Source organism: Candidatus Accumulibacter necessarius, assembly GCF_036625085.1.
On sequence record NZ_JAZKUM010000002.1, the window covers coordinates 683,982 to 799,324 of the forward strand.

The following is a 115,343-nucleotide window of genomic DNA, read 5'->3' on the forward strand; positions in this document are numbered from 1 at the left end:
TCTCACTGATTGCGGCCTAGAAAGGGAAGGAACTACTGCACACCTGCTGCTGCATGTGTGATTGGCAGGCGAACGAGGAACTCGCGTATGGACTGGTGCGGTGGGTGATCCGAGCGTCCTTGTCCTTGAACCCAGCAGTTCTCATTTCAAACCCAAGCAATGCGGCTGTTGGCGTAGGTTGGCGCACGCGGATTGGCAGACTTGGGCGATGAAGATTGAGGGAAACTCCGGGTGTTTTTTAAAATAATGCTGGTAAACAGTGTGTTATAGTGTTAACCTCGAACTTGATCGAAGTATTGATGATTTTCAGGTGCCCAGCCCATTTCGACCGTTGCCCCCATCCCCCTGCCGAGCCCCGCCATCGCCTTGATCGAGAAGGTTCGGGATGCATTCCGGGCTTTGCCGGACGGGCGTAAGCAGAGCAACGCCCGGCTCTATGAGATGGAGGATGCGGCCCTGTCGGCCTTCGCCGTGTTTTTCTCGCAAAGTCCGTCCTTCCTCGATAGCCAAGTCAGGATGCAGAAGCAGTTGGGGCGGAACAATGCCTCTTCGCTGTTCGGGGTGCATGAGATTCCCTGCGATAACCAGATTCGCAATCTGCTGGACCCGGTGCCGCCGGAAACGGTGTACCCGGTCATGGCCGAGATTGGCGATGCCCTGTACCAGCAAGGCTATCTGGCGGGATTTCGCTCGCTCAACGACACCTTGCTGATTGCCCTGGACGGCACTGATTTCTTCTCGTCGGAAAAGATTTCCTGTGCCGGTTGCAGCGAGACGCGCCTGAAGAACGACAGGGTTCTCTATCGCCACCTTGCCGTGACGCCGGTGCTGGTGGCGCCGGGCCAGGCGAACGCCATCCCGTTGCCGCCGGAATTCGTGCAACCCCAGGACGGCCAGGACAAGCAGGACTGCGAATTGGCCGCCGCGGCCCGCTGGCTGGCGCGCTGGGGCGAGCACTACCGCCCGTGGCGCATCACCTACCTGGGCGACGACCTGTACTGCCATCAGTCGCATTGCCTGCGGGTGCGGGCGCAACAGGCCGACTTCCTGTTCACCTGCAAGCCCGAATCCCATGCCACGCTCTACGAGTGGGTCGGCGATTTCGAGCGCAACGAGCAACTCGGCCGCGTCGTACAGGCGCGACGCGTCGGCAAGAAGCACTTTACCGACACCTATCGCTATGCCCATCAAGTGCCATTGCGCAACACGGACGATGCCGTGATGGCCAACTGGCTGGAACTGGTCACCACCGATGCCCGCGGTGCCATCGTCTTCAAGAACGCCTGGGCCACCTCGCATGCCATCACCGACCATAACGTCGCCGCTCTGGCTTCCGCCGGGCGGGCGCGTTGGAAAATCGAGAGTGTGCCGCAGGCACACAGAAAGGAAGTTCGTAATGGACTGACGAACTGTGTAGAAGCTACACGGAAGATGAGGGTAGGTCCCTCGGGGTCGGCTTTCAGGAGCGGGCCTCAAACCACCCCAAGCTGCTGCGGTCAAGAGCCGTGGTGGTGAGCGTTGGGGTCAAAGCGTCGAGGACGTACCTCGAGCAGGTAAGGATCAGAGAGACGAACGAAAGTGAACCTTCGCTGACGCGTCGTAATCCAGAGACTTGTCGTCAAAACCAGGGGCGTTTCTATCTTCTGGGACAAGCTTGCCGGGCACCTGACTACTGGGCAAGCGGCGGCCGGCGTATAGGAGGCGTGAAGCTGATCCAGGCTTTTGTGTGGAACTGCGGGAACCAGTCGTTCCGATGTCAAGGGAGAAGCACAAGTGGCAGAAACCACGAGGCGAGAGTACCGATGCGGAGCACTGGGACGGACCGACCCGTACGAGCGATGAAGGCTGGTAATGCGGCTGGAGCAAAGGGGTCGGATCAAGCGGTTGCACTTGGCGTTCAACTGGCAACAGGAGGAAACGGATGAGTGCAACAAAACCATTTGCCATTGACAAATGGCTGGTGTACGAAGCGTATCAAGCGGTCAAAGCCAATGCGGGATCGGCAGGGGTGGATAAGGAATCGATCGGCGACTTCGAGAAGGATCTGAAGGGTAACCTGTACAAGATCTGGAACCGGATGTCGTCGGGAAGCTACTTTCCGCCGCCGGTCAAAGCGGTTGCCATTCCCAAGAAGAATGGCGGGGAGCGCATATTGGGTGTTCCAACGGTGGCAGATCGTGTGGCGCAGACGGTTGTCAAGCGGGTGATAGAGCCCGGGATTGAAGCCAAGTTTCTACCGGATTCCTACGGTTATCGGCCCGGAAGGTCGGCGCTGGATGCCGTGGGGGTAACGCGGGAACGATGCTGGAAGTATTCTTGGGTTCTAGAGTTTGATATCAAAGGCCTGTTTGACAACATCGACCATGCATTGCTGGAGAAGGCGCTCGAGAAGCACGTGGAGTGTGAATGGGCCATGCTGTATATCAGGCGCTGGCTAACTGCGCCGCTGCAACAGGCGGACGGAACCCGGGTAGAACGTACCCGGGGGACACCGCAAGGCGGCGTCGTCAGTCCGGTGTTGGCCAACCTGTTCCTTCACTACACGTTTGACGTCTGGATGACGAAACACTATCCGGACAACCCCTGGTGCCGGTATGCGGATGATGGGTTGGTCCATTGTCGGACCGAGCAGGAGGCGCAGGCCCTGATGGCGGCGCTCGATGCAAGGTTTGCGCAATGCGCCCTGCAGATGCATCCGGACAAGACCAAGATCGTGTACTGCAAAGACGGTAGTCGCAAGGGGAGGTATCCGGTCACGCAGTTTGATTTCCTCGGATATACCTTCCGGCCAAGGGTGGTGAAGAACAGCAAGCGCAACAGCCTGTTTGTGAGCTTCACCCCGGCGGTCAGCAACAAAGCGATTACGGCGATGCGGGCAACGACACGCAAACTGAGCTACCGAAATCGGACGGAGCTGAGCCTAGCCGACATTTCCCGACTGCACAATCCAGTCCTGAGGGGCTGGCTCGCGTATTACGGAAGATTCTATCGGTCGGCAATGTACCCCGTCTTCAGGCACTTCAACAAGACGTTGGTGGCTTGGGCGATGAGGAAGTACAGACGGCTGAAGGGCCACAAGATACGGGCGAGCAGGTTTCTCGAACAGCTTTCCGAGACGCAGCCGTATCTCTTCGTGCATTGGCAGAAAGGAATGGTCGGTGCGTTTGCTTGATGGGAGCGGTGTGAATCGAGAGGTTCACGCACCGTTCTGTGAGAGGCCGGGGGTGCAACTCCTCCGGCCGACTTGCCACGAGAACAACAACACCCTCAAGACCAAGGGCTACCATTTCGACCACAACTTCGGACACGGCAAGCAGTTTTTGGCCAACCTGTTCGCTACACTGATCTTGTTGGCCTTCTTGGTCCATACCGCCCTGGACTGGATGGACACCCGTTACGCCAAGGTGCGCGGCCTGCTGCCCTCCCGACGCACCTTCTTCGAACACCTGCGCGCCTTGCTACAGTACCTGCCGTTCGATGACTGGGATCACCTCATGCGCTTCATGCAGCAGCGCCTCGCTCCCAACGCCCCAGACACCGGCTGACTTACCCCATCCAACAGTCCTTACCCTCAACACCCACTACCATGGAATTTGAAATGAGAACTGCTGCCTTGAACCGCGGATCGCAGGCAATTGGTTCGCGCGTTACTATGCGTTCCTGCCGGTGATGTCAGCGTAGAACCCCCGGATCTCGGCCATATCTGCGGAAATGTTGCCCGACGGTTGAAGCAGGCGGCCTATGCCCGCTACCTTGTCCTTGAAATCCAGATAGCCCAGGGCGATAGGAACATCAGCGCCGAGGGCAATGTAATAGAAGCCGGTCTTCCAGTGGACGACGTTACTTCGCGTCCCTTCCGGGGAAACAACGATGGCCATTCGGGGGCTGCAGGCAAACGCGCTGACCATGCCCTGCACGAGATTTCCTGCCCGCTCTCGGTGCACCGGGATGCCGCCGAGCCAAGTCATCACACGACCAACAATGGGAGGGAAGAGGCTCGCTTTTCCCATCCAGTGAACATTCAGCCGCAAGACAAAGCACACCATCAGGGTCAAGGGGAAATCCCAGTTGCTGGTATGTGGCGCTGCAATCAGCACATACTTCGGCGCAGTTGGCGCGACCCCCTCGACGTGCCATCCGGTCAGCCATAACAGCAGCCGGGACAGCCAGTGCATGGAAGAGTTGACGACGGGGGTATCGAATATCGTCCGCTGCATAGATGACGCCTTTGCCAATTGAGCCCGTCCTCTGAGTTGTCGAAGGCATGCCTGAAGCTGGGTGCCAAAGGGGCCCTCGATTTGGCCCTGCCAAGGGCTGCAGGTGGGGTTGCCGCACGCTTGCCGACCGCTTGTGCAGTTTACTCGGAAGCTGTTTGGTTTGGCTGATTTCGATTTCTCGTGACCGTAGCGCGAGCTAGCGCGCCCGATTCAATTCCGGGCCACGTTGGCACGCTCTGGCGGGAACCCACGTCCCGCAAGGAGCAACTATTCAGAAAGCAAGTTCCAGTGCTATATTGAGCTGATGGGAGTCAGTATTCCTCCGTTAAACGCCGGACTACGGCTTATGGCATGTATGGTTCCGGGCTGAGTTGCAGGGGTTCTTTTGCAGACTGCCCGCGTGGCTGACATGTCCTCAGGGCAGATGTATGTGGAAATCGATTCTCGCCATCTCCGTCGGTGCTGTGGTCGGTGCCTTGTTACGCTGGCAACTTGGAACCAGGCTCAACGCGATCTTTCCGACCATTCCGCTTGGCACGCTGGTTGCCAATTTGATCGGTGCCTACGTGATAGGCTTGGCGATTGCTTTTTTCGCCTCGTTCTCGGCGCTCGCGCCCGAATGGCGTCTGTTAGTGATTACAGGTTTTTGCGGGGGTCTCACCACATTTTCAACTTTTTCTGCGGAACTGATGACACTGCTGCAACAAGGGCGCATCTCCTGGGCTCTTGGTATCGTCGCTACCCATGTCATGGGATCGGTTTTGATGACCTTTGCCGGCATTGCCACATTCGCTTGGGCGAGGAGTGCGAGTTGATGCAGCTACTCAGCGGAAGCGGTATCGGGTACCAGAATGCATCAAGGGTATGGCAGGCTGAGGGAGAGAATCATGCACGGATCATTCCTGAGGTTCTACGTAGGCGAAAACGAGCACCATCGCGGCGTTCTCCTCTGGGAGTGGCTGCTCGACCAGGGCAACAGACTCGGCATTCGGGGCGGCTCGGCGTTCCGTGCAATTGGCGGTTTTGGGCGACGTCATACCGTACACGAAGACCACTTTTTTGAATTGGCTGGAAGCGGCAGCATCGAGGTCGAGTTCGTTGTCACCGCGGAAGAAGAGCAAGGGCTGCTGGATCTGATCCGCCGGGAAAAGGTCCGTATTTTTTTCACCCGCATTCCGGCCCGCTTCGGCATCATCAATCCGGACGCCAAAGACTTGCCAAGCCAGAGGGGTGACGACTAGCCCTTCAGGGCAGAAAGCTGTTGCCGGTAGGCGGCTCGGAACGCGCTCCAGTCTTCATCACTCCAGCCGCCCGTGTGTCGCATCAATTGGTCCAGATCATGGGCGCTCACTCGCGCACGGCTGATGCGCTTGCGCAGCTTTTCCAGATCAATGAAGCACACATCGCTTTCCTCATAAGCGCTGCTCGCCTTCGGGGTGCGACGTACAAACACATGTTTACCGTACAGGGAGCTGTGCTGCAGGCCGTGATGATGGAGGCGAGCGCAGGCGCAGGCAGTGGCAGCAATCAATGATTGGCGCTCCTGTTGCACATGTTGCGCGGCCTTGGCATTCCATTCATCGAGGCTCATGAAGCTGTCGAGCGCCCGCGTTACCAGAATGGCACGCCAGTGGCCGGTTTCGCGCCTGTCGCCATAATAGAGCGCCTCAACCGTACCGATATCATGTCGATGCAGGCGCAAGATGTTCTGATACTCGCGATAGAACGTCGGGATGCCGCGGAACGGGTGCTGCGGCGTCCGGCAGAGGTGGTTGTCCTGTCGCTTCACGAAGATGGCGCTACCGTCGGCCAGCAGATGGCGACTGACGCCGCTCCAGCCACCGCGTCGCTCGTTGGGCGCTTCATGCCAGTCGGCACGCAGCGACCATAGCGCATCGAAGCTTGCCAGCCCGCTGACGGTCAGCAACTGGCGCGCCGTCGCATCGGGAAACAGATCTCGCGCTTTCACCGGCAGGCTGGTGGCTGTGTTGCCAGCCTGCCTCTAAAACGTTTTCTTGCGCAGCACATACGCACGCCACATGAAAAGGCGGGGCAGGAAGTCGACGTGACCAACGATCTCGAAGCCCGCCTCGCGGCACTCCTGTTCGAACTGCGCGCGCGGCACGATGAAACGGTTGTCGCTGTTCTCTCCTCTTTGCCGGCGTGCATCTTCGAGTCTGCGACGGCGCCAGGCTTTGTAATTGCCATTGACCCAAAGTGACAGGACGACGGTGTCCCGGCTGACTCGATGGAATTCCCTGAGCATTGCGACGCGGTTGGTCGAGTCGCCGATGTGATGCATCAGGCGAATGCAGAAGATGCAATCGACACTGTCATCAGGCAGCGTGATTTCGAAAGCGGAACACTGCAGCAAACGAAAGCGCTGCACCACGGAAGGATCACGCGTCCTTCTGGCGACCTCCAGCATGGCCTCGCTGTAATCGGCTGCCAGCAACTCGCGCTTCGGGTCCTGCGCCAACATCGACCAGAACCGTCCGGTACCACAGGGCAGGTCCAGCACCGACGACGGGTTCCCGGCAAGGGCCAGGGCACGCTGCGCCATGCGATGTTCCATTCGGTCAGAGAACTTCTTCTCGTTATGCTTCTGGAAGTACTCCTGTGAATGCGAATCGGTGTACTTATCGGAGAAAGGCAGGTGAACCGTAGTTTTTCGCTGATCGTTCATGTCGTCGGCTGGAATCGAGCGTCCTGCAGAGGAAGGGAAGAAGCATAGCACGGCACATGTCATGGTTTGGCCAAGAACTTGGGGTCTGCAGTGGGGCGCCTTGTCGTCATGGGCCGCGTTGTGGTGACCCTGGGTAGAGTATCCGCCTCGGTTCGAGAGTATCATAATTGAAGTTCAGAGTTGCCGCTGTTGCCAGCCGCCAGGATAATGGGGCAGGTTTTGGTGTCGTCGGCTACGGGGAGCAGCGGAGGATGCCGAAACTGGAAACGATGGTTCGGTAGCCGGCGCAGTGATGAGAACAGGTCTTCGGCGCGCGGGTAGACCTTTCGCTTTTTGTCCGACAATAAAATTCAGGGTCGACAATGACGCCAGACACCCGCCACATCGCGGTGCGGAGAAGCGATATTGATCTTGGGAGGCCCCTTCCATGGGCGGTTTATGACAGCCACGGGAATCTTCTGCTGAAGCAGGGCTTCGTACTGGAAACGAAATCGCAAGTCGATGCGTTGATTGAAAAGGGGCTGTACCGTGACCGCCAGGGAGTCAGTGTGAACATCGGTTTTCGGCGCGATGGACGCGACGCCGGCGAAGCTGGCCCCAGCGACCCATCTGGTGAGCGGATCGTACCGCTAGACGAGATCAAGCTAGCAATCGGTGACTCGTTTCAGATCCAGGCACAGACGGAGCAGGCGGAAAGCAGGTACTACGTCAAGCTGATTGGCTATCTCAAAGGCAGGAGTGTTATCGTGACGATGCCGGAAGTGGACGGAAGGCTCTGTTTCGTGCGCGAAGGACAGGCTTTCGTGGTCCGCTTTTTCGCTGGCAGGAATGCTTATGCGTTTACAGCAAGTGTTCTGAGATCATCCAACATCCCTTTTCCGCACCTGCATCTCAGCTATCCCTCGCAAGTACGAGGTCTGATGGTACGGACCGGCGAAAGAGTGCCGGTCAGAATCATCTGTGCCGTTGCCATTCAGGATGATACGCGGACGGTTACCACTGGCGCCATGGTGACCAACATCAGTGTCAGCGGCGCCATGCTGGCGTCCAAGGGGAGGCTCGGGAACAAGGGCGATCTGCTGTCAATCAAGTTTCGCGTGGACATCCGGGAGATCGAGTTCCTGGCGTCAATTGATGCGACTATCCGCTACGTGTCGAGTGACGAGTCCGGCGAGTTCTTGCATGGTGTGCAGTTCGCTGGTCTGCCCAATGATGTTGCGATTGCATTGACCGCTTTTGTCTATCAGAAACTGGCCGAATCGTCGCGCTGAGGCAAGCATACCAGCAGTTCTCATTTCAAATTCCATGGTAGTGGGTGTTGAGGGTAAGGACTGTTGGATGGGGTAAGTCAGCCGGTGTCTGGGGCGTTGGGAGCGAGGCGCTGCTGCATGAAGCGCATGAGGTGATCCCAGTCATCGAACGGCAGGTACTGTAGCAAGGCGCGCAGGTGTTCGAAGAAGGTGCGTCGGGAGGGCAGCAGGCCGCGCACCTTGGCGTAACGGGTGTCCATCCAGTCCAGGGCGGTATGGACCAAGAAGGCCAACAAGATCAGTGTAGCGAACAGGTTGGCCAAAAACTGCTTGCCGTGTCCGAAGTTGTGGTCGAAATGGTAGCCCTTGGTCTTGAGGGTGTTGTTGTTCTCGTTCTCGATTTTCCAACGCGCCCGCCCGGCGGAAGCCAGAGCGGCGACGTTATGGTCGGTGATGGCATGCGAGGTGGCCCAGGCGTTCTTGAAGACGATGGCACCGCGGGCATCGGTGGTGACCAGTTCCAGCCAGTTGGCCATCACGGCATCGTCCGTGTTGCGCAATGGCACTTGATGGGCATAGCGATAGGTGTCGGTAAAGTGCTTCTTGCCGACGCGTCGCGCCTGTACGACGCGGCCGAGTTGCTCGTTGCGCTCGAAATCGCCGACCCACTCGTAGAGCGTGGCATGGGATTCGGGCTTGCAGGTGAACAGGAAGTCGGCCTGTTGCGCCCGCACCCGCAGGCAATGCGACTGATGGCAGTACAGGTCGTCGCCCAGGTAGGTGATGCGCCACGGGCGGTAGTGCTCGCCCCAGCGCGCCAGCCAGCGGGCCGCGGCGGCCAATTCGCAGTCCTGCTTGTCCTGGCCGTCCTGGGGTTGCACGAATTCCGGCGGCAACGGGATGGCGTTCGCCTAGCCCGGCGCCACCAGCACCGGCGTCACGGCAAGGTGGCGATAGAGAACCCTGTCGTTCTTCAGGCGCGTCTCGCTGCAACCGGCACAGGAAATCTTTTCCGACGAGAAGAAATCAGTGCCGTCCAGGGCAATCAGCAAGGTGTCGTTGAGCGAGCGAAATCCCGCCAGATAGCCTTGCTGGTACAGGGCATCGCCAATCTCGGCCATGACCGGGTACACCGTTTCCGGCGGCACCGGGTCCAGCAGATTGCGAATCTGGTTATCGCAGGGAATCTCATGCACCCCGAACAGCGAAGAGGCATTGTTCCGCCCCAACTGCTTCTGCATCCTGACTTGGCTATCGAGGAAGGACGGACTTTGCGAGAAAAACACGGCGAAGGCCGACAGGGCCGCATCCTCCATCTCATAGAGCCGGGCGTTGCTCTGCTTACGCCCGTCCGGCAAAGCCCGGAATGCATCCCGAACCTTCTCGATCAAGGCGATGGCGGGGCTCGGCAGGGGGATGGGGGCAACGGTCGAAATGGGCTGGGCACCTGAAAATCATCAATACTTCGATCAAGTTCGAGGTTAACACTATAACACACTGTTTACCAGCATTATTTTAAAAAACACCCGGAGTTTCCCTCAATCTTCATCGCCCAAGTCTGCCAATCCGCGTGCGCCAACCTACGCCAACAGCCGCATTGCTTGGGTTTGAAATGAGAACTGCTGCAAGCATACCTTGCCGCAATGTTGGCGGCCTTCAGGTGAGAATCAGGTTGTCGCGATGGATGATCTCCGGCTCGTCGATGTAGCCGAGAATTTCTTCGATATCCTGGCTGGCGTGGCGCGCAATGCGTCGTGAATCGCTGCTGCCGTAGTTGACCAGGCCGCGGGCAACCTCCTGGCCTTCGCTGGAGACGCAGGCCACTGCGGCGCCGCGTTCAAAATCGCCCTGGACCATCATCACCCCGATTGGCAGGAGGCTTTTCCCTTCCCTGAGTGCGTTTATTGCGCCACTATCGAGAACCAGCTTGCCATTGAGCTGGAGGTGGTCAGCGAGCCATTGCTTGCGAGCCGTGAGCGGCTGCGTTTCCGACACCAATAGCGTGCCGAGGGGTTCTCCACGCGCCAAGCGTAGTATGACGTCCCCCACGTGCCCACTGGCGATGACCGTGTGGGCGCCGCTTCGTGCCGCGCGCTTGGCAGCGACCACCTTGGTAATCATCCCGCCCTTACCGAATTGTGTGCCGACACCACCCGCCATCGCTTCGAGGGCGGGAAGTCCGGCCTGCGCTTCGCTGATCAGAGTGGCCTCCGCATTCTTGCGTGGATCGGCTGTAAAGAGGCCCTGCTGGTCGGTGAGAATGATCAGGCAGTCGGCTTCAACGAGGTTTGCCACCAGCGCGCCGAGGGTGTCATTGTCACCGAACTTGATTTCATCAGTGACGACGGTGTCGTTTTCGTTGATGATCGGGACCACGCCGAATTGCAGGAGTGTGCTCAGTGTCGAGCGTGCATTCAGGTAGCGTTTGCGGTCGGCGAGATCGTCATGCGTAAGGAGGATCTGCGCGGTATGCAGGTTGTAACGGGCGAAGGCCCTTTCATAAACCTGCGCCAGGCCCATCTGGCCGACGGCTGCCGCCGCCTGCAGTTCGTGCACGGCGCTTGGGCGCTTTCGCCAGCCGAGGCGTTGCAGGCCGCAGGCGATCGCTCCAGAAGAGACGAGAATGGCTTGCTTGCCGGTCTCGCGCAATTTCGCGATTTGTCTTGCCCAATCGTTGATGGCTACGAGATCAAGGCCTTCGCCGTTGTTGGTGACCAAGGCGGAGCCAACCTTGATGACCAGTCGGTGGGCAGAAGCGGTGCGAGTAATGGCCATGTTCAGGGCCGCGCCTCATCTTCGGACATGTTTTCCGGAAAATGTGCGTCAGCTGCAGCGGCTGTTACGGTAGCTGACGACTGCGTACGCGGTAGCCTGTCCAGCGCGTCCTGCAGCTTCTGCACCAGTTCCCGACAACCATCGCCGCTGATGGCACAGATGCGGAAGCTCGGGTTGGCCTGGGTGTCTGCTCCACACGCCTGCAGAAAGTTCGCAATGCGCGCCTCGCGTTCTTCCTCTGGTATTAGGTCCAGCTTGTTCAGAACCAGCCAGCGCGGCTTCCTGGCAAGTTCCGGATCGTACTTTTCCAGCTCACAAGTTACGGTGAGTAGATCGCGGACGGGGTCCGCCTCGGGGTCTGGCGGGGCGAGGTCTACGATATGCAGCAGCAGGCGCGTGCGGGCCAGATGCTTGAGGAAGCGGGTGCCCAGGCCGGCGCCTTCTGCCGCTCCATCAATCAATCCGGGGATGTCGGCAATGACAAAGCTTCTATCGCAGTCCACTCGTACGACGCCAAGGTGGGGTTCGATTGTGGTGAAGGGATAGTCTGCAACCTTGGGACGGGCCGCAGAGACCGCCCGCAGGAACGTGCTCTTGCCGGCGTTGGGCAGGCCCAGCAGGCCGACATCTGCTAGCAGCCGAAGTTCGAGTCGAAGGTCACGTTGCTCGCCAGGTTCACCGCGGGTGAACTGGCGCGGCGTGCGATTGACGCTGGATTTAAAATGAACGTTGCCCAGGCCGCCTCGGCCACCTTTGGCAAGCAGCACTTTCTTGCCGTCCGCATCGAGGTCGGCCACTATTTCGTTGGTGTTGAGATCGGCGATGAGGGTACCGACCGGTACGCGTAGCGTCAGGTCTTTGCCGCGCTTCCCGTAGCAGTCACTGGAAGCACCGTTCTCGCCCCGCTTGGCCAGAAACCTGTGAACGTAGCGATATTCGATCAGGGTATTGACGTTGCGGTCAGCGACGACATGTACGCTGCCGCCGTGTCCGCCGTCGCCGCCGTCGGGGCCACCCTCGGGTTCATATTTCTCTCGCCGGAACGAGGCGATCCCATTGCCACCGTCACCGGCGGCAACAAGAATTTTCGCCTCATCGATGAACTTCATGGTCAGGTGTCTTCCTCATGTCACGATGGGAAAGCAAAAAAGCCCTACCTGCAAGGATAGGGCTTCGTACGGGGCTGGCTTGCCTGAGCATGCCAGCGCTCTGGCTATCAGATGACTACCGGAAGGATGCTCACCGTGCGCCGGTTCATCGCGCCCTTGATCGCAAACTGTACGTGACCATCCACCAGGGCGAATAGCGTGTGGTCCTTGCCGATGCCCATATTCTCGCCTGGATGGTAGGCGGTACCGCGCTGGCGAACGATGATGTTTCCGGCCCGAACCAGTTGACCACCGTAGCGCTTGACGCCAAGACGTTTTGCTTCGGAATCGCGGCCGTTACGTACGCTGCCGCCTGCTTTCTTGTGTGCCATGAGTCAGACTCCTCTGAAATCAGACTGAAACGTCAAGCGCAGCGTCACCGGCAATGACGTCAACGCGAATCTCGGTGTAATTCTGGCGATGTCCCTGATGCTTCTGCGAGTGCTTCCGACGACGCATCTTGAATATCCGGACCTTGTCGTGGCGGCCATGTGAAAGCACCGTGGCTTTTACCGTGGCGCCGACGACGATCGGTGTGCCGACCTGCACGGTGTCACCTTCGCCAACCATGAGAACCTGGTCAAGAGTGACCTCAGCGCCAACTGCTGCCGGTATCTGTTCTATTTTCAATTTTTCGCCGCTGACAACCCGATACTGCTTGCCCCCGGTTTTTATGACCGCGTACATGTTGGACTCCAAATAGCTAGACAATATGAAGCGAAGGACCGCGGATGATACGTTCTTTTCCTGGCCTCGTCAAAGGGTTTGCGATGCTCCCGAGAATCCCTTGCTTGACGCAGGACATGCCGGCGCCTAAGATCCTCGGGTTTTTGTGCCAAGGTGCAGTGTGGTGAGAAAGCAGCAGTTCTACAACCTGATCGGATCGGATATGAAGGCTGTTGACGCGGTAATCCGCCAGCGTTTGCATTCCGATGTCGTTCTCGTGCGGCAGGTGGCGGAGTACATCGTTCAGAGCGGTGGCAAGAGACTGCGTCCGGCATTGGTCCTGCTCTCGGCCGGCGCGCTGGGTTATCGCGGTACGCATCATCACGAACTGGCGGCGGTGATCGAGTTCATCCACACGGCCACCTTGTTGCATGATGATGTGGTCGATGCTTCAGATCTGCGGCGCGGCCGACAGACCGCCAATGCGATGTTTGGCAACTCGGCCAGCGTGCTGGTTGGCGACTTCCTGTATTCGCGGGCCTTTCAGATGATGGTTGCAGTCAATGATATGCGCATCATGCGGGTCTTGTCAGATGCGACGAACGTCATCGCCGAGGGCGAGGTGCTGCAGTTGATGAACTGCCATGACGCAGATCTCGACGAGACGGGTTACCTGCAGGTTATTCGCTACAAGACGGCGAAGCTGTTCGAGGCCGCAGCGCAAGTTGGTGCGATCATTGGCGGTGCCAGTATGGCCATCGAGCAGGCGATGGCCATTTACGGCGCGCACCTGGGGACCGCGTTCCAGTTGATTGATGACGTGCTTGACTATTCGGGTGCCGAGGTGGAGACGGGCAAGCATCTGGGTGACGATCTGGCTGAAGGCAAGCCAACACTGCCTCTGATTTTCGTCTTGAAAAACGGGGATGCAGACCAGGTTGCCAGTGTGCGGCGCGCGATAGAAAATGGCGGACGCGATGATCTACCCGAGGTCCTGGCGGCGATTCGTGGGACCGGGGCGCTTGAATATGCAAAACGGAAGGCTGCGACCGAGGCACAGCAGGCTGCCGTTGCCCTCGAACTCGTACCGGCTTCTCAATACAAGGATTCCTTGTTAGAATTATGCCTCTTCGCGGTTGCTAGGACCCATTAGCGCCGTTGTCGCTTCGGTCGGGGCGTAGCTCAGCCTGGTAGAGTACTGCGTTCGGGACGCAGGAGTCGGAGGTTCGAATCCTCTCGCCCCGACCAACCGTTGCTCCTCCTGTTTTCCTCCATTTGTTCTGCAAGGGTAGGCCTGCGCCTACGGCATTCCCTTGCCCGCTGCCTGCCTCAATCCTTCGGACGACACGCTGTACTGCTGGCTTCTGCTATGCTTGAGAACTCTGCGGGACTTTGTGGAAATGACGAAATACCTATTGCTGGCGGGACTGGTTCTTTTTGTCTGGTGGGCTTGGCGAAAGGCGCGAACGAAACGGGGCGCGGCTGCACAGCCCATGCGGGAGGTCGAGCGCATGGTGGAGTGTGCCCACTGTGGTGTCAATCAGCCGGTGAGTGAGAGCATTCTGGCCAATCATCGCTACTACTGCTGTGCCGCGCATTTTCGTCAAGCCCAGTCCGACGACGGCTGACTGGCCATGCTGACCACGGTGGCTGGCGCGGAACGCTTCTCCGAGACTCACTGGAAGTCACTCCGCTACTTTAGTCTCTACCGCTGCGCGGTTGCGACGCTTCTTTTCTTCGCCGCGCTGTTGTACCCGTCAGCTTTTCCCGTATCGATCGCGCATCAGGGTTTGCCGCATCTGGCCCTGGCTGGCCTATACCTGGCGAGTGCCGTACTGGCGGTTGTCCTGGCTTATCGTCATCGCCAGGGCTACAGCATGCAGTTGACCGCAAGCGTGCTGGTCGACGTGGTGGTGATGACTCTGCTGATTCATGTCGGCGGTGGCCTGGGCAGCGGTTTTGGTTCGATGCTGTTGGTGACGTTGGCTGGCGCTGGCCTGGTCGGCCAAGGCAGTCTGGTGCTGTTCTATGCGGCCATGGCCACTCTCTCGATTCTGTTCGAGCAGTCCTACCGGGCATTGCAGCACGAGTTTGACGCAGCCGGGTTCTTTCATGCCGGGCTATTCTGTGCCGGGTTCTTTGCGGTTGCCATCTGCGCCCGGCTGTTGGCACGGCGGGTGATCACCAACGAGGCGCTGGCGCGTCAGCGTGGCATCGACCTGAACAACCAGACCGTGATCAGCCAGCGCGTGATCGAGGAGATGCAGGATGGCGTCCTCGTGCTCAGCCGAGACGGCCGGGTAAGACAAAGCAACCCGCGTGCCAGGGAGTTACTGGGATCAAATGGCAGTAGCGAGGTCTTGTTGCCGGAGTATTCGCCAGAGTTGGCGCGGGGTTTTGCTGATTGGTGTCGGGATGGCAGTGAAGATGCCATGCTGGTGCAGGTGGCGGCGAACCAAATGCAGTTGCGCGCACGGTTTGTTGGTACAGCGAGCACGGAGCGCGACGTCCTTGTTTTTCTGGAGAATATGAGCCGCCTGCGCGAGCAGGCGCAGCAAATCAAACTGGCCGCCCTTGGCCGGCTGACCGCCAGTATTGCGCACGAGATCCGTAATCCGCTTTCGGCCATAAGTCATGCCGGCGAGTTGATGCGAGAAGAGCGACGCGGCGAGCTGCATGAGCGCCTGTTGCGCATCGTCCTGGACAATAGCCAGCGTCTGGAGCGCATCGTAAGTGACGTCCTGGAGCTAGGGCGCCGGGATCGTGTTTACCGTGAATTGATCGACCTGAGAGAAATGCTGCCGTCCTTTGTCGAACAATACCTGGTTAAGGAGAACGTGCCGGCCGACGTGATCCGCCTTGAGTTGTCGGGCTTGGCTACCCTTTGTTTCGATCGTTCCCATTTTCATCAGGTGCTGTGGAACCTGTTGAGCAACGCGCTGCGTCACTCGCAGGTTTTGGCTGGAAGCGTTCGCATGCTGGTCTTTAATGCGAAGGTCGATGGTCAGGTGGAACTGCATGTGATCGACGATGGAGAGGGTGTGGGCGACGAGTGGCGGGAACAGATCTTCGAGCCCTTCTTCACCACACACCATAGGGGTACTGGTCTGGGTCTCTATATTGCCCGCGAGTTGTGTGACGCGAATGGCGCACAACTCGAACTGCTGAGCCCTGGGCCAGGTGCAGATTTTCGTGTCTTGGGGAGGGCTGTCGGGTGTTGACAGGCAAGGTGGAACGTCGTCCTCGCGGCGACCTGGCACGTGTGCTGGTAATCGACGATGAGGCGGATATTCGCGAGCTGCTCGATCTGACTGTGGCTCGTATGGGGCTCTCGGCCGACTGCGCGGCAAGTGTGGCGCAGGCGCGCCAGTTGCTCGAACAGCAGCGCTATCAACTGTGTTTGACCGATATGCGCCTCCCTGACGGCGAGGGGTTGGAGATCGTACGGCTGATCTCGGAGCGCTACGGCGAGACGCCGGTGGCGGTGATCACTGCCTTCGGCAATGCCCAGAATGCGGTCGCTGCACTCAAAGCAGGCGCTTTTGACTATCTCGCCAAGCCGGTCGCGCTCGAGCAATTGCGCAGCCTGATCAAGTCGGCGCTCAACCTGCCTCGTCGCAACGGAGCGGTCGACGGTAACCAACCAGCCGGCAGTGCGACACAACTGGTCGGGAACTCGCCTGCCATTGAACATGTCCGAGAAACGATCGACAAACTCGCCCGTAGCCAGGCGCCTGTCTACATCTCCGGTGAGTCGGGTACTGGAAAGGAGCTCGCAGCCCGCCTGATTCATGACCAAAGTGCGCGCCGTGCCGCGCCCTTTATTCCGGTGAACTGTGGGGCAATTCCGGAGAACCTGATGGAGAGCGAGTTCTTTGGTTATCGCAAGGGTGCTTTTACTGGTGCGGATAGCGAGCGTGACGGCTTCTTCCAGGCTGCGCAAGGGGGGACACTGTTTCTCGATGAGGTCGCTGACCTGCCACTGGTCATGCAGGTCAAGTTGCTGCGGGCCATTCAGGAAAAGAAGGTACGCAAGGTCGGCAGCACAGTCGAAGAATCTGTCGACGTGCGCATAATCTCGGCGACCCATCGGTTGCTGAAGGACTGTGTGGATGCCGGAACCTTTCGCCAGGATCTCTATTACCGCGTCAACGTCATCGAACTCAAGATGCCGCCGCTACGTGAACGCCGCGAGGATGTTCAACCCCTCGTAGAGGCCCTGCTGGTTCGACTCTGCGGAGCGGAGCCTCCACGCCTTGCGCTGCAATCAATAAAGGCGTTGGAAGCCTATAGCTTTCCTGGAAATGTGCGGGAACTCGAAAACATCCTGGAACGGGCTACAGCGCTGTGTAACGACAATACAGTGGTTCTCGATGATCTGCAGCTCGCGCCGGCCTTGGTTGTCACTGACAGCCAAGGCAGGGAGGGTGAGTCACTTGACGACTACCTGAACCGGCTCGAAAAGCAGGCAATCCTCGAAGCATTGGCCAAGACGGCTTTCAACCGGACGGCTGCGGCTAGGCTGCTTGGCGTCAGCTTTCGTTCGCTACGCTATCGCATCGAGCGGCTCGGAATCGAGGAGTGAATTCGTGGCGTAATTCTGCCAACTCAGCGATCGGGGATGACGGATGGCTCGAAGGCGTACAGCGTATTCAGTCGCCCAACCAGGACGAGCGGCCACCGGGCGAGCTTGTCTCGCTGATCGTGGTTCATGCCATCAGCCTGCCGCCGGGGCAGTTCGGTGGTGATGGGATCGTGCAGTTGTTCACCAACCGGCTTGATCCGGCTGCTCATCCCTATTTTGTGAAGATCAGCGGTTTGCAGGTCTCGGCCCATTTTCTTGTTCGAAGAGATGGTCAGTTGATCCAGTTTGTCTCATGCCAGCAGCGCGCCTGGCATGCCGGCCTTTCTTCCTGGCAGGGGAGAGTACGCTGCAACGACTTCTCGCTCGGTATCGAACTGGAGGGCTGTGACGAGTTGCCGTTCGAGGAGGTGCAGTACGTCTGCCTGGTGGACCTGCTTCAGCGACTGTGTGCGCGCTACCCGATAGAGGCGGTGGTCGGTCACAGTGATGTTTCTCCAGGGCGAAAGACCGACCCCGGGCCTGGCTTCGACTGGCAGCGCCTCAGGGTGGTGGGGAAGTTGCCCCGGGCTTTTCGCTGAGCGCCGCGGCATGTCGATCGAGTGCCAATGAAGCGACCGCTGGAAAGGCCTCAGCCCAGAAAGCGGCGGATTCTGTCGACTGCCTCGGCAAGCCTTACAACATCGGTCGTATAAGCGAACCGCAGATGTTTTTCCGGCGCATTGCTGCCGAAATCCAGGCCTGGTGTGACCGCGACTCCTGCCGTGTCCAGGAGGTCGCGAGCGAAGCGATCACTGTCGACGGTCAATTCGCTGCAATTGACGTAGAGGTAGAAGGCGCCGTCCGGTCTTGCAGCGATGCGAAAACCCAGAGCCTCCAGAGCAGGTGCCAGGAAGTCCCGCCGTTTCTGGAACTCGTTGCGCCGTGCTTCAAGGATGTTGATGGTCGCCGGCGTGAAGGCGGCGAGCGCGGCGTGCTGCGCCGGTGTCGATGGTGAGATGAAGAGATTCTGGGCCAGTTTTTCAATGTCGCGGACGAAGCGTTCGGGGACAACCAGCCAACCCAGTCGCCAGCCAGTCATGCTGAAATACTTGGAGAAGCTTTGCACGACGAAGATATCGTCACCGAACTGCAGGGCCGTCTGAGCGTCACGCTCATAGGTTAGCCCATGGTAGATCTCATCGACGATCAGTTGCCCCTGACGCTGGCGAACGAACTCGCTGATGGCCGCCAGTTGGTCGTTACGCAGCATGCTTCCGGTAGGATTGGCCGGCGAGGCCAGCAGAGCCCCGGCCGAGCGTTCGGTCCAGTGTGCTTCGAGTGTTGCCGGGGTGGGTTGAAAGTTGCTTTCCGGGCCGACCGGAATACCTATCGGGATACCTTCAAAACTCCGGATGAAATGACGATTACACGGGTAGCCAGGATCGGAGAGCAGCCATTCGCTGCCCGGTTCGGTGAGGCAGGCCAGGGTCAGCAGCAGGGCGCCGGAGGCGCCGGCAGTCACCGCAACACGTGCTGCGGGGATGCTGATTCCGTAGCGTGTCTGGTAGAAGTCGGCGATTGCACGACGCAGCTCGGGCAGACCGAGCGCTGGCGTGTAGAAGACGCGGCCGCTTTCGATGCTGGCCCGGGCGGCAGCGATTATTGGCTCGGGCGTCTGGAAATCGGGTTCACCGACTTCCATGTGAATGATGTTCCGACCCTCGGCTTCGAGTGCCCTGGCGCGCGCCATCAACTCCATGACGTGAAATGGGGCAATGTCGGCAAGGCGACTGGCAGGAAAGGTAGGCATGGTTCAGTGATCACGGTTGTGGCGAAGCAGACAGTTTAACGACAGGGTGAAGGTTGGGCGAAAAAAAGGCCGCCCAAAGGCGGCCTCCTTGATGGCAGAGAAAGCTCAGGCTGCCTGGAATTCCTTCTCGAACTTGTCGCGGACGTCAGCCAGCGTGGCCGGCAGCTTGTCGCCCATCTTCCCGAACCAGTCCTTCACGCCTTCGAGTTCGCTCAGCCAGGCCTGCTTGTCGAGGCTGGTGACGCCGGCAAACTCTTCCTTGGAGAAGTCGGTGCCGGACCAGTCGAGGTCCTCGTAGTTGGGCATCCAGCCGAGGGTGGTTTCCCTGGCGGAGACTTTGCCTTCGCAGCGTTGGATGATCCATTTGAGGACCCTTGCATTGTCACCAAAGCCGGGCCACGCGAATTCGCCCTTCTCGTTCATGCGGAACCAGTTGACCATGAAGATTGGCACCGGCTGGTCGGTTGCTTTGCCCATCTTCAGCCAGTGGCTGTAGTAGTCAGCCATGTTGTAGCCGCAGAACGGAAGCATGGCGAACGGGTCACGCCTGACGACGCCCTGCTGGCCGAAAGCGGCAGCGGTCGTTTCGGAACCCAGCGTGGCGGCAGCATAAACGCCGTGCTCCCAGTCACGAGTCTGGCAGACCAACGGCACGGTCGAGGCACGACGGCCACCGAACAGGAAGGCCGAGATGGGAACCCCTTCCGTGCTCTGCCACTGGTCGTCGATGCACGGGCACTGCGCCGCCGGAGCGGTGAAGCGGGAGTTCGGGTGAGCGGCCTTGGTGCCTTTCTCCTTCGCAATCTCAGGCGTCCAGTCGTTACCTTGCCAGTCGATCGCATGTGCGGGCGCCGGGCCCATACCTTCCCACCAGACGTCGCCGTCATCGGTCAGTGCGACGTTGGTGAAGATGGTATTCTCGGCGAGCGACGCCATGGCGTTGAAGTTGGTCTTGTCGTTGGTACCGGGGGCAACGCCGAAGAAACCAGCTTCCGGGTTGATCGCGTAGAGACGGGTGACGCCGTCCTTGTCCTTGCGCGGCTTGATCCAGGCAATGTCGTCGCCGATGGTGGTGATCTTCCAGCCGCTCAGGCTCTGCGGTGGTACCAGCATGGCGAAGTTGGTCTTGCCGCAGGCCGACGGGAAAGCGGCGGCGACGTAGTGCTTGTTGCCGGCGGGCGATTCGACACCGAGGATCAGCATGTGTTCGGCCATCCAGCCATCGTCACGCGCCATGTTGGAAGCGATGCGCAGGGCCAGGCACTTCTTGCCGAGGAGCGCGTTGCCGCCGTAGCCCGAGCCGTAGGACCAGATTTCGCGGGTTTCGGGATAGTGCACGATGTACTTGGTGGTCGGGTTGCACGGCCAGCGCGGATCCTTCTGGCCCGGCTCCTTTGGGGCGCCAATCGAATGCACGCAAGGAACGAAGACACCGTCGGTACCAAGGACCGGGAAGACGTCCTTGCCCATGCGGGTCATGATGCGCATGTTGACCACGACGTAGGCGCTGTCGGTGATCTCGATGCCGATCTGGGCGATAGGTGAGCCGACCGGTCCCATCGAGAACGGGATGACGTACATCGTCCGACCCTTCATGCAGCCTTTGAACAGGCCGCTGAGGATTCCGCGCATCTTGGCCGGGTCTTCCCAGTTATTGGTTGGGCCGGCGTCTTCCTTTTTCTCAGAACAGATGTACGTGCGGTCTTCGACGCGGGCAACATCCGAAGGATCCGAAAAGGCCAGGAACGAGTTCTTGCGCTTCTTGAGCTTGATGAAGGTGCCTGCCTCGACCAGTTCGGCGCAGAGACGGTCGTATTCTTCCTGCGAACCGTCAGCCCAGACAACCTGGGCTGGCTCGGTGAGTGCCGCGATTTCGGCAACCCATTTTTTCAGGCGTTCATGTTTGACGTAGTCGGGGGCATTGATGGAAACAGTCTGGTTCATGGCAATCACTCTCGAAGGAAGGTAGAGAAGCGGAAGTTACCGTGGAGCGGCGCGCGCAGAGCGAAAGCAAAAGGGCTGGGAGCCGTAATAGTTTTTCCAGCCCAGTCGGGTGCGACGCGTCGGTCGCGGCTGGCGATAAACAAGCCTCGTGCAGGGGTGTGATACAGCATGCTAGGCGTTGGTGCTACAAGTCTGTGAGAGTTTGTGTAATTATGCCACAGGTCCGACCAACGCTCACGGTCCACCGAAAGTGTCGTTCTGGTGAAAGGCCCTGGCAATGTTCATGAGATGTCATCGCTTGACAGTCGGCTAGCCTGCGCATCTGCCATGGCCCGATAGTCGCAAGGAGAGTGAAGAATGCACAAGGAAAAAGACCAGCTCCGTACTGCCGCCCTGTTCTACCATCGCAACCCAAAGCCCGGCAAGGTGTCGATACAGCCGACCAAGCAACTGGCGAACCAGTATGACCTGTCAATGGCTTACTCTCCTGGAGTGGCTGCTGCCTGCGAAGAGATTGTCGCTTTTCCGGGTGAAGCGAGCACCCTTACTTCGCGGGCCAACTTGGTCGGCGTCATTACCAATGGCACGGCGGTTCTTGGCCTGGGCGCGATTGGCCCGCTGGCTGCCAAGCCAGTGATGGAAGGCAAGGCAGTGCTGTTCAAGAAGTTTGCGAATATCGACGTGTTTGACCTCGAAATCGAGGAACGCGACCCCGATCGCCTGGTCGAGATCATCGCCTCCTTGGAGCCGACCTTTGGTGGCATCAACCTCGAAGACATCAAGGCGCCGGAGTGCTTCTACGTCGAGAAGAAGCTGCGTGAACGGATGAGGATTCCGGTCTTTCATGACGACCAGCACGGTACCGCAATCGTTGTTGGTGCAGCAATCCTCAACGGTCTCTTCCTTCAAGGCAAGCAACTGGACCAGGTCAAGCTGGTGACCTCGGGCGCCGGAGCTGCCGCGCTCGCCTGCCTAGACTTGCTGGTGATGCTGGGCATTCCGGTCGACAATATCTGGGTGACCGACATCAAGGGGCTCGTTTACCACGGGCGCGTCGACGATATGGACGAGATCAAGGAGCGGTACGCAAAGCGGACCGACGCCCGGACCCTTAACGAAGTCATCGAAGGAGCGGATGTTTTCCTCGGGTTGTCGGCTGGTGGCGTCCTCAAGAAGGAGATGGTGGCCAGGATGGCGCCCTCGCCGTTGATTATGGCTCTGGCCAATCCCAATCCGGAAATCAGGCCTGAAGATGTCAAGGCCGTGCGTGGCGACGCGATCATCGCCACGGGCCGTTCCGACTACCCGAATCAGGTCAACAACGTGTTGTGCTTCCCCTTCATTTTTCGCGGTGCGCTCGATGTCGGGGCCACGACCATTACTGAGGCGATGAAGTTGGCCGCCGTCAAGGCGATTTCCGAGTTGGCACGGGTCGAGCAATCGGAAGTTGCGGTCCAGGCGTATGGCGAAAAGCACGCCAACTTCGGTCCGGAGTACCTGATTCCCAACCCCTTTGATCCCCGGCTGATCGGCAAGATAGCGCCGGCGGTTGCCGAGGCAGCAATGAACTCCGGGGTCGCAGCCAGGCCAATCAGGGATATCGATGCCTATCGCGACAGTCTGGACGAGTTCGTCTATCACTTCGGCTTGATCATGAAGCCGGTCTTCTCACAGGCCAAGCAGGCGCCAAGGCGGATTGTTTTTGCGGAAGGGGAGGACGACCGCGTGCTGCGCGCAATACAAGTTATCGTCGACGAGGGAATAGCCAGACCGATTCTGATCGGCCATCCTGGCGAGATCACGCGCAAACTCGAAGCTCTCAACCTGCGAGTCAGCCCGGGGACCGACTTCGATATCGTCTATGCGGACAACAACGGGTTTTTCGATGATCATTTCGAGCCGTACTGGCGGGAGTACCGGCATCTGATGGAGCGTAAGGGTGTCTCGGTCGAATTTGCCAGACGCGAAGTCAGGCGCCGCGCCTCGCTGTTCGGCGCCATGATGGTGCGCATGGGCGACGCAGACGGACTGATCTGCGGCACCTTTGGTCGCCACGATGTGCATCGCGAGTATGTCGAACACGTTATCGGTCTGGCGCCGGGAGTCCGGAACCTGTATGCGATGAGTCTTCTGGTGCTGCCCGATCGCACGCTCTTCCTGGCGGACACCTACATCAACTACGACCCATCGGCGGAGCAACTGGTGGACATGACGCTGCTTGCTGCCGACGAGGTCCGTCGCTTTGGCGTCACGCCGAAAGTTGCCCTGCTGTCGCATTCGTCGTTTGGTTCCGAGAACACGCCAACTGCACGCAAAATGCGCGAAGCACTGCGGTTGCTCAAGGAGCGCGCGCCACGGCTCGAGGTCGAGGGCGAGATGCACGGGGACGCAGCGCTTGACGATCACATCCGGCAGCGGGTTTTTCCAAGCGACGCTCGCCTGAAAGGGCAAGCCAACCTCTTGATCATGCCTACGCTGGATGCAGCCAACATCTCGTTCAATCTTCTGAAGATCGCTTCGGGTGACAACCTGACGATTGGACCGATCCTTTTGGGCGCTGCTCAACCCGTGCACATCCTGACTTCGACGGCTACGGTGCGGCGGATTGTCAACATGACCGCGCTGACGGTGGTTGATAAACTGATGAATGAGCGCTGACCGCTTTTTCCACCCCGGCGCCAGTGCGCCGGTCGCTCTCGCTCACATGGGTCCCTCGCGTCGTCGAGCAAACTCGCAGCCTTTCTGCAACCCGGACAAGCACATCATGTGATAGATAAGATACTATCGCTATCCTGTTATTTTTGATCAGCTATGGTGTTCCGATAACGGCCTGTTGTAGAATTGGGAGACATTGAATCCCGCAGGAGGCTTGTAATGCGAATGATGCTGAAAGCACTAGTGCTGGTGCCTTGTGTCGTGGGCACGACCATGTTCGCGATGGAAACTGCAGAGGCCGTCGAGAAGGCTAAGGGCAGGGCCGAATCACAGAAGAGCAAGGGCGTTCAGGTAGCGCAGAAGGGCAACGTCGCGCCGGTAGCCAAGAAGGGCACAGCCACGCCGATAGCGAGCAACGCCACCCTGAGCAAGGGCGGCAGGGTTAAATCGGACCAGGCAAAGGGCATTCCGGTGGCGGAAAAAGGGAAAGCTAAGCCGGTAACTGCCAACGGCAAAGCCGTGCCGCTGGCCACGAAAGACAGCGCGGTAGCTCGGTCAGCGCAGCCAAAACCTACAGCTTTAGCTCGAAAAGGCAGGTCTATCCCTGCACCCGCAAGGAGTTCTTTGACGCACGCGGCACAGCAGCGGAATTTGACCAAGGATCTTGCCTCGCATGTCGACATCTGGCAGGAACCCGGAAAGTTGGCGGTTCAGTCGGGATCAGCGCTGGTGATTGGAGGCGAAGGCGGAGAGCTTTTTTATGAGAAGAACGCCAACGTCGTCGTACCGATCGCTTCGATTACCAAGGTGATGACGGCGATGGTTGTGCTCGACAGTCTTCCCAATCTACAAGCTACGATTACGATTAGCGACGAGGATGTGGATTATCTTCGGGGTAGTCGTTCGCGCCTCGGCGTGGGCGCTGAAATCACTCGCGAAACTGCTCTCTTGCTGGCGCTGATGTCGTCGGAGAATCGTGCGGCGAACGCACTGGGGCGTCACTATCCGGGGGGCTTGCAGGCCTTTGTGGCAGCCATGAATCGCAAGGCTCTGTCCCTCGGCATGAAAGATACGCGTTTTGAAGACCCGACCGGTCTCAACAGCAACAACGTATCCACGGCGCATGACTTGGCACGGATGGTTGCTGCTGCGCATCGCTATCCCTTGATTCGCGAGTTTTCGACGACCCCCGGAGCGCGAGTCGAAGTGAAAGGTCGTGATCTTGACTTTCACAATACCAATCAGTTGGTCAGCAGTCCGACTTGGGCGATTGGGCTGTCGAAGACCGGTTACATTCGGGAAGCGGGCAAGTGCCTGGTCATGCAGGCGCAGGTTGCCGACAAGCCGGTGGTCATTGTGCTGCTTGACTCGGCGGGCAAGCAGACCCGCATTGGTGATGCCAATCGCATCAAGCGCTGGATGGAAAGTGCCTCAGCGACCGGCAGGCTGCTTGCCCGTGGGTGATTCCTTCGGGCCGAGCACGAGCCACGGTGCGCCGTGGCTTTTTTTTGTCCAGCAGTCTTGCAGCAGGGTGATGGTACTTGGGCGGACATTGGTCTGGGACCTCGTGAAAGGATTGGTGCCTTGCCCAAGGGTAGGAGGCATGACTCAAGCCGGGTCAAGTCGGGGCATTCTCCGCTCCGCGAAAGGTGATGGGAGAGGGCGGGTCGGGAATTGCGACGGCAAACCCGTTGAAGCTTGATTGCTGTCTCGATGGCTGATGGCGTTGGTGTTCGAGGAGGAGCGAAACGTCGAATCCATTGTCTGGTAGGATGCGCTGTGATGGAAACGATTCCTGCCATTAAATTCGGGACTTCGCTGGTGCGAGTGGTTTTGCTCTGTCTTTTCGCGATGGCCCTGCTCGTAGCCATCGCACATGCCCAGACGCCTGAGCCGGTGATGGTTGCCATCGCCCATCCTGCCACGAGCGAAGACACGATTCCCAGATCTTCCCTGCGCGCCATCTTTGGCATGCGCTTGCAGAAATGGCCGGCCGAGACGCCGGTGAAGGTGTTCGTTCTCCGGGATGACACGTTGGAACATGCCACCTTTAGCAAGACCGTATTGCAAGTGTTTCCTCATCAATTGCGAATGGCCTGGGATCGGCAGGTCTTTTCGGGGCAGGGGCAATATCCGGAGCAGGTCGGTTCGACACAGGAGATGCTGTCCAGAGTGGCATCCACAGCAGGGGCGATCGGTTACGTCAAGGCGAGCGAGGTTGGTCAGAATGTGCGTGTACTCAAGATTCGCTAGGACGACCTCCTGCATCGCCCTGTTTGGCATGTTGTCGCTGTGGGCCACGGCGGCACGTGCGCTGGACTTGCTGGGTGGCGATTTTCAGCTGCACGGTTTCGCTTCTTTGACGCTGGTGAATACCACCGACAACAACCTTTTCGGTCAGAGTGATGACCAGGTGAGCAAGGATTTCAGGGAGGTTGGCGTCAATGCATCGTGGCGGGTGACGCCTGCACTGCAACTGTCAGCCCAACTGCTTTCCCGTGTGGCTGGGGAGATTGATAACGGTGGCGTCCGTCTCGATTACGGATTGGTCGACTGGGCAGCACTGTCGAGTGAGGATGGACGGGGTGGAATCCGTTTGGGACGGGTCAAGACCGCCTATGGTTTGTACAATACGACTCGAGACGTGCCTTTCACCCGACCGAGTATCATTCTGCCGCAGTCGATCTATTTCGAGCGGACGCGCAACCTGACGGTATCAGCCGATGGTGCCGAGCTCTATTTTGAGCGTTACGGCGAATCCGGTATGCTGTCTGCCAGCTTTGCTTACGGGCAACCCCAGACAGATGCCGACGCGGCCAAGGTGGCCTTGGTCGGATTGAATCGCCCTGGAAGTGTGGATTCGAAACTTGCTCCGGATTTACAGGTGATGTACGAGGGAGCTGGCAGCAGGTATCGGCTCGCGTTCACTGCCTTGCGCCTCGACCTGCGATACAGGCCGGGCTATGGCGATGTCCTTATGGCCGGCAGATTCAAGCTCACGCCGCTGATCTTTTCCGCCCAGTACAACGCCGAGGCCTGGAGTCTGACCAGCGAGTACGCCTTCCGTCGAACCTCTGTCGACGATTTCGGGCCATTTTTTTACAACGGCAAGGCGGACGGGCAGAGCTATTATGTCCAGGGAACCTACCGACTCGCGCCACAGTGGGAAGCGCTGGTGCGCTACGACGCGTATTACGCTGACAAGGATGATCGTGATGGCAAGGACTTTGCAGCCGCCACCCGCCTGCCGCGTTTCACGCGCTTCGCCAAGGACTGGACGGTTGGCCTGCGCTATGACGTCACTCCACAGTTCATGTTGCGCGCCGAGGTACATCGCGTTGATGGCACCGGTTTCCTGGCAGCGCAGGACAACCCCCAGCCCCAGGCGCTGCGCCGCGACTGGGATATCTTCATGTTGCAAGCTTCCTTCCGCTTCTAGTTCTGGTATTCCCATCTGAAATGCAGGACAGTCGATCCGTTAGGGAAGTGCGTGGCCGCTCCAGATTCCTCAGTCTCAAGTGGAAGGTATTGCTGACGCTGGGGGTGGTGATGCTGTCGGTCAACGGCGCGCTGTCCTGGATGCATTTCCAACACCTGACGACTCGCTTTGAAGAGCAGCGTTCGGAGACACGCAGGCGCTTGGTCGGCCAAGCTTTCGCTTTGCGCGATGACTTCGGACAGCGGCTGCAGGGACTTGCTGGCGTGCTGGCGGCCTTCGATCCGGTAGGCGTGGCTCTGCTTCAGACGCAGACCGGGAGCACTTTGCTGCGACGGCATCTTGACAGCTACTGGCCGGCACTGGAGTTTGACCTCGGTATCGTTTCGCTTCAGGTTTATGCCACAACCGGTCCGCCGTTGGCCACCTGGCCTACGGATGCGCTGCTCGAGGTTGAACGGGATGGCCATGTCCGCGCCGTCATAGAGCGTGAGTTAGCCATGCATTGGACGCGTTGTCGGGAGGTCTGTACCGAGTTTGCGGCGGCGCCCATTCTATCGGCTGGCCGGGTTGCCGGGGCGGTTGTCCTTGGCAGTTCGCCGGCCGACGTGGTTAACTCTTTTCCCAGTGTGTCTGGTGGTGCTGATCTCGGCGTCCTGATCCCGACGCGGTCAGCCGCTGATGTCCCGGCGGACGAATCCTTCTTGCCGCTGGTCGGCATGCGGGTGATCGAGTTGAGCGACAAGGGAAAATACCGGCCGCTGCTTCGTCAACTGACGTGGATCCCTCCGATTCCTCCCTTTCCTGATCACGCCTACTTGTCGCTGCGTTACGATGGCAGGCAGTTTGAGTTGTCGTTTCTTGCTCTGGATGCTCAGAGTGGCTCAGCACCACCAGCGATGATGGTGGTGATTGACGATCTGACGCACCCCTTGGCCGAGATTCGGGAATCAGTGGTGAACCGTTTGCAGGGCGAACTGCTGGCCTCACTGCTTTCGCTATTGCTGTTGGCGTTGCTGGTACATGCGCCCCTGCAAAGGATGACCCGGGCAGTGCTCGCCATACCCCTGCTCGGCCGGCGCGCGTTTGCCGAGGCACGCGCGCGAATTGATCCGCGCGTCCGACGCTTGGTCGATGATGAGATCGATAGTTTGGATGAGGCCGCCATTGCCTTGTCGTATCGACTGGAGAACCTCGAGACGGAGGTTGCCGCGCATTCCGCGGAGACGCAGAAAATGCTGAAGCGCATATCGGTCGAACGAGACTTCAGCAAGAGCCTGCTCGATACTGCTCAGGTCATCATACTCACGCAGTCCCCAGTCGGTCGGATACTAACGTTGAATCGATACGGCCGCCTGCTTTTAGGCTGGGGGGCGGATGACCTGCTGGGTAAGCGCTTTTTCGAGCTGGTTTCGTCAAACGGGTCTTCTGAATTGTCGGTCCAGCAAGCCTTGCATGGACTCGTGGCTGGTGGTCGTCAGCACGTTCAATTGGAATCGGTTCTGGTAGCCGCACACGGTCGGTCTTACGAAATCACGTGGAACCACTCGCGTCTTTCTAGCCGTTCCGGTGACGATGTGATGATTCTGTCGGTCGGGATCGACCACACGGAACGCAAGCGAGCCGAGTCAAGTGTCAGTTATCTGGCTGAGCACGATCCCCTCACAGGTCGGGTGAATCGACAGCATTTCCAGCATGAGCTGGAGCGAGCGCTGGCTAGTGCCCGTCGTCTGGAGCAAGACGGAGCGCTGCTCTATCTCGACCTTGATGAGTTCAGGCTGGTTAACGATGTGAGTGGGCACCAGGCTGGCGATGCCCTCTTGCGGACGGTAGCGGATGAGATCAGCAATGTCGCACGTGCGAGTGATTTGCTGGGAAGGTTGGGGGGCGACGAACTGGGAGTTCTGCTCCACGAATGTGATCGCGATGGCGCCATCCAGGTGGCGGAGAAAATCAACAAGCGGCTCGCGGAAATCAAGTGTCCGGGGTTGGGAGCGAACCATCAGGTATCTGCCAGCATCGGTATCGTGGTTTTTTCCGAAGCGAAGATGGATGTCGAGCAGCTTCTAGCCAATGCCGATATTGCGATGTATCAGGCGAAGAAAAAGGGTGGAGCCGGCTGGCACCTCTACTCTGAGGGGGAAGGGGTGCACGAAGAGATGCAGAGCCGCCTGCACTGGAAGGAGATGATCAACCGGTCTCTGGCTGATGGAGGGCTGGTTGTCCATTATCAGCCGATACTCGATATCCGTGCACGGCAGGTGAGTCACTATGAGGCGCTGGTGCGGATGCGGTCGGCAGACGGTATGCCGATTCCTCCTGGCGAGTTCATGGAGGTGGCTGAAAAGACCGGCCTGATACGTGAGATCGATCGAAATGTGATCCGGCAGGTATTCGACAAGATCCTGGCCTTGTTTGCGGTGGGCAAGGACTACAAATTCTCGATCAATCTGTCCGGGGTCAGTATTGACGATCCGGGTCTGCTGTCCTTTATCCGTGATGAACTTTCCCGCAGTCCGCTGTTGCCCAGTCACGTCGTCTTTGAAATCACCGAAACGGCTGCGGTATCGGATTTCTCGGCCGCCCGCACATTCATGAACGCCGTACGGGAACTTGGCTGCGCGTTTTCGCTCGACGACTTTGGCGTTGGCTATTCCTCGTTCAACTATGTCAAGCAGTTGCCGGTCGATTACGTCAAGATCGACGGGTCCTTTGTCCGTACCCTCGTCGACAGCCCGGACGACCAGGTCTTTGTCAGGGCTCTAGCGGAAGTGGCGCGTGGTTTTGGCAAAAAGACGGTCGCCGAGTTCGTGGAGGATGCACGCGCCTTGAACATGTTGCGGAGTTTCGGTGTGGACTACGCACAAGGGTATTTTATTGGCAAGCCAGGGCCGGATGTCGCCTGACTCGCTGGTTTTAGCAGAGTGGCGCGCTCGAGGAGGTTGGCGGCGCCGGTGATATAATCATCGGCCGATTTGCCATCCCTTGCCTACTGTCTTCGAAGAATGCCGCTGTTTACCCTGGGCATCAACCACCACACAGCGCCCCTTTCGGTTCGTGAGCAGGTGGCTTTTCACGCTGAACGGGTGTCCGAGGCGCTGACTGACCTGACGCGTTGCAAGCCTGTTCACGAGGCGGCGATTCTGTCCACCTGCAATCGGACCGAAGTCTATGTTGCCACGGATGTGCCGGAGGCGGCAACACACTGGCTGGCCGACTATCATGGACTGGCCTGCCACGAGATAGAACCGTACCTTTACAGCTATCCAGAACGCGATGCCGTGCGCCACGCTTTCCGTGTTGCCAGTGGGCTCGATTCGATGGTTCTCGGAGAGCCCCAGATCCTTGGGCAGATGAAAGAAGCGGTCCGTGCTGCAGACGAAGCGGGTACTCTCGGCACGACTTTGCACAAGCTTTTCCAGCACGCTTTTGCGGCAGCCAAGGAAGTACGTTCGACGACAGCAATCGGTGCCAATATCGTTTCCATGGCTGCGGCCGCTGTGCGTTTGGCAGGCCACATCTTCGAGCGCATTGCCGATCAGAGGATTCTGCTCATTGGTGCGGGCGAGATGATCGACCTGTGTGCCAGGCATTTTGCGGCTCAGCAGCCGAAGCAGGTGGTTATCGCCAATCGAACGGTCGAGCGTGGCCGCGCGCTGGCAGATCGCTTTGGCGGTTCCGCGATCAGGCTCGAGGAACTTGGCGAGCGATTATCGCAGTTCGATATCGTCGTTTCGTGTACGGCCAGTCCGCTGCCGATCATTGGTCTGGGCATGGCCGAGCGCGCCATCAGGCTGCGCCGCCATCGCCCGATGTTCATGGTCGATCTTGCGGTTCCGCGCGATATCGAGCCTGAAGTTGGCGAGATGGACGATGTCTTTCTCTATACGATCGATGATCTTGCGCATGTGGTCGAGTCAGGCCTCGAGTCGCGCCAGGCAGCGGTCGTAGATGCCGAAGCGATCATCTCTGAGCGTGTCGAGACGTTCCTGCGCTGGTTGGCTACGCGTGGTACAGTGCCAGTGATTCGGTCGCTTCGGGATGCTGCCGAGCGAGCGCGACGGCATGAGATGGAGCTTGCCCTGCGGTTGCTGGCCAAAGGCGAAGACCCGGCACGCGTCCTGGACCAGTTCTCGCATCGGCTGACCAACAAGTTCCTCCACGCACCCACACAGGCGTTGACCCGGGCCGGCGGCGACCGAGATGACTTGCAGTCCGTCGTGGCACGCCTGTTCCACTTGCATCTGGACCCGCACCTTGGTGACTAGCGGCCGTCGTCGCCTGACCTTGCCTTGCTGCGTCTTTTCCGCCGGCCTTCCGGTTTGAACGGACTCTTCCATGAACCCGAACATTCGCGACAAACTTGAGCATCTCACCGGGCGTCTCGACGAACTCGACAGGATGCTGGCTAGTGGCCAGGCTACACGCGATATGGGCGAATATCGCAAACTGTCACGCGAACACGCCGAACTTGGCCCGGTGGTTGCGCTTTACCAGGCTTGGCGGAAAACCCAGGACGACCTGTCGTCGGGGATCGAAATGTTGGCCGACCCCGAAATGCGGGAGTTGGCCGAGGCAGAAGTCGTCCTGGCCAGGGAGCGCCTGCCGGAGATTGAGGCCAATCTGCAGAAGCTGCTGTTGCCGAAGGATGACAAAGACGATCGGAACGTTTTCCTCGAAATACGGGCTGGTACGGGTGGGGACGAATCGGCCCTGTTTGCCGGCAATCTGTTCCGGATGTATGCGAGATACGCCGAGCGCCGGCGCTGGCAGGTGGAAATCATCTCGGCCAGCGTTTCAGACCTTGGAGGCTATCGCGAAGTGATCGCACGGATCATCGGCAATGGCGTTTACTCGAGGCTCAAGTTCGAGTCCGGTGGTCATCGCGTGCAGCGTGTGCCGGACACCGAGACACAGGGGCGCATCCATACCTCGGCCTGCACGGTCGCGGTCATGCCCGAGGCCGATGTGCTCGAGGAAGTACAGATCAACCCGGCCGAGATTCGGGTTGATACTTACCGGGCGTCGGGCGCCGGCGGGCAGCACATCAACAAGACCGACTCGGCCGTGCGCATCACGCACCTGCCGACCGGGATCGTCGTCGAATGCCAGGATGATCGGTCGCAGCACAAGAACAAGGCGCAGGCATTGTCAGTCCTGGTAGCGCGTATCAGGGATATGCAGGAGCGTGAGCAACACGCGAATATCGCCTCGGCGCGCAGGAATCTGATCGGCAGTGGTGACCGCTCCGAGCGAATTCGGACCTACAACTTCCCACAAGGGCGAGTCACCGACCATCGCATCAACCTGACCTTGTACAAGATTGATGCCATCCTCGACGGCGACCTTGACGAACTGATCGCTGCCCTGACGGAAGAGTACCAGGCTGATCAACTCGCGCTGCTCGCCGAGAGCGACTGATGTCATGGTCAAGGGTTGATGCCGTTTTGTGTCTTGGCCGGCGACGCGACTTCTTTTCGATGATTTTTCCTCGTTGCTGAAGCGGCTCGTGACCAGTATTGCAGACGCTTGGCGTGCAGCCAGCCAGCGCATTGATCGGCTCGACGCCCGCTTGCTTGTCGAGAGCGTGGCCGGTTGTACGCACGTTGATCTGATTGCACATCCGACCCGGCCACTGTCGGCTGATCTGCTGGCGAGACTCGACGCGCTCGTCAAGCGTCGAGCCAGTGGCGAGCCGCTGGCGTATGTACTTCGCTCTGCGGCCTTTTACGGCCTTGAGTTCATGGTTACCCCCGCAGTTCTGATTCCGCGTCCCGAAACGGAACTGCTGGTCGAACTTGCGATGGAAAAGGTGCGACTGTTGTCTGCACCACGTATTGTCGATCTCGGCACCGGTTCGGGGGTGGTGGCAGTAACCCTCAAGCTCCTACTCCCGGAGGCCATGATCACTGCGGTCGACGTTTCTCCGGGGGCACTCGACGTGGCGCGCCTCAATGCCCGCGGGCATACGGCCGACGTCAGGCTAATTCTCGGTGACTGGTATTCACCGCTGGGGGATGAACGTTTCGATTTGATTGTCGCCAACCCGCCTTACGTGAGCGATGACGATCCGCACCTACGGCAGAACGGGCTGCCTTTTGAACCACAGATGGCGTTGACAGATGGCGTGGTCGGTGGCGACGGTCTGGCCTGCATTCGCTTGATTGCTGGCGGAGCCGCAAGCCATCTCCTGCCGGGTGGCTGGATGCTGATCGAGCACGGGTACGACCAGGCAGCCGCAGTGCGCGATTTGCTGCACGCGGAAGGGCTGCGTGACGTGACGTCTTGGGCCGACCTGTCGAGAGTGGAACGAGTCAGCGGCGGCTGCCTGCGTTGACGAGGGGTGTCAGCAACGGTAGACTTATACTCGATTGATTTTATCAACTATAGCAATTGCGAGGCTTTGCGATGGATGTGCTACACGTGATAAAGGAGCAGATAGCGGCCAACCCGGTCGTTCTCTACATGAAGGGGACCCCGCAATTTCCACAATGTGGTTTCTCGGCGGTCACGGTACAGATTCTGAGAGCCTGTGGGGTATCCGGCTTTCTGAGTGTGAACGTGCTGGAGAATCCGGAGATTCGCAGCGGCATCAAGGAGTATGCCAACTGGCCAACAATCCCTCAGCTCTATGTGCGGGGCGAGTTCGTCGGTGGTTGCGACATCATGCGCGAGATGTATGAGGATGGAGAGTTGCAGAAATTGCTTGAAGGTCTCGTTGATCCGATCTGATCGCCTACCCGTGCCTTGTGCCTCCCTCTGGCGTGGGCTGTTAGGCAGGAGACAGAGATACCGGAAAACGTCTTGATTGAATGATTTTCATGATTCAGAGCCTTCCGAGGCGGTCAGGCACGTTCCACCGGGTCGGCCGTTCGCAGTGGCAACTTTGATCTTTATCGAGCGTTGACTTGTGGTGGCTTGTCGGAGGTCATTTCTTCATACGCCCGTACCGCTTCGGCGGCATGCATGAGCGATGGCCCCCCTCCCATATAGGTGCACACGGCAAGTGTCTCCATCAATTGCTCACGGCTGACGCCCAAGCGAATCAGCGCTCTGACATGAAAGCCGATACAGGCGTCGCAACGGCTGGAGACGCCGATCGCCAGGGCAATCAATTCCTTATCGAGGGCTGACAGCGCGCCGGGAGCGAGTGCCGCTTTGGCCATCGCATTGAAACCCAGCATCGTTTCCGGGATATCATTACGCAGGGTCCCGAGCGCTTTCGAAACATCGTGTGTGATCAGGGTAAAGGACTTGCTCACTACGCCTCCGCTTCGATAATCAGAAAGTACTAATATATATCAGCTGAAGGATTCACGGCAAGCTCTTGTACACCGATAAGGGATTCAAGCGATCATGTGGGTGGCGATATCGGATGACGGAGGGAACAAATGAACAGTCTTCGGTCACTGCGGCAGTACCTGTCGGTCCTGGTCTGCGGGTTCTTCCTGACGGCTTGTGCTGGTTACAGTGGCAGGGGTCTGCAGCCGGGAGTGGCGACCTTGCCCGACGTGATCGCGGTGATGGGTAGCCCGGCACTGAGCTGGAAGGATCCTGGTGGCGGCCAGCAACTGGCCTATCCGCGCGGGCCAGCAGCTGCTCAGACGTTCATGGTGTTCATTGATCCGGGTGGCCGACTGCTGCGGATTGAACGCGTGCTCAACCTGGAACATTTCGCGCGCATCGAACCGGGGATGAGTGGCAAGGAGATGGTGCTTCGTCTGATTGGGCCGCCAGTGCCCCAATGGACGAACTACTTCAAGGCGCGCGACGAACTGGTCTGGGAGTGGCAATTCTGCGACTCATGGAATCAGCTCGCGCGTTTCGACGTGCTGTTCGATGCGACGACTGGCGTCGTTCGCACAAGCTACCAGCGGCAAGCCCTCATGGGCCCCGGCGGTGTCGCACCATGGTGCGGCCACTGATGGTTCGATGCATGGCTCATGCAGGCCGCTGACACGAACAGTTTAGAAGGACACGAGACGAACGTTTGCCGACGTCAGACGCGCGCTAAGCACGGCGAGGAAAGACTGGTAGAAGTGCATTCGACAGCTTTCGGAAGAATCCCGCAAAGCGCTTCCAGTGACCTTTACCAGATGGGCATCGGTCACGGCGATGATATCAGCGCCACGCTTTGACGTTGTTTTTCCAATTACCGCCATCTCGCCGAAGCACTCGCCGGTTGTCAGAAAATCAAGAATCAGACCGTTCTTGAGTACCTTCAGTTCACCTTCGGCAAGAAAGTAGAAGCAATCGCCGGCAATGCCGTCCGCGATGATCACTGTGCCAGGCGAAACCCGGCTCCACTTCGAGAACCGCACGACCTCCCAGATCTCGACATCGGAAAAGTCAGCGAAGAAGGTGAAAGAGCGCAACGTGTCGAATTTCTCGAAATCCGCCATCGGGTCTGCCGGCAGCTTGAATCTGTTGCTGCGAAAGGCTTGCGCCAGATCACGTGAAAATTCGGTCCAGTTGGTGTAACGGCCTTCTAGTTTCTTGCTCATTGCCCGCGCAACGATGGCGTCGAGTGATGATGGAATATCGTTCCTTAACGCCGAAGGCCTGCGCGGTTCTGCGTTGATGATCTGGTAGATCAGGTCGTAACTGTTGCGAGCCTGAAACGGCAGTTGTCCGGTCAACAACTGGTACATGACGACGCCGAGAGAATAGATGTCGGTCCGGTGGTCGAGTGTCTGGTCCTTGACCTGTTGCGGCGACATATATGCTGGCGATCCAATTCCGAGAACCAGCGTGTGGTCTGGAGAGCCGATGATCGCGGCACCAAAATCGGAGATCTTGATGTCGTCGTCGTCGGGGTTCGTGCTCGCGAAGAGGATGTTGGCGGGCTTGATGTCGCGGTGGGTGATACCAGCTCGAAAAGCAAACTCGAGCGCTCGCGTGCACTTGAAAATAATCTCGACGACGCGCTCAATCGGTAGCAGTCTGCCGGTCGAGCAGGCAGTCTCCAAGGTGCCGCCTGCGACATACTCCATGACGATATAGCAGAGATGGTCGTCGACCACCGCGTCGTAGGTTTGAACGATATGCGGATGAGATAGCCTGCCAATCAGCGCAGCTTCGTTGAGAAACAGATGTGTGTAGAGCCTGCCCCGTCTGGGATCTTTCAGAATGCCCGGAAACGCCACCTTGACTGCCACCGCTCGCTGAGTAAAGGGGTCGCTGCCAAGGTAGACGATAGAAGTTGCGCCACGGCCGATTTCACGGACAAGCTCGTACTTGCCGATCTTCTCCATGCCTTCCACGTTGAGGGGGCTACCGACGACGGGCGCGGGCTATGGCCGCGAGGACCTGCTTCGGTGCTGTACCACCTGGGTGATCGCGCGCAGCCAGGGCCCCTTCGACCGTCAGTACGGCAAAGATGTCGTCGCCAATCAGTGGCGAAAATTGCTGCAATTCAGCGAGCGAAAGCTGAGCGAGGTCCACGCCGAGCTTCTCAGCGCGGCGCACGGCCAAGCCGACAGTTTCGTGGGCGTCACGGAAGGGCAAGCCCTTGCGGGTCAGATAGTCAGCAAGGTCGGTTGCGGTGGCAAAGCCCTGTCGCAAAGCGTCACGCATGTTCTCCGCCTGGGCGGTGATACCGGGAATCATCTCGACAAAGATACGCAGTGTGTCGGTGACCGTGTCGATGGCATCAAACAGCGGCTCCTTGTCTTCCTGGTTGTCCTTGTTGTAGGCAAGAGGCTGGCCTTTCATCAGCGTCAATAGCGCCATCAGATCACCGTACACCCGCCCGGTCTTGCCGCGGGCCAATTCGGGAACGTCCGGATTCTTCTTCTGGGGCATGATCGAGCTGCCGGTGCAGAACCGGTCGGCGAGCGTGATAAAACCGAAACGCGGATTCATCCACAGCACCAGTTCTTCCGACAGGCGTGAGAGATGCATCATCATCAGCGCGCTGGCGGCACAGAATTCGATCGCAAAGTCCCGGTCGGAAACGGCATCCAGCGAGTTCTCACAGACCCCATCGAAATCCAGCAGATCTGCGACCACCTGTCGATCGATTGGATAGGTCGTGCCGGCCAGTGCTGCTGCACCGAGGGGAAGACGGTTGGTGCGTCGGCGACAGTCGGCGAAGCGCTCGGCGTCACGCCGAGACATTTCAAAATAGGCCAGCAGGTGATGGCCGAAGGTGATCGGCTGCGCGACCTGGAGGTGTGTAAAACCTGGCAGTGGTGTCGCCGCTTCCCGCGTGGCGAGATCGAGCAGCCTGGTCTGGAACTCGTCAAGCAGAATGGCTATGTCATCGATCGCGTCGCGGAGATACAGACGAATATCAGTGGCCACCTGGTCATTGCGCGAGCGACCGGTATGCAGACGTTTGCCGGCATCGCCGACCAGCGTTGTCAGGCGCTTCTCGATGTTCAGGTGCACGTCTTCCAGGTCGAGTGACCAGATGAAGCTACCAGCTTCGATTTCACGCACCACCTGCGCCATGCCACGCTCGATATCGGCCAGGTCGTCGCTGGTGATGATGCCTTGCCTTGCAAGCATCGTGGCGTGTGCCAGCGATGCTCGGATGTCCTGACGCCACATGCGCCGGTCAAAGCTCAGCGAGGCCGTGTAACGCTTGACGAGCTCCGACATTGGCTCGGAGAAGCGGCCGGCCCAGGTGTATTGGGAAGAATCCGATTCGTTCATGGGGGACAGGTTCCTGGGCTAAAATCACTCGTAAAACCCTGTACAGGCGGCACTTCGAGTCATGACAAGTATAAAGCAAAACCTGGCTGGTCAGCCTCTGCCCGATTTCCGCAATGCTGGAGTCATGCTCCGTATCCTGCTCGGGGTAAACCTGCTGGCACTGGTGGCGGCGCTTGTTCAGAGCGAGCGGCTCAGTGACAGCGTGCAGCATTACATGCGCATGGCTGCATGGGTGCAACCGTTACTATTTTTTAATTTGGCCCTGCTCGCCTTACTCTGCAAGTTGTTGCAGCGACAGGCCATCTGGATCGGGCGGACCGCGGTCATACTCTTGGCCGCAGGGTCCGCGGTTCTGCTGTCGGACCTGTCGCGTCTGCTGACTCTAGACGAGGGTGGTTGGCAGCGCCTGATGCGAGCTGGTCTGCTTGGCGGGATAACGGCGGCCTTCATGCTGTCCTATCTTGCACTGCGCGTCAGCGCCTTGTCACCAGCACTTGCCGAAGCCCGACTGCAATGGCTGACCGCACGCATCCGGCCGCATTTCCTGTTCAACAGCCTCAATGCAGTGATCTCCTTGATCCGCCTGGACCCGCAGCGTGCCGAGACCGCGCTTGAGGAGTTGGCCGAACTTTTTCGCGCGCTCATGCGCGATCCGCGAGAACTGGTACCCCTCGCTGACGAGATTGCTTTGTGTCGGCAGTATCTCGACCTTGAAAAGCTTCGTCTTGGCGACCGCCTGAACGTCCAATGGGAGACGGCTGATCTTCCTCTCGATCTCAAGGTTCCGCCGCTACTGGTGCAGCCACTGCTCGAGAACGCCGTCTATCACGGCATCGAGCCAGCGGGAGACAGCGGTACCATCCGCATCGGTTTGATGCGTCGAGGCGATGCGCTGCATCTGGATCTGGCCAATCCGTGCAGCGTGGGCGCCGATCATCAGCATGGCAACCACATGGCTCTCGATAACCTCCGTGAGCGGTTGGCACTCTACTACGATCTCGAAGCTCGACTCGATACAGGTGAGGTGCTGTTGGCTGATGGCCGGCGCGAGTATCGGGTACACATCGTCTTGCCTTGCCGGGGCCATTGGCCGTGATTGCCGCAGCAGTGAGTCCGGTGCTGTCGGTGATGATCGTCGACGACGAGGCCCCGGCACGGGCACGGCTGCGCGACCTACTGGCCGATATCGCGTCGGCATTGCCGACCGAAATCCTTGCCGAGGCTGGGAACGGCTTGCTCGCTCTGGATGCGATCGCGGGTCGACGGGTTGACGTGGCTCTGGTCGACATCCGGATGCCGAAAATGGATGGCATCGAACTCGCCCGGCATCTGTCGGCATTGGAGTATCCACCAGCGGTGATTTTCGTGACCGCCTTTGACGCCTACGCGGTGCAGGCCTTTGAACTCAATGCGATTGACTATCTGTTGAAACCGGTGCGCGCGCAGCGTCTGCTGACTGCGCTACAGAAGGCACGACAAAGCCGTCCGCTGACATCAACGCAGCTTGCGCATTTGCAGCAGGCTGCGCGTACCCATCTCTCCTGCCATGAACGTGGTCGTTTGCTGCTGATTCCAGTGCCCGAGATACTTTACTTCAAGGCGGACTTGAAGTACGTGACGGCGCGCACACGTGATCGCGAGTTCCTTCTTGAGGAATCATTGACTCATCTCGAACACGAGTTTGGTGAGCAGTTTATCCGCTTGCATCGCAGCGTGTTGGCAGCCAAGGACGCGATTTCGGGTTTTGAGAAGAGTGCTTCCGACGATGCCGAGACTCAGTGGCAGGTCATGCTGCGCGATATTCCGGACAGACTTCCCGTGAGTCGTCGGCAGTGGCCCCTGGTGAAGTCCTACGTGCGGCAGACGGCTTCCTGAATGACAATGGACGGTGTGTGGTGCCGCTGCATGCGCCGCGGTCAATTGCTGTTGGCTGCTGCCGTCTGCCCAAGTGGGGCGAGCTTCGATGCAAGAGACGACGCAACGCGCCTGCAGTGAGCAAGCCGATCGAGTGCAGCAAGCAGAGCCAGTGGGCGTGTTAATATTGTTCTACCAAGTTTGGCGTCTTCAGCGTTGATGCAGCCTGCATTTGCTGGTCGTATGGCAAGTGTGCTTCAACTCTTACTGGAATCCGGTGTTGATGTCTGCAACCGCAGCTACGTCGCGTATTGTCATTGCCTCCCGTGAATCACGTCTTGCTATGTGGCAGGCGGAATACGTTCGGAGTCGTCTGGCGGAGTTGTACCCGCGGATTGCAGTGGAGATTCTCGGCATGACCACCCGCGGTGATCAGATCCTCGACCGCCCCCTGTCGGCAATCGGCGGCAAGGGTCTATTCATCAAGGAACTCGAGCTGGCGATGCAGGAGGGGTGTGCGGATCTGGCAGTGCATTCGATGAAGGACGTGCCGATGGAGATGCCAGAGGGTTTCGTCCTGGCGGCCATCTCGGCCCGTGAGAATCCCTGTGATGCTTTCGTTTCCAATCGCTTTGCCGGGCTCGACGAGCTACCTGCCAATGCCGTGGTCGGTACCTCCAGCCTGCGCCGCGAAGCGATCCTGCGCGCCGGTCATCCGCAATTCGTGATCCGGAGTCTGCGCGGTAACCTGGATACACGGCTCCGACGGCTCGATGCCGGTGAGTACGATGCGATTATCCTGGCTGCCGCTGGCCTGATTCGGCTTGGTCTGGCGGCGCGGATCAAATCCCTGTTGACGCCCGAGCAGTCGCTGCCGGCACCAGGCCAGGGTGTGCTCGGGATTGAGGTCTGCTCGACCCGGGCGGAAATCCTCGCATTGACGGCACCGCTCAACGATCGTCACAGTGCGCACTGTGTACGCGCCGAACGTGCCTTTTCTCGTGCGCTCGGCGGCAGCTGCCAGGTGCCGCTGGCTGCCTTTGCGCTGCTCGAGAACGATCGCCTCTGGCTCCGCGGCTTCATCGCGACGCCGGATGGAAGGCGGGTCATTGCCGGCGACTTGCGCGGAGCGCCGGAAGACGACGAGTCGATCGGCCGCGGACTTGCGCAGAGGCTGCGTGATCAAGGGGCAGATGCCATTCTGGAGAAGCTTTCAACCGGCCAATGAGGCAGCGCTTGCGCGGCAGGAAGATCGTTGTGACGCGCCCGCGCGCGCAGGCGTTGAAACTGGCCGGCTTGATAACCGAGCAAGGTGGCGAGGCGGTGCTGTTTCCCCTGCTCGAGATATCTCCCGTCGCCGACCACGGTCCCTTGCGCTCGGCGATCACGCGTATCGAAAGCTACTCGCTGGCCATCTTCATCAGCCCCAATGCTGCCGCGTTCAGCCTGCCGCACATTCTTGCCCGTCAGGCGTGGCCGCGAGGCCTGCGACCGGTCGCCATTGGCCAGAGCACGGTCATGTCGCTCGCGAGCTACGGGCTGGGGGACACGCTGGCGCCCGTCGCGCGTTTCGACTCCGAAGCAGTGCTGGAGCTTCCGGAGTTGCAGCGAGCCGCCATTGCCGGCAGGCGGATACTGATCCTTCGCGGCAACGGAGGTCGGGAACTACTGGCCGATCAGCTGCGTGAACGTGGCGCCGAAGTCGACTGCGTGAGCTGCTACCAGCGCTCGGCACCATCTGACGCAGCGTCACTCGTGGCCCTATGGCGCTATGGCTGGCTTGACGCACTGACGATTTCTTCAAGCGAAGGTTTGCGCAATCTGGTCGATCTGCTCGACGAGAGTTCGCGTGCATGTCTGCGGAGCACTCCGGTTTTCGTACCACATCAGCGCATTGCCGATCTCGCGAAGGAGCTTGACTTGCAGCGGGTGGTCCTGAGCGGACCAGGCGATGCCGGGATCATCGCAGCTCTGTGCGCCTATGATTGGCTGCAATGATGAGCGAAGAACCTGCTTCGCGGCCTGCTCTTGCGCAGGCGCCGTTTCCCGCGCCGGTCAGCACGACAACAAGTCCTGCCTGGCGCAACCCCTGGCTGCTGGTAGTCGTGCTGGCCCTCGGGCTGACAGGCTGGCAGTGGGTGGAAACCCGAATCAAGCTGGCCGACACGCAGCAGGAGCTTGCTCGCCGTTTGGCCGAGAGCGACTCGGTGAGCGTCGAAAGCCGTGCCCTGGCAAGGCATGCGCAGGAGCAACGGGCCGCTGTCCTGGGCAGACTCGGTCCGCTCGAGGCGAGAATTGCCGAGTCGCGGAGCCAGCAGGCAATGCTTGAGGATCTTTACCAGGATCTGGCGCGCAACCGGGACGAGTAGGCGTTGGCCGAGGTCGAGCAGGGGGTTCTGCTGGCCGCGCAGCAGTTGCAGCTGGCTGGACGTGCAAGCTGCGGTGCTTGCCCTGCAGGCCGCAGACGCTCGCCTGGCGAGCAGTAGCCGACCACAGTTCATCAGTCTGCGCAAGAGTCTGGTCCGCGATCTTGATCGTTTGCGGGCCTTGCCAATGGTCGATATGTCAGGCATAAACCTGCGGCTGTAAAGCGTCATCAATGCCATCGACAGTCTGCCTCTGGCGGTCGAAGCGCGGCCCCGGCTGAATACTGGGGAGTCGACTATGGCTGCAAAGGGAGCCATAGAATCGGCGTCGGCAGCCAGCCTAGAGTTCTGGCTGCGGCTGGCCAGCGAGTTCTGGCAGGAGGTCAAGGGTCTGGTCAGAATCCAGCGTTGTGATCGTGACGAGCCGGCACTGCTGGCGCCTGGGCAGGCCTTCTTACTGCGCGAGAATCTTAAGTTGCGTCTGCTCAATGCCCGTCTGGCCTTGCTGGCGAGGGATCAGTGGAACTTTCGTAACGAGCTTAATTCTACTTTGTCAGATTGTCTTTCAATCTAATGCTTAGAGCATGGCGGCTTGCTTTCTGTAGGCGGATTCCATGGCTTGGTGCCGCCGTCGATGCCTGTCGATGATGGATGCCGCGAGGTCTTCGTCGGTGACGATCTTGGTAGGCAGCCGATGGCGCATGATCTCTATCAAGTCACGGCAGGAGAGCAGTTCAGCCGTCTCGCGATGGGCCAGGCGCTCCTTGGCCAGGAACATGGTGGCGATCATGACCAGGGCCATGTGATGGTGCCACGCCTGCCAGCGGCGGACCTGATACTCGGCCATGCCGCAGGCGCTCTTGGCCTCTCGGAAGGACTGCTCGACGAAATGGCGCGCTCCCTGCATTTCCGCCAAGCGGCGCAAAGACGCCCTGGGCTTGGCATTGGACAGGCCGAATTTGAGTTTCGTCCCATCGAGTTCCCGTCGTACCAGGAGATGCCAACGGCTCGCCAACGGCGCCTCGCCGTCCCAGACCCACACCCGCTGGGTGAGATAGTCGGCCATCACCTCGCCCTTCTCGCCGTCACGGATCGACAGACGCCCCCAGGCGGATGCCGACTGCGTGGCTGCCCACGCGGCCACCGTCATGGGCACCGCCGTGGTCCGCAGCCGACGGGGCGCTCGACCCTTCGACGAACGACGAGCCGCCACCGCGGGTGCGGGATCCTGGAGATAGATCGCCTGATCCGAATGCACCTCAGCGAAGAAGATCTCTCCCTCGACATCCAGTTCCCCGAGCAGCCAGGGCAAGTGCCCGTAGCCGCCATCAAAGGCGACGAAAGAGAAGTGCAAGCCTTCCCGCCTCAGGCGAATTACCATGTCCAGAGCGATCTCGCCCTTGGTGCGGAACGTCTGCGCCTCCTCAGGCACCCCCACCGCCTCGCAACGTGTCGTATCTTTGGCCCACTTCTCCGGCAGATACAAGTCGGCATCCACCACGCTTGCTACGCCATCGCGCGTCACCGCCGCGAAGACGCCCACCTGACAGTTATCGACCTTCCCCAAGCGACCGTTCCACTGCCGCGCCACGCCCGCGGACATGTTTCCCTTCTTTCCGAACGCGCTCTCGTCGAGGAGCAGAGCGCTGGGGTGGCCGAAATGGGTGTTGGCATCGACCACCAGTTGCCGACGCACCCCGCGCCGATCCCATTTGGATTCGCTCAGCATATGATGCAGTGGCTGATAGCGGCTGTCGGCTACGGTTTCCGCCATGCACTCCATGTTACGGCGCGAACTCTGGAACAGCCCGTGCAGATACTGGCGCGCCGTGTCTTCTACCGAACGGGTCCGGCTTTGAAAGCAGTGAAGGTACGGCGTGAAGTGCGAATCGAAGTGCTCTAGTGCCGAAGCGACCAGCGCTGATATGCAATCGACGTATCGGAGTTGACATTGTGATTTACAACTCCATGAATAGATGGAACAATCACGACATATGACATTCTACCACATGACAAACACAGATCACAGGAAGGCGAATACGAATCTGACAAAGTAGAATTAAGCATGCCCAGACTTGGCTGGATCCCTATTTCGACTCACAGCATGCCTCGCTTCAGACCACTCAGGCCGCGCTTGAGCAACTGACCTCGACCGAAATCGACACCGACTTGCCGACGCTCAATGAAAGCCTGGCAGCGATCAAGACCTTCAAGCTGGGCAAGGAGCGCAAGTGAGGCGCCTGTTATGGCTGCTGGCGCTGTGCGCACTTGCAGTCGGCATCTCTCTGGCAGCACGCTTCAATCAGCGTTATATCTTGCTGGTCTTGCCGCCGTATCGCGCGGAGATTTCGCCCAACCTGGCGATTGTTCTGCTTGCTCTGACCTTTGTCCTGCTCTACGGCCTTTTCCGTGCCGCCGCGCTGACCGTGTCACTGCCGAACCGGGTCCGATCGTTTCGTGAACGTCGCCGTTGCGAGAAGGCTGCGGTAGCCTTTCAGGATGCCATGCGTCTGCTATTCAAGGGGCGTTTCGGGCAGGTTTTGAAAAGAGCGGGTGAGGCCGCACGCCGCCAACCATGCGCTGGCTCTGGCGGCGCTGCTCGCGGCACGCGCCGCACAGCTCCTGGGCGAGGCGGAGACGGGAAGGCATGGCTTGAGCGCGCCAGCCGCGACGATCTACGGATGGAACCGGCACGACTGATGCTCGAAGCCGAAACCCACCTCGACGGCAGGAATTTCGAGGCGGCTGCGAAGACACTTCAGCGTTTGCAGGCCCTGTCTGGCCGCCACATCGCGGCGCTTCGCCTCGAGTTGCGCGCACAGCAGGGTTGCGCCAACTGGCCGGAGGTGGCTGCGCCTGGTGCGCCTGCTCGAGAAGCGCGATGGTGTGGCACCGCAACTGGCGCAGGAAATCAGGCTCAAGGCCCATCAGGAGAATGTTCGCCACCTACGGGGAGGTCCCGGACAACTTCTCGAGTATCTGCGGCAATTGCCGGCAATGGAGAACAGCCTACGACTGGCAATACCATTGGCCGAGGCCTTGATCGAACACGGCGCTCATGATCAGGCCCAACGCCTCATAGAAGGGCAGCTCAGCGTGTACTGGGATCCGGCATTGATCAGCCTTTAAGGCCAACTGCGCGGTCATGATCTGATTGCGTGCATCGCACGAGCCGAAGCATGGCTACTCGAGCATCCCAGGGCCTCGTCTGTTGCTCGCGCTGGGCCGTCTCTGTCTGTCTCAAGGCTTGTGGGGAAAAGCGCAAGCCTACCTTGAAGCGTCCCTATCGATGGCCGAACAGCGTGAAGCAAGGCTCGAACTGGCACGTCTCCTTGAGCAGACCGAGCGCTCGAGCGAGGCGTTGCCGCATTATCGGGCGGCAGCCGAGCAGCCTGCCTGACGCCCCATCACGAAGTGGGCACGGGGCTATGCCCAGTCGCGCGGCGTCAGCATTTCGTAGAGCGCAGCTTCCGCAGTGCCGGCTGCGGGTTTCCAGTCGTAGCGCCACTTGACGAGGGGGGGTAGCGACATCAGGATCGACTCAGTTCGCCCGCCAGATTGGAGCCCGAACAGAGTGCCACGATCCCAGACCAGATTGAATTCGACGTAACGACCGCGTCGGTAGGCCTGGAAGTCGCGTTCGCGTTCGCCATAGGGTATCGAGTGCCGCTTTTCCACCAGTGGCAGGTAGGCGTCAATGAACGCGTCACCGACGGCTCGCGTCAGGGCGAAGCAGCGCTCAAAACCGCCCTCGTTCAAATCGTCGAAGAAGATGCCGCCGACGCCTCGCGGCTCGTTGCGGTGCTTGAGGAAGAAATACTCGTCGCACCATCTCTTGTAGCGTGCGTGGGTGTCGTCGCCGAAAGCCTGCAATGCTCGCTTGCAGGTGGCGTGGAAATGCCGGATGTCTTCAGCAAAAGGGTAGTAGGGCGTCAGATCCATGCCGCCACCGAACCACCACGCCGGTTCCGCATCAGCCCTGGTTGCGATCAATGCTCGCACGTTCATGTGCGCGGTCGGGCAGTAGGGGTTTTCCGGGTGCAGCACCAGCGAAACGCCCTTGGCTGCGAAAGCTCGCCCCACCAGTTCGGGGCGTTTGGCGGTCGCTGAAGAAGGCAGTTCAACACCGCTGACCTCTGAAAAAGCGACGCCGCCGCGTTCAAAAACGCGGCCACCCTCGACAATGCAGGTGCATCCGCTACCGGTGATTGGCGCACCAGCCTCCTTCTCCCAATGGTCCACGCGGAAGGTCGAGCCGGTGCTGCCTTCGACCGCTTCAGCCGCGGTGACGATGCGCGTCTGCAAGCCGGTAAAGTAGTCCCTGAGGCGCGCGGAATCGCTCATCGCCTGCGAGCTACTGCCCGTGCAGGGAAGGAAACGCCCGGCCGTGGTTTGCCTTGCTCATCGGTTGACCGCGCGGTGGCCGATGTCTCGGCGATACTGCATGCCATCATAGTGAATGCCGACAATGAGGTCGTAGGCACGTTTCTGGGCTTGTCGGATGCTGTCCGAGAGCGTCGTTACGCACAGCACGCGGCCGCCGGAGGTGACGATTCGGCCATCCTGCTCGCGCGTACCGGCATGGAAGACGTGACTGTCCTCTCCGTTCTGCGGCAGGCCGCTGATCGCGTCGCCGGTGCGCGGTGGGCCGGGGTAATTGGCTGCGGCCAGCACGACGCCAAGGGCAACACGACGATCCCAGCTGGCCTCAACCAGGTTGAGTCGGCCTGCGACGGCGTGCTCCAGCAGGGTCAGCAGGTCAGATCTCAAACGCATCATGATCGGCTGGGTTTCGGGGTCGCCAAGGCGGCAATTGAACTCGACTGTCTTGACCGATCCGTCCTTGCCGATCATCAGGCCAGCGTAGAGGAAGCCGGTATAGGGGATGCCATCGGCCGCCATGCCACGGACCGTGGGCAGGATGATCTCGCGCATGGCGCGGGCGTGAACCTCCGGCGTGACCACCGGCGCTGGCGAGTAAGCGCCCATGCCGCCGGTGTTGGGGCCGGTGTCGCCATCGCCGATGCGCTTGTGATCCTGGCTCGAGGCCAGAGGAAGTGCATTTTTGCCGTCGACCATGACGATGAAACTGGCCTCTTCGCCTTCAAGGAACTCTTCAATCACTACCCGAGCTGGTGTTGCGTGCTTCGCTGCGCCCCGGTTGCTGGCTGGCAGCATGCGGTCAATCGCCGCGTACGCCTCGTCCAGCCTGCCAGCGACGACGACGCCCTTGCCAGCGGCCAGACCATCGGCCTTGATGACAATCGGCGCCCCCTGTTGGGCGACGTAGGCGTGGGCAGAGGCGCGATCGGAGAAGGTTGCAAAGCGAGCGGTCGGGATGTTGTGCCTGACCATGAAGCGCTTGGCGAAATCCTTCGAACTTTCGAGTTGAGCGGCTTCCCTTGTTGGGCCGAAGATCTTCAGACCGCGGGCGCGAAACAGGTTGACAATGCCGGCGGCGAGCGGCGCTTCCGGGCCGACGACGGTGAGATGGATTGTCTCCCTGATGGCGAAGTCGGCGAGGGCTTCCGGGTCGCTGAGGTCAACGTTCTCGAGTTCACGTTCCCGAGCTGTGCCAGCGTTGCCGGGTGCGACAAAGACCTTCTGCAGCCCTGGTGTTCTTGCCAGGCGCCAGGCGAGAGCGTGTTCGCGACCGCCCGAGCCGACGACGAGTAACTTCATTGGGATCCTTTCAGCACCAGTTCGTTCGCGGGTGCGCAGCCGCGCTTACCCAAAAAAACCATTCGCAGCAGCCGTGACCAGCCGTCAGCGCAACGCCTTGCAGCGCGCTCTTGCTGGCGTGGCCAGCCGGCTGACCGACCTCAGTGTCGGAAGTGCCTGGCGCCGGTAAAGACCATCGCCAGGCCATGCTCATCGGCGGCACTGATCACTTCCTCGTCACGCATCGAGCCGCCGGGCTGGATGACCGCTTTGGCGCCGGCGGCAGCCACTACATCGAGCCCGTCGCGGAAGGGGAAGAAAGCATCGGAGGCGACGCAGGAACCCGCCAGGTCGAGACCGGCACTTTTTGCCTTGCTGGCCGCGATGCGGGTCGAGTCAACCCGGCTCATCTGGCCGGCACCAACGCCCAGCGTCATGCCGCGGCCGCAGAATACGATTGCGTTGGACTTGACGAACTTGGCAACGCGGTAGGCGAAGAGGAGATCCTCGATCTGGGCATCGGTCGGCGCCACCTTGCTCACCTGCCTGAGGTCCGAGGCCTTGACATTGAAGTGATCGGGTGTCTGCACCAGCAGCCCGCCGCCAACGCGTTTCATTTCAAAAGCATGGTAGACCCTGGCCAGGGGCAGTTCGAGGACGCGTAGGTTCTGCTTGGTGGCCAGCATTTCTCTGGCCGCGTCGGTGAAAGCCGGCGCCAGCAGCACTTCAACGAAATGCTTGCGCACATTCATCGCCGCGACCACCTCGGCGCCGACCGTACCGTTGAAGGCGATGATTCCGCCAAAGGCCGAGGTCGAATCGGTCTGGAAGGCTTTCTCGTAAGCTGACAGCAGACTCACATCGACCGCTACGCCGCAGGGATTGGCGTGTTTGATGATCACGCAGGCCGGGGTCTCGAAGGTCTTGACGCATTCCCAGGCCGCGTCGGCATCGGCGATGTTGTTGTAGGAGAGTTCCTTCCCCTGCAACTGCTTGTAGTTGGCGATGGATCCCGCAACTGGCATCGGATCGCGGTAGAAAGCGGCTTGCTGGTGTGGATTCTCGCCGTAACGCAGCGCTTCGACGCGATCGAAAGCAAGTTGCAGCCTGTCCGGGAATAACCCGGGCTGGTCCGCTTCATCAAGTGAAGTCAGCCAGTTGGCGATCGTCGCATCGTAACGCGCGGTGTGCACAAAGGCCTTCTTGGCCAGCGCGAAACGCGTGTTCAGGCTCAACTCGCCACTGTTGGAAGTCATTTCCGCAAGCACGGCGGTGTAGTCTGCCGGGTCGGTAACGACAGCCACCCCAGCGTAGTTCTTGGCCGAGGAACGGACCATCGCCGGACCACCGATATCGATGTTCTCGACCGCGTCGGCCAGCGTGACACCGGCTTGAGCGACGGTCTCCCGGAAGGGGTAGAGATTCACGCAGACCAGATCAATGGTCGGAATCCCGTGTTGCTCGATGGTGCTCATATGCTCGGGTAGATCGCGACGCGCCAGGATGCCCGCGTGCACTCGGGGATGCAGTGTCTTGACGCGACCGTCGAGCATTTCCGGAAAGCCCGTGTAATCACCGACTTCGGTGACCGGCAGACCGGCGTCGCGGAGCAGCCTGGCGGTGCCGCCGGTCGATAGGAGCTTCACGTCATTGGCGACGAGGCCCCGGGCAAATTCGAGTGCGCCACTCTTGTCGGAGAGGCTGATCAGGGCTTGGCGGATTTTCATGGTAGTGAGGTAATCAAGGCAACGTTGAGAGAAGAGGTGAGAATTCGATTCAGGCGATCAGCTTGTGGTCGGCCAGTTTCTTGCGCAGCGTGTTGCGATTGATACCGAGGATTTCGGCCGCGAGCGTCTGGTTGCCGCCGGCCTGTTTGAGAACGACTTCAAGCATTGGCCGCTCGACGCTCCTGATCACCATCTCGTAAACGGCGACCGGCTTCTCGCCCTCAAGCCTTTGAAAGTAGTTTTCAAGCGCCTTGCAGACGCAAGTCGCGATGTCGTCATCGTCATGGTGATCTCGAATCATGCGGCGAGGTCCTCAAGACTGGCATGGCCAGGGTTGGTGGTGTCCGGCTCCGCAGCGAGATAGGGCAGGCGCTCGTGATGTTCGCCGAGGGCAGAGAAAAAAGCGTTGACCGCTTGCCTTTGCCGGTCGACGGTCGGCAACTGATTCACCTGGCCGCGAAAAGCCGCCGAGCCGACCAGTCCCCGGGTGTACCAGGAGATATGCTTGCGTCCGATGCCTAGTCCGGTTTCGATACCATAGAAAAGATAGAGATCTTCGAGATGCTCGAGCAGTACCTGGTGAATTTCACTGACCCGTGGTGGCAGCAAGTGAGTTCCGGTTTTCAGGAAATGCTCGATCTCACGGAACAGCCAGGGACGCCCCTGTGCCGCACGGCCGATCATCACAGCGTCGGCATGGGTGATGTCAAGAACCTGCCTTGCTTTTTCCGGCGAACCGATGTCGCCGTTAGCGATGACAGGGATACTGGCCTGGGCCTTGACCGACCGAATCGTGTCGTATTCTGCCTGGCCGCCGTAGCCGCAGGCGCGCGTGCGGCCGTGCATGGCCAGCGCCCGGATCCCGGACTGCTCGGCGATCTTCAGGATGTTCAGGGCGTTGCGGTGGTCCTTGTCCCAGCCAGTGCGGATCTTCAGCGTCACCGGGGTATCTGGTACGGCATGAACAACCGCTTCAAGAATCTGCTGCACCAGCGACTCATCGCGGAGCAGGGCGGACCCCGCCATCACGTTGCAGATCTTCTTCGCTGGGCAGCCCATGTTGATGTCGATGATCTGCGCACCCCGGTCGACGTTGTAGCGCGCCGCATCGGCCATCATCGACGGATTGGCACCGGCGATCTGGACCACGATCGGTGCCACCTCTCCCTCATGGTTGGCGCGTCGCAGCGTCTTCATGCTGCCATAGAGCAGCGAGTTTGAAGTCACCATTTCAGAGACTGCCAAGGCGGCGCCCATTTTCTTGCACAGTTGCCTGAACGGGCGATCGGTGACGCCCGCCATCGGAGCGACGAACAACTGGTTGCGAAGGGAAAAACCGAGAAATTCCATGGCGGTCAGGTGCCGGGCAGGCGGGGGCGAGACAAGGATTCTACGCCGATTGCCGCCACAGAAACAGCCAGTTCTTGCCGCACTTCCTGGGGCTCAGTCACCCCCTCACTGCTGGTGGCGGTCGGATTCCTTGGAGCCAGAAGGGGCTGAACAGCTATCGTCCTGGCTATGCTGTTTTCGTCAGCCCGGGGACGATTGCCGCATCAAAGCCTGCTGCCCGCTTCCGGCATGACGATATTTACCTCCAGCACCTCAAAGTTGCCCTGTTTCTCGATTGATACCTTGATGTCATCAGGGTTGACCGACACGTACTTTGAAATGACGGCCATCAGCTCCTGCTGCAAGGCCGGCAGGAAATCCGGCGTACTGGTGCTGCCATTGCGCTCGTGGGCAATGATCAGTTGCAGACGTTCCTTTGCAATCGCTGCCGTCTTGGGCTTGCTGCCAAAGATCAGGGAGAACAGGGACATGCTCATTTACCCCCGAACAGTCGCTTGAACAGGCCAGGTTTCTCGTAGTCGACGAAGCGGAGTGGGATGGTTTCGCCGAGAAAGCGGCCAACCACGTCAAGGTAGGCGCCAGCAACGTCGGAATCAGCAAGATGGATCGCTGGTGTGCCGGCATTCGAGGATTGCAGCACCGCCTCGGATTCGGGAATCACGCCGATGATCGGTACGCGGAGTATCTCCTGCACGTCCTTGTACGACAGCATCTCACCGTCGCTGACGCGCTTTGGCGAATAGCGGGTGATCAGCAGATGCTCCTTGACCGGCTCTCCACCGAGCAGCGCGCGTCGTGACTTGGCCTGGATGATACCGAGAATGCGGTCGGAGTCACGTACCGAGGAGACCTCGGGGTTACTGACTACCAGTGCCTCGTCGGCAAAGGTCAGGGCCATGACCGCGCCGCGCTCGATGCCTGCCGGTGAATCGCAGACGACGTAGTCAAAACCCATGTGTTCAAGTTCCTTTAGAACCTTCTCCACACCCTCTTCGGTCAGTGCATCCTTGTCGCGCGTTTGCGAAGCGGGCAGCACGAAGAGATTACCGTTGTCGCAGTGCTTGTCCTTGATCAGCGCCTGGTGGAGCGTCGCTTCGCCGTTGAGGACATTGACCAGGTCATAGACGACACGGCGTTCACAGCCCATGATCAGATCCAGGTTGCGCAGGCCCACATCAAAATCGATGACGGCAGTTTTGTAACCACGCAGGGCAAGGCCCGACGCGAAGCTGGCGCTGGTGGTGGTCTTGCCGACCCCACCCTTGCCGGACGTTACGACGACAATACGTGTCACGGACTTTTCCCCGCAAATAGAAAGACGAGATTCTACCTGCAGAATTCGCTTTCTGTTGAATTGCCCTGATGCTTGCTGGCGAGTGTCAGACCAGAGCGTCGCTAATCGGTCTGCAGCGGTTCGACGATCAGTTTGCCAGGTTCCGCACCGGGGGTTCTTGACAGCCTCACCTGTACCGGTTTGCCGGCCATTTCCAGGGGGACGCCACTATCGAAGGTCCGGTACAGACCAGCCACCGAAACCAGTTCGGCATCGAAGCGGGTGCAGAAAATTCGCGCCTCGGCTGCGCCGCTGGCGCCAGCCAGCGCGCGCCCGTGCAGGGGCGCGTAAATGTGGATGTTGCCGTCAGCGATGACTTCCGCTCCGGCATTGACCGCGGCCAAAACGACGAGGTCGCCACCGCGTGCGTAAACCTGTTGTCCGGAACGTAGCGGCCGCTCAATGAAGACCGTTGGCGCGGCGGTGGAAGCGGTTACTATCGGTGGGGGTGCCGCTACACTGGTCAGACCGGCTGTTTCGGGCAGCGGCGAGGGAGTCGCTTGGCAAGCAGTGGCAGGGGGGGATGAACGTTCGCCAGCAGCATAGGTCGGCAAGCCGGCGAAGGCTGCGCCGTAGCGGAGTTCCTCGCTGCCACCACGGACGCCAATGACGTTCAGGCCATGCGATTTCAAGACCTGCTTCACTCGCCGCCAGTCGGGTTCCGGAACGTCTACGATTTGTGACAATTCAAGCAATGCCGCATCGCCGTCGAAAAACTCATCGTCACCGAAAAGCGCGCTGGCTGCTTCGGCCAGAGCGTCCGGGTGCAACGAGCGCAGGGTGACGACGACGACCGGCAGGGTGGTTCCCTTGAATTCGATCAGTTGGCGTGTCTTGTTGGTTGGTGGCATGGGGTCGTCACGAATGTCAGCCAAGTGCTGAGTAAGCGGGCAAGTCTAGCCGAATCGGCAACAAAGCGAAACATGGCGGCGGCCGTATCTCAATATCCAGCAGCTGCCCCGGTTTGCCTACCGGGTCAGCGGGCAACCAGATCCTACGGCCGGATGCAACCGGTCAAGGCCAGGCCCGTGCCCCCCACATCATGCGCCGGGCGACGAAATGACGTAACGGTGGCAGCAGGTCAAGGCTCAGCAGGCCCAGGCCGCGAGCGACCCGCAACGGCCCCACGTCATTGGAGAAGAGGCGCACGATGCCATCGGTGAAGGCCATGCTGCCCCTGCGGTCACCCCGGCGTCCCTGCGCGTAGAAGGTGAGGGCAGCGGCGTCGCCTGCGTCGCCGCTGGCGCGTGTGAGCAGGGTTTCAGCCAGCTCCCAGGCATCGCGCAGGCCGAGGTTGAAACCCTGGCCAGAAACTGGGTGCAGGCTTTGCGCAGCATTGCCGATCCACACCTGGCGCGGTACGGTGAGTTGCTGGCGGACGCGAAGCGCCAGCGGGAAACTGGCGCGCGGGCCGCTGGCAACAAAGTCCATACGGCTGCCGAACTGTATTCGCAGGGCGGCGAGAAACGCTTGCTCGTCCAACTCGATGAACTGGCCGGCCTTCTCGGGAGGCATCGTAAACACAACCGAGTAGTCCTGAGCAAGTGGTAGCAGGGCGACTGGCCCGTCCGGCGTGAAGCGCTCCCAGGCGCGGTGACCGTGCCCGGCGAGTGGGCGGACTTCGGCGACCACGGCGTGTTGTCGGTAATCGTACACCCGAACCCCTGCGTCGTTGCCCGGCGTGCCCTCGGCATGAACGACCAGGCGGGCGGCGATGCTTCGCTTCTCGCCACCATCGCCGAGCGTGATGTCGGCGGCATCGCGGTTGGCCAAGATCTTGACGACCGTGCAGTTGCTCAGCCGTCGTGAGGTCGCCAAGCTTTGATCAAGGGTCGCCGCGAGATCGCGGTAACGCATCACGTAGCCGAGCGCCGGGATGCCGTAGTCGGCGGAGTCGATCAGCGTGCGGCCAAAGCCACCGCGCTGCGAGATATGAATGGTCTCGATCGGCGTGGCCAGGCGGCCGTTCCAGGCGCCGAGGCGTTCGAGAATCTGGCGGGTTCCATGCGACAGCGCCAGGGCGCGCGGGTCCGCGGCCCAAGCGCCACGCTGGCGGGTGTCGATCAGCAGGACGCTGTAGGGACCGCCGGCCAGGGCCAGCGCGAGTGCCATGCCAACCGGGCCAGCGCCAACGATGGCGACGTCCACTGAGTCGAGGGTATCAGCCATGGCACATCACTTCTTCGATTTCGGCAACCGTCTTGGGGGCGCTGGTGTACACCGTGCAGCCATCGGCTCTGACCAGCACATCGTCCTCGATGCGCACACCGATACCATGTAGCTGCGGCGGCACATTCGTGCCCGGGCGGAAGTAAAGACCGGGTTCGACCGTCAGCGTCATGCCGGGAAGCAGCTTGACCCAGGCGTTGTCTTCGCTGCCGGTGCGGTACTCGCCCACGTCATGAACATCGAGGCCCAGCCAGTGGCCGGTGCGGTGCATGTACCACGGTTTGTAGGCTTCACTCTCGATGGCCCCGTCGACGCTGCCGGCGATCAGCCTGAGGTCGATCAGGCCTTGCGAAAGGACGCGCAGTGCTGCCTGGTGATAGTCCATGAACGAGGCGCCGGGACGCACCGCGTCAATCGCCGCCTGCTGCGCGGCGAGGACGATTTGGTAGACCTCGCGTTGCTCCGGGCTGAAGCGGCCGCTGACCGGGAAGGTGCGGGTGATGTCCGAGGCGTAGCCGTCTAGCTCGCAGCCGGCGTCGATCAGCACCAACGAATGCCCGGCCAGCAACCGGTTGTTTTCGACATAGTGCAGGATGCAGGCATTGGCTCCGCCGGCGACGATCGGCGTGTAGGCATGTCCGGCGGATCCCCGCCGGCGGAACTCGTAGCTCAGCTCGGCTTCGAGTTCGTACTCCGCCATGCCTGGCCGGCAGGCGCGCATGGCGCAGGCGTGGCCGGCCGAAGCGATGTCGGCAGCGCGGCGCATGATCTCGATCTCGTGCGCATCCTTGGTCAATCGCATCTGGTCGAGCAGGCCGCGCAGATCGCGGATTTCACCCGGTGCCCGTATGCCGCTGCGGCTTTCGGCACGCACGGCATTCAACGCGCTGGCGATCCGGCGGTCCCAGTCGGCATCGTGGCCGAGCGAGTGCCACAGCACGCTGCGGTTGGCGATCAACTCGGGCAGTTTCTGTTCGAGCATGGCGATCGGATGAGCTTCGGAAAAGCCGAAGGCGTCTGCGGCGGTTTCGGGTCCATAGCGGAAGCCGTCCCAGATTTCGCGCGCCTCGTCTTTCTCGCGGCAGAACAGGATCGACCTCGGCTCCTTGCCGCCGACCAGCACGATCGTCGCCTCCGGTTCGGGAAAACCGCTCAGATACCAGAAATAGCTGTCGAAGCGATAGGGGTAGTGCGCATCGCGGTTGCGCAGACGCTCTGGCGCGGTCGGGATGACGGCGACGCCATCACCGAGTTCCGCCAGGACCTGCTGGCGGCGGCTAGAATAAGGCTGGTGACGCATGGGTTTACGCAAGCTCCCTGTCGAGATCGGCGAGACGTTCGGGCGTGCCGACGTCGACCCAGCGGCCGCTATGTCGTTCGCCGGTGATGATCCGGCGGGCAATGCCCTCATCGAGCAGTGGCCGCAGCTTCATCACCGCGCCCGCGGGAACGGCAGCAAAGAATTCTGGCCAGAAGACGCCGATGCCAGCGTAGGTGGCGGTGTCGCTGGTAGTTTCGCCCGCGCTCAGCACGATGTCACCGGCGAGGCGGAAATCGCCGCCGGAATGGTGCCGGGGGTTGGTGACCAGCACCAGGTGGGCGCGTCGTTGGTCGCGAGCCTGCGCCACATGGCGGGCGCGCGCGAAATCCCAGTCGCACCAGATGTCGCCGTTTACCGCCAGAAAAGGCTGCGACCCGAGCAAGGGCAGCGCGGCGGCGATACCACCGGCAGTCTCCAGGGCCCCGACAGGTTCCCGGGAGTACATGATGCTGAGGCCAAATGAGCTGCCATTGCCGAGTTTTGCTTCAATCTGCTGCCCGAGGTGGGCGTGGTTGATCACTACATCGTGCCAGCCAGCTGCTGCCAGTCGTTCCAGGTGCCACACGATCAGCGCCTTGCCGCCAGCGCGGAGCAGAGGCTTTGGCGTCAAGTCGGTCAGTGGCCGCAGGCGCTCACCGCGGCCCGCGGCAAGAATCATCGCTTTCATCAGAAGGTATAGCCGACTTCGACCGGCCGCTGCTCGAGTCGGTCGAGGAGCCGCGCGAGCGGCCGCAGCTCGCCGTAGCGCTGGCAGGTCCGCCGTAGATAGCTCAGCACACGCGGCATGTCCTTGAGGTAATCGTCTTTGCCGTCGCGGTGGCAGAGGCGGGCGAAGATACCCAGCACCTTGAGTTGGCGCTGCGCGCCCATCCATTCATAGTCGCGGTAGAAGTCATGAAAGTCAGCGTGAACCGGTAAACTCGCCCGTCGGGCCGCTTCCCAATACCGGATCACGTAGTCGAGCTCCTGCTCTTCTGACCACTGGATGTAGGCATCGCGATAGAGCGAGACGAGGTCGTAGCTTATCGGGCCGTAAACGGCGTCCTGAAAATCCAGGATTCCCGGGTTGGTCGGGAAGGTCGGCGCATTGTCCCCGATGACCATCAGGTTGCGCGAGTGGTAGTCGCGATGGACGAAGACCTGCGGCTGCTTCAGGTTGTTGGTCAAGATTTCCGAAAAGACCCGGTGCAGCGTGTTTTGCGTCGCCTCGTCCGGTGTCAGACCAAGATGGCGTTCCAGGTACCAGTCGGGAAAGAGTGCGAGTTCACGGCTGAGCAGGGCGTAGTCGTATTCTGGCAGGACTCCTGGCCGGCTGGCGATCTGCAGGGCGAGGAGCGCACTGTTGGCGTCGCTGTACAGTCGCGGCGCCAGGTTCCGGTCTTTCAGTGCTGTCAGGTAGGTCGTGCTGCCGAGGTCGGAAAGCAGCAGAAAGCCTTGCTCGAGATTCTCGGCCAAGACCACAGGTACATTTGCGCCGGCCTCCCGAAACAAGGCGGCGACCTTCAGAAAGGGACGACAGTTTTCCTTGTCGGGCGGTGCGTCCATGACGATGCGCGTTGTCCCGTCCGGCAGCGTGAGCCGAAAGTAACGCCTGAAGCTGGCGTCGGCCGAGGCGGGTTCAAGGCGGAAATCGCGATCGGGGAAATCTGGCTCGAAAAGCTCCCGGACCCAGTGACCCAGCAGGGCGGTGCGCGGCATGCCGCTTCTCCTTAAACGTTGATGCTAGAATGGCTGGATTTTAGCATCCGACCGCGCGCGCAGGCGCCGACCGCCACAGCAACCCATCGTACCTCTCACTGATCACTCCGGAATGAAGTTTCCTTATCGACGCAAGCCGCTGACCCTGGTCCTCTGCTGCGGTTTCGCCGGAACCGTTGCCGCGAGCCTGGCTGGCGAGGCTTGCGGGCAGAGTCTGGCGCCCTTCCGGGTCGATCCCAGTTTGCTTGGCTTGCCACCAGTGAAGCCGGTCACGCCGCCAGCCAAGGATCCACTTGACCGACCTGCCGCCGAGACCAGGCCGGTCGATGCGCCTGTGGTTGAAACGCGGCCGATGCCTGCGGCGACTGCCCCGACCCCTGCGGTCCAGACTGATGCCAGGCGGCGCGAGTCGTCTGTCGATAGATCAGTGGCACCCGTATTGCCCCCGGTGGAGCGTCCAGCGCCGGAAGTCACTCCGGCGGCGCGCCGGGTGGCCGAGGATACGAGACCGTCGGCCGTGCCCCAGGGTTTGCCGCAGCCGTCTGCCGCCGTTCGCAGCACACGTTCGGAGGGCGCGGTTCCCGCAGCCAAACCCGCTGGCCAGCCGCAGGTGCCTGCGCCGCCCGCCGTGCCCGTCCCCGGTGGGCCGCCCCTTGCCCTGCGGATGGCCAAGGCGATAGTGCCGTTGCCAATCGAGAGCGAGGCCCCGCGCCCAGTTTTTCTGAGCGCACAGCGCATTTCTGGCCTCGTCGGCCGGGAGGTGTTGGCCGAGGATGATGGGGAATTGCGCAAGGCTGGGACGCTGTTGAGCGCCGACCGTCTGACCTACTGGCCGATCGACGACGAGGTTGAGGCGATCGGCAACGTTCGCCTCCAGCAGGGGGATGACCTCCTTCTAGGTACCAGGGGTCGTCTGAAGCTCGAAGACCAGGTCGGGTTTGTCGACCAGGCTTCGTACTTCATGAAACGGCGGTCGTCGGCTGCCACCCGGGTGCAAGCTGGCGAGCTGTCGGACGCGTACTGGGCCGCGACGCAGCCGGATGCCGAAGCCTCGACTGGTTTCGCGGCGCCGCGCGTGTTGGACATCAAGCCCGGACAGACCAAGCTGAAGAGTTCAGGCACGGCTGTCGGCGAGGTCACGGAGGCGCGTGGTGAGGCAGAACGCATCGATCTTGAAGGTGAGAATCAGGTTCGCATGACTGCTGCCACCTATACCACCTGCAAGCCCGGTAACGACGACTGGTATCTCAGTGCCAGCGATCTCCAGCTTGATTACGACAATGATGTCGGAACGGGCAGGGACACGACCGTTCGTTTTCTCGGTGTGCCAATCCTCCATTCGCCGTGGATGTCCTTTGCGCTCAACGATGAGCGCAGATCGGGTTTCCTGATGCCGACCTATGGCTCGAGCAACAACAGCGGCTTCATGATTTCGGTGCCGTACTACTGGAACATCGCGCCGAACATGGACGCGACCTTCACACCCCGGTTGCTCACGAAACGCGGGTTGCAGATGGGCGGCGAGGTTCGCTATCTAAACGCGGCCTTTGGTGGGTTCTACAACAGCAGCGCAACCGTCGAGTACCTTCCGAACGACCGGGAGGCCGGCATTGACCGCTGGGGGGTGGCTCTCAGCCACATCCAGACCACAGCCAACGGCTTTTCTGGCTCAATCAACTACAGCCGGGTGTCGGACAACGACTATTACACCGATTTGTCAAGTCAGATTACCAGTACCGCGAAGACCCAACTTCTGCAGCAGGGTGTGCTGAGCTACGGTGGTGCGGGGTGGTGGACGGCGACCGCGAATTTGCAGTCTTTCCAGACTTTGCAGCCTGATCCCCAGAATCTCATCGCTCAGCCATATCGTTTGTTGCCGCAGATCACGGTGAACGCGCGGCAGCCGGACCTGTTCTTCACGGACAGCGCCTTCTTTGGGCAGTACACCAATTTCGTCAGCGCTGGCGCCACCAAGGTCGCTGGACAGGTGATCATCCCAAGCAAGTTGGAAGGACAGAGGACCGTTCTCCAGCCACAGATCTCGCTGCCCTATGTCACGCCAGGGTGGTACGTGACGCCACGGCTGGGCGTGAATCTCACCCACTACGCGTTGTCGTACCCCACCTCGGGTGACGTTCGTCCCGATTCGATTAGCCGGACGTTGCCGATCTTCAGTGTCGATTCGGGGATGACCTTCGAGCGATCGAGCACCTGGTTTGGTCGCGACTACACGCAGACCCTTGAGCCACGACTGTTCTACCTGAACATCCCATACAAGAACCAGGACAATATCCCGATATTCGACACCGCTCTGGCCGACTTCAACTTTGCCCAGATATTTGCTGACAACCAGTTTTCCGGTTGGGATCGCATCAACAATGCCAACCAGTTGACTGCCGCTCTCGGCTCTCGCCTGATCGATCCGTCCAGCGGTGGGGAAATCATGCGGGCAATGTTTGGCCAGCGACTGTACTTTTCTGACGACAGGGTGACGCTTCCGGGGACTACCAACCGCAACTGGGACAAGTCGGATTTCCTGGCTGGCTTCAGTGGCCAGGTGTGGCCAAGCGTGTATGCGGACGCCGCCCTGCAATATGATCCCGGTGATCAGCAGTTCGAGCGCTACTCGTTCGGCGCGCGTTATTTGCCGGCGCCGGGCAAGGTGATCAATGCTACCTATAGTTACAACACCGACGCCGCGATTCCGATCAAGCAGGTGGACTTTTCCGGCCAGTGGCCGCTTAGCGGTCGGTGGCAGGCGGTTGGTCGCTATAACTACTCGTTTCTGCAGAACCAGCCGATCGAGATCATAGGGGGCCTGGAGTATAACGCGGGTTGCTGGGCGCTACGTACGGTGGCCCATCGCGTGCAGACGACCGAGGCCGACTCGACGACTCAGTTCTTCGTGCAACTGCAATTGAATGGCCTGGCGAGCGTTGGCTCAAACCCCTTGAGTCTCCTTCAGCGCAGGATTCCGGGATACGCCGCCGGTCCGGCGATGATGGACCAGGGTCTGGCTGAATGGTAGGTCACAGAATGATGCTTCTATTTCGCACCGTGCTTGTTTCAGTCTGCCTGGTCGGGCTGGCGGCAGCGCAGCCCCGGCCATCCGGCCAGCCGGTCGCTGTCGATCGCATCGTTGCCGTCGTCAACGATGAAGTGATTACTCTTCATGAGTTGCGTTCTCGCCTTGACTCCGCCTTGGGCCAGTTGCAGCGACAGGGGATGGCCCCGCCACCGCGCGATGTGCTCGAAAGGCAGGTCCTTGAGCGGTTGGTGATGGATAAGGTCCAGCTACAGTTGGCGCGCGACATGGGCTTGCGCGTCGACGACGGGCAGCTGGAGCAGGCCCTGCAGCGCATTGCCTCCGGCAACAAGCTGTCGCTTGCCCAGTTCCGGGCAGCACTCGAAAAGGACGGAGTGACCTTTGCCAGCTTTCGCGAGGAAATTCGCGCCGAGATGACCATTGGCCGGCTGCGTGAACGCGAGGTGGAGAGCAAGATTTTCATTTCTGACGGCGAGATCGACAATTATCTCGCCACTGTGTCGGTGCAGGGCGCGGCAGGCGAGGAGTATCAACTGGCTCATATTCTGCTACGGGCGCCAGAGTCAGCGAGCCCCGAACAGATTCAGAAGCTTAGGGCCAAAGCCGAGCAGGTATTGGACCGGCTGCGCAAGGGCGAGGACTTTGCGCAGCTCGCGGCCGCTTATTCAGATGCACCCGACGGTATGAAAGGAGGCAATCTGGGCTGGCGTTCGCTCGATCGTCTGCCAGCCATGTTTGCCGAGGCAAGTCTACAGCTCAAGGTCGGCGAGGTGTCGCCCGTCCTTCGCAGTTCGAACGGCTTTCACGTGATAAAGCTGCTGGCCAAGCGCGGGGGTGGTGCGGCGCAGGCGATCGAGCAGACGCACGCGCGGCATATTCTGATCAAGGTCAACGAGGTCGTATCCGAGCCGGAGGCTCGCCACAAGCTGGAGGGCTTGCGTGAGCGCATCCGCCATGGCGAAAGCTTCGCCGATCTGGCCAAGTTGTTCTCGCAGGACGGGTCGGCTTCAAAAGGCGGTGATCTTGGCTGGATTTATCCGGGTGACACCGTGCCAGAATTCGAACGGGCGATGAACCTGCTCGCGCCCGGCGAACTCAGCCAGCCGGTGCAATCACCCTTTGGTTTTCACCTGATCGAGGTGCTCGAGCGTCGGGTCCAGGATGTGTCGACCGAGCGACAACGGGCGGCTGCCCGTCAGACGCTCCGCGAACGCAAGCGCGACGAGGCCTACCAGGACTGGTTGCGCCAGGCACGCGACCGAGCGTATGTGGAGATTCGACTCGAGGAGGGTTGAGTGTATGCAGTCATCGCCAACAATTGCGGTCACGGTCGGCGAACCCGCCGGGGTGGGGCCGGAGATCTGCCTGCACTTGATGGATCCTGTTCGCCAGGTACAGTTACCCGCCCGGATCGTTGTCCTGGGCGATCTTCCGTTACTTGCCGAGAGGGCGTCGGCGCTACACCTGACCGGCACCCTGCGCCACTGGCATCCATCGCTGCCGTTGCTGCCCGGTACGCTTGACGTTCTCCATCTACCCCTGGCGGCCAAGGCCTGTCCCGGTTGCCTGGATCCCGTCAATGCCCGCCAGGTCCTCGGCTTGCTCGATCGCGCGCTGGCCGGTTGCCAGTCCGGAGAGTTCGCCGCAATGGTCACTGCACCCGTAAACAAGGGGGTGATCAACGATGCCGGCATGCCTTTCACCGGTCATACGGAATACCTGGCCGAGCGGACGGGAACGCGTCGGGTGGTGATGATGCTCGCCGGCGGCGGGCTGCGGGTCGCTCTGGTGACGACCCACCTGCCACTCAAGGACGTGCCGGCGGCCGTGACCCAGGCGGCGGTCGAAGAAACCCTGCGTATCCTGCATTCTGAGATGGGGCGAAAATACGGCATCAGTCGTCCTCGCATCCTGGTGGCTGGCCTTAATCCACACGCGGGCGAGGGGGGCTACTTGGGGCGTGAGGAGATCGACGTCATCATCCCGGTGCTTGAACGCTTGCGGGCAGGGGGTATGACGTTGCTTGGGCCGCTACCGGCCGATACGATGTTCTCACCGCCAGTGCTGGCACGTGGCGATTGTGTTCTTGCGATGTACCACGATCAGGGTCTGACCGCGCTCAAGTATGCGAGTTTTGGTCACGGCATCAACGTCACGCTTGGCCTGCCGATTATTCGCACCTCGGTTGATCATGGCACGGCGCTGGAACTCGCGGGGACCGGTCAGGCGGATCCGGGCAGTCTGTTCGCGGCCATCAAGCAGGCGATCGGGATGGCGGAGCGCGCCAACCGCGAGAGCTGAGCGCATGCGGCCACACGTCGCGCGCAAGCGCTTCGGCCAGCATTTCCTGGTCGATCGGCAGATCATCGCCGACATTGTCGAGCTGCTGGCGGTGCAGCCGGGTGACCACGTGGTGGAGATCGGGCCGGGGCTTGGTGCCTTGACCCGCCCGCTGGTGCAGCGCCTGGAGCACCTGCAGGTCGTCGAGATCGATCGCGACATCATCGCCCGGTTGCGGCGAGAGTATTCACCCGACAAGTTGACGATCCATGCCGGCGATGCCTTGTTGTTCGATTTCGGTCATCTGGCCGGTGACTCAGGCGCCGGCCTGCGGATTGTCGGCAATCTCCCCTACAATATCTCGACGCCGCTGCTTTTTCATCTCGCCAGCTTTGGCAGCAGCGTGTGCGATATGCACTTCATGTTGCAGAAAGAAGTGGTCGAGCGCATGGTCGCTGCCCCTGGCAGTGGCGACTTCGGCCGCCTGTCGGTGATGCTGCAATACCGGTTCGTGATGGAACGTCTTCTGGATGTGCCGCCTGAGGCTTTCGATCCCCCGCCCAAGGTCGATTCGGCTGTCGTCCGCCTGATTCCTCGTGCAGCTGCAGACCTGTCGGTGCGTGACGAAACGCAGTTCGCCACCTTGGTGTCGACAGCCTTTGCGCAGCGTCGCAAGATGCTGCGCAACAGTCTCAGGGGACTGGTCGAGGACTCTCACCTGGAGGGCCTCGGGCTTGCACCAAGCTGTCGGGCCGAGGAACTTTCGGTCGATGACTACATTTTGCTGGCCAATAGTCTGAAATAGAAACGGCGTGCCGTGGTTGCACGCCGCTGAACTGCCAGCACGGGTTTCAGGTGTTTTTCTTGAGCGGGCAGGTATTCATGCCGAGCAGCGAGTACGCCGGGCACGTGCCAAGCAGGCCGGTCAGCAAGGGTACGACGCCGATCCAGCCCCAGGCGCCGACCACTCCCAGGGCGGCCATGGCGATCAGGGCGATGCCGACAACGATACGCAGGATTTTGTCGATTCCACCGACGTTTGTTTTCATGATGGGCTCCGTGAGATGGTTAAGTAACGAAGCCAGTTTACCCAACTGCCCTGGTCGTGTATGTAACTCAGGTCACATAGCGCACGGGCGCCGCATCTCAGCGGTCAAGGCCCGCCAGCTGCTTCAACTTGTCCCGGTCGATAACGGTAATCTGCTCGCGGCCAAGTCCGACCACTCCCTGGGCGGCGAAGCCCTTGAGCAAGCGGCTGACAATCTCTCGCACGCTACCGAGTTCTTCGGCCAAAGCCTGGTGCGTGGCGTGGATGGCTCCACCTTTGGCGAGCAACAGTTTGGCGAGGCGCTGGTCGAGGCGGTGAAACGCGACTTCCTCAACCAGTTGCAGCAATTCCGCGATACGGTCGCCAAAGAGGTGGAAGACGAAGTCACGGAACAAGCCATTTTCGGCGATCAGTTTCTCGAATACGGGAATTGGCAAAAGCAGCAGCGAGAGGGGTGTTTCGGCGATGCCGCGGGCTGAATAGGGGCTGTGAGCTAGCAGACAGCTCGAGGTAATAATGCACGAGCCGCCCGGCTCAACACGGTAGAGAAGCAACTCGCGGCCGGCAGCGGTGTTCTTCACTACCTTGATCGTGCCGGCGAGAATCAGCGGGAACCCCAGGCAGTTCTGCTTTTCCGTAAACACCTGGGTGCCCGCGGGCAGCCTGAGCAAGGCCGTCGCCCGGCAGATCGCGGCGAACTGCTCCGTCGGCAGCGAACGCAGTGCCGGGTAGAGCATCAGCACTGATTCTGGCTGGTTTCCCGGGAGACCGTGCATCAATCAGCCAGCTCCGCTATGACCGGCGCGTGGTCCGAGGGGCGCTCAAGCTTGCGCACTTCCCGGCTGATCCGGGCTGCCTTGCAGCGCACGGTGAGTGTCTCGGAGAGCAGGATGTGATCGATTCGCAGTCCCCGGTTTTTCTGGAAGCCGAGCATTCGGTAGTCCCACCATGAGAAGCTCTTGGCTGGCTGGTCGAACAGTCGAAAGCTGTCCTTCAGGCCAAGGCCCAACAAGCGGCGGAAGGCTGCTCGCTCGGGGTCTGAGCAAAGGATCTGTCCGGCCCATGCGGCCGGATCGTACACGTCCTGGTCATCCGGCGCGATATTGAAGTCGCCCGCCACGACCAGGTGTGGATTGGCGGCAAGGCGCTCGCTGACCCAGCTGGCGAGTCCATCCAGCCATTCGAGCTTGTAAGCGTATTTGTCGCTGCCGACTGCCTGGCCATTGGGGACGTAGGCACAGACGACAGAGATGCCCCTGATTGTCGCGGTCAGCAGGCGCTTCTGCTCATCTGGGTAAAGCGGGTTGCCGACCACGATTTCCGTCGGCACTTCTCGTGCCAGGATGGCGACGCCGTTGTATGTCTTCTGCCCGGAGAAAGAGACGTAGTAACCGGCGGCCTCGATCTCCTGCGTGGGGAAGCCATGATCTTCAAGCTTCGTTTCCTGGAGACAGACGACGTCCGGTTGTTCCCTCACGAGCCATGTGAGTAGTTGCGGCAGGCGGACCTTCAGTGAGTTGACATTCCAGGTGGCAAGCTTCATGGGTGACCGAAGTGATTGATCAGATTGTACAAGCGAGGTGGCGATGGGCTTCAGCGCCGGTCTCGGCGGTGAGCCGGATCGGTGAGTTGAATAGGCAGTTATATAAATATGTTATCGTGTCACTCGCCTTTCGTGGCTTCTCGGGCTAAAGAAATGCGGAAAATGTGCGTTATTTCTCTCAGGCAGGTCGGTGCAGCCATTATTCTGCAGTTGGCGAAGGGCTTGTGACGGCGGCAGACGGCAAGACAATTGTTGGGCAGGGCAAGAGGGGATGAAACAGCCGTAGACTCGGACGTGCACCTTTTGCCCTCACGGGGAATTCCACTATACTCTGGCGCGCGTTACGAGACCCGTCAGCAGTATGGTCTTGCAACTTGCCGTAGACCGTTTCCAGGCTGGCGACTAATAAAGGAGAGCAATATGGTTACACGCTTGCATACTGTGATGGCTGTTGCGTTTCGTTGGGTCCTGCTCGGGCTGGTGGGCGGGCTTGGTGCGGGCTGTGCTTCCCACCCGCCGGCGCCAGTGTCCGCGGCTTCAGCGGATTATCGCTACATCATCGGACCCGGCGACAACGTGCAGGTCATCGTGTGGCGCAATCCGGAGCTTTCGATGTCAGTGCCGGTGCGTCCGGACGGGCTGATTACCGGGCCACTGGTTGAGGACGTTCCGGCGATGGGCAAGACGCCTACTGATCTGGCGCGAGACATGGAGAAGGTCCTCGGAACGTATATCCGTGATCCGGTCGTGACGGTCATCGTCACCGGTTTCGTGGGCACACAAAGCGAGCAGATCCGGGTTATCGGCGAAGCCGCCAAGCCGCAGGCACTACCCTACAGACAGAACATGACGCTGCTTGACGTGATGATTGCCGTCGGTGGCCTGACGGATTTTGCCGATGGCAACGGCGCGACAGTCATGCGAGCCAATGCTGAAGGCAGCAAGCAACAGTACAGTGTTCGCCTGACTGACCTCATCCGGCGTGGAGACATCTCAGCCAACGTGGACATGAAGCCGGGCGACGTGCTGATCATTCCGCAGAGTTGGTTCTGATCCGTCTCTTGCCTCGCCTGACATGTTCCGTTGCTGGCAAAGGTGACGGGTACTACTGAAACCCTACTGATAAAGTCTGAATCCAATGGATGAACTGATTCGACAGGCGGTCGCGATCCTGCGTGGAATGTGGCAACGTCGCTGGCTTGGGATTACTGTCGCCTGGGTTGTCGGCTTGGCAAGCGCGGTGGCGGTTTTGGCCGTACCCGACAAATACGAGGCATCGGCGCGGGTTTATGTGGATACCCAGTCGCTTCTCAAGCCGCTGATGAGCGGTTTGGTCACAATGCCAAATGTGGATCAGCAGGTCATGATGCTAAGCCGCACGCTGATCACCCGGCCGAATGTGGAGAAATTGATCCGCATGGCGGATCTCGACCTCAAGATCGAATCGAAAAGGGACCGGGACGCTCTCGTCGACACCCTGATGTCCTCGCTCAAGATCAGCAATACGACGCGTGACAATATCTATAGCATTACCTATCGGGACAGCCAGCCAGAGCACGCGAAGAAGGTAGTGCAATCGCTGGTGTCGATCTTTGTCGAATCAAATCTGGGCAGTGCCCGAAAGGATTCTGAGGCGGCCCGGAAGTTCCTTGACCAGGAGATCGCAGGCTACGAGAAGAAACTTGAGGAGGCCGAGGCACGCCTCAAGGAATTCAAGATGCGCAATCTGACGACCCAGAATACCGAGGGCAAGGATCATTTCGCCCAGATGAGCGCGACTGCGGGGGCTCTTGAGCAGAGTCGCCTCGAGTTGCGCGAGGCGGAGCATTCTCGTGACGCGCTCAAGCGCCAGATTCTGGGCGAGGAGCCGGTACTCCTGCCGGATGCTGGTCCGGAGCCGATTGCGGGTGTGTCGGTTCCCGAAATCGACGCTCGAATCGATGCTCAGCAGCGCAATTTGGATGCCATGTTGCAGCGTTATACCGACAAGCATCCCGATGTCGTCAGTGCGCGTCGCCTGATCAAGGAGCTGGAAGACCAGAAACGCCAGGAAATCGTTGCCCGGCGGAAGACAGCACTGACCAACCCTGCGTCTTCAGTCACCGCGAACCCCGTGCACCAACAGTTGAGGGTTTCCCTCTCCGAGACCGAGGCGAGAGTCGCGGCTCTGCAAACCCGGGTAGCCGAATACCAGTCGCGCTACGAGCGGCTCAAAGCGTCGGTCAGTATGGTGCCCCAGATCGAAGCCGAGTTTGCACAGCTGAATCGCGACTATGATATCAACAAGAAGAACTACGAACAGCTGGTGCAACGGCGTGAGCAGGCGAACATGGGCAGCGCGATGGAAGATGCCGCCGGGGTTGATTTTCGCCTGATCGATCCACCGCGGGTTTCGCCCAAGCCGGTCGCTCCCAATCGCGCCTTGTTCCTGCCGCTTACCTTGCTTCTGGCCCTGGCTGCTGGCGTGGCGGTTTCCTTTGCGGCCAGTCAGCTACGACCGGTGTTCTTCGACGCACGCTCCTTGCGGGAAGCCTCGGGCCTGCCGCTTCTGGGAACGGTGTCTTTGCTCACTGACGAGGCGACGAAACGACGCGAGAAGAAGGATTTGCTCCGCTTTGCGGCCGCCTGTGTCTCGTTGGTCGGCGCCTATGGCGCGGGGCTTCTCGCCTTCTTCCTTCTTTTCCTGCGTACTGCCTGAGGAAAACTGATGAGCCTCATTGAACAAGCGGCGAAGCGTCTGGAACAACTGCGCAAGGCGGGTGTCGAGGTCTACAGCCCAGCTGTTGGCGGCGAGGCGCCAGCTCCCGACGCCAGCATTCCCACCCACCCTCCAGCCCGGATGGTGCCAGCGTCGCCCCTGAAGCGGTCATCGGCAGGGAGAATTGCTCCGTCGGCTGCCGTGTCGCGCCGAATCGAGCTGGATCTGAATGCGCTTTCGGCCACCGGTCTGATCAGCCCAGACGCGCCACGATCCCAGATCGCCGATCAGTATCGGGTCATCAAGCGCCCCCTGATCGCCAATGCGATGGCGAAGGGCGCTGCGCCGATCAAGCGGGGCAACCTGATCATGGTGACGAGTGCACTATCTGGCGAGGGCAAGACTTTTACCGCGATCAATCTTGCGATGAGCATTGCCATGGAGCTCGACAACACGGTGATGCTGGTCGATGCGGATGTGCCGAAGCCGTCCGTGCTCAAGATGCTCGGGGTGCCACCGGGGCCGGGCCTGCTCGACGTGCTGACTGACGAATCGGTTGAGTTGTCGCAGGTGCTGATGCGAACCAACGTCGACAAACTCAGTATCCTGCCCAGTGGCACCCAGCACGCGCGTGCCACCGAACTCCTGGCCAGTGACGCGATGATCCGCCTGCTGGACGAAATGGCCAGTCGCTATCCGGACAGGATCATCATCTTCGATTCCCCGCCGCTCCTGATGACCACCGAATCGAGGGTGCTGGCTACCCATATGGGGCAGGTGGTCGTCGTGGTAAGAGCTGAACGTACGGCGCGCAGTGACGTCAGGCACGCCCTGGCAGCCATTGACGCTTGCCCGGTGAAGCTGGTCCTGCTCAATCAGGCGCGGACCTCGACCCAGGATGGCTATGGCTATGGTTATGGTTATGGCTACGGTTATGGCTATGGTGAAAACGGTGCTTGAGCCCATGGGCTGTGCCGCATGGACCGGGCCGCGCTCGATGCCTTGGGAATTTGATCAGGTAGGGCTTGGCAATAACCGCCTGATCTCCCGTCGGCGCGTTCAACCGTCGGCCGCCTGTCTGGGCTGTGTCTTGATGTGCATCGCAGCCCACGCGCACGCCGAGAGTTGGCGGATCACGCCGAGGATCGCGGTGAACGAGACCCTGACCAACAATCTCTTTCTTACTTCCCAGAACCGGACCAGTGATCTAGTGACCGGCATCACGCCGGGAATCTCGATCGAAGGCCAGGGAGCCCGCGCCAGCCTGCGCTTGAACTACGGACTTACCCAGAACCTCTATGCCCGCGAGTCGTCCCAGAACAATCTGCAGAATGCCTTGAATGCCACCGGGACGCTAGAAGCCATCGAAGACTGGTTTTTCGTCGACGCGAGCGGAACGATTTCACAGCAGTACATTTCCGCTTTTGGGCCGACTTCGCCATCTGATGCCAACATCAACAACAACCAGACCGAGACGGCGTACTACTCGATCTCACCGTACATCAGAGGCCGCTTCCTATCGTCCACCGAGTACTTGCTGCGCTACACGGCGAGTACAACCAGGGCGGACTCGTCGCGGGTGTCCAATACGACCACGAACCAGTGGTTGGGTCGGATCAATGGCAATACCCGTTGGGGTCCTCTCAGTTGGTCGCTCGACGCCAGCAGCAACAGCGTTGATTATGACCTTGGTCGGGACCGCGACGACACGCGCTATCAACTGACCCTGTCGTACCGCCTGACACCGCAGTTCCAGTTCTCACTGATTGCCGGGCGCGAGACGAACAATCTGGTCAGCCTGGAGGATGAGACCTACAGCGATTCGGGTTACGGTTTCATCTGGACGCCGAGCCCGCGGACCAAGCTCGATGCGCGCATGACGCGGCGTTTCTTCGGCAACGGCTACGTGGTGGCCTTCAGCCACCGGATGCCTCGCTCATTGCTCAGCTATACGGCGAGCAGGGATGTCTCGTATCAGCCAGCAGGCGTCGGAAATACAGGGCAGGGCAGCAACTACGACGCCTACTATGCGATCATCACTGCCAGCAATCCCGGGCTTGCGCCCGAGGCGATCAGGGCGCAGGTCGATCAGGTTCTGCAAGGCAGGGGCGTGCCGGCAGACGGAACCGTCGTCAACGGATTCCTGACCAACCGCCCAAGCCTGCAGAAATTGCAGCAGGTCTCGTATGCTCTTCTGGGTGCCCGGAATACGCTCACTTTCAGTGCCACCGAGAGTCAGCAACAGCCGCTGGGTGTGGTCAGCGGGCTGACCGATGACTATTCACTGGCGAATGAAGTGACTCAGCGCGGTTTCGGCGTCATCTGGGGCCATCAGTTGACCGGTCACTCTTCGCTTTCCCTGTCGCTCAACGAGCAACGCAGTCTGGCGAAGGGCACCAACGCGGTGGACACCAAGACGCAAGGCGCGTACCTCTTGTTCAGCACCCGGCTGTCGCCCAAGACGCAAGCCAACATCGGTGCCCGGCACGTGATTTCCGACGGCAGAGTCAACGCGGACTACACGGAGAGCGCGCTGACCGGCGCCCTTTCGCACAGCTTCTGATCGGTACTCATGTACGAGTCCTTCTATGGCTTGACCTGCAAGCCTTTTCAGCTTAACCCCGACCCCTCGTTCTACTTCGCCAGCAAGCAGCATCGGCGTGCGATGGCTTATCTGGAGTATGGCCTGAACCAGAACGAGGGCTTCATCGTCGTCACCGGCGAGGTGGGTGCGGGCAAGACAACGATCGTGCGGGGGCTGCTCAACGACCTTGATTCAGAGAAGGTCGTTGCCGCCCAGTTGGTCAGTACCCAGCTCGATGCCGAAGATACCTTGCGCATGATTGCCGGCGCCTTCGGTGTCGGGACCCGGAATGTTGGCAAGTCGGAAATGCTGCTTGCCCTCGAGGCTTTTCTGGTCGATGTCACCCGTCAGGGCAAGCGCTGTCTGCTGATTGTTGACGAGGCGCAGAATCTCACGCCGCGAGCGGTTGAAGAGCTGCGCATGCTGTCAAACTTCCAGTTCGGCACGCAGGCCCTGTTGCAGAGTTTTCTGATCGGCCAGCCGGAATTCCGGAAGATCATGCAGAGCCCGCAGATGCAGCAGTTGCGGCAGCGCGTGATCGCCGCCTGTCACATTGGTCCGATGGACCAGGATGAAACAGAGGCCTACATCGAACACCGGCTCAAGTGCGCCGGATCAAAAGGCTCGCCACGCTTCGACGCGGGCGCTTTCGAGGCGCTCTTCGAAGCCAGCGGCGGTGTGCCCCGGCGCATCAACGCGCACTGCGATCGCCTTCTGTTGTCGGGCTTCCTGAGCGGTAAGAGTGAGTTTACGCGAGTGGACGTCGAGGAGGTCGCGAGAGAGCTTAGCGAGGAGACCCAGTCCACTTCGCCGGTCACTTCGAGCAAGAGCATCGATGGTGGCCAGGCGGCGATCAACCCGCAACTGACCGACAGCGGAATTCTGGACATCGACCTGTCGAGGCTGGCAGTGGATCCCAGTACGGCGGATCAGGCCTCAAGAGTGATTGCCGACCTGAGAACCGGACAGTCCGAGCAGCGCTTGATCCGCATCGAGCGCAGCATGGTCCGTCTCGAACGCAACAATGCCGCGCTGTTGTCCTTGCTGCAGCAACTGGTCGATGCGGTGCGGGCAAAACAATGAAGGGGAGCGTTCTTGGTTAATGAGGTATGGCCCAACAACCTGGGGCCGGTGATCTGCGTCGTCGGCGCCCGCCCCAATTTCATGAAAATGGCGCCGATCCTGCGCGCTTTCAGTGGCCATCATCCGGCACTGCCGACGCTGCTCGTGCACACCGGGCAGCACTACGATCAGGCTATGAACGATCGCCTGTTTGCCGATCTTCGCCTGCCGCGTCCGGACATCAACCTCGAGGTTGGTTCAGGTACACACGCGGTGCAGACGGCGGAGGTGATGCGGCGTTTCGAACCGGTGCTGGATGCCCATCGGCCGTCCTGCGTGCTGGTCGTTGGCGACGTGAATTCGACGTTGGCATGTGCTCTGGTCTGCGCCAAAAAGGAGGTACCCGTTGTGCACGTCGAGGCGGGACTGCGCAGCTACGATCGTTTGATGCCGGAGGAAATCAACCGGGTGCTCACCGATCAGATTGCTGACCGACTGTACACCACCGAGCGCAGCGCCCACGCCAACCTCGCGCGCGAAGGGATTGGCGATGAACGGATGTGCTTCGTTGGCAACGTGATGATCGACTCGCTGCTGGCGAACCGCGAGTTGGCCCATCCACCGGCAGTCACCCTGCGCGTGGCCGGTGTCGATCCAGGTATCCTCAACGGGCCTCAGGGCTATGGTTTGGTCACTCTGCACCGACCGTCCAATGTCGATCATGCGGAGACGCTGGCACCACTCCTGAGTGTGCTGCGTGAAGTCGCAGAGAAAGTCCCGCTTGTTTTTGCCCTGCATCCACGCACGCGTGCCAACGTTGAACGTTTCGGCCTCGGCGAGTTGCTAAGCAGTCGGCGCATCGTCCTGCTGCCGCCGCAGGGCTATCTGGAGATCCTTGGCCTGCTGGCTGGCTCCCGGTTGGTGCTTTCCGATTCCGGGGGCTTGCAGGAGGAAACGACAGCGCTCGGCGTGCCCTGTCTGACAATACGTGAAAACACGGAACGTCCGATCACTGTCGAGCAGGGAACCAATACCCTCGTCGGTTGTGATCCAGGTGCGATTCGCAGGGGAGTGGACGACATTTTGTCTGGTGAGGGCAAGACCGGCCGCGTCCCCGAGTTCTGGGATGGATGGGCGGCAGAGCGAATCGCGTCTGATCTCGCGTCGTGGCTGATCGCTCGCCATGCGCAGCGCGGCCGTTAGCCGCGGAGAGTCCCGTCAGATGCCCGGCCAGCCGATCACCAACGCCCTGACGATCGATGTCGAAGACTACTTCCAGGTCTCCGCGCTCGCGCCCTATATTCCGCGCGATCAGTGGCACCTGCGCGAGTGTCGGGTGGAACGTAACGTTGAGCGCATTCTTCTGATGCTCGAAGAACAACAGACGCGGGCCACCTTTTTTACGCTCGGCTGGATCGCCGAACGTTATCCGCATCTCGTGCGCTGCATTGTTGATGCCGGTCACGAACTGGCAAGCCACGGCTATGGTCATCAGCGTGCCAGCGACCTGAACGAAGCCGATTTTTCTGCGGACGTGGGACGTGCCAAGAAGCTCCTCGAGGATCTCTCGGGTCAGCAGGTCAGAGGCTACAGGGCGCCGAGTTTTTCGATTGGCGAAGCGAATCTCTGGGCCTTTGACTGTCTCCAGGAGGCGGGCTATTGCTACAGTTCGAGTATCTATCCGATTCGCCATGATCACTACGGTATGCCCGGCGCGCCACGCTTCGCCCATCGGGTGAACTGCGGCTTGCTGGAACTGCCGGTGACTACGGCCCGCTTTTTCGATCGGAACTGGCCGGCCAGCGGTGGCGGCTACTTCCGCTTGCTGCCGTATGCGCTGTCCCGCTGGCTGCTGCAGAAGGTCAACCAGCTCGATGGTCAGCCAGCGATCTTCTATTTCCATCCCTGGGAAATCGATGCCGCGCAGCCGCGAATCGCCGGTATCAGTGCCAAGACGCGTTTTCGCCACTATGTCAATCTGCGGCACACCGAAGGCCGGCTGAAGCGACTACTTGCCGATTTCAACTGGGGGCGGATGGACGAGGTGTTTCTCGGAGCGGATGTATCGGCGGCGGTGGTGAAACCATGAGATCGACCATTGAGGAAGTGACCCGGCTGGCTGCGGCGAGTGAGCCACTGGTTATAAAGCGCCTGGATCACGATGATCCGGTTGCGGTGACGCGCTGGGATGCCTTCGTCCAGGCGTGTCCGGAAGCCACTTTTTTCCACAGATCGGGATGGCAGAGGATCCTGCGTGAGGTTTTCGGTCATCCAACGCATTTCCTCTACGCCGAGCGTGCTGGTGTGGTCGAAGGCGTTTTGCCGCTGGCCCAGGTGAAAAGCCGGCTCTTCGGGAACTCAATGGCCTCGCTGCCGTTTGCTGTCTATGGCGGTGTGGCAGCCAGCACTCCGGCAGCGGTCGAGGCCTTGGAGCGGGAAGCGCAGGCGACAGCTGGGCGCCTTCGCGTCGATCACCTGGAAATGCGCAATTTGCGGCAACGTCACCCGGAATGGCCGACGCAGGCGCTCTACGTCAGTTTTCGCAAGGAGATTGCGCCCGAGGTGGAGGCCAACATGCAGGCCATCCCGCGCAAACAGCGGGCGATGGTGCGAAAGGGGATCAAGAATGGTCTGCGGAGCGAGATCGACCCCGATCCTGGACGCTTCTTTGCCCTCTATGCCGACAACGTTCACCGGCATGGGACACCGGCCCTGCCTCGACGCTATTTCGATGCCCTGCAGCGGGTCTTCGCCAACGACTGTCAAGTGCTGACCGTTGTGGACGGCTCAGGGCGTTCGCTGAGCAGTGTCCTGAGCTTCTATTTTCGCGATGAGGTACTGCCCTATTACGCCGGTGACGCGCTGTCGGCGCGCGAACTGGCGGCCAACGACTTCAAGTACTGGGAGTTGATGCGCCGCGCCTGCGAGCGTGGGCTGAAGGTTTTCGACTACGGCCGCAGCAAGCAGGGCACCGGCTCCTATGCCTTCAAGAAGAACTGGGGCTTCGAGCCGCAACCGCTGTTCTACGAGTATTGCCTGTATCGCCGTGAAGCCATCCCGCAGAATAACCCTTCGAATGCCAAGTACCGTCTGCTGATCAATACCTGGCGGCGGATGCCGATCGGCCTGGCCAACTGGCTTGGGCCGTTCATTGTGCGCAACCTGGGTTGAGTGACCCTGGGGATGATTTTGTCCGGCGTTGATCGCGCGGAATTGATCGTTGCTGACCACACCTGTTTGCCGAAAGCAAGTCCATGAACCAAGCTGCCGCGAGCCCGACATTGTCTTCCACCAGCCCCGCCTGGCGCATTGCCGTACCCACGCTGGCGCTGACCCTGCTGATGATCCTGGTGCTTTTCCGCGAAACTGCGCTCGACATGGCGGCGATCTGGGGGCGCTCCGACACCTATGCGCACGGGATGATCGTGCCACCGATCACGCTCTGGCTAGTCTGGCGGGTGCGCTCAAGGATTGCCGTACTGGCGCCCAGAGGCAGCTTTCTCGCCGTCCTGCTATTGGCTGGCGCCGGCTTTGGTTGGTTGCTTGGCGAACTGGCCGCAGTCAATGCGCTTTCCCAGTTTGCGCTGACAGCGATGCTGATCTTCGCCGTGCCGGCGGTGCTTGGCTGGACGGTCGCGCGCCGCATCGCCTTCCCGCTGTTCTTTCTGCTCTTCGCCGTTCCTTTCGGTGACTTCACCCAGCCCAAGCTGATGGAATGGACGGCACACGCCACTGTGTTTGGGTTACGCCTCACCGGAGTTCCGGTGTTCAGCGAAGGGCAGAACCTGGTGATTCCCTCGGGCAGCTGGTCGGTTGTCGAGGCGTGTAGCGGGGTCCGCTATCTCATTGCCTCGGTCACCGTAGGAACGCTCTTTGCTTATCTCACCTATTCCTCCTTGAAGCGGCGACTGCTGTTTGTCAGCGTTTCGATCATTGTGCCGATCATCGCCAATTGGCTGCGCGCCTACATGATCGTGATGCTCGGCCATTTGTCCGGCAACAGGCTGGCTGTCGGCGTCGACCATCTGATCTACGGCTGGGTATTCTTCGGCGTCGTGATCCTGGCCATGTTCTGGATTGGGGCGCGCTGGCGGGAGGACGAGCCGGACGTGGTACCCACGTCGTTGTCGACGAGTGGGGTGACCGTTGGTGGCATGCCAGCCGTTGCCTCGGTGGTGGTCGCAGCCGTTGTCACCGTTCTGGTGGCGGCACTATGGCCGCTCGCGCAAAGGCAGATCGATCAACAAACGGCGCAGCCGGTCAGTCAGATTTCTCCCCTTGAGCCGATCGTCGGCTGGCATGAAACTCGCGAAGGTTTGTACGACTGGTCGCCAAGGTTCGAGAACTACGCGGCGAGTACGCGAATGATCCTTGAGAAAGACAGGAAGCTGGCAGGGCTTTTTATGGCCTACTACCGCAATCAGGACCAGCAGCACAAGCTGGTCACTTCATCGAATGTTCTGGTTGCCAGCGACGACCGGGTGTGGTCGAGAGTCGGCGGCGGCACGCGAGAAATCTCCTTCAACCAGCAGCCGCTCAAGATTCGAACGACAAGTCTGCGGGGACCCGGCAGCACGCAGATGGTCGTCTGGCAGTGGTACTGGATTAACGGGCGCTGGACCTCCAGCGATGTTCTGGCGAAGGCGTATACGGCATTTTCTCGGCTGACCGGTCGGGGGGACGATTCGGCAGTGATCATACTGTACGCGCGGCAGACCCAGCCTGGCGAAGCGGAGGCGATACTCGATGCCTTTGCCGATGCGGCCGGCGAGGTGATCGAAACCGCGCTGCGGCGGACGGCTGATTCAAGGTGACGACGGTGCACGACCTGCGTCCGCTGGTTGCCCATGTGGTCTATCGATTCGACGTTGGCGGCCTCGAGAATGGCCTTGTCAATCTCATCAATTACATGCCCTCGGATACGTATCGCCATGTTGTGATTTCCCTTACCGAGATCACCGATTTCCGGCGACGAATAGGGCGTGACGACGTGCAATTTTTTGCGCTGAAAAAGCCGCCGGGACACTCGATCTGGATCTATCCACAGTTGTTCAGGCTGTTCAGGGACTTGCGCCCGGTGATCGTGCACAGTCGCAATCTGGCCGCCCTGGAGGTCGCAGTGCCGGCCTGGGCGGCGGGTGTGCCGGTGCGCATCCATGGCGAACACGGCCGTGACGTGGGCGATCTCGATGGTTCAAACAGGAAATATCAGTGGCTGCGTCGCTGCTACCGGCCGTTCGTGACGCATTACATAGCGCTGTCGCGCGATCTCGAGCACTATTTGACATCGCGAGTCGGCATATTGCCCAGGAAGGTGTCCCAAATCTACAACGGAGTCGATACCCTACGTTTTTCTCCGGCCGAAACCCGTCAGCCGATTGCCGGTTGCCCATTTTCCGATCCGATGTGTTGCTTGATCGGTACCGTCGGACGCATGCAGGTCGTCAAGAATCAGACAGCACTGGCAGAGGCTTTCATCCGGGTGCTGAAGACATTTCCCCAGTTGGGGGGCAGTCTGCGACTCGTGATGATCGGCGACGGGCCACTGCGTGCGCAAGCGCAGGCTCTGCTCGAGCAGGCGGGTGTGGCCGAATTGGCGTGGCTGCCGGGCGAGCGCGACGATGTGCCAGAAATCCTGCGCGGACTGGATTGCTTCGTGCTGCCCTCGCTTGCTGAGGGCGTATCGAACACCATCCTGGAAGCGATGGCCAGTGCCTTGCCGGTGATAGCCACGGACGTCGGCGGCAACGGTGAATTGGTTGAATCGGGTCGGACCGGCCAGTTGGTTGAGCCTGCCGATATAGATGCGATGGCTCAGAAAATTGCAGCCTACGCGATCGATCCCCGACGGGCGAGGGCAGCGGGAGCTGCCGGGAGGGCGGTCGTCGAGCGTCGCTTCAGCCTTGAAGCCATGACTCAGTGCTACCAGGATCTCTACGATCGACTGCTCAAGTCCCGGAGCCGAATGCCGGGTCGTAATGCATTGGTCCATCCGTAGGCCAACGCGCGACTTCAAGAAGGGAACAAAGACACATTTATGTGCGGCATTACCGGAATATTTGATACTCGTGGCCGACGTGACATTGCTCGCTCCGTGCTTACCCGGATGAACGAGTCGCAGCACCACCGTGGCCCCGATGAAGGGGGCATGCACGTGGAACCGGGCGTCGGCCTGGGTCATCGGCGGCTCTCGATCATCGACCTGTCCACCGGTCAGCAACCACTCTACAACGAGGATCAGAGCGTTTGCGTGGTGTTCAACGGCGAAATCTACAACTACCAGGAACTGATTCCCGAGTTGCTGGCGCTTGGCCACGTCTTCCACACGCGCAGCGACACCGAGGTTATCGTGCACGCTTGGGAAGCATGGGGCGAGGAGTGTGTTCGCCGTTTTCGTGGCATGTTCGCCTTTGCCCTCTGGGATCGCAACCGCGAAACCCTCTTCCTGGCGCGCGACCGCTTGGCTGTCAAACCGCTCTACTACGCGCTGCTGCCCGATGGGAGCTTTATCTTCGGCTCCGAGCTCAAGTCGCTGCTGGCGCATGGCGGACTGGCACGCGACATCGATCCGCTGGCGGTCGAGGAATACTTCGCGCTCGGCTACGTGGCCGAGCCAAGGACGATCTTCCGTCAGGCCAGAAAGCTGCCGCCAGCCCACACGCTGACGCTGCGTCGCGGGCTGCCGGTGCCTGAGCCGCGGGAGTACTGGGACGTACGTTTCAGTCTCGACAGCCGCTGCTCGCTGACCGAAGCCTGCGCGCAGCTGGACGAGAAGCTCGGCGAGTCGATTCGCCTGCGGATGATCTCGGAAGTGCCGCTCGGCGCGTTTCTCTCCGGAGGCGTCGATTCCAGTGCCGTCGTCGCCCTGATGGCTTCTCAGTCGGCAGAGCCAGTCAACACCTGTTCGATTGCCTTTGACGACCCCGCGTTCAACGAAGCCGCCTTCGCCCAGACGGTCGCTGACCGCTATCGAACCAACCATCACTGCGACCTGGTCGCCAGCGACGACTTCGACCTGATCGACACGCTGGCCACGCTGTATGACGAACCCTATGCCGATAGCTCGGCAATCCCGACCTACCGGGTCTGTCAACTGGCACGAAAACATGTGACGGTGGCCCTCTCGGGCGATGGCGGTGACGAGACTTTTGGGGGTTATCGCCGTTATCGCCTGCACCTGATGGAAGAACGACTGCGTTCAGCTCTGCCGCATGGTATTCGCCAGCCGCTGTTTGGCCTGCTCGGCCGCGTTTTCCCGAAGGCGGACTGGGCGCCGCGCATGTTCCGCGCCAAGACGACGTTTGAAGGGATGGGGCGTACCTCCGTTGAGGCCTACTTCCATTCCGTGTCTATCCTGCGTGGCCCGATGCGGACCAAGCTCTTTACTGATCGTTTCCGGAGTGAGATCGACGGCTACAGCGCGCAGGAAGTCTTTCGGTCTCATGCCGAGCGAGCCGGTACCGATGATCCCCTGGCCTTGATCCAGTACCTTGATCTCAAGACCTATCTGGTGGGCGACATCAATACCAAGGTCGACCGCGCCAGCATGGCTCACTCGCTTGAGGTGCGCGAGCCGCTGATGGATCACGAACTGGTCGAATGGATGGCGACGCTGCCCTCATCGCTCAAGGTGCGAGGCCAGGAAGGCAAGTTCCTCCTGAAGGAGGCGATGAAGCCGCGGCTGCCCCAGGACATCCTTTTTCGCCCGAAGATGGGCTTTGCCGTGCCGCTCGCCCGCTGGTTCCGCGGCCCGCTCAGGGAACGCGTTCGGCAGGCGGTCCTGGGCCCCGCCTGGCGGCGACCGGCTGGTTCAATCAGGATTACCTGCGCCATCTCGTCGATGCCCATCAGTCGGGAGCGAGCGATTACAGTTCGCCCTTGTGGACGCTGCTGATGTTCGAGGCCTTTCTGCGCAACGTGCTTGACGCACCAACCGTGGGCATCGCGCCCCGGGGCTGACCGGCGACGAGATGAGCCTGCGTATTCTGCATGTCCTCGACCACTCCTTGCCGCTGCACAGTGGCTACAGCTTCCGTACGCTGGCCATCCTGCGCGAGCAACGCGCGCTGGGCTGGCAGACCGCTCATCTGACGACACCCGAAGCAGGGTTCCGGGACACAACCTTCAGGAAGAGGTCGATGGCTGGCTTTTTCATCGCACACCGAATGCCGGGGGCAACGGCCTGCTCAGCCAGATGCGACTGACTGCCGCTCGCCTGCGGGAGGTCGTGCTGATGACGAAAGCCGGATGTCATTCACGCCCATTCGCCGGTGCTCAATGCTCTGCCGAGTCTGTGGGTCGGGCGTCGCCAGCGTTTGCCGGTGGTCTACGAAATGCGCGCCTCCTGGGAGGACGCGGCGGTCGATCATGGCACGACGCAGGAGGGCAGTCTGCGCTACCGCACTCGCGGTCCCTTGAGAGCCTCGCGCTGCGTCACGCCGATCAGGTCACGACGATCTGTGAGGGCCTGCGTGGCGACATCGCCAGCCGCGGCATCCCACCGGAGCGCATCACGGTGATCCCGAACGCCGTAGACGTGAGCCTGTTCCGTCTCGACACCGAGCCGGATGCCGAACTTCGCCGTTCGTTGGGACTCGATGGCGCGACGGTCGTTGGCTTTGCCGGCTCCTTCTATGGCTATGAAGGGCTAGACCTGCTGATCGAGGCGGTCCGCCAGATGCTGCCCCGGCATCCGCAGCTGCGGGTGCTGCTGGTCGGCGGCGGACCGCAGGAAGCAATCTGAAGGCGCAGGTGGTTGCCGCTGGTTTGCAGGAGCACGTGATTTTCACCGGTCGGGTACCGCACGCCGAAGTGCAACGTTATTACGAATTGATCGACGTCCTCGCCTACCCGCGTCTGCCGATCCGGCTGACCGAACTGGTCACGCCGCTCAAGCCGCTTGAAGCCATGGCGCAGGGACGGATGCTTGTCGCTTCCGATGTCGGCGGGCACCGCGAGTTGATTCGCCATGGTGAAACCGGCTTCCTGTTCCGCGCCGGCGACGCCGCTGCTCTCGCTGGGGCAATCGACGATGTTCTCGTCCGACGCCCGTTCTGGCCAAAGTTCCGTGAACAGGCGCGCCGCTTTGTCGAGGTCGAGAGGACCTGGGCCAGCAGCGTGGCGCGCTATCGTGAGGTCTACCGCCGGGCTCTGGCCCGCCATGACCGCAGCCCAACCATCTGATCCAGAGGCCTCATCGTGTGTGGCATTCACGGCATCTATCGTTTTGACGGGCTGAGCGTCGAGCCCGGTATTCTCTCGGCCATGGGCGATCGCACGCGGCATCGTGGTCCCGACGACGAGGGTAGTCATGTCGACGGCCCCTGCGGCATCGCCATGCGCCGGCTGTCGATTATCGACCTCGCGGGTGGCCACCAGCCGTTGTCGAACGCCGACGAAACGCTGTGGTTGGTGTGCAACGGCGAGATCTACAATTTCCGCGAACTGCGGGGCGAACTGCAGGCCAAGGGTTATCGCTTCAAGACCGGTTCCGACTGTGAAGTGCTGTTGCATCTCTACGACGCCGAGGGCGACGACTTCATTCACAGGCTGAACGGCATGTTCGACTTCGCGCTCTGGGACGCGCGTCGGCGGCGACTGCTGATCGGCCGCGACCGGCTCGGCGTGAAGCCCTTGTACGTGCTGCAGGATCGGCAGCAGCTTGCTTTTGCCACCGAAGCGAAGGCGTTGCTGGCCTTGCCCGGGGTCAGCGCTGAGCTCGACCGCCAGGTTGTCGCCGATTACCTGCACCTCGGCTACGTCGCTGCTCCCGGCTGCATCTTCAGGGAATCCGCAAGCTACCACCGGCCACCCTGCTGGCCATCGAGGATGGTCAGGTGCGCGAGTGGCGCTACTGGCGCTTGCCCGAGCGGATGACGCAAGGCGTCTCCGAGCGCGAGTGGAGCGAGCGCGTGCGGGTTCAACTCGAGGAATCGGTCCGCATGCAGATGGTCAGCGACGTACCGATCGGTGCCTTTCTCTCGGGAGGCGTCGATTCGAGTGCTGTCGTCGGTCTGATGGCTCGCCACTCGCAGCAGCCGATACGCACCTACGCCATCGGTTTCGCCGGTGGCGAAGCGGAGGCGCTGTATAACGAGCTGCCCTATGCGCGTCGGGTTGCTGAATTGTTCTCCACACAGCATCGCGAGATTCTCGTTCGGCCCGATGTCGTCGCGTTATTGCCGAAGCTGCTTTGGCACATGGATGAGCCTTTATCCGACACCGCGTTCATCACCACCTTCCTGGTCTCCGAATTCGCGCGCCAGGACGTCAAGGTGATCCTCTCCGGGGTTGGTGGCGACGAGCTCTTTGGCGGCTATCGCCGCTACCTTGGCGGGCATTACGCCATGCGCTATCGGCGCCTGCCGGAATGGCTGCGACGTTCCGCCGGCTTTGCTGCCAGGCACCTGCCGGTCGACCGTCATTCGGGCGTGCTCAACACCTTGCGCCTGGCCAAGGGTTTTCTGGCGTCAGCCGAGATGACAGCTGACGAACGGTATCGCAGCTACCTGCAGGTCCTCGACCGCCAGGCCGTCGCCGCCCTGCTGATCGAGCCTGGGAAGGCGGGACCCGATCCCCTGGAGCGGGCGTTCGCGGCGGCCGGTAACGAGGATGAGCTGAACCGGATGTTCGCCGTCGATGCCGAAACACAGTTGCCCGACGATCTGCTGCTGCTCACCGACAAGATGAGCATGGCTGTCTCGCTCGAATGCCGGGTGCCCCTGCTCGACCATCAACTGGTCGAACTCGCAGCGGCCATGCCGTTGTCGATCAAGGTGCGCCATGGCCGGCTCAAGCACCTGATGAAGGCGTCGCTGGCCGATCTGCTGCCTGACGACATCCTCAATCGCAAGAAGCGCGGCTTCGGCACGCCGATGGGCGCCTGGCTGAAGCGCGAACTGGCGCCCCTGCTGCGGCGACTGCTGGCGGCCGAGGTAGTGAACTCGCGAGGCCTGTTTCATCATTCGCTGGTTGACCGGTTGATGGCCGACCACGAAGCCAGCCGTATCGACGGTACCGACGTCCTGCTGGCCCTGATGAACCTGGAGATCTGGAGCCGGATCTATCTCGATCGCGCGACCCTGGCGATGTCGCCGACGAACTCAAGAGCTACGTCGCATGAACATCCTCTACATTTGCCACCGCTTTCCGTTTCCGCCCAAGCGGGGCGGCAAGATCCGGCCCTTCAACATGATTCGCCACCTTACGGCCAGCGGTCATCGGGTGACCGTCTGTTCGCTCGCGCGCTCGCCGCAGGAAGCCGAGGAAGGGCGGGGGATAGCACCGCACTGCGCACGTTTCGAGATGGGGCAGGTCTCCGACCCGGTGCAGACGTTGCGGATGGTCGCTCGGCTGCCGCTGCCGACGCCGTCGTCGATGGGCTATTTCTATTCGCCGTCACTCAAACAGCGCGTTGACCGGCTGTTGAGTACGAGAAAGATGGGATCTGATCTTTGTTCACTGCTCGTCGGTCGCGCAGTACGTCGAGCACGTGCGCGACGTACCGAAGATCCTCGACTTTGGCGACATGGATTCCCAGAAGTGGCTCGAGTACGCCAACTACAAGCCGTTCCCGCTGTCGCTCGGCTATCGCCTCGAAGGCAACAAGGTGCTGGCGGCCGAGAAGCGCCTGGCGACGCGCTTCGACCTGTGTACGGCGACCACGCGCGCCGAGTGGGAGACGCTCGAAGGCTATCGGCACCGGGGTGGCCACCGACTGGTTTCCGAACGGTGTCGACGCCGAGTTCTTCTGCCCGTCGGCGGCGAACCCTACGATCCGGACACGCTGAGCTTCATCGGCCGCATGGATTACTACCCGAATCAGGAGTGCATGGCGCGCTTCTGCGACCAGATCTGGCCCGTTCTAAGAACAGCGTCGCCCGCAGATCAGCTGTTGATCATCGGTGCCGACCCCTCGCCCGCGATGCGCAAACTCGGCGAGCTGCCGGGCGTCACCGTCACCGGCTCGGTGCCGGATGTACGCCCCTTCGTCCGCCAGTCGGCGCTGATGGTGGCGCCGCTCAACATCGCCCGCGGCACGCAGAACAAGATCCTCGAGGCGATGGCCATGGGCGTGCCGGTGGTCACCAGCCGGATCGCCGCCGGTGGTGTCGACGCCGAACCCGTGACACATTTCCTTGTTGCCGACAGTGCAGAGGAATATTCTGATGCCATCCTACGGGATCCTGGACAATCCGGCCGAACGGCAGCGACTGGCGCTTGCCGGCAGGCAGCGCATGCTGAGCAACCATGCCTGGCCGCACTCGATGGCAAGACTGGATCGGATCATCGATCGCTGCATCAAGAACTTTTCGCAAAGCAAAGGAAAAATCGCATGAAGATCAGCATCTTCGGCTTGGGTTACGTGGGTGCGGTGTCGCTGGCCTGTCTGTCGCGCGATGGCCACGAGGTGATCGGCGTCGATATCGACGCCGCCAAGCTCGACCTGATCATGGCCGGCAAGACACCGGTGGTCGAGGAGGGCATGGTCGACCTGATGGCTCAGGCCGCCGCCAGTGGCCGTGTCGCGGTGACCACCGATGCGCAGCGCGCGGTGCTCGACAGCGAGATTTCCCTGGTCTGCGTCGGCACGCCGTCGGCGGCCAACGGCAGCCAGGATCAGGGCGCGATCCTGCGTCTGGCGGAGGAGATGGGTAGCGCAATTGCCGGCAAGAGCACGCCGCACATTGTCGTCTTCCGCTCGACGCTGGTGCCGGGTACGGTCGAAGACGTGCTGCGGCCGATCATCGAAGCGAAGTCGGGAAAGAAGGACGGCGAGGGTTTTTTTCTCTGCTTCCAGCCGGAGTTTCTGCGCGAAGGCTCGTCGATTCGCGATTACGACAAGCCGCCCTTTACCGTCGTCGGCGCCAATCACTCCTTTCCGGTCGAGCGCCTGCGCGAGTTGTTCGGCAAGCTGTCCTGTCGCTTCATCGAAACCTCGGTCCGTTCGGCCGAGATGATGAAATACTGCTGCAACAATTTCCATGCCCTCAAGATCACCTTCGCCAATGAAACCGCTCGCCTTTGCGACGCGCTCGGCGTTGATGCCTTCGAGGTCATGGACCTGGTCTGCCAGGACACGCAGCTCAACATCTCAAGGCCTATCTCAAGCCAGGATTTGCCTTCGGTGGTTCCTGCCTGCCAAAGGACCTGCGCGCGACCACCTACCTGGCGAAGATCCACGACGTCGAAGTCCCGATGCTGGCCGGCATCATGCAGTCGAACCGTCATCATCTGGACCTGGCGCTGCGCAAACTGCTGGCGCTGGGCAAACGGAGAATCGGTTTCATCGGCCTGTCGTTCAAGACCGGCACCGACGACCTGCGGGAGAGCCCCTTGGTGACGCTGGCCGAACAGTTGATCGGCAAGGGCATGCAACTGTCCATCTACGACCCCGAGGTCCATCTGGCCAGCCTCTGGGGGCGAACCGCAGCTTCATCGAGAAGCATCTGCCGCATATCGGGCAGATGATGCGCTCCGGGATCGAGGAGGTCATTGCCGAATCCGAGGTCTTGGTGATTGGTCTCTCTGGGCGGGAGGTCGCCGACAGGCTGGCCAGCCTGTGCCGCCCGGAACAGGTGCTGCTCGATCTCGTCAGGCTACCCGACCCGGCGGCGATTCCGGCGCGGGTTGAGGGGCTATGCTGGTAGGAAGCAGTAGCATGTCGGATCCGGCCCGTTTCTGGCGCCGAAGCGTCTGGATCAGCCTGCTCGTGCTGTTGCTGTCGCTGCTGTCGCTGGCGCCGTACCTGACGAGTTCGACTGAACTCGTCCGCATGCGCCACGCACTGCTCCTCTCCGATAGCAGCAACGGAGGCTTTAGCTGGACGCCGGCAAACCTGCCGGCAGACTTCCTGCTCGAGGGTGCTCCGCCTTATCCGCTGTTTGTCGACGTGGTCAGTAGCCTTGGCTTGGAAGAGATGCCTTCGGATTGGGAACGGGCGCTGGCCATCAGCCGACATTTGCTCGGTTCAAACCCGGTGCTGTCGGGTGGCGCAATCCAGTCCGACCTGCTCGATACCTACCGACGGATCGTTGGTAACGGAGAAGGGTATTGCGGCGATTTTGTGCGCGTTTTCCTGGGGCTGGCGATTGCCGCGGGCATCCCGGTGAGAGCCTGGGCTTTCTCGTTTGACGGCTTCGGTGGCCACGGCCATATCTTGGCGGAGATCTGGAATCGTCAACTCGGGCGCTGGCAACTGGTGGATATCTACAACAACTATTACTTTGTCGGCGTAAAGGGCGTGCCGCTGTCCGCCCTCGAGGTTCGCCGAGCCATGCTCGAAGAACCGGCGTCGTTGCAGTTTGAGCCATTGCATCCCGGCGCGCGACCCGGACATGCGATTGAAAGCAAAGCGCGGGACTACTATCGTCGGGGTCTCCGCGAATGGTTGATGGTGTGGGGCAACAATGTCTTCTCCTATGACCGGGCGCTGCTGGTCCGCGCTTTTGGGCCATTTTCTCGTTCGCTGGAACAGCTTGGCGGTATTGCCCAGGGTGTGTATCCAGGCATCAGGATTCTTGCAGAACCCGATAACCAGGCACAGGTTGACGCCATTCACCGCGTCCGTTGCCATCTGTTGCTTGTTGGTGCTGCGGCTCTTGTTGCGCTGCTGGCACTGCTGATTTCTCTTGCCGGCTGGTGGCGAGCCAGGCGGGATCTGACGTTGCGGAGCGAATCGTGAATACGAGGGCTGACAAAGCGGGGCAGGCTGTTGTCGATGGTACGACGCACTGCCGGCCGTCTGCGTCGTCGGGCCGTTGCCACCGCCGTCCGGAGGCATGGCAAACCAATGCGAGCAACTGGTTCGTCTGTTGGCTGCTGAAGGCGTCCATGTCGAACTGGTTCGTACCAATTCGCCCTATCGACCGGCCTGGGTGGGGGCGCCTGCCGTTGATCCGTGCGGGTGTTCGTCTGCTGCCTTATCTTCTGCATCTCTGGCAGGCCGCCGCCCGGGCGGGGGTGATGCACATTCTGGCAAATTCTGGCTGGGCCTGGCATCTGTGCGCAGCTCCTGCGATGCTTGTTGCCCGACTGCGGAAAACTCCTGTCATCATCAATTATCGGGGCGGGAATGCCGACACCTTCTTCGCTGCCGCACCTCGGCATGTGCTCCGCACGCTCGCCCGGGCGTCGCTGAGGGTGACCCCGTCGACCTTTCTGCGCAGGGTATTTTCCCGCCACGGACTGACTGCGGAAGTGATCCCCAACATCATCGATCTTTCACGTTTTGCGCCTGCACCACCACGATCGTTCGGCGACGCGCCACAACTCGTGGTCACTCGCAATCTGGAACCGATCTACGACATGCCGACCGCAATCCATGCCTTTGCCCGGATCAAGCAGGCTTTTCCGCAGGCGCGTCTGACCCTTGCCGGCAGTGGGCCCGACCTTGCGCGTCTACAGCGGCTGGTGGCCGAAATCGGTTTGCAGGGCAGCGTTCACTTCTCCGGGCGCGTCGCCAACGCAGACATGCCAGAGCTTTACGCCTCGGCTGATTGTATGCTCAATCCGAGTACGGTCGACAACATGCCGATCTCGATTCTCGAGGCCTTCGCCAGCGGCGTGCCGGTGGTCAGTACCTGTGCGGGTGGAATTCCCGATCTGATTGAGGAGGGAGTCAGTGGTTTACTGGTGCCAATCGGTGATCACAAGGCGATGGCGCAAGAAGTTCTCCGCGTCCTGCAGGATGCTGGCTTGGCCATGGCTCTCAGACAAGCTGGTTTGGCACAAGCGAGACAATACGCCTGGCCACAGGTACGAAGGCAGTGGCTCGACGCTTATCGTCGAGCGGTTGTAGCAAGGAGAACCCCTTGAGTCTGTATACCGCATTGTGTTCACATGCCCTGTTTCCTCTTCATGAGTACCTCAAGGGGCACGACTCGGTGGCGCGCCGCAAGAGGTTGGAAGAAAGCCAGTGGTGGTCGGCCCAACAGATCGAGGACGATCGGGCGCTGCGTTTGCGAGAGTTTCTTATCGACATTGGGGCGCGGGTTCCGTATTACGGCGACTTGTTCGGGCGTCTTGGCTTTGATCCGGGTTCTGTCCGCTCAACGGACGACCTTGTTGCGCTGCCACTGCTTGGCAAGCCGGAGATCCGCGCCAATGTCGAGCGCCTCAAGGCCGATGGCCATGGTGCACTGACGCGCTACAACACCGGCGGTTCTTCTGGAGAACCCCTCATCTTTTACATGGGCAAGGGCCGAAAGAGCCACGATGTGGCTGCCAAATGGCGCGCCACACGCTGGTGGGATGTTGACATCGGTGACTCGGAACTGGTGGTCTGGGGTAGCCCCATTGAGATCGGTGCACAGGACCGCGTCCGGCGTTTTCGCGACGGACTGATGAGAAGTCACCTGTTGCCGGCCTTCGAAATGTCGCCGAAGAACCTCGACCGCTTCGTGGATACCATTCAAGCCAGGCGCCCGACGATGCTCTTCGGTTACCCCTCCAGCCTTTCGCTGATCGCGCGTCATGCTCGGCGGAGGAATCTGGAGATGAACGAACTGGGGATCCGGGTGGTTTTCGTCACTTCCGAAAAGCTTTACGACGAACAACAGGCGTTGATCAACGAGGTTTTTGGTTGTCCGGTGGCAAATGGCTACGGGGCGCGCGATGCCGGGTTCATCGCCCACCAGTGCCCGTCTGGCAGTCTACATATCAGTGCCGAGGACATCATTGTAGAAACTGTACGTTCCGACGGCACGCCGAGCGCCCGCGGCGAGGCGGGGGAAATCGTTGTCACGCACTTGGCGACCGCAGATTTTCCTTTTGTCCGCTACCGGACTGGCGATATTGGCGTTCTTGGTGACAAGCCCTGTGCTTGCGGTCGTGGTCTGCCGGTACTTGAAGAAGTTCGAGGTCGTACTACCGACTTCGTCGTGGCTCATGACGGCACGATAATGCACGGCCTGGCGCTGATCTATACCGTGCGCGATCTTCCGGGTGTCGAGCGCTTCCGGATTGAGCAGGTGTCGATCGATCAAACCATAGTCAGGCTGGTTGCCGGGCCTGCCTTTGATCGGGCTGCCGAGGAACGGATTGTCACGGATTTCAAGGCCAGACTGGGCGAGATGGTCGATATTCGCGTCGAGAAAGTGTCGGACATCGCCAACGAGTCTTCAGGCAAGTTCCGCTATGTGGTGAGTCAGGTAAAGGGCTTCGGGCTCGGTCAGGAGGTTGGCGGTGCGTGATATCTTGCTGACGGTGATCATCGTCGGCCTGCTGCCATTCATCTTGCGAAGCCCGCGGATCGGTGCCTATGTCTGGGCGTGGATTTCGCTGATGATCCCGCACCGCGCCGCATTCGGCTTTGCGCGTACGATGCCTTTTGCTCAGATGGTGGCGCTTGCCACGCTGGTGTCCTTCCTGTTCTCGCGCGAGCGCCGCCCATTCCCGGTAAACAGCATCACGGTAACGTACGTGGGCCTGATGCTGTGGATGTCGTTTACGTCGTTCTTTGCGATCAATACTTGGGACGTTGTTTTCGATCGCTGGCTGTTCGTGCTGAAAATCCACGTGATGATGTATGTGACCTTGATGCTGCTTCGTGGCCGTGAGCAGATAGAGCGCCTGATCTGGGTGGTGACTCTCTCGATCGGATTTTATGGGATCAAGGGTGGGGTGTGGACCGTGTTGACAGGCGGCGGCGGGCGCGTCTGGGGTCCGTCCGGCGGGATGGCCTATGAAAATAACGCTCTGGGTCTGGCCCTTGTCGTACTGCTGCCGTTCTTCTACTACCTGCACCAGGTGTCTATCCGACGCGTGTTGCGTCTGAGTCTGGTTTTCTGCATCGTGGCGATTACCTTTTCCATCCTGGGTAGTCAGTCCCGAGGCGCACTGCTTGCCCTGGCCGGCATGGCGGTTTTCCTGGGCTTCAAGAGCAACCGGCCGGCTCTGACGACGACTCTGCTGGCGTGTTGCGTCGCTGCCGCTGTCCTTTTCATGCCAGACTCCTGGACCGGGCGCATGAAAACCATCGAAAACTACGACGAGGATGTCTCGGCAATGTCGCGGATCTATACTTGGAAAACCATGTGGGCGCTGGCGCTTGATCGCCCAATCGTTGGCGGAGGTTTCGTCGTTAACACGAGGACAGTGTTTGCCATTTATGCTCCGGCCGAGGGCGCCGGCGCCTACAAAGGGGGCCAGTCCTTTGTTGCCCACAGCATTTACTTCCAGATGCTGGGGGAGCACGGTTTCCCCGGTCTGGGCCTGTTCCTGCTTCTTGGCTTTACGACGTGGCGAAGGGCGGCGAGGATAGCCAGTCAAACGAAAGATCAACGAGAATACGGGCTTTGGGTACCCCTGCTGATGAGAATGGTACAGGTCAGTCTGGCGGGTTTTGCAGTGGGCGGGGCTTTCCTGAGCTTGGCGCACTTCGATCTAATTTATTACATTATCTCTTTTGTGGTGCTTGTCGATGCTACGTTGCGCGAACAGAACACGGCTGCCAGCGCAACATCCCCGAGTCAGGCGTCGCCAGCCATCGCGAGTACCCCATGATTTGCACACCGTAGGTATACCCATATGACTACCCTGTCCGAAACACTTCTGCGCAAACACTATGCGAACAACCAGCATCCCTATCAAGTCTACGAGAAGCATGTCGACACCCTATTGTCCCCTGGTGCTGCACTCCTGGACGCCGGGTGTGGTCGTACTGTCCCGGTTCTAAGAAAGTACCTAGGGCGAGCAGGGCGCTTGATTGGTGTCGACCTGGTCACCTTTACCGGTGTTCCGCCTGGCATCGACACCTTTAATGCTGACCTATCGGACATGCCCCTGCCCGATGCCAGTTTAGACCTCATCATGTCGCGAAGCGTGTTCGAGCATCTGACAGACCCCGAGGCGGTCTACAGAGAGTTCTCGCGCGTCTTGCGTCCAGGGGGCGCCGTGGTCTTCCTGACTGCCAACATGTGGGATTACGGCACCCTGGCTGCGCGCCTGATCCCCAACCGCTTTCATGCCCGGATTGTCAGTCGGGTTGAGGGCAGGGCGGAGGAAGACACTTTTCCGACGGCCTACCTGACCAATACACGGGCGGATGTCGAGTGCCTCGCGGACTCTGCGGGGTTGGCTGTCGAGTCATTCGAGTACTTGAGCCAATACCCGAACTATCTGATGTTCAACGGAGCGCTGTTCTTCCTGGGTATGTGTTACGAGAAACTGATCAGCCGCTTCGAGCTCTTGCGCTTCCTGCGCGGATGGATCCTAGTGACCCTACGCAAGCCGGGTCTGGGTAGCTGACGTACGATGCCAGCGATGGAGTTCCCTTGGACCGGCTAGTTTCTGCCGCCAGCAGGATTGCCCATCGCGGGTACAACCTTGTTGCCGGGCCGCGGCTGTCGATCCTGATTTACCACCGGGTGCACGCTCGGGCCGACACCGTTTTTCCGGACGAGCAGGATGCGGTCCGCTTTGAGCGACTTATGCGCTTCGTTGCGCGCAGCTTCACCGTCATGACCCTGAGTCGTGCTGTTTCGGCACTCCAGCGAGGGGACTTGCCACCACGGGCGCTGGTAGTGACCTTTGACGATGGGTATGCAGACAACGCGGAGGTGGCGCTACCGATCCTGCAACGCTGCGGCTTGGCGGCAACCTTTTTCGTTTCAACAGGATTCCTGGATGGCGGCAGGATGTGGAACGACTCGGTGATCGAGATCGTGCGGGCCTGTCGCCACGGGGCGATTGATCTCGAGGACTTTGGTTTTGGCCGTTGTTCGTTGGCGGGGCTGGCAGAGCGAAGAGCAGTTATCGGGAGGCTGCTACCCCACATCAAGTACCTGCAAGTAGGCGAGCGAGAAGATGCCATTGCCCGCTTGCACAAATTGAGTGGGTTGGCCGAACTGCCAGATCATCTGATGATGCGTTCTGAGCAGGTACGGCAGTTGCACCAAGCTGGTATGGAAATTGGGGCCCATACGGTTCAGCATCCCATTCTCACGACGCTGGCGCCGACCGAAGCCGAACACGAAATTACGGCCGGGCGCAACCGTCTGCAGGAAATCATCGACGCTCCGGTAGATGTGTTTGCCTACCCGAATGGCAAGCCAGAGCGTGACTATGACCACAGCCACGTTGAACTGCTCAGGCGACTCGGCTTTGCTGCTGCGGTCAGCACAGCCCCCGGTGTTGCGCGGATTGGCGACGACTTTCTCCAGTTGCCGAGGTTTACACCCTGGGGTCCCGCGCTTGTGACGTGGGCGACACGGTTACTTGTGCATCAGACAAGTACCAGCTACGAAGTCGCTGTTGCTCCAAGGGGCTGACTTCCGGCATGATGACAACAGCCGAAGCTGGCGATGAACGACGGCAAGACCAAAGGCTTCCGTCGCGAACGTCGCAAGAGATTCACCAGTTTCGGCCGGTGCTAGCTGTCTATGGCTTGTATGCTATCGGATCCCACTCGTGGGCATCTTCGGACTGGCCAGTTAGAGGTGGATTGCCGGCCTCGCACCGAGCTACCGATGATCCCTTCGAGATCCTTTTCTGGCAAGGTGAGCTAGAGTGAATGCCTTTCCCGCTCTTGGTCGATTTTCTCAGATGACTCTGCGTATCTTGTCGTGTGCAGCACTGGTTCTCGCCGTGGCAATCGTTCATGCTGCAACCAGCGGCCACGAGCTGGCCCCAGGGCAAGAAATCGTGGAACGTAAGGCTCTTTATGAAGGCGAAGGTGGCGCATCGTGCTCTCATTTTTTGGGAGACGTTCTCGCGTGGCAGCGTGTCGGGGGAGACTGGCGCGATGCTCGCGGCAAGCTTTTTGGTGATCAACCCTACGCCGAGGCTGCGCCTGGTCCCTCTGGTGCAAGCTGGGACGTGACACCCTTGATGCGGAAGTGGGGAGACGCCAGCGTTCGGAGGGGGACTTTTGCAGTACGTTCCGTCGCAGGGAGTGGCTTCGCCACGTTCCACAGCCGCGAAGCCAAGAGTTCCGCGGACTGGCCAACGCTTGTTCTGGAACTGGCCGGTGGACGCCGGGAAACGCTCAAACCCACGGCCGATGCGCACCTTGACTGCTCGACGTACAAAGCACTTGGCCGGGCAAACATTCTGCAGATCATGGGGTCTCGGCTCGTTCTTCTGCAGTTTCAGATTCCGACAACAGCTTCTGGACGGAATCTCGTTCGTGCGCAGCTCGTACTGTCAAGCCCGACTCCGCCCGGAGGTGGCGCCCTGCGCATCGGCATTTTTGAAATGGAAACACCATCGTTCCCAGCATCTCCCGTGCGCGATGGGCTTGCGGCAGGCTATGCGGCGGATAAGGGAATCGAGCATAGCCCCGACGTTGTATTTGCTGCCGGCTTTGACGAGTGGCTCGGCTGGAGGTCGCGCTGGGCAAAGGATTCGGCCGGTGAATTCGACGTGGTGAAAGAGGATTCGGCGCGTTACTTCGAACCGTTAGTTGGGAAAGCCCTGCGCGTCAACCTCAAGAAAGGCAGCAACTATGGTGCTGACCTGCGTCTTTACCTGAGGGAACTTGGTGGTGAAGTGGACGAACTTTTTTTTCGGTACTATCTGCGACTTGCCGATGATTGGGATCCGAAGGTTGATGGAGGCAAGCTGCCGGGCTTGGCGGGCACCTATGGCAAGGCCGGCTGGGGGGGCAGACGTTCCGATGGGACGAATGGGTGGGCATTGCGTGGGGCTTTCCTCAAAGCCTTTCCGTCGGATCATCCGATGCAAGGCCTTACCCAGCTGGCAACCTACGCTTATCATGCGGACATGAAGACCAATTATGGGGATTTCTGGATTTGGCCAGGGGCACTTCTTCAGCGCAATCGCTGGTATTGCATAGAGCAACAGGTCCGCTTGAATCGTCCCGGGATGGCCGATGGCGAGCTCAGGGTGTGGGTGGACGGACGTTTGGTGGTGGAGCGTCAGAATATCCGTTTGAGGAACGTCGACCAGCTTCGGATAGAGACGGTCTGGCTGGATGTTTATCATGGTGGTGTCGCACGGTCGCCGTACGATCAGCATCTGTATGTGGACAATGTGGTGGTTGCGCGCCGCTACATTGGTCCGATGATGCAGAACTCAATAAGCTCAAATAATGCAGCCAGCAAGTGAGTCTGCACAGTCCTCCCGGTGGTACGGGAAGTTCTCTTGGCATAAGGTTGGGCGGCATGATTTCCTCGGATATATATATTCCCTTCACTGTCACAAGTGCACCTTCCACTTAACCGCAGAAGTTGCATCGGCCGTTTAATCAGCAACAGGTCGCTAATTGGTGGCTGTGTCTGGTATATCTTCTGGCCAAGGCTGGTGAGGAGCAGCAAGTACAGCAGTGAGTTTGTGAGCTTCGCCCCGGGGGTTATTAGCAAGACGGTGACGGGCAATGCGGCAAAGGACAGGCAAATGGGGCTATCGGAGTCGCATGGGCCTGAGCTTGGCTGCCATTCTCCACTACACAATGCAATTCTCAGGAGTTTCAAGGCGCATTAGGGAAGGTTCTGTCGGTCGGCGATGTACCCCGTTCTGAGATACTTCAACAAAGGCGTTGGTCATTTGGGCGCTGAAGAGTTGTGGACGACGGAATGGTACAAGGTACGGGCGAGCAGATCAGTTGAAAGCAGAGTTCCTCGACCACCAATCCGATTCGTTCATATTCCTAGTGCCTGACAAAAATCGTCCAAAATCATCCTTTCACGAATGGGTTAAACGGGATCGCCGTTTCTGCAAGAATTCCGCGATTGACTGCGGCTGTTCAAGGCGGCGATTCTCTCCAAGAATCCATTGAAGTTTTAGCCGTCGAAAAGCCCATGCAAATGATCTCGCCAAGAATTGCAGTTGTGATCCCATTCTTTCAACGAGAATCCGGGATTCTCAGTCGATCGCTTCACTCGATTGCGGAGCAGGATTATCCAAGTGAAGCGATCTACGTCCTAATTGTTGACGATGGTTCGCCACTACAGGTTGATGATGAACTGCGCCTCAATCCACCCCCGACCGGCTTGCGCATCCGCCTCATTCATCAACCGAATGCTGGTCCCAACGAGGCGCGCAACACTGCTTTGGAGCACCTGGAGCCGAATACTCAGCTGGTCGCATTTCTCGATTCTGACGACGAATGGACAGGCGAACACCTGCGCCGCGCAGTTGCCGCGCTTTCAGCCGGATATACCGCTTATTTCGCCAACCTTTTCCACTTGGGCGATACCATCGACGAGTTTGAAAAGGCCAAGCGTTTAAACCCGACTGATCACCCCATGATAGGTAATGATCCTACCTTGCGAGCCTATCACGGCGACATGATTCACCAGATATCCACGGCGAATGTCATTTTCATGCCTTCTCTGGTAATCGATGTGGAAGCTCTAGGCAAGGCCCGATTCCCGGAGGCGCATCGCCATGGCGGCGGCGATTACCTGTACTGGATGGAGCTGATTCGCCACGGGGCCTGCTTCGCCTTCTCAACGAAGCCTGAAGTACGCTGTGGGAAAGGCATCAATATGTGGTACGGTAGCGGCTGGGGTACCGATGGCTTGGCTTTGCGCTTGATCGATGAGGCTAGGTTTCGCCGTCGTGTACTTAACTACTACGCTATCGTCAGCGAGACGAAGCGATGTCTGCGCGCTAGGTTGGTGGAATTGCAGACCAGCATGGTGCTGGACATGGTGCACCGACTCAGACGGCGCAAGCCGGTCAAATGGCAGGTGATAAAGACCTTTTTCCAAGAGAATCCATTCTCCTTGGCGACGCTCGGCCACATATGTGCGGTTCTGATCGCAGCTTTGTCAGGTAAGCGCGGTTGATGGGGCTGCCGGCAACTGCATCGAGTCTGTGGTGTCCGCAATTCTTTGCTCAGCGGGCTTTCACGGTAGGGGGAAAGGTAGCTGTTAGCGGTGGCCAAGATACGCGGATGACGAATAAGCAACTGTCTTTCGAGTCAAGCGGTATGAAGAGAATCGTCCCAGGCTTTGCCGGTTCTGACCATGGCGTTGAGGATAGTCAGGAGCTTGCGCATGCAGGCGACGATGGCAACCTTTTTGGGTTTGCCTGCGGCGACGAGGCGGTCGTAGAACTGCTTGATTACGGCATTGAATCGGATGGCCGCGAGCGCTGCCATGTAGAGTCCGCGGCGCACCTGGCCGCGTCCGCCGAAGATGGCGCGCTTGCCACGCATCTGGCCGGAATCGCGATTGAAGGGTGCCAAGCCGATGAGGGCGCTAATTTCCCGGCGCGACAACTGCCCCAGGTCGGGTACTTCGGCGATCAAAGTGGCGACGGTGGTTGGGCCGATACCGCGCACGCTAGAAAGCCGCAGGGCCAAGTCGGCATGATGGGTTTCGATGTGCTTGGCAAGTTCAGTCTCGACCTCATCGAGTTGGGTGCGAATTGCCATAATCATGCCCTCGATACTCTTCCTGGCAGCGGCGTGACTGACCGACAGCCGTTGGCGCTCGGCCACCTGCATGGCGACGAGCTGCCGCCGGCGTGCCACCAAGGCCTGCAACGCCTGCTGCTCTGGCGTTGGCAAGACGGTGACGAAACGATCACGCTCCGGACTGCAAGCCAGCACCTGAGCGAGTTCAGCCAAGGCCTTGGCGTCAATTCGGTCGGTCTTGGCGAGATAGCCCATGGCTTTGGCGAAGTCCCGCGCCTGGCGCGGATTGATGACGGCGACGGCAAAGCCGGCGGCTTGCAGGGCGCAGGCCAAGTTGCTCTCCAGGCCACCCGTGGCCTCCATGACGATCAAATCGACCGCCTGCCCGGCCAAGTTGGCAAGCAGCGTATCAAAGCCCGCGTCATCGTTGGCGAAGGTCTTGATGCTGCCGCTCACGCCAAGGGCAGCGTCGAAGGTCTGCTTGGCAATGTCAATGCCGATAACGATTGATTCAGGCACGTTCCTCTTCTCCCATCCTTGTCAATGCGATCTTGGGTCCAACAACTGTTCGGGCTCCAAAGGAACGGTCACGACGATGCGCCATAACGCTTATTCACGGGCTTGGTGTCCCCAGGATAGAACTGGCTGCATCGCCGCGCCCGAAACCACGGACGCTGTGGATTTGTGGACAGTCGGCTTCGCCGATTCCCACCTTTGCGCTGCGCGCAATCCTGTGGACGGCCCGTGGAAAACGCTGCGCGTTTCCCACCGCCCGCCCACAGGCCGGTGGCTGACCACAAGCTCCACAGCGTATCAACAACGTTCATATATATTCATGATTCGGGAAGATACAAGGTTAGATCGTGCGAGCGAGGCGAGCCACGATCTGAGCGGTTTGTTGGACGAGCCCGGTCGAGGCAGCGCTGGGCCAGCCCCTAGGAAGAGTAGTTTTGGAATATGCAGAATGCAGAAACTTAGCAGAAGGAAACTTCCCGGCCTGGGACTTCGCCCGTTCCGTTGTCGCGTCGGCATCTCTTCTTTGTGCCGAAGCAATGGTTATGCCAGCAATTCGAGACACACGGTTCCGTCGGCGTGCGAGCCTCACTTTCCCGTCTCTCGTCGAGGACGCGAGAGACGCTTACCTGGCTAAACGTCTTACCAGTTGATGGTAGGCGCTGCAGCGGATTTTGTGTTTGGCTATCGTCCAGGCCAGATTATTCCCTTGTTGATCAAGGAGCGCTTCCTCTTGACGGCCGCATATCCTCCGCGCATCGGCTTATTCCAACTAGCGCGGCAAGATGGGGGAGAATGGTTGATTGTCTTAGTTAACAAAAAGGGGGGCTGATCATGTGGCGCATTGAAGTCTGTCGGGTTGGCGCGGGGCAGAACGGCGGTTCGTCAGTCCAGTGGTCGGCATGAAGCCGTTGCCAACGTGCAGGCCCGTGACACCATCCCGCTACGCGACGGTGGTGTCGCGTGGCGAGACGACCACCCGCGCGACGCCATTCTCCAGGAAATCGCGACCAAGGGCCTCGCCGGCTGGAAGAGCGGTAGCGGTTACCATCCGCACAGCACTGCCGAAACCACTATGTACTGGCTGAAGCAACTCGGCGACAGCCTGTACTCCCGAATCTTTGAACGGCAGGTCAACGAAGCCTCTATCCGAGCGGTGATCCTCAACACCTTCACCTACCTAGGCATGCTGCAATCTGTTCGAGTACGGCAAGGCGCGCCGGTTGCGTGCGAAAGGCGGGGATAGAGGAGTTCATGCCGAAGACGAGAAATCTGCATTTATGGTATATTAATGTCACCTAATAGTGCACCAACGCCGACTCCTTCCATACGCGGCGCCCTCCTCTGGTCATTCGGCGAGCGCTATGCTAGTACAATCATTGCCATCGCGAGCACGATGGTTCTAGCGCGAATCCTTACCCCAGCCCAAGTAGGCGTTTTCTCCCTATGTGCCGCTTTTGTGGCGGTTGCTGGCATCTTTCGCGATTTTGGCATTAGCGAATACCTGATACAGGAGAAACAGTTAACGCGGGATAAGATGCGTGCCGCTTTTTCGCTTGCCCTAATCATTGCCTGGACTATTGCAATCCTTGTTTTCGCTTTGCGCAACATCATTGCCGATTACTACGCTGAGACGGGTGTCGCAGAAGTACTGTCGGCTCTGAGCCTCAATTTCCTGATCCTTCCCTTTTCCTCGCCAGCATTTGCCTTACTGAACCGCGAATTGGCATTTCGCAAGATTTTCGTCGTGCACATAAGCAGCAACGCGACCCATGCAGCAACGTCAATCTCATTGGCATTTATGGGGTACGGCTACATGAGCCTCGCTTGGGCCTCCGTCGCAAGCACGTTAACGATCGCGGTAATCGTTAGCTTCATGCGGCCACGCGATTCATTCTTGTCGCCTGGACTGAAAGATGTGAAATCGGTACTGGCCTACGGATCGATGTTTTTCTCGTCACGCGTTATCGAAACCTTCAGCCGAAATTCGCATGAATTCATCATCGCAAAGCAGTTTGGGTTTGAACAGGTAGGCCTATTCAGTCGTGCACTCGGACTGCTGGAGCTGTTTTATACGAACTTCACTTCTGCAGTCGTGCGCGTCACCACCCCGGTCTTTGCGAACGACCATCGCGGTGGCGCGGACCTGCCCGCCCGCTACGCTGCAAGCACCGCCATGCTGGCAGTCATCGCTTGGCCGTTTTTTGGCTACGTTGCCTTGATGGCCAGCGAAATCATCGCAGTGCTGTTCGGTCATCAATGGGCTGCCTCTGCACCGATCGCCAGCGTACTTGCCTTGACCATGATGCCCGGCTATCTGACCACTATGGGCCCAAGTCTTCTGGCTGCAACGGGCCACGTCAAGCAACGCCTCAAGCTCACTCTGTGGTATGCACCGGTGCACATCATAAGCGTACTGATCGCAAGCCATTGGGGTTTGATTGCTGTCGCGTGGGCATTCGGTTTGAGCAGTCTCGTGGCACTGGTCGTCTATCTTAACCTATTGCCACGCTTGTTGAACTGTAAAATGGGTCAGTTGCTCAAGGGTTCAAGCAAGAGCGCGGGGGTGGCAGCAGCGTGTATCACGGTGCAGTTTGTGACACGAGAAATCTGCCATGCGTACCAACTCAACGCTTTGCTGTCTTTACTGATTGTGGGACTGCTGGCTGCAATTTCCTGGCTGCTCGCTGCTCGCCTCATGAATCATATTATTTATTTTGAGATTTCTCGCCTGATCATTCTTAACGTAGGCAAAAAAGACATTTGAGTATTTCTTCACCACTTATCCGTATATCAATCAAGACAATGAAGGCAGCTTGATGAAGATTGTTGCATACATATATCCTGCGATCTTTTCCGGAACTCAGCGAAACATTCATCGCCGAGGGGCGTTGGTGAACTATCAGTACAGTAAGGACTAGGCTTTTCCCAAGACTGCGCTTGGGAAAAGAGGTTCTCCTTCGGAGAACAGCCGAAAGCTGAGTGGTCGGGATGGTGTGATGCCATGGCCCCCGTATCCGTATTGGATGACTAGCTGACCACTCTACGGTCACTACACGAGTAGCTCAGGGCGAACAGCCGTTCTCACGCCCATCCTCACATAGATGGTCGCCCCTGGTTTGCCAAGCCTTCATTCGCTGATGGGAAGCAGGTGGAGATTGCAGCCATAGATCCGGACTCTCGTTCGGGGCCACTGCCCCGTCCCTGATGGAATACGCTGACTGAGCCCTGATCAACTTAGCGCACTCGAACGGATCTTCCTCTAGCCAGTAGACGCAACTACGCTTTAAGTAGGGGTTTTTGTTAAAGAAAAAGCCAGTACCGCAAGAGCGGCGTCTGCCTACACGGCGCGCTTGTCGGCTTTGGCCTTGAGCGGGAAGGACAGGCCGATGGCGTCGAGGATTTTGGCCTGTTGATCGTCCGGGCGTGGCAGATGCGTGTGACGTTGACCGTTGCGGTCGGTGCTGTAGAGATAGGTCAATCGTCCGAGGGCCACCAGGGCGTCGTCCGGAGTGATGGCGGCGGGGTCGTCTTCGGTGCTGCCGAAGGTGCGGTGCAGATCCGCTTCAAACCGCCGCGTGATCTTCAAGGCGAGCATCGCCACGAAGACATGCGCCTTGGTACGCTCGGCCTTGCGCAGGAAGATCGGGCGAATTTCCAGGAAGGTGGTTTTGACCGTGCGGAAGTTGCGCTCGACTTTTTGCAGATCGCGATAACGCGCATCGACCGTCTTCGCATCCATCAAGCCTTGTGGCACATCGGTTTCCAGGAGATAGCAGCCGTCGAGCAGGGCGTCCTGCGCTTTAGCCTCCTGGTCGATGGTGCAGACAATGACGCGTTCGTTCAGCGCGAGGGTGACAAACGCGCTGAGCTTGTGGCGCTTGGCCCAGCGCTGCAAGGCGGCCAGGCCGGTTGCCGCGCTGGCGCGCCTGGAGTTCTTGACGAAGGCGTTACGTTCGGCGACCTTCGCTTGCAACTGGGCCAACTTGTCCTCTCGTCGCCGCCCCTCGCGCACCCGCACGGTTTCGTTTCGGCGCACGATCAGCCGTTTGTCGTCGTGTTCGACTTCGCACAGAGGCACATCGAAGAGGCCCGTCTGCAGCACGCCCTCCTTGAGGAAGGTGCGTACCTGCGCGTCAGTCAAGGCGGTGATATAGCGGAAGCCCTGTGCCGACAGCGCGGCCTTCCCCTTGGCCTTGATCATTCCCCGGTCGCCCACCATCACCACCTCGGCAATCCCGAATTGCTCCTTCAGAATCGTGATCTGGCTGGCCACCGTCGTCGGGTCCGCGGTGTTGTATAGTGGTCCCAGGAATTGAGACAGTGGTTTAAGCTAGGCGCTGTCATAGGGAACGAGAAGCGATGAGCGAAGTGAAGACGCGGAAGGTGCACACCCCGGAGTTCAAGGCGAAGGTAGGTCTGGAGGCCTTGCGAGGGGTAAAGACGATCAACGAGATTGGCCAGGAACACGGGGTTCATCCGGTCCAGGTTGGGCAGTGGAAGAAGGCGATCCAGCAGCAAGCCAAGACCTTTTTCGAGGGCAAGCGCGGTCCCAAACCGGTCGCTGCGCATCGGGAGCCGGAGTTGCTGTACAGCGAGATCGGCAAGTTGAAGGTGGAATTGGACTGGCTCAAAAAAAAGTCTGGGATCAGCCTGTCGTGATGCGAAGAGCCTGGATCGAGCCTGGGAAGTCGTTGGCAGTAGTCCGGCAATGCGTCTTGGCCGGGGTGTCGCGTGCGACGATCTATGCTCAGCAAGAGGCTTCGGTGCTCGACGAAAGCGACTTACTACACCGGCGTCTGATTGATGAGGAGTACACCCGGCACCCGTTCTATGGCAGCCGCAGGATGGTGGTCTTCCTCGGGAAAGCGGGTCACACGGTCAATCGCAAGCGGGTCCAACGACTGATGCGGCTGATGGGGCTGGCCGGCATGGCGCCGGGTCCGAACACCAGCCGGCGGCACCCAGCGCACAAGGTCTATCCCTACCTGTTGAGCGGGGTTGCGGTGCTCAGGCCGAACCACGTCTGGAGCACGGACATCACGTACATCCGCCTGCCGCGTGGCTTCGCCTACCTGGTGGCGGTGATCGACTGGTATAGCCGCAAGGTGCTCAGTTGGCGGATCAGCAACAGCATGGAAGCGATCTTCTGTGTCGATTGCCTGGAGGATGCCTTGCGCAGCCACGGCAAGCCGGAGATCTTCAACAGCGATCAAGGCTCGCAGTTCACCAGCGAAGCCTTTACCAACGTCCTGACCAGAGAAGGGGTGGTCATCAGCATGGATGGACGAGGGCGAGTGTTCGACAACATCTTCGTCGAGCGGCTCTGGCGGAACGCCAAGCATGAGGACGTGTATCTGAGGGGCTATGCCACGATGGGCGAGCTGACGGTTGGCCTGACCGCGTACTTCGCCTACTACAACGACGTTTCATGGTGCCCCACCTCGCTATGTGCTTGAGAAATCGAAGGTTATCTGCTCAGTGTTTGGTACTGCGGGTTGCCGATTCCTGCTCCTGACGCGCTCAACCAGTGCCGTCGCTGCGGCTGTCCGAAGTGTATCGCGGTTGAACACCCATGGCCCATCAGCCAGCGGATGCTGGGCCTCGATTTCTCCACGCGCGACGGCCAAACGGAGCGTGCGCGCACTAACTCCCAAGTACTCGGACGCTTCGGTTAGATTCATCCACGGGTGACCGTCGCGCTGGTCGGCCCGATAGCAGGGAATGTGGTGATGGCTGCGCAGCGCTGTGATCCGTTCTTGCGTCCACCGGTTGCCGCGTCCGGTCAGTAGCCCGTTCCGATTGAGTACGCCGGCAATCAGCCGATCCGGACAGATGCGCGCGAGCACGCGCACGGCTTCCAGGACTTCGGTAGGGGTTTGCGTGCTGTTCTGGCCGCGCCGGCGTCGCGGCAAACGCAGCTCGGTATGGACGCCGCCTTTCCAGTGAATGACCAGGACGACTTCACTGGCTGGCGCATCCACGTCGACGACCACGTCGCGAATCAGTGTCCGAATGACGCGCTTCTTGAGCCGTTCATCAGTCCCTGGATCATGCCATAGCGACTCCAGATCGGCGGCCAGATCAGCGAATTCCTCGCGCGTGGCCACGACTAAGGGGCCTTGCCGATCCCGATGTTGCCGGATCTGCGATTCGATCTCGTGGACCCGTTGCAGGGACTGATTCCAGCGTCGTTCAAGCTCGTCGGTAACCAGTCGATTCTCAGGGTCGGCCGCGTCGTATTGCTTCTGCGCTCGTCGAGCACTGTACTGCGCCGCCTCCAGGTCGCGTTGCAGAGCCGACAAGACTTCGTCGACCTGGCGTGCTTGCTCTTCGTGGGCGATGACCGCCGCCTCGATTGCTGCTGGCTCCACGACGCGCAGGACCTCCCTCGTAATCGCTTGATCGACGACCAAACCGGCAAATCCAATGCAGCGCGGCTCGCCATTATCGAGCCACCCTCGACGGCAGTGGTACCGAAGTACGTCGTGACAGCTACCAGTGTAGTGCACCACCAGCTTATGACCACAGCGGCGACAGCGCAATAACCCGGCGAGCAGCGCCGGACCCCGTTGGGCGGCGCCGATTTGCTCTCGGCGCATCATATTCTCGGAGATGGTCGCCTGCAGGCGCTCGAACTCCTCCCAGCTGACGTAGCCGTCGTGTGCGCCCGGAATGAAAGAAAGCCATTGTTCCCGCGGTTTGCGGCGCACCCGCTGACGGGCCTCGCCGCCATCGTACTCGGTCAGTTGTTCGGTCTTGCCATAGGCGTAAGCTCCGGCGTACGCCGGGTTGGTGAGCATGCTGTAGAGCATGCCGTAAGACGGTCGCTTCCAATGCACTTCCTCGCGGGCGTTGATCACGGGAAGTTCCAGACCATGCTCAAGGAACCACAACAACGTTTGCCGAACACTTCCCAGTTCGCCGAGCTTCTGGAACACCAAGCGCACCGCTTCCTGGACACGCCGGTCGGGATCCTTTTCCAGCCGTCGTTCGCCCTTCCGATAACCCACCGGGCTGGCGATCAACAGCTCACCCCGACGCGCCTTCTCGCGGCGGGCTTCGACCGAACGCTGCCGGAGCAGATCGAGTTCGTACTCGTTGAGGCTGCCCTTGAGCCCGAGCAGCAAGCGATCATTCCCTTGCCGCGGCGCATAGACCATCTCCTGGTCGATCAGGACGGTGTCCACAACACGACAGACCTCGACCAGCTGTTGCCACTCCCGGCTGTTTCTGGCAAAGCGCGATACTTCGCGCGCCGCCACCGCGCCGACCTTGCCCAGACACACCTCGGCCACCATGCGCTCGAATCCGCTGCGCGTCACCAGACCGGCTGCCGACCGGCCGAGATCTTCATCGACGACTTCGATCTCACGCCAGCCCAGTTGCATCAAGCGTTCCCGCATCGCATATTGCAGCTTCTGGCTCTCCAGGTTGTGGTTGACTTGGTAGGCCGAGGACTGACGAATGTACAGGATGGCTTTGCGCGAAAGATGCTGCGCCTTGAGCTTCTCACTCATCGCCGGCCTCCTGGGTCGATCGGGAAGCCAACTCCCGTTCGGACTGTTCGCTCAGCATTCGCGCCAGCAACCGAATCGTTTGCTGGCGCACCTCCCACGGCAGTTGTTCCCATTGCGGCGTTGCTGGCCTCGACTGAAACAACGACAGCTGGGTTGCCCGGCACGGGCTCGACAGGATTCTCATCAGCACCTCCTTCGGGTAATAAGGAATCGTGCTGGGCTTGTAGCATAGGACTACCATCTGGCTGCGAGTGTGCAGCCAGCAGTGCCGCCAATCCGCGCAAGGCTCCGATATCCACGACGGGTCTCGGCGCCAGGCGCAGCTGGCAGCACACTGCCCTGTCGAACATCCAGAGCGGCACTTCGAGCCCGCGGCATTCGTGCTGCGGCTCCAATCCGCAATGCGCGACCATCCACCCGCGGCTCACCCGCGCCCGATAAATCCAGACGACGCGACCAAACCAGGGGTGCCAGGGATAGAGAACTTCTCGCGACTCGGTACTATGGGTGTTCGATTGATGACTTGTACAACGGCGAGCGCCCGCACCAGTCGCTGGACGACCAGACGCCCCAGACGGTGTATCGAACCGGTATCGGTGGCGGGGCGATGATCGTGGATAAATTCGGCGGCGCGGGGGGAGGAACCCCTGTTCCGCTACGCTCCACAGGGGTTCCTCCCCCCGCAGAAACCAGATCAACAGCCACAGCACCAACCGAAGCAAAGGCACAACCGGGGCAGCGCCGTCCAGCTGCTACTGAAGTCAAGTGCCCACCTTAAACAGGCTTGATTCTTGTCTTGACTTCGGGGTCCACTTTACGTGTCTGCGAGCACGCCCAGTGCGGTGCCAGCAGACCCTCCCACGTGACCTCATCATTGGCCAGGAAGAGCGGTAGCCCGCGATCGTCTCCGACCAGCCAGAACACGCCGACGGGGTACTCATTGTCGGCTTGGCACCCAGCGTGTCCAACAACGCGATCGCTCGCTTGTTCAGTCTTCGGTCCCCCAGATCAATTTCCTTCAGCTCCTCCGCAGCCCAGCGCATCCTGCCACCTTCTTGAAAAATCGGCAGCTTACAGCGAGATCCTGAAGTTGTGTATAAGGATATGGGTTCGCCCCGGTTAAATTCCTTCGGTATCGATAATGGCCATCAAATGACGATCGAAACTTTCGAAAGTATGGTTACGAATCATCTCCTCGCGCGCCTTTCGGCCCTTTGCGTGGCGCTCATCCGCGTTAGCGACCAAACGGGCTATCTGCTCGTCAAAACGGGAAAGGGATGCTTCATCAAGGCCTTCGCCCAACACTTCACCAGTGAAATAACCAAAATCTGTTACCTCTTGGTCAGGGTCGTGGCAGGACAGCACGCATTTTCCGTAGGCAAAGGCCTCGAGAAAACTAACGGGCTCGGCTTCATGCACACTGGTGTTCAAGATTGCCCAGCAGCTCCGGATCAGTTGGTCCTTTGGCTGCCCATCTATGTGGCCGAGGAATCGTAGGTTTGCTATCCCTTTGTAACGATCCAGCCATGGGGCCATCAGTTCTGGTGCGTGAGCTTGGCCTGCAATCAGGAAATCAATTGTGGGGTTTCTTCTTGCCAACTCAAATGCAATCCACGGACGCTTGACGGCGTCGAGTCGACCGAGATAAAGAAGTGAAGGCCGTTCGGTTTCAAGTGTGCCATCGATCGGGGGTATTTCGATGGGGTTTGGCAGCCAGTGGGCTTTGATTGTGCCAATCTGGTAAGTACGCTCAGCTCTGGGCACCAGAGTCCTTGCCGTCGTTGCAAACACTATTCGGCGGGGTAGCATCTTCTGCAAGGCTAATAGTTTGAGTATGGATATATTCTTTTCTTTCGCCAGAGCGATCAATTGATCGGAATTATCTAGACCTCTGAACTTAAGCTCATCTGCGACACCCGCAATCTTTTCCCATTCTTCATGATCCCTCGGGTCGTGAATCCAAATGATCAGCGGTATATCACTTAGCGCATACACTGGCATTGCGTAGCTAGGGTACCAGTCAATCGTGATCAATAGTCGCGGGTTGATGGCGCGTAATTGATCGGCATATTTCTTGAAAGCTCTTTCACTTAGTTTTTGCTCAACCTGTCTCAACACGACTGATGTGCCGTGATAAGTCTTGGTTTGCGGTTCACCGACCAGCGCAGTACCTTGTGGGAAAGCCAATGCTACTTTGATCTGACTGTTCGATCTGCCATTGTAATGTTCGGCGATGTTCTTAACGGTCTTGCCGAAACCTCCAAACCCCCGCAGGTCTGGGTGAAAAAACTCTTCGCAGACAAAGGCCAGACTTTGTTTGCTTTGTTGTTTTTCTCTTGTCCCCGTGTTCCCCTCGCAATAGCTGGCTTCGGCTAATTCTTGGAGCTGCCGTTCTTTCTGTCGATCCCAGCGCCAGTTCTTCAGGCGATTTATCAGCTGCTGCATTTGAGTGATTGCGTTCATCGTTTTCCCGGGCGCCCAAGCGGCACTGCTTGGGGATATCGGTTTTGCTACAAAGCAGAAGTGGAGGTAACTCAATTCGAACGAGTCGACTGGCCCCAAAGGTCAATGAGTTGCTGCGTACATCTACTGCGGTCGAACTCGGCTAGGACGGTTGCTCGCCCATTTAGCCGCATTTGCTGCGCCATTTGTGGGTCAGCCTGGAGCTTTCCGATGGCCTCAGCGAGGCCGTCCGCATCTTCGGCTTCAACGAGTAGCCCGTTGACCCCGCTCTCGATCAACTCGGGAATTCCTGTTATCCGAGTCGCTATGCAAGTCGTTCCCATCGCGAGGGCTTCAATACATGCTACGGGTAGTCCCTCGGAACGGGATGGAAGAACGAACAAGTCGGCGCGCTCGTGTAACTGCCTGACAAACTGCTCGGGTTGGACCCCGTGGAATGTTAGGCAATCGTCTACTTGTAATTTAATAGCGAGCGACATTAGCTCTTGTTCCAGTTCGCCGCCGCCGACGATGTCCAAGTGGAGGTGCATGCCTCTTTGCTTGAGCAATGCCATTGCTCTAAGCAACACGTCTTGTCCCTTCATTTGTGCCAAGCGACCAACGTTGAGTAACCGTAGAGGTTTGCCACTGAGTTGCGGTTGGCGAGGAAGAAACGAAAACCGACCTGTGTCAATTCCACAATGAATAATTTTGATCTTACTGTCGAGATCGCCATACCGTTGCACCATATACTCTTTATTGAATTTACTTATGGTTACTACAGCATCTGCGCATTGGTAAAGTTCCCTGGCTATTTCAAAGCCGAGAGGTTCTTCGAGGATATCGTAACGATGCGTCGTGACACCGAACGGAATCCCGCTCCATTCTGACATGCAGGCGGTATATTGAAAGTTTACATCCGCAAAGTGAGCGTGCATGAAGTCGACGCCATGCTCTTTGCACCACCACGCAGGTCGCAAAGCTTGGAAGTAACACCAGCGGTTGGGGTGCCGAAATGCCTTGCACAAGGTGCGAAAAGTCCTGAATGGAGCAACCGTGGCCCAACGAAGAAGATATTCCAATATGGCTACTGAACTAGCCTGGTGAACTCTTAGACGAGGGGCTGAGTCTTGCAGCGCCTGTGCCGCGGGCTGGAGGACTGCAGATTTGGCATCGTGCAAATGGATGACGCAAGGCTGAACGCCAGCATGAAAGAGTGAAAGTGCTTCTTCAGCAATGAATGTTTCGCTTGGTTCGGGAAAAGAACGTATGACGTAAGCGACAGTCTCGATCATGGCGTGTTTGGAGTGATATTCAGTAAACGACGGGTCAGGCTGCTTTAAGGACAGGAGATCCAAAAAGCGCGCTTTCGGGGAGTATGGCTGACGCGGGGTGCCGGCGTCAATCTGGAGCCTTGTCCAATGTGGTATGAGCCTGAACGAGGGGTGTCTTTTCACCCAGGAATGAGCCTGAGCGAAAGAAATTGCGGGGGAAGAGAGGTCAATCCTCCCAAGTTAGCATATAAGCATAATCACTTATAGGCGTGAGACAGGTGGGGTTTCGGCTGAGGTTTGCGAGGTTGCGAACGGTCGGGAACAAACTTCTGGAGGTTCAGAGCGATTTCTGCGAGGAGCGGTTTGAGGCGGCGAGTGGTAGCCTGAGCGGCCAAAAGCCAGCGACCGAGTTGCCGCTTGATCTTGTCGATCGCGAGGGTGCGGTTGATTTTGTACAAGGATTCCGGGTCCAGATGAGCCGCCGTGGCGACATAGGCCGCCAGGGCGTTGAGGTTGTCGAAGACCGCCTTGGCACCAAAGTCCTGGCGCGCCGCGTGCCAAGACAGGCCGGAGGTATGCTCCAGTTGGAGGCGATGCTTGACCCGCTTGTATGCCTCCTCGATCCGCCACCGACCGTGGTACAGATCGGCGAACTCGGCGGCGGGAAACGCCACCGGATCGAGGAGCGAGGTCATCACCACATGGATCCGTCCATTCGGTGTCACTACCCGCACCAGGCGAACAGTGGTCGGCGTCGCCGGACATTCATAGTCTTTGGCATCGCGGGCATTCGGGGCGCGCAAGACGACCACCTGCTCGCTTTGGCCGGACCGCAGGAACTCACGTACCACCTTGAATCCTCGCGACAAATCGCAACGAATACAAAAATGGAGCTGGCGCGCGGTCAGTACCGACACCAGCCAACGACACGGAAAGCCTCGATCCATCAGCAGCAGATCGTCGGGGCGCAGACAGTCGATCGCCTCGAAGAACATCTGGCGCTCATTGGACAAAGGCTCATGCAGCCGGAAGTCCAGAAACAGTTCGATCCCTGGCAAGTACAGGCCAAACGCCATGCCTTTAACGATCGACCGGACCCCGTCCTTCATCATGGTCAGGCGAACGTCGCTCCCATCCGCGGCGACCACGCGGAGCCCTTTCCATCTCGGGAAGGGCAGGTGCTCCTCCGCCAAGCGGATCAGCTCCTGATTGACTTCGCCAAACACCAGCGCATTGATCTTGTAGCGCGCCTGCGAAAAGGCTTGTGCCGTTACTTCGCGCACCGAGTCGGCGCGATTGCGCAGATTGGCGAAGAACTGATCAAGTTCGGACTGTACCGCGGCCTGGACTCCGGAGAGCAGAAAGCTCAGGACGGTCGGCAGCGTCAGGGTGCGTTGGCGGGTAAAGTGTTTGGGGTCGAGCCGAGCTACTTCCATGAACTCTCTTGACAACAGATAGTTAGTTCTACTTTGTCAGATTGTCTTTCAATCTGATGCTTAGAGCATGGCGGCTTGCTTTCTGTAGGCGGATTCCATGGCTTGGTGCCGCCGTCGATGCCTATCGATGATGGATGCCGCGAGGTCTTCGTCGGTGACGATCTTGGTAGGCAGCCGATGGCGCATGATCTCTATCAAGTCACGGCAGGAGAGCAGTTCAGCCGTCTCGCGATGGGCCAGGCGCTCCTTGGCCAGGAACATGGTGGCGATCATGACCAGGGCCATGTGATGGTGCCACGCCTGCCAGCGGCGGACCTGATACTCGGCCATGCCGCAGGCGCTCTTGGCCTCTCGGAAGGACTGCTCGACGAAATGGCGCGCTCCCTGCATTTCCGCCAAGCGGCGCAAAGACGCCCTGGGCTTGGCATTGGACAGGCCGAATTTGAGTTTCGTCCCATCGAGTTCCCGTCGTACCAGGAGATGCCAACGGCTCGCCGACGGCGCCTCGCCGTCCCAGACCCACACCCGCTGGGTGAGATAGTCGGCCATCACCTCGCCCTTCTCGCCGTCACGGATCGACAGACGCCCCCAGGCGGATGCCGACTGCGTGGCTGCCCACGCGGCCACCGTCATGGGCACCGCCGTGGTCCGCAGCCGACGGGGCGCTCGACCCTTCGACGAACGACGAGCCGCCACCGCGGGTGCGGGATCCTGGAGATAGATCGCCTGATCCGAATGCACCTCAGCGAAGAAGATCTCTCCCTCGACATCCAGTTCCCCGAGCAGCCAGGGCAAGTGCCCGTAGCCGCCATCAAAGGCGACGAAAGAGAAGTGCAAGCCTTCCCGCCTCAGGCGAATTACCATGTCCAGAGCGATCTCGCCCTTGGTGCGGAACGTCTGCGCCTCCTCAGGCACCCCCACCGCCTCGCAACGTGTCGTATCTTTGGCCCACTTCTCCGGCAGATACAAGTCGGCATCCACCACGCTTGCTACGCCATCGCGCGTCACCGCCGCGAAGACGCCCACCTGACAGTTATCGACCTTCCCCAGGCGCCCGTTCCACTGCCGCGCCACGCCCGCGGACATGTTTCCCTTCTTTCCGAACGCGCTCTCGTCGAGGAGCAGAGCGCTGGGGTGGCCGAAATGGGTGTTGGCATCGACCACCAGTTGCCGACGCACCCCGCGCCGATCCCATTTGGATTCGCTCAGCATATGATGCAGTGGCTGATAGCGGCTGTCGGCTACGGTTTCCGCCATGCACTCCATGTTACGGCGCGAACTCTGGAACAGCCCGTGCAGATACTGGCGCGCCGTGTCTTCTACCGAACGGGTCCGGCTTTGAAAGCAGTGAAGGTACGGCGTGAAGTGCGAATCGAAGTGCTCTAGTGCCGAAGCGACCAGCGCTGATATGCAATCGACGTATCGGAGTTGACATTGTGATTTACAACTCCATGAATAGATGGAACAATCACGACATATGACATTCTACCACAGGACAAACCCAGATCACAGGAAGGCGAATACGAATCTGACAAAGTAGAATTAGAGAGCTTCATAAGCATATTCGAATATTCAGGCTGTCATGTGGTTCTCCTTTATAAACAACGCTTTATACCGCCATTATGCAAGACAGGTGCGATCGGCGCAACCGCGCACAATAGTTATGCTTTGGTGCTAACTTGCGAGGATTGGAAGAGAGGTGTGGGTCGATCATCGGTAAGCGTTCAGCGCACCCACCCCTGTGCGCGCACAATCACACTGGTTTTTTTAGCGGCAGCAACTCGTCGATGCGGCTGTTCGGCCAGGAGGGCAGTTTCTTCAGGGTGTCGGTCAGCCAGGCCATGGGCTCGATGCCGTTCACACGCGCAGTTTCGAGCAGCGATTGAATTGCCGCGGCACGTTGCCCGGCAGCCTCGGAACCGGCGAACAGCCAATTCTTCTTCCCGATGGCGATCGGGCGAATGGCATTCTCGACCGGGTTGTTGTCGATCGGGTAGAAACCGTTCGTGGCGTACCGGGCAAAGGCCGGCCAGCGCCGCAGACTGTAGTCGATCGCCTTGGCCAGGGCACCGCCGTCGGCCACCGATCGGCGAGTGTTCTGGAGCCATAGGTGCAGGGCTTCGAGCAGCGGTTGGCTGATTTCCTTTCGTCGTCGGGCCCGTTCCTCGAGCGTCTTCCCTTTCGCCGCGTCCTCGATGGCATACAACTCGCCGATACGGCGCAGGGCCTCGGCCGCGATCGGGCTCCCATTCGCCTGATGGAGGTCGAAGAACTTCCGCCGGGCATGGGCCAGACAGGCGAGTTCGATCACCTCGCCACGAAACAGCGCCTGGTAGCCGGCGAACTCATCGACCATCAGCGCGCCTTGCCAGTCCCCGAGGAACTCCGCCACATACTTCCCGCCGCGGCCAGGCTGGTAGTCGAAGACGACAATCGGCGGATCGCTTGCCAAGGCATTGCTGCGATACGCCCAGAGATAGGCCCGCTTGGTCTTTCCTCTGCCCGGGTCGAGTTGCTGCACAGGCGTTTCATCGGCATGCAGCACCGTCCCCTGGCGGAGCCGTTCGGCGAGACGCAGCCAGAGCGGTTCCAGGGCGACGCCGATGCGGCCGACCCAGTCGGCCAGCGTCGAACGGGACAGGGCCACCCCCGAGCGTGCGGCCTGCCGCTCGAGACGGTAGAGCGGCAGATGATCGACGTACTTGCTGACCATCACCCAGGCCAGCAAGGCCGGCGCTGCCAGACCGCCGTCGATGACCGAAGCGATGGCCGGTGCAGCGGTAAGGGTTTCGCAGGGCCGGCAGGCGTACTTCGGGTAGATGTGGCGCTCGACGAAAAACTCGGCGGGGACGATGCTGAGCTTCTCGGTCACGTCCTCGCCGATCCGCACCAGCGCCTGACCACATTGCCCACAGGTGCAGGTTTCGGGCTCGTGCAGGTGCTCGACACGCGGCAGTTGCTCGGGCAGGGGCTGACGGCCGGCGCGGTCGCGTTTCGGTTTTTCGGGGGGCAGCTGATGTGGCCCCATTTCGGCCGCCTGGGCCCGTTCGGCCAGGCGGGCTTCGCAGGCGGCCAGGTCGGCAGCGAGGGTTTCGTCGAAGAGGTCCCGTTCGCCGGCGGCCAGGGACTCGCTCTTGACGCCGAATTTCATCCGCCGCAAATAGGCCAGTTCGAGGGTCAGCTTCTCGATCTTGGCATCGCGCCAGTGAATCTCCGTGGCGTTGGTCTTGACCTGTTCGAGCAGCCCACCGACCCGGTGCTCGGCCCAGAACAGCAGTTCTGGCGAGGGCGAGAAAGGGGCAAGTTCGCTCGCTAAATCCATGACGAATTATACCATCAAGATGCTCGAAAAGACGTCGAAGTCATGGATTCTGCGTGCTTTTCTGAAAAGACGGCGCATCCCTAGACCTGCCAGTGGGCGGGTGCGGGCGCGTCCCGGCGTTGCCAGTCTACGCCGGCGATCAGCCAACGCCATTGCGCTGCAGTGAGGGCAAAAACCGGGTCGCTGGCGCTCGGCCAGGTGAAGTAGCCACGGTGCAACCGGCGTTGCGACAGCCAGACGCCGGTGCCGTCCCAAACCAGCAGTTTGAGCCGGCTGCGGCGCCGGTTGGTAAAGGCGTAGGCGGTGCCGTCACAGGGGGTGCGCCCGAGACTGGCCTGGATGCGGGCCGACAGGCCATCAATGCCCAGGCGCATGTCCACCGCTTCAACGGCCAGCCAGATGCGCTCGGGCGCCGCCCCGAGCGGCGCGTTCATGCGCGCTCTCCCCACAGGGCCGTCAACCACCCGGCCGGTGGCAGCGCGGCAAAGTCGAGTCGCCAGCCCTGCGGGCTATGGAGCGACAGGCTCGGCGTTGAGGCCGCGGCACTGGGAACCCTCACCGCAGGAACCAGGGTCAGTGGGACTCTCGCTCCGCTCGGTCCTGGACCCTTCGCCAAGCGCAGGTGCCAGTAACTGAGCGAATGGCTTCTCAGTCCGTGCTGCTCACAGTACGCCTTCTGGCTGCCGCCGCTCGCCCGCCAGGCGTCCACATGCCCTCGCCAGTGCGCTTCCAGTTCACCTGCCTGGTCCATCTCGTCCTCCTGTCGAAAACCCGGAGGTTGCTCCATATCTCGGGGGTTTTACAGGTGGGTGGGCCGGACGCTTACGATCATCGCAAGGATGGTGATCCACATGAACGAAGCACGGCTGACCACGATCGAGCAGATCGTGCAGTTTCTCAGCGCCAGCATCTCAATTGAGTTCTCGGTGGCAAGCGACAACGGTGAGCGGTATGCGCACATCAGTCGAGTCCTGACACGCTTTGACTATCTCGGTCGCAAGAAGCGCGAGCGTGGCGATCAGTGACTTGATCGATTTTTTAAGCCTCCGAAGATCGACGCCACCTCGGGCCAGAACGGATGATCGCAGACCTTGAGGGCAACGAGCCAGAGAACTCCTGTGGCGAAGCTGCAACCCATGAAGACGACAAGGTAATTGGCCTCGGATTGCTCGACAAAAAGGGCGACCAGCAGGCTCGGGACTCCGGAAATGGCGCTAACGCCTGCACTGGGTATGCATGCGTGAACGACCTCCTTGAAGTGAAGACCGATGATCCGGCGAAGAAAACGTTGCGAGATGATGGCGCCGCCAAGTGCACCCACAGCCAGTCCCCAGCATGCCCCAGTCACGCCAAATGGAAAGACCAGAGCCAGGCTGGCAAGGCGCATGCCTTGCACGAGAAACTGCAGTTTGTTGCTTTGGTCGATCCGACCTTCCGCGATCATCACCTCGGTTGCCAGCCAGTACGGAAGCTCAAGAATTGCAACCAGACAGAGAATCTGTGCCAGCGGTACCGCCGGCATCCACTGCTCACCATACAGTAGGCGAATTGCCGAATAGGCGATGATGCCGATGCAGACAAAGAATGGCCAACCGACGCCGGTCAGCAAGGCCATGGCTTTGAGGTAGCCGCTTGCCGTTCCTTGGCCAGTCCTTGACTCCTGCGCAAAATAGGGCAAGCAGACTCGTACCGCAGCGGAAACCACGGTTCGGTGGAAAATCTCGATCAAACCGTTGGCACGGCTGAAAAAGGCGACGGATGCCATGTCCAGTGCGCGGCCGATTACCGCCTCCGGCGCGCTCTTTCCGATCTGCCCAAAAAAATAGATGCCCGTGGCGTGTTTGCCAAAACTTGCAACCTCGCGCAATCCAGACAACGACGGCCAGGAAGGGAAATCCTTGGGGCGCGCGTACAGTGAGTAGGCAACGGTGACAAAGACGCCGGCAACCGAGGACCACGCCAATCCAATATAGCCGAATCCGGCCAGCGCAGATGTAGTGGCGACAAGAAAACTGGCCAGGTTGGCCAGCATGCCAGCAAGAAAGATTGGGCGGTAATTCAGTTCGCGCCTGAAAAAAGCCATGGTCACCGCCCCAAACGGAATGAGTACAAAGTTGATGGTCTGAATTCGCATCACTTCGGCAACGCCCGGGTGCCGATAGAAATCAGCGACGGGGCCGCTTGAAGAAAACAGTATTGCCGCCATCACCCATGAGGCAGTGATATTGGCCGCGAGCGCAGCGCGGATCTTCTCCCTGGTCAGGACCTTCTCTTGAATCAGGTATTCGGCGACTCCGAAATCGCGAAAGGTGCTGGCAAGCGCTGCCAGTACGGCGGCAACAGAGAATATCCCGACTTCCGTTGGTGTGAGCAGGCGGGAGATGATCAGAGTGCTGGCTAGCTGTAGCGCTACACCAAGGTAGCTGTCAGCCAGAGCGAAGGTGAGCGAGCGCCGAACGGAACTCAAGATGGCTGCCGTCGAACAGATAATCGAAGGGCCGATACTTCATTGGTTTTCACTGGTCCGCACTCCCCGTGGGAGGAGCGTCCGTCGACTCCTTGTAAGGAGTTGCTCGTGGCTTATTGGTTTCTCCCGTATCGCTTGCCGGCGCAGCTTCCTTGACCTTCGGCACTATGTCGGACCGTTTGCCCCCCAGCAAACGATACTGCTCGGCCAGTACCTTGGAATTAGGGCTGTACTCCAGACCGGCCTTTACGACTTGTTTTGCCTCAGCCGTTTTCCCGGATTTCATCAGAAACTCTGCCCAGTGGGAATAAGCAGGCCAGTAGTCAGGCTTGAGTGCTCGCGCTTGGGCGAATGCCTTGCTGGCCTCATTTGGGCGGGAAAGATGCAATTGCGCCTCGCCAATCCGGGTGTAAATCTCTGGAAGCAGTATGAAATCGCTCTTGGTGTTGTTGACTACATAGTAGTAATCCCCAATAACTCCTTCCAGGAGACCT

Annotated in this window: 96 protein-coding genes, 1 tRNA gene and 11 pseudogenes (1 of these 108 only partly in view); 64 read left to right on the top strand and 44 right to left on the bottom strand. The window is 59.9% G+C overall.

What is annotated here, in order from left to right; translation table 11 throughout:
- The first annotated feature begins 366 nt into the window (after nucleotides 1–366).
- From V5B44_RS07525 to V5B44_RS07535, 3 genes and pseudogenes are all read left to right on the top strand, one after another.
- Nucleotides 367–1,515, top strand: a complete 1,149-nt coding sequence (locus tag V5B44_RS07525) for an ISNCY family transposase (protein ID WP_332358460.1) — start codon at nucleotides 367–369, stop codon at nucleotides 1,513–1,515.
- Between the two features lie 406 nt (nucleotides 1,516–1,921).
- Nucleotides 1,922–3,172, top strand: a complete 1,251-nt coding sequence (ltrA, locus tag V5B44_RS07530) for a group II intron reverse transcriptase/maturase (protein ID WP_332358461.1) — start codon at nucleotides 1,922–1,924, stop codon at nucleotides 3,170–3,172.
- Nucleotides 3,173–3,248: 76 nt separating this feature from the next.
- A pseudogene (locus V5B44_RS07535) lies at nucleotides 3,249–3,545 on the top strand (ISNCY family transposase); the annotation flags it as partial.
- Between the two features lie 105 nt (nucleotides 3,546–3,650).
- On the opposite strand, the gene V5B44_RS07540 reads toward V5B44_RS07535, so the two are convergent.
- A complete protein-coding gene (locus V5B44_RS07540; protein WP_332358462.1) occupies nucleotides 3,651–4,217 on the bottom strand; it encodes a lysophospholipid acyltransferase family protein in 567 nt (188 codons plus the stop codon).
- 428 nt (nucleotides 4,218–4,645) lie between these two features.
- Here V5B44_RS07540 and crcB point away from each other — a divergent pair, with 428 nt between their 5' ends.
- Nucleotides 4,646–5,032 (top strand): fluoride efflux transporter CrcB, encoded by a 387-nt coding sequence (gene crcB, locus V5B44_RS07545; RefSeq protein WP_332358463.1) that lies wholly within the window; start codon nucleotides 4,646–4,648, stop codon nucleotides 5,030–5,032.
- Between the two features lie 72 nt (nucleotides 5,033–5,104).
- Nucleotides 5,105–5,458, top strand: coding sequence for a DUF190 domain-containing protein (locus V5B44_RS07550; protein ID WP_332358464.1), 354 nt, complete (start codon nucleotides 5,105–5,107; stop codon nucleotides 5,456–5,458).
- Here V5B44_RS07550 and V5B44_RS07555 read toward each other — a convergent pair.
- Nucleotides 5,455–6,186, bottom strand: coding sequence for a lipopolysaccharide kinase InaA family protein (locus V5B44_RS07555; RefSeq protein ID WP_332358465.1), 732 nt, complete (start codon nucleotides 6,184–6,186; stop codon nucleotides 5,455–5,457). The genes V5B44_RS07550 and V5B44_RS07555 overlap by 4 nt on opposite strands.
- Before the next feature lie 33 nt (nucleotides 6,187–6,219).
- The gene (locus V5B44_RS07560) at nucleotides 6,220–6,903 is read right to left on the bottom strand and encodes a class I SAM-dependent methyltransferase (RefSeq protein WP_332358466.1); all 684 of its coding nucleotides are present in this window, start codon (nucleotides 6,901–6,903) and stop codon (nucleotides 6,220–6,222) included.
- A gap of 362 nt (nucleotides 6,904–7,265) precedes the next feature.
- Here V5B44_RS07560 and V5B44_RS07565 point away from each other — a divergent pair, with 362 nt between their 5' ends.
- Nucleotides 7,266–8,174 (top strand): flagellar brake protein, encoded by a 909-nt coding sequence (locus V5B44_RS07565; RefSeq protein WP_332358467.1) that lies wholly within the window; start codon nucleotides 7,266–7,268, stop codon nucleotides 8,172–8,174.
- A gap of 77 nt (nucleotides 8,175–8,251) precedes the next feature.
- Here the strand turns inward: V5B44_RS07565 and V5B44_RS07570 are convergent.
- From V5B44_RS07570 to rplU, 5 genes and pseudogenes are all read right to left on the bottom strand, one after another.
- Nucleotides 8,252–9,544, bottom strand: a pseudogene (locus V5B44_RS07570) (ISNCY family transposase).
- A 265-nt stretch (nucleotides 9,545–9,809) separates the two neighbouring features.
- On the bottom strand, nucleotides 9,810–10,928 hold the full coding sequence (proB, locus tag V5B44_RS07575) for a glutamate 5-kinase (protein ID WP_332358468.1): 1,119 nt from the start codon (nucleotides 10,926–10,928) through the stop codon (nucleotides 9,810–9,812).
- A 2-nt stretch (nucleotides 10,929–10,930) separates the two neighbouring features.
- On the bottom strand, nucleotides 10,931–12,037 hold the full coding sequence (gene cgtA, locus V5B44_RS07580; protein ID WP_332358469.1) for an Obg family GTPase CgtA: 1,107 nt from the start codon (nucleotides 12,035–12,037) through the stop codon (nucleotides 10,931–10,933).
- 107 nt (nucleotides 12,038–12,144) lie between these two features.
- A complete protein-coding gene (gene rpmA, locus V5B44_RS07585) occupies nucleotides 12,145–12,408 on the bottom strand; it encodes a 50S ribosomal protein L27 (protein WP_332358470.1) in 264 nt (87 codons plus the stop codon).
- A 19-nt stretch (nucleotides 12,409–12,427) separates the two neighbouring features.
- Entirely contained in the window at nucleotides 12,428–12,763 is a 336-nt protein-coding gene (rplU, locus tag V5B44_RS07590) for a 50S ribosomal protein L21 (protein ID WP_332358471.1), read from the bottom strand.
- A 163-nt stretch (nucleotides 12,764–12,926) separates the two neighbouring features.
- On the opposite strand from rplU, the gene V5B44_RS07595 reads away from it, so the two are divergent.
- From V5B44_RS07595 to ampD, 6 genes are all read left to right on the top strand, one after another.
- Nucleotides 12,927–13,895, top strand: coding sequence for a polyprenyl synthetase family protein (locus tag V5B44_RS07595; protein WP_434735411.1), 969 nt, complete (start codon nucleotides 12,927–12,929; stop codon nucleotides 13,893–13,895).
- A gap of 18 nt (nucleotides 13,896–13,913) precedes the next feature.
- A tRNA-Pro gene (locus V5B44_RS07600) sits at nucleotides 13,914–13,990 on the top strand.
- 152 nt (nucleotides 13,991–14,142) lie between these two features.
- A complete protein-coding gene (locus tag V5B44_RS07605; protein ID WP_332358472.1) occupies nucleotides 14,143–14,370 on the top strand; it encodes a PP0621 family protein in 228 nt (75 codons plus the stop codon).
- A 6-nt stretch (nucleotides 14,371–14,376) separates the two neighbouring features.
- Nucleotides 14,377–15,963 carry a sensor histidine kinase gene (locus tag V5B44_RS07610; protein WP_332358473.1) on the top strand — a complete coding sequence of 529 codons (1,587 nt, stop codon included), beginning with the start codon at nucleotides 14,377–14,379 and terminating at the stop codon, nucleotides 15,961–15,963.
- Complete coding sequence (locus tag V5B44_RS07615; protein WP_332358474.1) at nucleotides 15,957–17,327, top strand: sigma-54-dependent transcriptional regulator; 1,371 nt, start codon at nucleotides 15,957–15,959, stop codon at nucleotides 17,325–17,327. Before V5B44_RS07610 ends, V5B44_RS07615 begins: the two co-directional genes overlap by 7 nt.
- On the top strand, nucleotides 17,324–17,905 hold the full coding sequence (ampD, locus tag V5B44_RS07620; protein WP_332358475.1) for a 1,6-anhydro-N-acetylmuramyl-L-alanine amidase AmpD: 582 nt from the start codon (nucleotides 17,324–17,326) through the stop codon (nucleotides 17,903–17,905). The genes V5B44_RS07615 and ampD overlap by 4 nt, the downstream gene beginning before the upstream one ends.
- A 50-nt stretch (nucleotides 17,906–17,955) precedes the next feature.
- Here ampD and V5B44_RS07625 read toward each other — a convergent pair whose 3' ends face one another.
- Nucleotides 17,956–19,116: a pyridoxal phosphate-dependent aminotransferase gene (locus V5B44_RS07625; RefSeq protein ID WP_332358476.1), complete on the bottom strand. Its 1,161-nt coding sequence runs from the start codon at nucleotides 19,114–19,116 to the stop codon at nucleotides 17,956–17,958.
- 105 nt (nucleotides 19,117–19,221) lie between these two features.
- Nucleotides 19,222–21,060 (bottom strand): phosphoenolpyruvate carboxykinase (GTP), encoded by a 1,839-nt coding sequence (locus V5B44_RS07630; RefSeq protein WP_332358477.1) that lies wholly within the window; start codon nucleotides 21,058–21,060, stop codon nucleotides 19,222–19,224.
- Nucleotides 21,061–21,417: 357 nt separating this feature from the next.
- On the opposite strand from V5B44_RS07630, the gene V5B44_RS07635 reads away from it, so the two are divergent.
- The 4 genes from V5B44_RS07635 to V5B44_RS07650 all read left to right on the top strand — a co-directional run bounded on the left by V5B44_RS07635 (nucleotide 21,418) and on the right by V5B44_RS07650 (nucleotide 27,154).
- Nucleotides 21,418–23,718: an NADP-dependent malic enzyme gene (locus tag V5B44_RS07635; RefSeq protein WP_332358478.1), complete on the top strand. Its 2,301-nt coding sequence runs from the start codon at nucleotides 21,418–21,420 to the stop codon at nucleotides 23,716–23,718.
- 216 nt (nucleotides 23,719–23,934) lie between these two features.
- Nucleotides 23,935–25,179, top strand: a complete 1,245-nt coding sequence (gene pbpG / locus V5B44_RS07640; RefSeq protein WP_332358479.1) for a D-alanyl-D-alanine endopeptidase — start codon at nucleotides 23,935–23,937, stop codon at nucleotides 25,177–25,179.
- A 318-nt stretch (nucleotides 25,180–25,497) separates the two neighbouring features.
- On the top strand, nucleotides 25,498–25,968 hold the full coding sequence (locus V5B44_RS07645; RefSeq protein ID WP_332358480.1) for a hypothetical protein: 471 nt from the start codon (nucleotides 25,498–25,500) through the stop codon (nucleotides 25,966–25,968).
- Entirely contained in the window at nucleotides 25,949–27,154 is a 1,206-nt protein-coding gene (locus tag V5B44_RS07650; RefSeq protein ID WP_332358481.1) for a hypothetical protein, read from the top strand. Before V5B44_RS07645 ends, V5B44_RS07650 begins: the two co-directional genes overlap by 20 nt.
- Here the strand turns inward: V5B44_RS07650 and V5B44_RS07655 are convergent.
- Entirely contained in the window at nucleotides 27,151–27,621 is a 471-nt protein-coding gene (locus V5B44_RS07655) for a hypothetical protein (protein WP_332358482.1), read from the bottom strand. The two genes, V5B44_RS07650 and V5B44_RS07655, sit on opposite strands and share 4 nt — an antisense overlap.
- Before the next feature lie 234 nt (nucleotides 27,622–27,855).
- Between V5B44_RS07655 and V5B44_RS07660 the strand changes: the two genes are divergently transcribed.
- From V5B44_RS07660 to grxD, 5 genes are all read left to right on the top strand, one after another.
- Nucleotides 27,856–30,057 carry a putative bifunctional diguanylate cyclase/phosphodiesterase gene (locus tag V5B44_RS07660; RefSeq protein WP_332358483.1) on the top strand — a complete coding sequence of 734 codons (2,202 nt, stop codon included), beginning with the start codon at nucleotides 27,856–27,858 and terminating at the stop codon, nucleotides 30,055–30,057.
- Nucleotides 30,058–30,156: 99 nt separating this feature from the next.
- Nucleotides 30,157–31,419, top strand: coding sequence for a glutamyl-tRNA reductase (gene hemA / locus V5B44_RS07665; protein WP_332358484.1), 1,263 nt, complete (start codon nucleotides 30,157–30,159; stop codon nucleotides 31,417–31,419).
- A 70-nt stretch (nucleotides 31,420–31,489) separates the two neighbouring features.
- Nucleotides 31,490–32,572, top strand: a complete 1,083-nt coding sequence (gene prfA, locus V5B44_RS07670) for a peptide chain release factor 1 (RefSeq protein ID WP_332358485.1) — start codon at nucleotides 31,490–31,492, stop codon at nucleotides 32,570–32,572.
- 88 nt (nucleotides 32,573–32,660) lie between these two features.
- Nucleotides 32,661–33,488 carry a peptide chain release factor N(5)-glutamine methyltransferase gene (prmC, locus tag V5B44_RS07675; protein ID WP_332358486.1) on the top strand — a complete coding sequence of 276 codons (828 nt, stop codon included), beginning with the start codon at nucleotides 32,661–32,663 and terminating at the stop codon, nucleotides 33,486–33,488.
- Between the two features lie 71 nt (nucleotides 33,489–33,559).
- Nucleotides 33,560–33,883 (top strand): Grx4 family monothiol glutaredoxin, encoded by a 324-nt coding sequence (gene grxD / locus V5B44_RS07680; protein WP_332358487.1) that lies wholly within the window; start codon nucleotides 33,560–33,562, stop codon nucleotides 33,881–33,883.
- A 161-nt stretch (nucleotides 33,884–34,044) separates the two neighbouring features.
- Here the strand turns inward: grxD and V5B44_RS07685 are convergent, their stop codons facing one another.
- Nucleotides 34,045–34,413, bottom strand: a complete 369-nt coding sequence (locus V5B44_RS07685; protein ID WP_332358488.1) for a carboxymuconolactone decarboxylase family protein — start codon at nucleotides 34,411–34,413, stop codon at nucleotides 34,045–34,047.
- A gap of 129 nt (nucleotides 34,414–34,542) precedes the next feature.
- Here V5B44_RS07685 and V5B44_RS07690 point away from each other — a divergent pair, with 129 nt between their 5' ends.
- Complete coding sequence (locus V5B44_RS07690) at nucleotides 34,543–35,076, top strand: hypothetical protein (RefSeq protein WP_332358489.1); 534 nt, start codon at nucleotides 34,543–34,545, stop codon at nucleotides 35,074–35,076.
- A gap of 42 nt (nucleotides 35,077–35,118) precedes the next feature.
- On the opposite strand, the gene V5B44_RS07695 is transcribed toward V5B44_RS07690, so the two are convergent.
- Both V5B44_RS07695 and argH read right to left on the bottom strand, forming a co-directional pair.
- The gene (locus tag V5B44_RS07695; RefSeq protein ID WP_332358490.1) at nucleotides 35,119–36,405 is read right to left on the bottom strand and encodes a serine/threonine-protein kinase; all 1,287 of its coding nucleotides are present in this window, start codon (nucleotides 36,403–36,405) and stop codon (nucleotides 35,119–35,121) included.
- A 19-nt stretch (nucleotides 36,406–36,424) separates the two neighbouring features.
- Nucleotides 36,425–37,810 (bottom strand): argininosuccinate lyase, encoded by a 1,386-nt coding sequence (gene argH, locus V5B44_RS07700; RefSeq protein ID WP_332358491.1) that lies wholly within the window; start codon nucleotides 37,808–37,810, stop codon nucleotides 36,425–36,427.
- A gap of 124 nt (nucleotides 37,811–37,934) precedes the next feature.
- Between argH and V5B44_RS07705 the strand changes: the two genes are divergently transcribed.
- The 6 genes and pseudogenes from V5B44_RS07705 (at nucleotide 37,935) to V5B44_RS07730 (ending at nucleotide 42,604) form a co-directional block, all read left to right on the top strand.
- On the top strand, nucleotides 37,935–38,906 hold the full coding sequence (locus V5B44_RS07705) for a sensor histidine kinase (protein WP_332358492.1): 972 nt from the start codon (nucleotides 37,935–37,937) through the stop codon (nucleotides 38,904–38,906).
- On the top strand, nucleotides 38,903–39,685 hold the full coding sequence (locus V5B44_RS07710; RefSeq protein ID WP_332358493.1) for a LytR/AlgR family response regulator transcription factor: 783 nt from the start codon (nucleotides 38,903–38,905) through the stop codon (nucleotides 39,683–39,685). The genes V5B44_RS07705 and V5B44_RS07710 overlap by 4 nt, the downstream gene beginning before the upstream one ends.
- A 262-nt stretch (nucleotides 39,686–39,947) precedes the next feature.
- Nucleotides 39,948–40,892, top strand: coding sequence for a hydroxymethylbilane synthase (hemC, locus tag V5B44_RS07715; protein ID WP_332358494.1), 945 nt, complete (start codon nucleotides 39,948–39,950; stop codon nucleotides 40,890–40,892).
- Nucleotides 40,893–40,921: 29 nt separating this feature from the next.
- The gene (locus V5B44_RS07720) at nucleotides 40,922–41,662 is read left to right on the top strand and encodes a uroporphyrinogen-III synthase (RefSeq protein WP_332358495.1); all 741 of its coding nucleotides are present in this window, start codon (nucleotides 40,922–40,924) and stop codon (nucleotides 41,660–41,662) included.
- Nucleotides 41,659–42,033 carry a hypothetical protein gene (locus tag V5B44_RS07725; RefSeq protein ID WP_332358496.1) on the top strand — a complete coding sequence of 125 codons (375 nt, stop codon included), beginning with the start codon at nucleotides 41,659–41,661 and terminating at the stop codon, nucleotides 42,031–42,033. The genes V5B44_RS07720 and V5B44_RS07725 overlap by 4 nt, the downstream gene beginning before the upstream one ends.
- A gap of 73 nt (nucleotides 42,034–42,106) precedes the next feature.
- Nucleotides 42,107–42,604: pseudogene (locus tag V5B44_RS07730) on the top strand (uroporphyrinogen-III C-methyltransferase).
- Nucleotides 42,605–42,607: 3 nt separating this feature from the next.
- On the opposite strand, the gene V5B44_RS07735 reads toward V5B44_RS07730, so the two are convergent.
- On the bottom strand, nucleotides 42,608–43,957 hold the full coding sequence (locus V5B44_RS07735; RefSeq protein WP_434735422.1) for an IS701 family transposase: 1,350 nt from the start codon (nucleotides 43,955–43,957) through the stop codon (nucleotides 42,608–42,610).
- Nucleotides 43,958–44,088: 131 nt separating this feature from the next.
- On the opposite strand from V5B44_RS07735, the gene V5B44_RS26600 reads away from it, so the two are divergent.
- From V5B44_RS26600 to V5B44_RS07750, 4 genes and pseudogenes are all read left to right on the top strand, one after another.
- Nucleotides 44,089–44,265 carry a uroporphyrinogen-III C-methyltransferase gene (locus tag V5B44_RS26600; RefSeq protein WP_434735423.1) on the top strand — a complete coding sequence of 59 codons (177 nt, stop codon included), beginning with the start codon at nucleotides 44,089–44,091 and terminating at the stop codon, nucleotides 44,263–44,265.
- Nucleotides 44,262–44,822: pseudogene (locus V5B44_RS26605) on the top strand (heme biosynthesis HemY N-terminal domain-containing protein); the annotation flags it as partial. The gene V5B44_RS26600 and the pseudogene V5B44_RS26605, both read left to right, overlap by 4 nt.
- A 67-nt stretch (nucleotides 44,823–44,889) precedes the next feature.
- A complete protein-coding gene (locus V5B44_RS07745; RefSeq protein ID WP_332358498.1) occupies nucleotides 44,890–45,159 on the top strand; it encodes a hypothetical protein in 270 nt (89 codons plus the stop codon).
- An 82-nt stretch (nucleotides 45,160–45,241) separates the two neighbouring features.
- Entirely contained in the window at nucleotides 45,242–45,430 is a 189-nt protein-coding gene (locus V5B44_RS07750; protein ID WP_332358575.1) for a hypothetical protein, read from the top strand.
- Between the two features lie 26 nt (nucleotides 45,431–45,456).
- On the opposite strand, the gene hemF is transcribed toward V5B44_RS07750, so the two are convergent.
- From hemF to V5B44_RS07810, 12 genes are all read right to left on the bottom strand, one after another.
- The gene (gene hemF / locus V5B44_RS07755; protein ID WP_332358499.1) at nucleotides 45,457–46,374 is read right to left on the bottom strand and encodes an oxygen-dependent coproporphyrinogen oxidase; all 918 of its coding nucleotides are present in this window, start codon (nucleotides 46,372–46,374) and stop codon (nucleotides 45,457–45,459) included.
- A gap of 57 nt (nucleotides 46,375–46,431) precedes the next feature.
- Entirely contained in the window at nucleotides 46,432–47,712 is a 1,281-nt protein-coding gene (purD, locus tag V5B44_RS07760; protein ID WP_332358500.1) for a phosphoribosylamine--glycine ligase, read from the bottom strand.
- 140 nt (nucleotides 47,713–47,852) lie between these two features.
- On the bottom strand, nucleotides 47,853–49,418 hold the full coding sequence (purH, locus tag V5B44_RS07765) for a bifunctional phosphoribosylaminoimidazolecarboxamide formyltransferase/IMP cyclohydrolase (RefSeq protein WP_332358501.1): 1,566 nt from the start codon (nucleotides 49,416–49,418) through the stop codon (nucleotides 47,853–47,855).
- A 49-nt stretch (nucleotides 49,419–49,467) separates the two neighbouring features.
- Nucleotides 49,468–49,719: a helix-turn-helix domain-containing protein gene (locus V5B44_RS07770; protein ID WP_287634950.1), complete on the bottom strand. Its 252-nt coding sequence runs from the start codon at nucleotides 49,717–49,719 to the stop codon at nucleotides 49,468–49,470.
- Entirely contained in the window at nucleotides 49,716–50,768 is a 1,053-nt protein-coding gene (dusB, locus tag V5B44_RS07775) for a tRNA dihydrouridine synthase DusB (protein WP_332358502.1), read from the bottom strand. Before dusB ends, V5B44_RS07770 begins: the two co-directional genes overlap by 4 nt.
- A 203-nt stretch (nucleotides 50,769–50,971) precedes the next feature.
- Complete coding sequence (gene minE / locus V5B44_RS07780) at nucleotides 50,972–51,238, bottom strand: cell division topological specificity factor MinE (protein WP_332358503.1); 267 nt, start codon at nucleotides 51,236–51,238, stop codon at nucleotides 50,972–50,974.
- Nucleotides 51,239–51,240: 2 nt separating this feature from the next.
- Nucleotides 51,241–52,062 carry a septum site-determining protein MinD gene (gene minD, locus V5B44_RS07785; protein WP_332358504.1) on the bottom strand — a complete coding sequence of 274 codons (822 nt, stop codon included), beginning with the start codon at nucleotides 52,060–52,062 and terminating at the stop codon, nucleotides 51,241–51,243.
- Between the two features lie 101 nt (nucleotides 52,063–52,163).
- Entirely contained in the window at nucleotides 52,164–52,952 is a 789-nt protein-coding gene (gene minC / locus V5B44_RS07790; protein ID WP_332358505.1) for a septum site-determining protein MinC, read from the bottom strand.
- A gap of 163 nt (nucleotides 52,953–53,115) precedes the next feature.
- Nucleotides 53,116–54,270 (bottom strand): FAD-dependent monooxygenase, encoded by a 1,155-nt coding sequence (locus V5B44_RS07795; protein ID WP_332358506.1) that lies wholly within the window; start codon nucleotides 54,268–54,270, stop codon nucleotides 53,116–53,118.
- Complete coding sequence (locus tag V5B44_RS07800; RefSeq protein WP_332358507.1) at nucleotides 54,263–55,570, bottom strand: aminopeptidase P N-terminal domain-containing protein; 1,308 nt, start codon at nucleotides 55,568–55,570, stop codon at nucleotides 54,263–54,265. The genes V5B44_RS07795 and V5B44_RS07800 overlap by 8 nt, the downstream gene beginning before the upstream one ends.
- Before the next feature lie 4 nt (nucleotides 55,571–55,574).
- Nucleotides 55,575–56,258: an N-acetylmuramate alpha-1-phosphate uridylyltransferase MurU gene (gene murU, locus V5B44_RS07805; RefSeq protein WP_332358508.1), complete on the bottom strand. Its 684-nt coding sequence runs from the start codon at nucleotides 56,256–56,258 to the stop codon at nucleotides 55,575–55,577.
- Nucleotides 56,258–57,289, bottom strand: coding sequence for an aminoglycoside phosphotransferase family protein (locus V5B44_RS07810; protein WP_332358509.1), 1,032 nt, complete (start codon nucleotides 57,287–57,289; stop codon nucleotides 56,258–56,260). Before V5B44_RS07810 ends, murU begins: the two co-directional genes overlap by 1 nt.
- Nucleotides 57,290–57,401: 112 nt before the next feature.
- Here V5B44_RS07810 and lptD point away from each other — a divergent pair, with 112 nt between their 5' ends.
- The 4 genes from lptD to rsmA are packed head-to-tail and all read left to right on the top strand — an operon-like array spanning nucleotide 57,402 to nucleotide 63,420.
- Nucleotides 57,402–60,317, top strand: a complete 2,916-nt coding sequence (lptD, locus tag V5B44_RS07815) for an LPS assembly protein LptD (protein ID WP_332358510.1) — start codon at nucleotides 57,402–57,404, stop codon at nucleotides 60,315–60,317.
- An 8-nt stretch (nucleotides 60,318–60,325) separates the two neighbouring features.
- On the top strand, nucleotides 60,326–61,630 hold the full coding sequence (locus tag V5B44_RS07820) for a peptidylprolyl isomerase (protein WP_332358511.1): 1,305 nt from the start codon (nucleotides 60,326–60,328) through the stop codon (nucleotides 61,628–61,630).
- A 4-nt stretch (nucleotides 61,631–61,634) separates the two neighbouring features.
- A complete protein-coding gene (gene pdxA, locus V5B44_RS07825) occupies nucleotides 61,635–62,636 on the top strand; it encodes a 4-hydroxythreonine-4-phosphate dehydrogenase PdxA (RefSeq protein ID WP_332358512.1) in 1,002 nt (333 codons plus the stop codon).
- Between the two features lie 4 nt (nucleotides 62,637–62,640).
- Nucleotides 62,641–63,420: a 16S rRNA (adenine(1518)-N(6)/adenine(1519)-N(6))-dimethyltransferase RsmA gene (gene rsmA / locus V5B44_RS07830; RefSeq protein ID WP_332358513.1), complete on the top strand. Its 780-nt coding sequence runs from the start codon at nucleotides 62,641–62,643 to the stop codon at nucleotides 63,418–63,420.
- A 46-nt stretch (nucleotides 63,421–63,466) separates the two neighbouring features.
- Here the strand turns inward: rsmA and V5B44_RS07835 are convergent, their stop codons facing one another.
- From V5B44_RS07835 to xth, 3 genes are all read right to left on the bottom strand, one after another.
- Nucleotides 63,467–63,664 carry a YgaP family membrane protein gene (locus V5B44_RS07835; RefSeq protein WP_287634935.1) on the bottom strand — a complete coding sequence of 66 codons (198 nt, stop codon included), beginning with the start codon at nucleotides 63,662–63,664 and terminating at the stop codon, nucleotides 63,467–63,469.
- 97 nt (nucleotides 63,665–63,761) lie between these two features.
- Nucleotides 63,762–64,439: a Crp/Fnr family transcriptional regulator gene (locus V5B44_RS07840; RefSeq protein WP_332358514.1), complete on the bottom strand. Its 678-nt coding sequence runs from the start codon at nucleotides 64,437–64,439 to the stop codon at nucleotides 63,762–63,764.
- Nucleotides 64,439–65,206 carry an exodeoxyribonuclease III gene (gene xth / locus V5B44_RS07845; RefSeq protein ID WP_332358515.1) on the bottom strand — a complete coding sequence of 256 codons (768 nt, stop codon included), beginning with the start codon at nucleotides 65,204–65,206 and terminating at the stop codon, nucleotides 64,439–64,441. Before xth ends, V5B44_RS07840 begins: the two co-directional genes overlap by 1 nt.
- A 444-nt stretch (nucleotides 65,207–65,650) precedes the next feature.
- Here xth and V5B44_RS07850 point away from each other — a divergent pair, with 444 nt between their 5' ends.
- The 24 genes and pseudogenes from V5B44_RS07850 to V5B44_RS07965 all read left to right on the top strand — a co-directional run bounded on the left by V5B44_RS07850 (nucleotide 65,651) and on the right by V5B44_RS07965 (nucleotide 95,303).
- Nucleotides 65,651–66,259 (top strand): XrtA/PEP-CTERM system exopolysaccharide export protein, encoded by a 609-nt coding sequence (locus V5B44_RS07850; protein WP_332358516.1) that lies wholly within the window; start codon nucleotides 65,651–65,653, stop codon nucleotides 66,257–66,259.
- Between the two features lie 85 nt (nucleotides 66,260–66,344).
- Entirely contained in the window at nucleotides 66,345–67,904 is a 1,560-nt protein-coding gene (locus V5B44_RS07855) for an XrtA system polysaccharide chain length determinant (RefSeq protein WP_332358517.1), read from the top strand.
- A 9-nt stretch (nucleotides 67,905–67,913) separates the two neighbouring features.
- On the top strand, nucleotides 67,914–68,864 hold the full coding sequence (locus tag V5B44_RS07860; RefSeq protein ID WP_332358518.1) for an XrtA-associated tyrosine autokinase: 951 nt from the start codon (nucleotides 67,914–67,916) through the stop codon (nucleotides 68,862–68,864).
- Complete coding sequence (locus V5B44_RS07865; RefSeq protein ID WP_332358519.1) at nucleotides 68,839–70,467, top strand: TIGR03016 family PEP-CTERM system-associated outer membrane protein; 1,629 nt, start codon at nucleotides 68,839–68,841, stop codon at nucleotides 70,465–70,467. Before V5B44_RS07860 ends, V5B44_RS07865 begins: the two co-directional genes overlap by 26 nt.
- A 9-nt stretch (nucleotides 70,468–70,476) precedes the next feature.
- On the top strand, nucleotides 70,477–71,571 hold the full coding sequence (locus V5B44_RS07870) for an XrtA/PEP-CTERM system-associated ATPase (RefSeq protein ID WP_332358520.1): 1,095 nt from the start codon (nucleotides 70,477–70,479) through the stop codon (nucleotides 71,569–71,571).
- A gap of 12 nt (nucleotides 71,572–71,583) precedes the next feature.
- Nucleotides 71,584–72,753 carry a non-hydrolyzing UDP-N-acetylglucosamine 2-epimerase gene (gene wecB / locus V5B44_RS07875; protein ID WP_332358521.1) on the top strand — a complete coding sequence of 390 codons (1,170 nt, stop codon included), beginning with the start codon at nucleotides 71,584–71,586 and terminating at the stop codon, nucleotides 72,751–72,753.
- A gap of 19 nt (nucleotides 72,754–72,772) precedes the next feature.
- On the top strand, nucleotides 72,773–73,639 hold the full coding sequence (locus tag V5B44_RS07880; RefSeq protein WP_332358522.1) for an XrtA system polysaccharide deacetylase: 867 nt from the start codon (nucleotides 72,773–72,775) through the stop codon (nucleotides 73,637–73,639).
- On the top strand, nucleotides 73,636–74,721 hold the full coding sequence (locus tag V5B44_RS07885; protein WP_332358523.1) for a FemAB family XrtA/PEP-CTERM system-associated protein: 1,086 nt from the start codon (nucleotides 73,636–73,638) through the stop codon (nucleotides 74,719–74,721). Before V5B44_RS07880 ends, V5B44_RS07885 begins: the two co-directional genes overlap by 4 nt.
- An 83-nt stretch (nucleotides 74,722–74,804) precedes the next feature.
- Entirely contained in the window at nucleotides 74,805–76,364 is a 1,560-nt protein-coding gene (xrtA, locus tag V5B44_RS07890; RefSeq protein ID WP_332358524.1) for an exosortase A, read from the top strand.
- Nucleotides 76,365–76,369: 5 nt separating this feature from the next.
- The gene (locus V5B44_RS07895; RefSeq protein WP_332358525.1) at nucleotides 76,370–77,548 is read left to right on the top strand and encodes a TIGR03088 family PEP-CTERM/XrtA system glycosyltransferase; all 1,179 of its coding nucleotides are present in this window, start codon (nucleotides 76,370–76,372) and stop codon (nucleotides 77,546–77,548) included.
- A gap of 39 nt (nucleotides 77,549–77,587) precedes the next feature.
- Nucleotides 77,588–79,509 (top strand): annotated as a pseudogene (locus V5B44_RS07900) (XrtA/PEP-CTERM system amidotransferase).
- Between the two features lie 11 nt (nucleotides 79,510–79,520).
- Nucleotides 79,521–80,733 (top strand): annotated as a pseudogene (locus V5B44_RS07905) (TIGR04063 family PEP-CTERM/XrtA system glycosyltransferase).
- Between the two features lie 15 nt (nucleotides 80,734–80,748).
- On the top strand, nucleotides 80,749–81,426 hold the full coding sequence (locus V5B44_RS07910) for an asparagine synthetase B family protein (RefSeq protein ID WP_332358526.1): 678 nt from the start codon (nucleotides 80,749–80,751) through the stop codon (nucleotides 81,424–81,426).
- On the top strand, nucleotides 81,387–82,967 hold the full coding sequence (locus V5B44_RS07915) for an asparagine synthetase B family protein (RefSeq protein WP_332358527.1): 1,581 nt from the start codon (nucleotides 81,387–81,389) through the stop codon (nucleotides 82,965–82,967). The genes V5B44_RS07910 and V5B44_RS07915 overlap by 40 nt, the downstream gene beginning before the upstream one ends.
- Nucleotides 82,968–83,380: 413 nt before the next feature.
- Nucleotides 83,381–83,671, top strand: a pseudogene (locus V5B44_RS07920) (glycosyltransferase); the annotation flags it as partial.
- Nucleotides 83,672–83,884: 213 nt separating this feature from the next.
- Nucleotides 83,885–85,199, top strand: a pseudogene (locus V5B44_RS07925) (nucleotide sugar dehydrogenase).
- A gap of 11 nt (nucleotides 85,200–85,210) precedes the next feature.
- Nucleotides 85,211–86,233, top strand: a complete 1,023-nt coding sequence (locus V5B44_RS07930; RefSeq protein ID WP_332358528.1) for a transglutaminase domain-containing protein — start codon at nucleotides 85,211–85,213, stop codon at nucleotides 86,231–86,233.
- Between the two features lie 149 nt (nucleotides 86,234–86,382).
- Nucleotides 86,383–87,366, top strand: a complete 984-nt coding sequence (locus tag V5B44_RS07935) for a glycosyltransferase family 4 protein (protein WP_332358529.1) — start codon at nucleotides 86,383–86,385, stop codon at nucleotides 87,364–87,366.
- Nucleotides 87,363–88,742, top strand: coding sequence for a phenylacetate--CoA ligase family protein (locus V5B44_RS07940; RefSeq protein WP_332358530.1), 1,380 nt, complete (start codon nucleotides 87,363–87,365; stop codon nucleotides 88,740–88,742). Before V5B44_RS07935 ends, V5B44_RS07940 begins: the two co-directional genes overlap by 4 nt.
- The gene (locus tag V5B44_RS07945; protein ID WP_332358531.1) at nucleotides 88,735–90,054 is read left to right on the top strand and encodes a putative O-glycosylation ligase, exosortase A system-associated; all 1,320 of its coding nucleotides are present in this window, start codon (nucleotides 88,735–88,737) and stop codon (nucleotides 90,052–90,054) included. The genes V5B44_RS07940 and V5B44_RS07945 overlap by 8 nt, the downstream gene beginning before the upstream one ends.
- A gap of 24 nt (nucleotides 90,055–90,078) precedes the next feature.
- Nucleotides 90,079–90,798: a class I SAM-dependent methyltransferase gene (locus V5B44_RS07950; RefSeq protein ID WP_332358532.1), complete on the top strand. Its 720-nt coding sequence runs from the start codon at nucleotides 90,079–90,081 to the stop codon at nucleotides 90,796–90,798.
- 26 nt (nucleotides 90,799–90,824) lie between these two features.
- Nucleotides 90,825–91,820: a polysaccharide deacetylase family protein gene (locus V5B44_RS07955; RefSeq protein WP_332358533.1), complete on the top strand. Its 996-nt coding sequence runs from the start codon at nucleotides 90,825–90,827 to the stop codon at nucleotides 91,818–91,820.
- A 238-nt stretch (nucleotides 91,821–92,058) separates the two neighbouring features.
- The gene (locus V5B44_RS07960) at nucleotides 92,059–93,618 is read left to right on the top strand and encodes a polysaccharide lyase (RefSeq protein ID WP_332358534.1); all 1,560 of its coding nucleotides are present in this window, start codon (nucleotides 92,059–92,061) and stop codon (nucleotides 93,616–93,618) included.
- Nucleotides 93,619–94,241: 623 nt separating this feature from the next.
- The gene (locus V5B44_RS07965) at nucleotides 94,242–95,303 is read left to right on the top strand and encodes a glycosyltransferase family 2 protein (protein WP_332358535.1); all 1,062 of its coding nucleotides are present in this window, start codon (nucleotides 94,242–94,244) and stop codon (nucleotides 95,301–95,303) included.
- Nucleotides 95,304–95,437: 134 nt separating this feature from the next.
- Here the strand turns inward: V5B44_RS07965 and V5B44_RS07970 are convergent, their stop codons facing one another.
- Nucleotides 95,438–96,394 carry an IS110 family transposase gene (locus V5B44_RS07970; RefSeq protein WP_332358536.1) on the bottom strand — a complete coding sequence of 319 codons (957 nt, stop codon included), beginning with the start codon at nucleotides 96,392–96,394 and terminating at the stop codon, nucleotides 95,438–95,440.
- Between the two features lie 883 nt (nucleotides 96,395–97,277).
- On the opposite strand from V5B44_RS07970, the pseudogene V5B44_RS07975 reads away from it, so the two are divergent.
- Both V5B44_RS07975 and V5B44_RS07980 read left to right on the top strand, forming a co-directional pair.
- Nucleotides 97,278–97,634, top strand: a pseudogene (locus V5B44_RS07975) (IS5/IS1182 family transposase); the annotation flags it as partial.
- A 45-nt stretch (nucleotides 97,635–97,679) separates the two neighbouring features.
- Nucleotides 97,680–99,155, top strand: a complete 1,476-nt coding sequence (locus tag V5B44_RS07980) for a lipopolysaccharide biosynthesis protein (RefSeq protein WP_332358537.1) — start codon at nucleotides 97,680–97,682, stop codon at nucleotides 99,153–99,155.
- 573 nt (nucleotides 99,156–99,728) lie between these two features.
- On the opposite strand, the pseudogene V5B44_RS07985 reads toward V5B44_RS07980, so the two are convergent.
- Nucleotides 99,729–100,685 (bottom strand): annotated as a pseudogene (locus V5B44_RS07985) (IS1634 family transposase); the annotation flags it as partial.
- A gap of 65 nt (nucleotides 100,686–100,750) precedes the next feature.
- On the opposite strand from V5B44_RS07985, the pseudogene V5B44_RS07990 reads away from it, so the two are divergent.
- A pseudogene (locus tag V5B44_RS07990) lies at nucleotides 100,751–101,811 on the top strand (IS3 family transposase); the annotation flags it as partial.
- Nucleotides 101,812–101,835: 24 nt separating this feature from the next.
- On the opposite strand, the gene V5B44_RS07995 reads toward V5B44_RS07990, so the two are convergent.
- The 10 genes from V5B44_RS07995 to tnpA all read right to left on the bottom strand — a co-directional run bounded on the left by V5B44_RS07995 (nucleotide 101,836) and on the right by tnpA (nucleotide 113,133).
- Nucleotides 101,836–103,908 (bottom strand): recombinase family protein, encoded by a 2,073-nt coding sequence (locus V5B44_RS07995; RefSeq protein ID WP_332358538.1) that lies wholly within the window; start codon nucleotides 103,906–103,908, stop codon nucleotides 101,836–101,838.
- On the bottom strand, nucleotides 103,901–104,092 hold the full coding sequence (locus tag V5B44_RS08000) for a hypothetical protein (protein ID WP_332358539.1): 192 nt from the start codon (nucleotides 104,090–104,092) through the stop codon (nucleotides 103,901–103,903). Before V5B44_RS08000 ends, V5B44_RS07995 begins: the two co-directional genes overlap by 8 nt.
- Nucleotides 104,093–104,669: 577 nt before the next feature.
- Nucleotides 104,670–104,951 carry an IS4/Tn5 family transposase DNA-binding protein gene (locus tag V5B44_RS08005; RefSeq protein WP_332358540.1) on the bottom strand — a complete coding sequence of 94 codons (282 nt, stop codon included), beginning with the start codon at nucleotides 104,949–104,951 and terminating at the stop codon, nucleotides 104,670–104,672.
- Between the two features lie 76 nt (nucleotides 104,952–105,027).
- Nucleotides 105,028–106,371, bottom strand: a complete 1,344-nt coding sequence (locus tag V5B44_RS08010) for a glycosyltransferase family 4 protein (protein WP_332358541.1) — start codon at nucleotides 106,369–106,371, stop codon at nucleotides 105,028–105,030.
- A 71-nt stretch (nucleotides 106,372–106,442) separates the two neighbouring features.
- Complete coding sequence (locus V5B44_RS08015; RefSeq protein ID WP_332358542.1) at nucleotides 106,443–107,645, bottom strand: glycosyltransferase family 4 protein; 1,203 nt, start codon at nucleotides 107,643–107,645, stop codon at nucleotides 106,443–106,445.
- Between the two features lie 236 nt (nucleotides 107,646–107,881).
- A complete protein-coding gene (locus tag V5B44_RS08020) occupies nucleotides 107,882–109,075 on the bottom strand; it encodes an IS4 family transposase (RefSeq protein ID WP_332358543.1) in 1,194 nt (397 codons plus the stop codon).
- Nucleotides 109,076–109,120: 45 nt separating this feature from the next.
- Nucleotides 109,121–110,470: an IS701 family transposase gene (locus V5B44_RS08025; protein WP_434735424.1), complete on the bottom strand. Its 1,350-nt coding sequence runs from the start codon at nucleotides 110,468–110,470 to the stop codon at nucleotides 109,121–109,123.
- 343 nt (nucleotides 110,471–110,813) lie between these two features.
- Nucleotides 110,814–112,382, bottom strand: a complete 1,569-nt coding sequence (gene tnpC / locus V5B44_RS08030; RefSeq protein WP_332358043.1) for an IS66 family transposase — start codon at nucleotides 112,380–112,382, stop codon at nucleotides 110,814–110,816.
- Between the two features lie 80 nt (nucleotides 112,383–112,462).
- Nucleotides 112,463–112,816 (bottom strand): IS66 family insertion sequence element accessory protein TnpB, encoded by a 354-nt coding sequence (gene tnpB / locus V5B44_RS08035; RefSeq protein WP_332358044.1) that lies wholly within the window; start codon nucleotides 112,814–112,816, stop codon nucleotides 112,463–112,465.
- Nucleotides 112,813–113,133, bottom strand: a complete 321-nt coding sequence (gene tnpA, locus V5B44_RS08040) for an IS66 family insertion sequence element accessory protein TnpA (protein WP_332358045.1) — start codon at nucleotides 113,131–113,133, stop codon at nucleotides 112,813–112,815. Before tnpA ends, tnpB begins: the two co-directional genes overlap by 4 nt.
- Before the next feature lie 100 nt (nucleotides 113,134–113,233).
- Here tnpA and V5B44_RS08045 point away from each other — a divergent pair, with 100 nt between their 5' ends.
- The gene (locus V5B44_RS08045; protein WP_332358544.1) at nucleotides 113,234–113,407 is read left to right on the top strand and encodes a hypothetical protein; all 174 of its coding nucleotides are present in this window, start codon (nucleotides 113,234–113,236) and stop codon (nucleotides 113,405–113,407) included.
- Here the strand turns inward: V5B44_RS08045 and V5B44_RS08050 are convergent.
- Complete coding sequence (locus V5B44_RS08050; RefSeq protein ID WP_332358545.1) at nucleotides 113,401–114,849, bottom strand: lipopolysaccharide biosynthesis protein; 1,449 nt, start codon at nucleotides 114,847–114,849, stop codon at nucleotides 113,401–113,403. The genes V5B44_RS08045 and V5B44_RS08050 overlap by 7 nt on opposite strands.
- 49 nt (nucleotides 114,850–114,898) lie before the next feature.
- Nucleotides 114,899–115,343 carry the 3' portion of a tetratricopeptide repeat protein gene (locus V5B44_RS08055; protein ID WP_332358546.1) on the bottom strand. Its footprint extends 191 nt past the window's final position, so the window shows 445 of its 636 coding nt (coding positions 192–636); the start codon falls outside the window, past its right edge — the gene reads right to left on this strand; its stop codon occupies nucleotides 114,899–114,901.

Bases quoted from the DNA above. Each gene is read 5' to 3' on its own strand.
- ltrA (WP_332358461.1), top strand. From the start codon at position 1,922: ATGAGTGCAACAAAACCATTTGCCATTGACAAATGGCTGGTGTACGAA.
- V5B44_RS07540 (WP_332358462.1), bottom strand. From the start codon at position 4,217: ATGCAGCGGACGATATTCGATACCCCCGTCGTCAACTCTTCCATGCAC.
- crcB (WP_332358463.1), top strand. From the start codon at position 4,646: ATGTGGAAATCGATTCTCGCCATCTCCGTCGGTGCTGTGGTCGGTGCC.
- V5B44_RS07550 (WP_332358464.1), top strand. From the start codon at position 5,105: ATGCACGGATCATTCCTGAGGTTCTACGTAGGCGAAAACGAGCACCAT.
- V5B44_RS07560 (WP_332358466.1), bottom strand. From the start codon at position 6,903: ATGAACGATCAGCGAAAAACTACGGTTCACCTGCCTTTCTCCGATAAG.
- V5B44_RS07565 (WP_332358467.1), top strand. From the start codon at position 7,266: ATGACGCCAGACACCCGCCACATCGCGGTGCGGAGAAGCGATATTGAT.
- proB (WP_332358468.1), bottom strand. From the start codon at position 10,928: ATGGCCATTACTCGCACCGCTTCTGCCCACCGACTGGTCATCAAGGTT.
- cgtA (WP_332358469.1), bottom strand. From the start codon at position 12,037: ATGAAGTTCATCGATGAGGCGAAAATTCTTGTTGCCGCCGGTGACGGT.
- rpmA (WP_332358470.1), bottom strand. From the start codon at position 12,408: ATGGCACACAAGAAAGCAGGCGGCAGCGTACGTAACGGCCGCGATTCC.
- rplU (WP_332358471.1), bottom strand. From the start codon at position 12,763: ATGTACGCGGTCATAAAAACCGGGGGCAAGCAGTATCGGGTTGTCAGC.
- V5B44_RS07605 (WP_332358472.1), top strand. From the start codon at position 14,143: ATGACGAAATACCTATTGCTGGCGGGACTGGTTCTTTTTGTCTGGTGG.
- V5B44_RS07610 (WP_332358473.1), top strand. From the start codon at position 14,377: ATGCTGACCACGGTGGCTGGCGCGGAACGCTTCTCCGAGACTCACTGG.
- V5B44_RS07625 (WP_332358476.1), bottom strand. From the start codon at position 19,116: ATGCCTACCTTTCCTGCCAGTCGCCTTGCCGACATTGCCCCATTTCAC.
- V5B44_RS07630 (WP_332358477.1), bottom strand. From the start codon at position 21,060: ATGAACCAGACTGTTTCCATCAATGCCCCCGACTACGTCAAACATGAA.
- V5B44_RS07635 (WP_332358478.1), top strand. From the start codon at position 21,418: ATGCACAAGGAAAAAGACCAGCTCCGTACTGCCGCCCTGTTCTACCAT.
- pbpG (WP_332358479.1), top strand. From the start codon at position 23,935: ATGCGAATGATGCTGAAAGCACTAGTGCTGGTGCCTTGTGTCGTGGGC.
- V5B44_RS07645 (WP_332358480.1), top strand. From the start codon at position 25,498: ATGGAAACGATTCCTGCCATTAAATTCGGGACTTCGCTGGTGCGAGTG.
- V5B44_RS07655 (WP_332358482.1), bottom strand. From the start codon at position 27,621: ATGGCCATCCCGTTCAACCTCGAGCAGCGCATCCGTAGGCCAGGTGGC.
- hemA (WP_332358484.1), top strand. From the start codon at position 30,157: ATGCCGCTGTTTACCCTGGGCATCAACCACCACACAGCGCCCCTTTCG.
- prfA (WP_332358485.1), top strand. From the start codon at position 31,490: ATGAACCCGAACATTCGCGACAAACTTGAGCATCTCACCGGGCGTCTC.
- grxD (WP_332358487.1), top strand. From the start codon at position 33,560: ATGGATGTGCTACACGTGATAAAGGAGCAGATAGCGGCCAACCCGGTC.
- V5B44_RS07690 (WP_332358489.1), top strand. From the start codon at position 34,543: ATGAACAGTCTTCGGTCACTGCGGCAGTACCTGTCGGTCCTGGTCTGC.
- V5B44_RS07695 (WP_332358490.1), bottom strand. From the start codon at position 36,405: ATGGAGAAGATCGGCAAGTACGAGCTTGTCCGTGAAATCGGCCGTGGC.
- argH (WP_332358491.1), bottom strand. From the start codon at position 37,810: ATGAACGAATCGGATTCTTCCCAATACACCTGGGCCGGCCGCTTCTCC.
- V5B44_RS07705 (WP_332358492.1), top strand. From the start codon at position 37,935: ATGCTCCGTATCCTGCTCGGGGTAAACCTGCTGGCACTGGTGGCGGCG.
- hemC (WP_332358494.1), top strand. From the start codon at position 39,948: ATGTCTGCAACCGCAGCTACGTCGCGTATTGTCATTGCCTCCCGTGAA.
- V5B44_RS07725 (WP_332358496.1), top strand. From the start codon at position 41,659: ATGATGAGCGAAGAACCTGCTTCGCGGCCTGCTCTTGCGCAGGCGCCG.
- hemF (WP_332358499.1), bottom strand. From the start codon at position 46,374: ATGAGCGATTCCGCGCGCCTCAGGGACTACTTTACCGGCTTGCAGACG.
- purD (WP_332358500.1), bottom strand. From the start codon at position 47,712: ATGAAGTTACTCGTCGTCGGCTCGGGCGGTCGCGAACACGCTCTCGCC.
- purH (WP_332358501.1), bottom strand. From the start codon at position 49,418: ATGAAAATCCGCCAAGCCCTGATCAGCCTCTCCGACAAGAGTGGCGCA.
- V5B44_RS07770 (WP_287634950.1), bottom strand. From the start codon at position 49,719: ATGATTCGAGATCACCATGACGATGACGACATCGCGACTTGCGTCTGC.
- dusB (WP_332358502.1), bottom strand. From the start codon at position 50,768: ATGGAATTTCTCGGTTTTTCCCTTCGCAACCAGTTGTTCGTCGCTCCG.
- minE (WP_332358503.1), bottom strand. From the start codon at position 51,238: ATGTCCCTGTTCTCCCTGATCTTTGGCAGCAAGCCCAAGACGGCAGCG.
- minC (WP_332358505.1), bottom strand. From the start codon at position 52,952: ATGCCACCAACCAACAAGACACGCCAACTGATCGAATTCAAGGGAACC.
- V5B44_RS07795 (WP_332358506.1), bottom strand. From the start codon at position 54,270: ATGGCTGATACCCTCGACTCAGTGGACGTCGCCATCGTTGGCGCTGGC.
- V5B44_RS07800 (WP_332358507.1), bottom strand. From the start codon at position 55,570: ATGCGTCACCAGCCTTATTCTAGCCGCCGCCAGCAGGTCCTGGCGGAA.
- murU (WP_332358508.1), bottom strand. From the start codon at position 56,258: ATGAAAGCGATGATTCTTGCCGCGGGCCGCGGTGAGCGCCTGCGGCCA.
- V5B44_RS07810 (WP_332358509.1), bottom strand. From the start codon at position 57,289: ATGCCGCGCACCGCCCTGCTGGGTCACTGGGTCCGGGAGCTTTTCGAG.
- lptD (WP_332358510.1), top strand. From the start codon at position 57,402: ATGAAGTTTCCTTATCGACGCAAGCCGCTGACCCTGGTCCTCTGCTGC.
- V5B44_RS07820 (WP_332358511.1), top strand. From the start codon at position 60,326: ATGATGCTTCTATTTCGCACCGTGCTTGTTTCAGTCTGCCTGGTCGGG.
- pdxA (WP_332358512.1), top strand. From the start codon at position 61,635: ATGCAGTCATCGCCAACAATTGCGGTCACGGTCGGCGAACCCGCCGGG.
- rsmA (WP_332358513.1), top strand. From the start codon at position 62,641: ATGCGGCCACACGTCGCGCGCAAGCGCTTCGGCCAGCATTTCCTGGTC.
- V5B44_RS07835 (WP_287634935.1), bottom strand. From the start codon at position 63,664: ATGAAAACAAACGTCGGTGGAATCGACAAAATCCTGCGTATCGTTGTC.
- V5B44_RS07840 (WP_332358514.1), bottom strand. From the start codon at position 64,439: ATGCACGGTCTCCCGGGAAACCAGCCAGAATCAGTGCTGATGCTCTAC.
- xth (WP_332358515.1), bottom strand. From the start codon at position 65,206: ATGAAGCTTGCCACCTGGAATGTCAACTCACTGAAGGTCCGCCTGCCG.
- V5B44_RS07850 (WP_332358516.1), top strand. From the start codon at position 65,651: ATGGCTGTTGCGTTTCGTTGGGTCCTGCTCGGGCTGGTGGGCGGGCTT.
- V5B44_RS07855 (WP_332358517.1), top strand. From the start codon at position 66,345: ATGGATGAACTGATTCGACAGGCGGTCGCGATCCTGCGTGGAATGTGG.
- V5B44_RS07860 (WP_332358518.1), top strand. From the start codon at position 67,914: ATGAGCCTCATTGAACAAGCGGCGAAGCGTCTGGAACAACTGCGCAAG.
- V5B44_RS07865 (WP_332358519.1), top strand. From the start codon at position 68,839: ATGGCTATGGTGAAAACGGTGCTTGAGCCCATGGGCTGTGCCGCATGG.
- V5B44_RS07870 (WP_332358520.1), top strand. From the start codon at position 70,477: ATGTACGAGTCCTTCTATGGCTTGACCTGCAAGCCTTTTCAGCTTAAC.
- V5B44_RS07880 (WP_332358522.1), top strand. From the start codon at position 72,773: ATGCCCGGCCAGCCGATCACCAACGCCCTGACGATCGATGTCGAAGAC.
- V5B44_RS07885 (WP_332358523.1), top strand. From the start codon at position 73,636: ATGAGATCGACCATTGAGGAAGTGACCCGGCTGGCTGCGGCGAGTGAG.
- xrtA (WP_332358524.1), top strand. From the start codon at position 74,805: ATGAACCAAGCTGCCGCGAGCCCGACATTGTCTTCCACCAGCCCCGCC.
- V5B44_RS07930 (WP_332358528.1), top strand. From the start codon at position 85,211: ATGTCGGATCCGGCCCGTTTCTGGCGCCGAAGCGTCTGGATCAGCCTG.
- V5B44_RS07935 (WP_332358529.1), top strand. From the start codon at position 86,383: ATGTCGAACTGGTTCGTACCAATTCGCCCTATCGACCGGCCTGGGTGG.
- V5B44_RS07950 (WP_332358532.1), top strand. From the start codon at position 90,079: ATGACTACCCTGTCCGAAACACTTCTGCGCAAACACTATGCGAACAAC.
- V5B44_RS07980 (WP_332358537.1), top strand. From the start codon at position 97,680: ATGTCACCTAATAGTGCACCAACGCCGACTCCTTCCATACGCGGCGCC.
- V5B44_RS07995 (WP_332358538.1), bottom strand. From the start codon at position 103,908: ATGAGTGAGAAGCTCAAGGCGCAGCATCTTTCGCGCAAAGCCATCCTG.
- V5B44_RS08000 (WP_332358539.1), bottom strand. From the start codon at position 104,092: ATGAGAATCCTGTCGAGCCCGTGCCGGGCAACCCAGCTGTCGTTGTTT.
- V5B44_RS08005 (WP_332358540.1), bottom strand. From the start codon at position 104,951: ATGCGCTGGGCTGCGGAGGAGCTGAAGGAAATTGATCTGGGGGACCGA.
- V5B44_RS08010 (WP_332358541.1), bottom strand. From the start codon at position 106,371: ATGAACGCAATCACTCAAATGCAGCAGCTGATAAATCGCCTGAAGAAC.
- V5B44_RS08015 (WP_332358542.1), bottom strand. From the start codon at position 107,645: ATGATCGAGACTGTCGCTTACGTCATACGTTCTTTTCCCGAACCAAGC.
- tnpC (WP_332358043.1), bottom strand. From the start codon at position 112,382: ATGGATTTAGCGAGCGAACTTGCCCCTTTCTCGCCCTCGCCAGAACTG.
- tnpB (WP_332358044.1), bottom strand. From the start codon at position 112,816: ATGAACGCGCCGCTCGGGGCGGCGCCCGAGCGCATCTGGCTGGCCGTT.
- tnpA (WP_332358045.1), bottom strand. From the start codon at position 113,133: ATGGACCAGGCAGGTGAACTGGAAGCGCACTGGCGAGGGCATGTGGAC.
- V5B44_RS08045 (WP_332358544.1), top strand. From the start codon at position 113,234: ATGAACGAAGCACGGCTGACCACGATCGAGCAGATCGTGCAGTTTCTC.